Source organism: Flagellimonas sp. MMG031 (assembly GCF_040112705.1).
Lineage (GTDB): Bacteria > Bacteroidota > Bacteroidia > Flavobacteriales > Flavobacteriaceae > Flagellimonas.
The window spans coordinates 1,960,687-2,076,029 of sequence record NZ_CP157804.1 but is presented as its reverse complement, the minus strand read 5'-3'; the positions used below and the strand labels follow the sequence as shown (position 1 = coordinate 2,076,029).

Sequence of the window (115,343 nt, the reverse complement as noted above, 5' to 3'; positions counted from 1 at the left end):
CAATCCCAATTCAATCGTGGAAGAGGCAATAGGGGCAACGACCCCAACCAAGAGCAGCCTTTGTACAATAACAAATTACCGTGGGATGCGCGCTTTACCTATGTAGCCTCCTACAACAACAATAACCGCCAGAACGAAATTACCAACCACTCCATCATGTTCTCCGGGAGCATTTCGTTGACCCCAAAATGGGAAGTTGGGTTCAATTCTGGTTATGATCTGAAGAACAAAGGATTCGCCGATACCCGTTTCGCTTTTAAACGGGATCTGGGCAGTTTTAACCTTAGTTTCGACTGGACTCCTTTTGGGAGGTTTGAGCGATGGTATTTCTTCATTGGCATAAAGAGTTCCCTGTTGAAAGACATCAAATGGGAAAACAGAAGTCAGCCTTGATCGTACCACTTTATTTTTTACCTTCACTGGCATAAATTCCAATGCATGAAAAAAATCATACAGACCACAAAAGCACCGGCTCCCATCGGGCCGTACAACCAAGCCGTACTCATAAAGGATACACTTTACATTTCCGGTCAAATTCCGATTGACCCGGCTACGGGCGAGTTGGTAGAAGGGGACATCCAAAAGGAGACGCGCCAATCCATGGAAAACCTAAAAGCGATACTCGAGGAAGCTGGAATGACCTTTGAGCATGTGATCAAGTCCTCGATTTTTATCAAGGATATGAACCAGTTTGCACAAATCAATGAGGTATACGGAAGCTATTTTGACGAAGCCACTGCTCCCGCAAGGGAAACTGTGGAAGTTGCCAATCTTCCGAAATTCGTGAATGTGGAGATATCGATGATTGCCGTTAAATAGTCTCTCTGTGGAATTCCACCAGACCTTCAATGGGTCTACGGCGGATTACCCCCAAAATCAAATCATTGCGCTCAATACAAGCCGTTAACTCGTCACGCAAAAAGTGGGCAATGCTTCCTACGAAGCTTACAGGCACTTTGGTGGCCAGTTCGTATTGCATAATGTAGTTGTTCACGAACTGCTGCAATCCTTTTTCGATGACGCCTTTGCAATACGGGTGCTCCTTGTTTTCAATAATGAAACGGGCAAAAGTGGCCAAATAGGTATTAGGGTTGGGCTGTTTGTAAAGGTGTTCCTTGATGACATCTGCATCCAAGTCGTACTCCTTGGCAAATTTCATCCCAAGGTCCTGGGGCATTTTATGGAAATAATAATCCCGGATCAATTTTCGTCCAAAGAAGTTACCGCTACCATCATCCATCAAAATATACCCCAATGAGGTAACTTTTTGGATGAGTTGATGACCATCGTAGTAACTGCAATTGGAACCTGTTCCCAAAATGCAAACGATGCCCTGCCTCCCAATCTTGGTGGTGGAATAAATGGCCGCATAGGTGTCTTCCCTCACCTCAGCTTTGGCATTGGGAAAGAAATCCTTAAAAATGGCCTTCAAAAAATTCTTCATTCTATCGGTACCGCATCCAGCACCATAGAAATACAACTGACGTACTTTTTCCTTGTTCTTGGAAAGCTCAAAATTATTCGCCAACCTATCCTCGATGACCTCTTTGGTCAGCACTTCCGGGCTAAGGCCCAAAGTTTGGGTCACAAATAACTGCTCCCCTTTTTCGTCGAGGGCAATCCAATCCGATTTGGTGGCACCACTATCCACAATCAAAATCATACGTCGAGATTTTTATAGTAAAATCCTGAAGAGGAGGGTATCCTCTTCAGGACAAAATGATAATACTTAAGGTAATTTATTAAAGACTTGCTGCGTGCAAGGCCAAGTCTACCAATTTATTGGAGTAACCAGTTTCGTTATCATACCAAGAAACCACTTTGAAGAACTTGGAGTTCAACTCGATTCCAGCATCTGCATCAAAAATGGAAGTTCTCACATCGCCTACAAAATCTTGGGATACCACCAACTCATCGGTGTAGCCCAAAATACCGGACAATTCTCCTTCGGCAGCCGTTTTCATCGCTTTTTTGATTTCCTCATAGGAAGTTTCCTTGGCCAAACGCACGGTCAAATCCACCACAGATACATCGGCAGTAGGTACTCTAAATGCCATACCCGTCAATTTGCCTTCCAACGATGGAATTACCTTTGTTACTGCCTTAGCAGCTCCTGTAGCAGCAGGGATAATGTTCAAAAGGGCACTTCTACCTCCTCTATAATCCTTTTTGGAAGGACCATCCACAGTCAACTGGGTAGCTGTTGTGGCGTGAACTGTTGTCATCAAACCTTCATCGATACCAAAGGCATCATCCAATACCTTGGCGATAGGTGCCAAACAGTTGGTGGTACAAGAAGCGTTGGAGATAATCGTATCCGTAGCTTTAACATCTTTGTGGTTTACTCCCATTACAAACATGGGCGCATCCTTGGACGGAGCAGAGATCACTACTTTTTTGGCACCGCCATCGATGTGGCTTTGTGCCATATCCAAAGTGGTGAAAATACCTGTACATTCCGCTACGATTTCCGCACCGGCTTCGTCCCATTTCAAGTTTTTAGGGTCGCGCTCGGCAGTTACCCTGATTTTTTTTCCGTTTACGATCAAGTTACCATCCTTTACTTCGATGGTACCATCGAATCTTCCGTGTACCGAATCATATTCCAAAAGATATGCAAGGTGTTCTACGTCCAACAAGTCGTTGATGGCAACAACATCCACGTTGTCCCTGTTCACGGTGGCCCTAAAGACCAACCTTCCAATTCTACCGAATCCGTTAATTCCTATTTTCAAATTTGACATGTTTACTTTTTTAGTGTTTACATTAAGTTGTCATTATATCGGAAACTCTGATGAGTTCTTCGTCAATTTCTGTGTGTGCCTTGATGGCTTCGGCCAAGGGTGTCAGCACCAATTTGGTATCCCTGATACCGACCATAAGGTTTGATTTTCCTTCCAAGAGACTCTCTACGGCCTTTACGCCCATTCTACTGGCCAAAACCCTATCGAAACAGGTTGGGTTCCCACCTCGTTGCATATGTCCCAGCACGGACACTCTTACATCATAAATAGGTAAGTGCTGCTCCACATATTCCTTTAGTTCAAAGACGTTTTTACCAATCTTATCCCCTTCGGCGACAATTACGATACTGGATGATTTCCCCGAAGCCTTGCTTCGCTTTAGGGAATCCAAAAGTCGCTCCAGACCCAAGTTTTGCTCTGGTATCAATATTTCCTCGGCACCGGCCCCTACTCCAGCATTGAGTGCGATATGGCCCACATCCCTTCCCATGACCTCAACAAAAAAGAGGCGGTTGTGGGAACTGGCCGTATCACGTATTTTATCTATAACATCCACCACCGTGTTGATGGCGGTATCGAAACCAATGGTAAAGGATGATCCTAGAATATCATTGTCGATGGTTCCGGGAATTCCTATCACTGGAAAATTATATTCCTCTGTAAACAGCAGGGCCCCTGTGAAACTTCCATTCCCTCCGATTACCACAAAGGCTTGAATGCCTTCCTTGGTCAATTGGTCGTAAGCCTTCTTTCTTCCTTCCTTCGTTCTAAATTCGTCGCAACGGGCAGACTTTAGAATGGTACCTCCCTTATTAATGATGTTATTTACACTACGGGCATCCAAGGTCTTAAAATCACCTTCAATCATTCCTTGGTAACCTCTGTAAATCCCCACACATTCAATGTTCAAATATGCACAGGTACGGACAACGGAACGAATGGCGGCATTCATTCCAGGAGAGTCTCCGCCAGACGTAAAAACGCCTATTTTTTTAATTTCTGAAGCCATTCAAATTTTTAAGAGGTCAAAGCTAGGAAACTTTATCCAAATTTGGAATGTCTTGATAATTTATTTGATTTGAAAGACTTTCTCAAACGTTTTCGTAAAAAATTAATACAAAAACACTTAAAAATATAAAATTAATGGATGGAATTGGGAAGGTTGACGGGCTTTTCGGAAAAACGAATTAAACTATCCTTTCCCATCACCTGTTCTGGGGGATTCAAGGCTTCTGGAAGATCCTTTTCTTCGGATGGATTTTCCCTTTTGTTGAACACCTTTTGCATAAGCTCCCTAAAACTGTCAAAATCTACCTGATAGGACAAACCTACGCCCTGGGTGTACCCTTGCCGTTCCGCCAAAAACTGCTGTATTTGGTTCTCTCTGTTGAAGATTTTAGCGCTCAGTGTTCCTTCATCGTTCAGCAATATCTGGACTTCCACATCACCGGCGACCACGGTTTCCGATACACCTCCTACCGGCACCCCTACCCTTCCGTTGACCAAGATACGGTCCGAAAGCTGGGTAGACACGGTCACCCCTATCCTATCTTCTGTGGCAATATCGGCATTGGGATCGTTATAGCCCTGCTCATACGAAACCCCAAAGTTGAGTTTATCGTTGTTACCCGCCAAAATCTGATTGAAAAGTCCAGAAGCGGTTTGTATCAGGTTTCCGGTTACCGCCTGTTGGTTGATTCCTCCAGATTGTGGATTTACGAAAGTGCCCTGTGCCAATAGGAAGAAAGCATTACGTTCCAAGATAGTGGGATCTTGCAATCGGTATTCCAATTCGGACTGTACCACCGAATTGGTCCCCGGAAATTCAATCCCAAAATTGATATTGGGACTTTCCAATTCACCATCCAACCGTACGACCACCTCTGTGGGTATCCTACCCGTGAAACCTGCGTTGTCCAAAAGGGGCGCCGGATTGGCATTAAGGGAATACACTGCTTCGAGATTCAATTGAGCGGCCAAGGGGTCTTGCTCCCACAAGATGCTGCCACCGGGACGCACCTTAAACTTTTTATCGATGACCCCACCGTATTTAAAATTGTATTCCCCAGACACCACAACAAAATCACCGTACATATTGAATTTACCATTGGTGTTGATTTCGATCAACAAAATACCTTCCCCGGTTCCCTTTAGGGAACTCCCTGTAGTTTGATCTACCACGATCTCCACTTCAGCCTCTGGGGTAACGGCAAGATCAAAAGCCATTTCAAGTCCTTGGTATTCTTCCAAGACCCTTTCCTCCTCAAATGAACTGTTCTCCCCTTTTTCCAAAAAATTGATAAAGGAGTAGTCGCCAACGCTGGTCACATCGCTCAAAGGTATTTTAAGCGAGGTTCCGGCGGCCGTAGTAGCATCTACCGAAATGGTCATGGCGTCCACTGGACCATAAATACTTCCACTACCATTGATAAACCCTGTGCCGTAATACAAGGATTCCTCATCGTACTCGGTATTTAAGATCATAAAGCGATCATTGTTGGTATCCACATCCAATCCGAGATACCAATCGTCAAATCCGGTATGGCTAATGGTTCCATCCAAGGTAGCCGTAGTCTTTTCCTTTACGTCCGAGAGTTGTACGTTTTCAAAATAAAAGGTCTGATCAAACAATCGTACTTGGGAGTAGGGTGCAAAATCGTAGTCCACATTAAGGTATGGGATACCGATTCCAGCATCGTTCAATTGCAGCAGACCGTTAATGGATGGATTTTCAACATTCCCCGTGATAGTGGCATCGCCGGTCACCCTTCCCCTAATATTGGATATGATATCTTCCCCCAATGGGTTGAAAGGTTCCAATGCAAAGTCGGTAAAATTGGCCTTGAGGTCCAGCTCCTGTACATTATTGATGTTGGTCACCTTTCCGTTAACGTTCATGAGTTCTTTGCCGTTATCGTTGAGCCATGTACTGACTCCAAATTCGGTAAGATCGTTATTCCCGTAAATACCGACCTCCAGATCACCTAGGCGTATGTCGTTTACACTAAAGCTTTCAATTTTTAGGCTGGAGGTGGGTAGATAGTTGCCATCTTTTTGAAGGATATTGAGAAAACCATCCACCTTTCCGTTCATTTTCAAACTGTCAATGGCCGGTGTAACCTTGTCCAGGGAAACCAATTTAAATTGCAGGTTCAAATCCTTGTAAGTGGAATCGGCAAACTCCCCCCTAAGTCGTATCTGCTCCTCATTATTGTTGTCCATCACTACGTCCTCTATCCGGATACTGTCCAAAGCACTGTTAAAAATGACCTTGTTTTTACTGTTCCCATCCTTATTGAGGACCCATGTATTGCCCTTGAAGCTGACATCCGATTTTTTGAGACCGATCACCGATCTGTTATTTTCATTAAAGGTGTGGTAGAAATTCAGGTTGTAGCTATCGTTGTATTCACTCCCACCCTTGAACTCTGTTCTAAAGAACAGGGTATCCTTCAAGGTGGTATTGATCAAGCTAAAATCCTTGATATCGTAATACACGGTGGACATATCCTCCACGGAAACGAAGGTATTGAACAAGGGGTTCTTATTGTCGATTTTGAGCTCAATATTATCAAAAGCGTTCCCAAAAGCCTCGATACTTGGGGATTTAAAGGTGAGCTTAAAATCGCTTTGGTCGGCCTGAATGGATCCCCGAATAAACGTATTGGGGTCAAAAGTAAGCTCAGGTACGAATACGTCCACAATTTTGTTATAGATCTTAAAATTGAAATCCACATACTGACCTCCTGAGATTTTGAAAGGTTGATAATTGGTGTAGATGCTTCCGATAGAGTTCTGCACCAATTGCCCCAATTCCTTCACCTTAAAATTGCCCCGCATATAGCCTGTAATGATATCGGGGGAATTGATCTCTATGGTACGAATGGTATCCCGGTCAAAAGTGGAGGTTACGCTGAAATCTTCAAAATAATAGGTGTCGTTTGCATTTTGATACGTGGTGTTGGTGAACTGGAGCTGACCTGCCATATCATCCAAATTGTTCCCCTCAATATCCATATCCACATGCCCTTTGAAGATGGAGATGCTGTCGTTGATAAAATTGAGCTCCTTTAAATCGGCGTAGTCCACTGCTGCCACAAAATTGAACTTGTTCTCCCGCTGCCCAAAATTGGCCAATCCTTGGAAGTCAAATCGGAAATTTTCATCATTGCACAACAGGACACCATCGAACAATTGGTTTCTCAAAATACCCGTGACCTTTATTTTGTTGTACTCGTAGTTATTGAACTCAAATTTGTAGACGTCACCCGACACCTCGGTATTCAAGCTTTCGGCAACAAACCCCTTTCCTTCTACGTTCATATCCATGGAGGCCAGTCCCAGATTATCATTGTCTATAAATTCCCCAAGATTAAAATCGATCAAGGAAATAAACCCGATGTAGGAGGCGTCCTCAATCGTCTGCACGTTGGTCATTTGAAGGTCTACGTAGCTACTGCCCACGGCAGTATTCAGGTTCACGGTCACATCAATGGAGGTTTCGGTGATCTCCGTTTCACCCCTTACCGTAAATTGTCCCAATTTTTGCACGGACTCCGGGATGTTCCTTCCCAAAATTTGTGGCAGAATGCTACGCAATTGATAATAACTTGAGGTAAGATTGTCAATATCCCCGCGCAACACAAATGGTGCCTGCTCGCTAAAAATATTGTCGAACCTAAAATCGCCACGAATACCTGTGTTGTCGGTAAAAAGAAACAGGTCGTCTACCTGCAATTGGTTGAGCACTCCACTGAAGTTACCGGTAAAGTTTACGATCTTGTCCTGTCCAAACTCATCAAAAAAGGCATTGACCTCATTGAGTGCTACCTTGGAATCCGTAAAATTGGCGTCGATATTGACGAGGTCAACAAAGTTGGCCAAATCTTCACGATTGTAGTTGAACACCAAATTGCCCTGAAGCTCGGATTGTTCCGTATTGATAAAAAGGGAATCAAAACGCATCTGCTCCTTGGTGTACGCAAAATCAGCAGTGAAATTTTTCAAACGGATGCCCCGTTTGGCCAAAGTGGATAGGTCATTGATCTTCAGGGACACATCGGGGCCCAAAATTTGAAAATCGGACGCTGTAATCTCAATCTCGGAAAAGTTCAGCGTTTCCGGCTTCTCCAGATTTTCATCGATCAAACGGAACTTGCCATTATGGATTTGTATTTCATCCGAGGACATAAAAAAGGGCGGTGTTCCGGGGTCGCGTGGTTTTCCATCATCCAATTTATCCACAAAAACATCCAAATTGGTATCGCTTTCCCCTTCGTAAGTCTTCAAGTTAAACACCAGACCGTCCAATTCCATTTCTCCAAACTCCATTTTGTTGTTGGCCATATTTCGGAGGTTCAAAATGGAGGTAGAAACCTTGTGGATGTAGATCAAGGTGTCCTTTTTGTAATCCTCCACATAAATGCCCTTGAGTCCAGCGTTGAGATTAAAGAGGGAAACACTGACCCGCTCGATTTGTATGTTGGTACCGAAGGATTCGTTCAGCGAATCCGTCGCATATTTTCCCAATCTTGTCTGTACGGCCGGCAATGAAAGAATCAATGAAGCCAACACCAACAGCAAGACAATGGCCAAAAGGAAGCGCAACAGTATTTTTCGAAGTTTTTTGATAGGGTTTTTATGTTTTACCTTTGATGACCAATTTTTGTTCCAAAACCTGTGGAGAAATCAAAAAAATATATTCTTTCCATCGAATCATCCTGTGATGATACATCGGCTGCCGTACTTTGCAACAAAAAAGTACTCAGTAATGTAGTGGCTACACAGGAAATCCACAAGCAATATGGAGGTGTTGTCCCAGAGTTGGCTTCAAGGGCGCATCAACAAAATATCGTTCCCGTGGTCCACCAAGCCTTGGCCAAGGCAAATATCGACAAAAAACAACTATCTGCCATAGCTTTTACAAGAGGTCCGGGACTTATGGGTTCTTTATTGGTCGGAACCTCCTTTGCCAAATCCCTGGCCTTGGGCCTGGACGTCCCTTTGATCGAGGTAAACCACATGGAAGCGCATATTTTGGCGCATTTTTTGGACGATGGCGACCATCGAACGCCTTCGTTCCCCTTTTTAGCCATGACCATTAGCGGTGGGCATACCCAAATCGTAAAGGTCGTCGACCACTTTAACATGGAGGTACTGGGAGAAACCTTGGATGATGCCGTGGGAGAGGCGTTCGACAAAAGTGCTAAATTAATGGGGCTTCCCTATCCCGGTGGGCCGCTGATAGACAAATATGCCCAACTGGGCAATCCGCACGCCTTTGAGTTTCCCAAACCCAAAGTAGACGGATTGAATTTTAGCTTTAGTGGACTCAAAACAAGTATTCTCTACTTTTTACAACGGGAGACCCAAAAGGATGCTGATTTTGTTTCCAAAAATATCAACGATATCTGCGCATCGGTACAGTATACCATTCTGGAAATTTTGATGGATAAGCTCCAAATGGCAGTGGACCAGACAGGTATACGCCAAGTGGCCATAGGAGGTGGCGTGGCGGCCAACTCTGGCATACGGCAAAGATTGAAGGATGCCGAAGAAAAGTTGGGATGGAGCACCTTTATCCCTAAATTTGAGTATTGCACGGACAATGCAGCCATGATCGGTATTGTAGGTTACCTTAAATATGAAAAAGGCACCTTTACCGACCAGAGCATCGCCGCCAAGGCAAGATATGCCATCGGTGGTTAATTTATAAAACCTTTGCTATGCAGCTTTTTTACAATGCCACCCTGGACAATAGTGCCAAACAGTTTACCTTTCCGCCCGATGAGAGCAAACACATTGTAAAGGTGTTACGAAAATCCGAAGGGGACGTGCTGCACATTACCAACGGAAAGGGGTACTTATTTGAGGCCAAGATCTTGGATGCTGACCAAAAAAAATGCAGGGCAGAAATCATTTCACAACAAAAATCGATTCCAAAGCGGTACCATTTGCACTTGGCGGTGGCCCCGACAAAGATGAACGACCGTTACGAATGGTTCCTGGAAAAAGTGACAGAAATCGGGGTGGATGAAATCACCCCAATTATTTGCGACCATTCCGAACGCAAGACGCTCAAATTGGAACGAATGGAGCGAGTATTGCAAGCTGCCATGAAGCAGTCCTTGCAAACCGTACTGCCCAAAATAAACCCACCCATATCCTGTCGGGAGTTTTTGGAATCCAACGAAACCCTCGGTTACAGATTTATTGCCCATTGCCAAAATGGGGATAAAATGGAATTGAAACGACGTGTAATCGCTGATAACGACCTAACCATTCTCATAGGCCCCGAAGGGGATTTCTCGAAAGGGGAAATTGATCTTTCCAAAGAAAAGGGATATATTCCAGTATCCTTGGGCAGAAATAGGTTACGGACAGAGACGGCCGCCATTGTGGCCTGTACCACCGTGGCCATCATCAACAACTAATACTTCACATTATCCATATTACAAAGGAATACGCTATTTTTGAAGGGAAGGTCAATCACTAGCACATGAACAAACGAACATTTTTGATATGCTTGCTCTTTTGTTGCACGCTATCCTTGGCATACACGCAACAAGTGGCCATCCTAAAATATGGTGGTGGCGGTGATTGGTATTCCAACCCTACGGCCTTGCCCAATTTGATTGCATTTTGCAACACCCATATCGATACCAAAATCGACCCAGAACCGGAAACCGTGGAGGTGGCAAGTGTCTCCATTTTCAAATACCCTTATTTGCACATGACCGGACACGGAAATGTTTTTTTCAACGATGAAGAAGTCCAAAATTTGCGCACTTACTTACTCTCGGGCGGTTTTCTTCATATTGATGATAATTACGGCATGGAACCCTATTTGCGTAGGGAATTGGAAAAAGTGTTTCCCGAAAGGCCCTTGGAGGAACTGGGTTCGGATCACCCCATCTTCAATCAAAAGTTCAAGTTTCCCGAAGGATTGCCCAAAATCCATGAACACGATGGCAAGCGACCACAGGCCTTTGGCATTTTTGAAAAAGGAAGGCTCATATTGCTCTATACCTATGAGTGTGATTTAGGGGATGGTTGGGAGGATCCCGCCGTACACAACGACCCGGAAGACATCCGAATCAAAGCGCTACAAATGGGCGCCAATATTATGGAATACGCCTTTAAAAGCTAAGCAATGAAAGCAAAGATTATCGCAAACGGAATATTACGGGCAGTTGCAATCATAGTAGGCGTTGTCCTCGTAGGATGGTTTTTCTACAAAATCCAATCCGTATTGGTCTATTTGGCCATTGCAGCCGTGCTTGCGCTATTGGGCAGACCCATAGTGCTTTTCCTGCGCAGAAAACTCAAATTCCCCAACACCTTGGCGGTAGTGGTGACCATGGTATTGATGCTTTCCTTGTTCTTGGGGATACTTGCCTTATTTATTCCTTTGGTGGCCGAGCAGAGCAAAAACCTATCGCTGTTGGACATTGAGGCCCTCAAAGCAGACTTGAACACCCTCTACATCCAAACTCTAGAGTATTTTGGAGCCTCCACAGGCAGCGTAAACAACCTTTTGGACGAATCCAAAATCGAGGAAAATATGCTACAAGGTCTCGATTTGGGCTTTATTCCCAATTTTTTGAATACCATCGTAAATACATTGAGCAATTTTAGTGTTGGCCTTTTCTCGGTTCTCTTCATCACCTTTTTCTTTTTGAAGGACAGCAAACTGATGCAAAATGGTATCCTGACCTTTGTGCCCAATGACAAGGAAAGTAATTTGGTCACCTCCATTGACAAAATAAACAATTTGCTTTCCCGATATTTCGCAGGCATCCTTTTACAATTGTTCATCCTCTTTGTGATCTACACGATTTCATTATTTATCGTGGGTGTGGAAAACGCGATAGTGATCGCTTTTCTTTGTGCCCTGTTCAACATCATTCCATACATCGGTCCCATCATCGGAGGGGTCACCATGATTATCCTAACCATGACCAGTTTTATCGATGCGGATTTCAGCACGGTGATTTTGCCCAAAGCACTTTATGTTTTTATTGGTTTGACCATTGGCCAACTCATCGATAATTTCTTTTCACAACCATTTATTTTTTCCAAAAGCGTAAAGTCGCACCCCTTGGAAATCTTCTTGATCATTATCATCGCAGGATTGCTTTTTGGGGTCGTGGGAATGGTGGTCGCTGTGCCGGGATATACCGCCATAAAGGTGATTTTGAAGGAGTTTTTGGCCGAAAATTCTTTTGTGAAGAAGTTGACCAAAAATTTATAGCAAAAGTTTGAATGAACTTATCTTAAATACTGGTATACAGGATTATATCGATAATAATTTGACAACTGACATCCTGACAGTTCTGTTGGCGAAACCTGTTTTTGAAGGGGTTTCCCAAAAAGAATTGGCCCAACAAATCGAAGCCAAAAAAAAGTGCAAGGACAAACTCCCAACCTGGTTTGAAAAAAGAGGAATCTACTACCCCATAAAGCTCCATATCGAACAAACAAGCTCTGAGGTTACGGCTCGATACAAATCGCAATTGGTAAGTGGAAAATCGCTCATAGACCTTACCGGAGGATTGGGGGTGGACACCTACTTTTTTGCGCAACAAATTCCTGAGGTTTTCCACTGTGAAATCAATCAAGAACTGAGCGAAATCGCCTCTCATAATTTCAAGGTTTTGGAGCAGGAGCATATTGCCTGTCAAGCTGAGGATGGCATTACTTATCTACAAAATTCAAAGCAAGGATTCGAATGGATTTATATAGATCCATCGCGTAGGGATGATGCCAAAGGGAAAGTGTTTTTGTTGCAAGATTGTCATCCTGATGTTTCCAAACATTTGCCACTTTTCTTTGAAAGGGCCTCGCACCTTTTAATGAAGACGTCACCCTTATTGGACATCAAACAAGCTATTGAGACCTTGGAATCCGTAAAAGAAGTCCATGTGGTCGCTGTACAGAACGAGGTGAAGGAACTGCTCTTTGTACTAGAAAAAGGATATGAGGGTCGGGTTCATATCAAGACCAGGAACATACAGCCCGATCATACCGAATCCTTTGATTTTATTTGGGAAGATGAAGCAATGTGCAATATCGCGCATGAGGAACCCTCCGCTTATCTGTACGAACCCAATGCAGCTGTTCTGAAATCGGGGGGATTCAAAAGCGTGGGCAAGACATATGGGGTTTATAAATTGCATCCCCACTCCCATTTGTATACCTCCAAATCACTCTTGGAGTTTCCGGGAAGAAGGTTCAAAATTGAAAGCGTGGTGCCTTATTCCAAAAAGGCAATGAAATCCCTTCATATCGACAAGGCCAATGTTACTACGCGAAACTTTCCACAGTCCGTGGCCGAGCTGCGAAAAAGGCACAAAATCAAGGATGGTGGGAATCGCTATATTTTTTTCACCAAAACCTTGAACGACTCATTGATTGTGGTGGATTGCACAAAAGTTGCCGATTGATTTCGCATAGTGAGTTAATTCTGGAACGGTTTCCTTGTTGGGGAAGATTAGTCTTCACACTCCCATTTAAAATTGGCCACTCTATCATTGGACGCGGCTGAGAGGTTATAGTGCCACCATTCGGTTCTGATGGACCAAAATCCATGGTCTTCCATGGTCTCTTTTAACAATTTTCGGTTGTCTAGAATTTCTTGGGGCAAGTCCATATTATCGTGATAGGCCCGCTTTCCGAAGTAGTCAAAATCAGTACCCATGTCCAGTTCGTTGCCCTCCATATCCACTAGGGTAATATCCACCGCTCCGCCTTTATTATGGATGGAACCTTTGTCGGGATTGGCGACATACTGCGGATTGGGGACAATTTCCCACATTTTGTACTGTACCGAATTGGGACGATAGCAATCAAAGAACTTAATCTTCACCCCTTGCTCCATAAAATCGGCATTGGCTGCAATCAAAGCCTTGGCGGTCTTTACACGGGTATAACATTCGGCACAATCGTAGACTTTGGCCTTTAAAAAATTATTTTCCGTGGCATATCGCATGTCGTAGGCAAAATCAGCACTGAAATCGGCCAAGCGAACAAACGTGGTATCGGCAAGTCCATCGAAGGTTCTTAAAGTGGTTGCTTTATCTACCACCGTGTCCGCAGCAACCGAATCCATTTTGATTTCCGATGCAGTTTGAGGTTTTTCTACCTCGGTTTTGTGTTTAGACCGACAGCATACTATCAGTCCAAGTAGTAATACAACTAGGGAATATTTCATCTTTCTTAATGCTTTCGTTTTTGATTTGCAAGCCAAGTATAGAGTGAGTCCGTGGTATAGGCCCGGTCCCAAGCATTGTGTCCCACGCCTTTATATCTGGTATATCGGACGTCGTGCCCCATGTCACGCAATTTAGCCACCATTTTATCGGACTCTTCCACATCAATGACATCGTCTTGATCACCATGGAAAACCCAAATAGGCATTTCTTGGTCTATCCAGTGTGCATAGGGCAAAGGTGTCATCCCACAAACCACGGCCATGGCGGCAAACTTATCCGGATATTGCGTAGCAAGCTCCCAAGCGGCGCTTCCTCCCCTGCTCAACCCTGATACATATATTCTGTTTTTATCGACTCGGTTCATCCCTGTAACGGAATCGAGCAATTGAATGACCGCCTCGGTATTCCACCATTTTTTGGCGTGGGAATTTTGCGGGGCCAGTATCAAAAATGGAAATTGCTTGCCTTCGGCCAGCATTTTGGGCGGACCTGTATCCTTTATTTCCTCCAGCGCCCTACCCGATTCACCACCTCCGTGAAGAAAAAGTAAGAGTCCAAAGGTTTCCTCCGAATCAAAATAATGTTCGGGATAGTACAGATAGTATTTTAAATTCTCCTTGGTTACGGTTTCTAGCTCATCGGCCACCAAATGGGATTGGGCAGCACAGGCCTGAAGCATTATCAAACCAATCAAAAGTAAAAGCTTTCCCAATTTATTCCCCATTGCGTTCACAAGTTACAAAAGTTTATCGGCGATATCGCGCCAAGTATCCGCCCGCTCAAAGGTTTTGACCTCGGTATTGTGGGGCGAAGTGAACATAATGGACCGGCCATCAAAAAAGCCCAGGTTTTTGCTTCGGTCATCGATGAGCACATCGCCTTTGAGCACATGCTTGTTCCCGCACAATATTCGATTTTGCCATGGGATAAAGGGAAAGAATTGGTCCAACCAATCGGATTTTTCCCGAAGCGATTGTGGAAACTCCATCGCCGCGGATGCGATGTAGACTTCGTGCTTTTTGCTCAATGCTTCCAAAACGTCCTGGCTGCCATCGATGACTTTCAAATTTTTGAAAAAGCCATCGCGGTGTGTATGGTCTCTCACCGATTGCTGATGCTCCTGCGGGACACATTGCCAAAATTCCCTGCCCATACATTCTTCGGCTGTAAATTGGGCATCAAACTCTTGGTTATAAATATCGATATGGGCTTGATAGGCATCTGCGATAACCTCGTCCATATCCACAAAAATGATCATAAGCGCTCTTTTTTGGTGAAGTACGGGAAAAGTGAACAAAAATGAAAACCTTCCAGACAAATACCCATTATTCCGATTGGATGTCATCGGTGGTCAACTCCAAAAGTCCTCTATCAAACTTTGATACTAAATTTTCAGTTAAGGGGAATAACGGTTAACTTCACAGTTTTTGAACATCAACCTTTTTTACGTAAAGCTGCTGAACTATGCTGCCCCAAGGAAAGTTTCCTCCCAAAGTGTTTATTAATGGTGAAATCCATTCATCCGAAGAAGCGCGAATATCGGTATTTGACCGTGGTTTTTTGTTCGGGGATGGTATTTACGAAGTCATGATGCAGTTGGAAAACGGCATTTTTTACAAAAAAGCACATCTCGACCGATTACAAAATAATTTAAATAAAATCCAAATTGCTTTTAACGTGGAAGAAGTTGAGCGCAATCTGGAACCCTTGCTCCGGGCCTCTGGACTGGTGAATAAGTCTTGTTTGATCTACATGCAGGTAACCAGAGGTATTGCTGCCCGAAAACATGCGTATCCAAAGGAAGCAACTCCCAGTGTGATGATGTATGCACTACCCTATGCATTGCCCGAGGTCAACCCCAACAAAATGAACGCTATTTTGGTACCCGATGTCCGATGGCACCGTTGTGATATCAAATCGGTTTCGTTGTTGGGAAACATTATGGCCAATGAGGCAGCCATGAACGATGGTACTGATGAAGCCGCCTTGGTTCGGGACGGGGTTATCACCGAAGGTTCCCATACCAATATCTTTTTCGTAAAAGACGGGACAGTGATTACCCACCCGGCCAATGAACACATCCTGAATGGGGTTACCCGAATGATTGTACTACAGCTCTGCCATAAGCTGGGAATTCCTGTGTTGGAAAGAGCCTTGACCGAAAATGAAATTGAACAAATGGACGAAGCTTTCTTTACGGGTACCACCACACAAGTGGCTGCCATTGCAAAGCTTGGGAATCATGTGTATTTTCACGGAGAACAGGTTGGTGCAGTGACCCTTAGGCTACAGGAAGCATTTGGCAAGCTCAGAACAAAAGAGACTTCAGGTCTCACATTTGAAACATATATCAACCCACAAACTATTTGACTATGAATAAATTACTATGTGTCCTTACCTGTGGCCTCGGCCTATTTTCCATGACCATGACGGCTCAGGAAATTGAAAAAAAATATACCAAAGAAGTAGATCGATTGGCCAAAAACAAGAAAGTGGAAGAGGCTTTTGGATATATCAAATCACAAAAGGATGCAACCACTCAGGATTTGATCACCTTAACAGAGATTTTGGCACCGCCTTTTATGGAAACAGAGCGAGGCAAAGTGTTTGCCCAGATGTTGGAGGAAGCAGGTGTGGACAGTATTTGGACAGATAAGGTGGGCAATGTCATCGGATTGCGAAAAGGTGTTTCCGGAGCATCGGGTTATATTGGGGTGGATGCGCACTTGGACGTGGTTTTTCCGGAAGGCACGGATGTGACCGTAAAAAAAGTTGGAGACACCCTTAAAGCTCCTGGAATCGGGGACGATACCCGAGGCTTGGCCATGCTGATCAGTATGCTCAAAGCCATGAACAAGGCAGAAATCAAAACCGAAAAAGGTTTGCTTATTGTAGGAACCGTAGGTGAGGAAGGACTAGGAGACCTGCGTGGTATGAAGTATATGTTCAACGAATCGGGCTTGGACATCGATGCCTGGATTGCCATCGATGGTGGAAGCATGGGACGTATCAGCAATGCGGGGCTGGGCTCCAAGCGTTACAAATTAATGGTCAAGGGGCCGGGAGGTCATTCTTGGGGCTTTTGGCTTGGCCAATCCGCACCACGCCCTGGGCAAGGCCATCGATGAATTTTCCAAAGCCGCTTGGGAATACACCTCCACGCATAGCCCCAAAACCAGTTTTAACGTGGGCCGGATTGGGGGCGGAACTTCGGTGAATTCCATTCCCTTTGAGTCGTGGATGGAAGTTGACATGCGGGCCATTGACCCAAAGAACCTAGACGAAATCGAGATTGTTTTTAAGGAATCCGTAGAAAAGGCCATAAAAGAATACAATGAAAGCGGTATTCGGGATGAGGTCACCTACGAGCTAATCAAGATCGGGGACAGGCCTTCCGGTGAATTGCCAGCAACGCTTCCCCTGATACAAAGAGCCATGGCGGCTACCCAACATTTTGGTGTAAAACCCAGTTTAGGGCGCGGTTCTACCAATATTAATATTCCAGTGGCCCAAGGTATCCCTGCCATTTGTATTGGACGTGGTGGCCAAGGAGGCGGTGCGCATTCCTTGCATGAGTGGTTCCTGAACGATGAGCCGGGCGACGAATCCATTCAATTGGCTTTATTGATCACGCTCTCTCAAGCGGGACTCGCTAAGTAAACCCATAAAAAAAGGTTTGTTCTCCCATTGAACAAACCTTTTTTCTTTATCTAAAATCAAGTTTTCTTATCTCTTTGGCCTAGCCAAACATTATTCAGTTTTGGTAAACACCAATGCCCTTCCCCTATTTTGTGTGACCACGATATAAGGGTTTCCTCCATTTGCATTTGCTACCTGTACCATATCCTTGGCATCCCCGGTCACCTTAAAGCCGCTTTCTTCCGCATTTTTAAAAGTGAAACCGCCTTGGTCATCCGCCTGCAATATTCCACCATTGAAGGCATCATAACGTCCAATGAAGGCTTCATTGCCAAAGTCGTTTCCGATCATCAGTACATCTGCCGCTGCATTATCCGAGCTGGTGGTTATCATACATTTGATTGGGGCCGACTGCGTTTGCCATGGCAATTTGCCCATGGTAAATTGGCCGTTGCCATCATTTTCGAAGTATGTGGTTTCATCTTGATTCGCCACCAACTCATCGGCACCTTCCAATTCTTCGGGTGTAAACAGTTCGCTTTTGGTGGTAGTGGCGAACTCCCTGTAATAATTGAACTTTTTTCGGAACATGGGACTCTGGCTCATTAAATCGCCCCAAAAATTAACAGGATACGGCTTGAATCCTGTATCGTCAAAATCACTTTTAAAATAAGCGAACATGACTGGGTCCACGGCACCGTTGTTATCAAAATCCTTGGCCAACATGGTCACTGGGCGTTCCTGCGAGGGTTGATACAAATTATTCTTGCCCAGGTTTCCCGCAATTAAATCCACGTCGCCATCATTATCAAAGTCTTGCGCCAATACACACTCCCACCACCCCGAAAATTGTTGCATCCCGGTTTGTTGCATTTTTTCGAAAGTTTTGCCTTGATTTACAAATACAGTCACCGGCATAAACTCGCCGACCAAGACTAAATCCTTTCGATTGTCATTATTTATATCGGTCCATTTGGCATCGGTAATCATACCAGGTTTGCGCAGGTCTTTGTTGTAGGTTTCGGTAACATCCACCAGTTTGCCTTTCTCGTTTTTCAACAAATAGCATTGGTCGGACTTCGGGTATTGCGCAAAGGGTGTTCGGGCACCCACAAAAAGATCTACATAACCATCGCCATCAAAATCCTCGGCTTCCACCACGGAACCACTGGACTTTATTTCGGGTATCTGATCTGATGCCTTTTCAAAAGTTCCGTTCCCGTTGTTGATCATCAGGTAATCTTGGTAATAGGGGGAGTCCATATCGAACTCATTGCTCCCGGAAACCATGTAGATATCCAAATCTCCATCATTTTCCAAATCAAACAGGGTGATACTGGTTTCCTCATATTTTTTGCTCTCATCGTCTTGGAACAGTTCACTTGCCTTAAAATGACCTTGGGCATCCTGTAGATAGATCATGGGGGAATGCCCGGAGGAACTTCCAATAATGAAGTCCTCGAACCCATCGCCGTTGATATCCCCTTTTGCCAAGCGTGGGCCGTTTTGCGTTAATTTATGTGGAAGCGTGGGCTGAAGATAGAAATCGGCCTTATCGGTTTCCTCATGTACGTAATCCACTCCAATCTGCCCTGAGACCTCCTGATACAATGGACGGGTTGATTTGGGAGCCAAGGGAAACGCAAGTTGTTGCCCGTTCAGGTCTTTGGCCTGTTGATAATCCACCTCTAGTTTTTGATTGGCAGCAACGTCCTTGATAATCTGATGCTTTCCGTCGGGCCAAACGACCTCTACCGACTGTATATCCGTTTTTGGTCCCAATCCAAAATGTGCCAAGCTGTGTACCGTGGACAAGTATCCTCTGTTGAGTTGATGCTCATAATATTGAAAGGTTCCATCGGCAAATCGAATGGCCACCTTGGTACCCAATCCTGATTTATTGGATTTTGGACCTTTAATATCCAGTTGTAGGTAATTGTTATCCGTTGTTTTTTTACTTTCCAGATTGTTTCGAAACAAAAAGGCCTCATCGTTAATGTTGTTCACCACATAGTCCAGGTCCCCGTCGGAATCCAAATCAACAAAGGCCGCTCCATTGGAGAAAGAGGGTATGCTTAGGCCCCATTCCTCGCCCACGTCCTTAAATTGGCCATTACCCTCATTTCTATAGGCGTAATTCGGAATTTTTACCACGGGAATGGAATCCAAAATTTGGGCGGTACTCAGATATCTTTGAACATTGAAATTGAAATCCCCAAAATCTAGGTCGGTAATATCCCTGGGGAAACCATTGGTAATCAATACGTCTTTTTGACCGTCATTATCGGCATCCACGAAGAGAGGTGACCAGCTCCAATCGGTCTTTGCGATGCCCGCCATTAGGCCTATCTCGCTGTAGGGCATATTGGGACCTTGTCCCATTTGGAGCATATTCCGCATGTACTGATAGTCATAGCCATAACGATCGTTCATCTGGTAATCGTTATAGTTTGTGGCCTTGACGGTTGTTTTGAGGCGGTAATTGGTTTCGGCCAACATATCGAGTGTGAGGATATCGAGGTAGCCGTCATTGTTGAAATCCGCCACATCGGAACCCATGGAGAATTTACTTTGGTGCTTTACGTAGTCACTGATTTTATCGGTAAAAGTGCCATCCCCATTGTTGATATAGAGAATATCATTGCTCAAATAGTCATTGCTTACATAAATATCCGGCCATCCATCATAATTCAGATCAGAAATGGCCACTCCAAGACCATAGCCTTCGATGGTAATGCCGGCTTCCATGGTTACATCGGTAAAGGTATTATCACCATTGTTGCGAAAGAGTCGATCATTACTCAACGAGGAACCATCGGTGATTTTCTCCCGATAATTGGACGGCAATATGTGGATATCCACATTGTTGAGCACATAGAGATCCAAATAGCCATCATTATTGTAATCCAAAAAAGCTGCATTCATGCTATTGGAGGTATCCGCAATGCCAAACTCCTTAGCCATTTCCTTAAAAATGGGAACGCCCTCGTCGTCCACCCCTTGATTCACAAAGAGTATATTGGCCTTTTCTTCGGGACTTTCGTACATGGCGGCACATATATAGATGTCCAGAAGGTCATCATTATTGATGTCGATTACAGCGACGCCTGTTTTCCATTTATCCGCTGCTGCAACGCCAGCGGCCTCGGTAACATCGGTAAATTCAAAATTTCCTTGATTGAGGTACAGTTTGTTGGGTACTTGATTGCCGGTAAAAAAGAGATCAGGCTTATCATCGTTGTTAAAATCACCAACAGCAACCCCTCCTCCATTAAAGATATACTCACTGGTGAGGATATTGAAACTGTCCGTTTCCACGATTTGATTATTGAACGTAATCCCGGAATGGTCGGATGAGATCTTGGAGAATAGGGTATCCTTCTTATCGGAGCAAGATATCACCACAGCGGTAAGGAGTGCAGCTAAAACGGTTTTTTTGAACATTGGTGTCGAGAATATTTGCAGATTGATTGAAAATAGAATGTAAAAAGAGTTTTGGTCAGCACAAAATGGTAATCGTTTATTAGTTCACTATTAATCGATTATTAACACTTGGGTGGGTCCCTAATTAAAATAGGTTGCCAAAATTCATTGGCAACCTATTCACTCGAATTAAATTGAATTAAACTAACTCAGACTAATATTATTAGTATCCAGGGTTCTGTGTCAAAATTCCACCACTCAAATCAATTGAGGTCAATGGTATCGGCATCAAATCAAACTGAGGCTGATATGCATTCATTTTTGGACCAAAATTGTCAATGGTACGGGTTTCATTAGTCACATACTCTGAAATTACTTGGTCTGCTACATCCCATCTTCTTAGGTCGAACAAACGGTGTCCTTCCATACCCAACTCCACTCTTCTTTCGAAGCGAACGGCCTCACGGGCAAAGTTGGCATCTGGGAAAGAAGGGTACAAACCAACTTGGTAATTGGCAGCAGGGCCTCCACCATCAACGGCTTGAACCACGGATGTGTTGGCTGCTCTTTCACGAACTTGGTTTACGTAGTTCAACGCTGTGGCCAAATCCCCTGTTTCTACGGCAGCTTCGGCAGCCATCAAAAGGACATCGGCATATCGGATAATGTTGTAGTTGATACCGGAATGCTGCTGACCCCATGCGCCGGCACCTTGATTGGTTGCCAACTCCTCGGCCTGATACACATTCTTTTTAGGAAGGTATGGTCCAGAAATATCATTGAATCCTGCACGAATCCATTCCTTACCTACGTGTTCACCAAAACCGTTGTAGTCGATGCCACGTCTTCCTACGGTGTAATCCAATCTAGGGTCAACCGGTGTGGTTGTATCTGGTTCAAAGGGCTCATCACTGTTGATACCATAATCATTTTTGAAATCATCATCGTTATAAGTATCAAAAAGTGGAAGTCCATCACCATCTACTTGGAAAGCATTGGCTAAATCGATGGTTGGAGAATAAAATCCACAGCAAGAACCAAATGGTCCACCACCGGGGAAGTTCAAGGTTCCTCCAATGTTACCATTGAAGGACTGACCTGTATCTGCGGCATACTGAATCGCAAAGACGGACTCAGGTCCATTTTCACCGGCAGCATTGAAATTATCCAAATATTCGGCGTTCAAAGCAAACTCTCCACTGTTGATCACAGCATTGAGCTCTGTCAAAGCATTTGCCCAATCTCCTTGATATAGGTGTGCTTTACCCATGTAAGCACGTGCCACAAATGCCGTTGGCCTTCCTGGGTCGGGTTGCTCCGCTCTGGTAGCTGGCAGATTTTCAATGGCAAACTGAAAATCTGATTCTATTTGCTCCCAAGCTGGACCACTATTGGGCTGGTTGAATTCCAACGCTTCATAGTTTTCCACACTTACGATGGAAACATTCCCGTACATTTTGGTCAACTCAAAATAGTAGTGACCTCTCAAGAAACGGGCTTCCGCCTCTTGTCCAGTAATCGCTGCTGCATCTGCTGGCAACAAGGCATCCCTGTCGATACCATTGATTACAGAAAGTACGGCATTGGCACGGTTTACACCAGCGTAAAGTGCTGTAAACTTGGCACGGAAGTAATCGTTGGCCGTTTGCCAGTCAAAGGTTTCAATTTGATATAACTCAATCTGGTCACCGTCGGTACTTCCCTTGTGGGCGTCATCAGAGATAACATCACACCACCAGTTATCGCCACCAACAGCAAACTGATTTCCTTTATTGTTACTTCGCCATCCGTCCAGCATACCATAGGCACCTGTCAACAAGAGGTCTACCCCTTGTGGATTGGCCAAAGCGTCGTCACTTAAAGCCCCAATTGCGGGCGTATCTGAAAATTCGTCTCCACACGAAAAGGTGACAGAGAGAATTGCCATTAAATAAATAAACTTCTTTTTCATCTTTTTACAATTTTAAATTTACTCCTAACAAAAATATCTGCGGTACAGGAAAGGTGTTCTCATCCACACCAAGGGTAAACGCTGAGTTGGCACCACTTGGGGGTAGAATTTCGGGATCGATACCGTCGTAGCCTGTAATCGTAAACAAGTTACTGGCATTCGCATAGACACGCAAACTTGCAACGCCCCACTTATCGGTCAATTGGCTTGGCAAGGTGTATCCAACCACCAAGTTTTTCAATCGAACAAAAGAACCATCCTCAACGAACCATGAGCTTGAATTGGTCTCTCCATTCAAGATGGTATAACTCAATGCGGGTTGTGATCCGTTAGGATTTGTGGTCGGGTTAAAGGCATCCAAAACCCTTGTGCTCCTATTTCCGTCAGGGAACGTTGGGAAGTCGGTATAGATTTTGTCAAAGTTGTAGATATCGTTACCTGCAACACCACTAAAGAATACGCTGAAATCCCAATTTTTGTAGTTGGCGCTCAAGTTCAGACCAAAGTTTACGTCTGGTGTTGGATTACCAATATAAGTACGGTCATCATCATTGATAACACCGTCATCGTTCAAATCTACATAACGGATTCTACCTACACCAGCTGCTGGAGAGGCAAAACCTTGGTCAGGTCCTGCGGACACTTCTGCTTCACTTCGGTAAATACCGTCCGCTACACGACCGTAGAAAGAAGAAATCGGTTGTCCTTCCTCGGTTCTTGTAATCGGTCCACCCCTAAAGGATTGTCCAATAAGGAAACCTTCCAAACTGGTCACTTCGTTGGAAACAGTAGACATATTAAAGTCTACGCCGAAGTTGAAGTCTCTGCCAACCGCTCCTGAATAGGAAACGTTCAAATCGATACCAGAGTTCTCCACATTACCACGGTTCACATACGGTGCACCGGCATCGATGGCTGTATCACTGATTACAGTTTCGTCAGCAACGATCAAATCCTTTGTAGTAATCTTGTAGTATTCCAAGGAAAGTGCCAAGGCGTTATCAAAAAAGCCCAATTCCGCACCTACGTTAAAGGTTTCACTGGTTTCCCATTGGATGTTAGGGTTACCTACGCCTGACAAAACTGCTCCAGATCTTAAGTTAGTACCTCCATCGAAAACGTAATCGGCAACTACGTTGTTCAGGTTGTTGATGTTGATACCTGGGTTATCCACCGGTAACTCTTGGTTACCCAAAAGACCCCAAGAGGCTTTCAACTTCAATCGGTTGACCAATCCCGTGCTTGGGAAGAAGTCTTCGTTGCTCACAACCCAACCACCGCTAAATGCAGGGAAGTAACCACTCTGATTGTCTCCCAAGAATCTTGAGGAACGGTCACGTCTTAAGGTTGCGCTCACCAAGTACTTGTCAGAGTACGAGTAGTTTACCGAACCAAAAACAGAGGAAAGTGTGTTTACAAAATCGAAGGTATTACCTGGGTTCACGATAGGTGATCCAGAGGCATTATCCAACAGGTAAAAGTCAGGAGTTTCAAAAAGGAATCCTGTGGCAGAAACCTGAAGGCTCTTTCCTGTATTTTCAACAGCTTCCAAACCTATCAATGCATTGATGCTATGATCGCCAAAGTTTTTGACATAGTTCAAGGTATTGGTCCAGATCCAGCTTTGTGTCTGTTGGTTTCTTTCGGTCAATGTGTTGGTCGATCTTGGCTCCGCAGATTCTGGATCTAGTGCCAAGAAGTCTCTTTGACTGAAAATACTGATGTTTCCACCAATACTGGTCTTTAGGGTCAAGTTATCGGTGATGGCATAACTGGCATAAACGTCACCGATCAAACGGGTTTCCCTAAAAAAGTCATCCGCATCACGCGTTAAGTTGGCCACTGGGTTAGAGGCGTTTGACAATCCATTTGGATTGGCATATGCTCCGGCAAAACGGCCCAAGTTATCACGAACTGGTACCAATGGGCTTAGTCGCAATGCCAATTGGGTTTGGTTACCTCCTACGTTTTGCGTATTACTGTACGAAGCGTTTAAGTGTTCACCAATGGTCAAGCGTTTCCCAATTTTGAATTCTGAGTTCAAACGTATTTGACCTCTTTCAAATCCGGTTTCCAACTGAATACCCTCACGGTTCAAATAACCGAAAGTGGCAGAAAACTTGGAATTTTCATTACCGTTGGAGAAGGTCGCTGAAATATTCTGGGTGGGTGCACTTCTAAAAATCTCATCCAACCAATTGGTTCCTCCTGGTCTAACAGGGGCAACCACTTCTTCTCCAGTTCCCAAGAAACTCACGCCCAACAATTGGTTTGGCACCTGAGGTTGACCACCGTTTGGAAAATACTGTGGGTGTCTGATTGCTGCTGGATCTGTCCCATTACGAATCGCATCATTGGTCAAACTCTCAAAGATAACTTCACCTAACTGAGATGCATTCAAAATATCCGGCAAACGATTGGCCCTTGAAAAACCTGTGGACACATCTACATTGATGGATAGTTTGTTCTGATTGTAGTTACCACTTTTTGTGGTTACAATAATAACACCATTGGAAGCCCTCGCACCATAGATAGAGGCCGCACCATCTTTCAACACGTTGATCTGTGCGATATCCTGTGGGTTAATGGTGTTCAAAATGTTGGGGTCCTGAGTTTGTGCCCCATCTATAATATATAATGGGTTGTTGTTGTTGGGCGTTCCCAAACCGCGAATACGGACGATGGGCGCGGCACCTGGGTTACCGGCGTTTGTGATACTAACACCCGTTGCACGACCTTCCAAGGCCTCGGCAACGTTTACCAAAGGTTGCTTTACGGCTTCGGAAACATCCACTGATGCAACGGCACCTGTCAAATCACCTCGGGTCTGCGTACCATAACCGGTTACTACCACCTCGTCCAATGCAGCGGCATCCTCTACCATGGTCACATCCACAACAGAATTCCCATTTACTGGAACTTCCAAGGTTTTAAAACCTACATAGGAAAAAACCAATGTAGCGTCAGAAGGCGCGGTAATGGTGTAATTTCCGTCAAAATCGGTCTGCGTCCCGTTGGTGGTACCCTTAACAATAACGTTGGTACCAGGTAAAGGAGCTCCCATGTCATCCACAACGGTACCCGTTATGGTCAATTGGTAGGGGGGTGAAGTAGCTTCATCCAAGTCTGGGGACGCTGCAAATGCAGACACACCCACAAACATCATTGTCATTGACAAGAAGAATGTCTGAAAAGCCTTTAGGCCATAAGACAACTTTGTCAAAACTTTACATCTGTTTTGATTCATAGATAGTCTATTTAGTTTAGTTAATTTGTATGATTGCGATCATGGTATTGTCTCAATCATGAACAATAATAGTTAAAATTTTATAATTGACAATATTTTAACATTAAATATTCATATCGCTAAAATTGACTTATCCGTATTGTCAATATGTGAATCCTAATAAAACGTTAACACGCCTAAGGTCGCGGCCATACTCATAAAATGCCCACTCCACTTCGTCTGGAGAAACGATATAAATTTTCAACAAAAACCCTTTGGATTGTTACAACTTTTTCCCTCCTTCTGATGGCAATCCAAATGTTAAAATTGATTGCACATATTCATGTTGTAGGATTATACGGCAAGGTTCATTCCTAGCGAATCATCCGAACACCATCATAGAACCAAAACTTTCTTAGCTTTCTGACTTGTTTCAAATACTTTGTTAGGTGTAGTGGTAAGGAAAATGAATGGTTTTCCCAAAACTGATTTCCATAGTCCCTACTTTATATTGTATCAAATTGCTACAATAAAGGTCTGATTTTTTCAGAATTAATTTTTTTTGATGTACATTTTGCGATGTTAACACTATGTTGCCCTCAGAAGATAAATATTTGGCCAATGTTTCTTTTGATACCGTAATCTTTGGTTTTACGGGCGAAGAATTAAAGATTTTGGTACTCGAGTATCAAAATTCTGGAAAGTTTGCCTTGCCCGGTGGTTACATCAGGAGAGATCAGGATTTGCTCGATGCCGTAAAAACAGGGGTGATGAAACGAACCGGTCTGACCAAGATCCACTTGGAGCAGTTTCACACTTTTGGAAGGCTCCATCGGTCCGACCCTGAAACCACCAAAGAGATTGCCCGCGCGTTGGGGATAGAAATGCCAAATGATCATTGGGTACTCGAAAGGTTCATCACAGTGGGCTATTATTCGCTCATCGATTACAATCAGGTACAGCCAGCCCCCAATAGATATTCGGATTCCATTAATTGGTATAGTATCAACAAGCTTCCGAAGTTGATGATGGACCATCAGGAAATCGTGGATAAGGCCTTGGAAGCCATTCGCAATGATTTGGGCAAAAAACCGATTGGCCTTAATCTCCTGCCCGAAAAGTTCACTATGAAGGAACTTCGCAAGGTGTACGAAGCCATTTTGAACGAGAAGCTGCGACGAACCACCTTTCAACGCAAAATATTGAGCATGGGAATTTTAAAAAGGCACGAAAAACTGTACACAGGAGCAGCGAACAAGGCACCATATCTGTACAGCTTTGACGAGGAGAAGGCAAAAAACATTGAACCGACCCAAAAACTGATCTAAACCCAAACCAACCAACCAACAGTACCAACCCGATGACAAACTACGACCACAAGGCCATGAAAACCGAAAATAGATACCTAAATCGTAGAAATTTCATCAAAAGCACCGGTGCCGCTTTGGCCCTTTCATCAATGGGAACCTACGGTATGGATATGCTATATGCCCCAAAAAAGTGGAAGGTGGGGCTCATTGGCACGGGATGGTATGGCAAGAGCGATTTGTTCAGACTGATACAAGTCGCCAACGTGGAGGTAGTTTCTTTGTGCGATGTGGACCAAAAACAACTGGAAGAAGCGGCAACTTTGGTATCCCTCCGACAAAAATCCGGTAAAAGACCAAAACTCTACCGGGATTACAGAAAAATGTTAGCGGAAAAAAACCTGGATATTGTACTGATCGGGTCGCCCGATCATTGGCATGCCCTTCAGGCCATCGAAGCCATGGAATCTGGCGCCCATTTGTATCTCCAAAAGCCCATCAGTTTGGATGTCATGGAAGGCGAAGCCATTTTGGATACGGCCAGAAAGTTGGGCAGAAAAGTTCAGATCGGTACCCAACGCCGAAGCACCCCACACTTGATCGAGGGCAAAAAAAATATCATCGATGCCGGACTATTGGGGAAAATATCCCATGTGGAAATGTGCTGCTACTACCATATGCGCTGGAACGGCAATCCTCCGCCGCAACAAATACCTGATTATTTTGATTATGACCTGTGGTCCGGACCCGCCCCCTTACGACCCTATTTTGGGCTACCGCACAGAAAATGGCGTGCCTTTATGGAATACGGCAACGGTATTGTTGGTGATATGTGCGTTCATATGCTTGATACCGTACGTTGGATGCTTGGACTGGGGTGGCCCAAAAAAATAAGCTCCACCGGCGGCATTTATGTACAAAAGGACTCCATAGCCAATACGCCCGATACGCAGACAGCGATCTTTGAATTTGACGAACTCAATTGTGTATGGCAACATCGAAGTTGGGGAACTCCAGCTGACCCTGAATATCCGTGGGCCTTTTTTATTTATGGAGAAAAAGGCACCTTTAAAGGAAGTGTCTTCAAATATGAATTTATACCCTATGGAGATGGCAAGACCATACAACAAGATGTGGTATACGAACGGGAAAAATATCCTGAAGATCTCAAGGAAAAAGATATAGAATTACATACGGCACCTGCCACAAGAGCACATATGCTAGATCTTTTGGATGCCATAGAAAGCGATAGATTGCCTGTTGCCGATGTGGAAGAGGGACATATTTCCACGGCCAGTTGTATTTTGGCCAATCTGGCCATGGAACTGGAGCGCCCACTGGTTTATCATCCAGAGCAGCGGGTCGTTGTGGACGATGCCGAGGCCACTGCTCTTTTGAAAAGGGACTATCGGGGGCTATGGGAACATCCCTTTAAACACAAATCATGATAGATCGAACCTTGTTGGCCCAATGATACCGTTACTATTCAAGACGATGTATTACTTTTGAAACAGAATACAAACGATAACCAAACCAATAACTAAATGCCTGCCAAAGAGAGTTCCGAAAAAAACCTATACATTGTTTTCTTTCTCAATTCCATTTATCCCATCAGTCCAAGCCTCAAAGCGTATTTGATAGACAAGATCAAAAGCTGCTCCTTTCAAAAAAATGAATTGATCAGTAAGGCGGGCGAAGTATGCAATCGGTTATATCTCATCAAAAAGGGAATGGTCCGCGGCTATTTTGTGAGCGAATCCACGGAAATCACCACATGGATTGATTCGGAGAACGAAGTATTTACCTCCATTACCGGTTTTTTCCGAAACCAAGAAAGTCAGGAATACATCCAAAGTTTGGAGCACACCTATTGCGATTACCTTGAATACGAGGACTACAAATACTGCCTGAACCATTTTCCAGAAATGCGGCACATCAACCGGATTCTAATGGAAGAATACTACATTTTGGCAGAACACCGGGTTTACTTGGCACGCATACCCAATGCACGTAAACGGTTGGCCTTTTTTATGGAAAAGATCAAACCAGAGATTGTGGAGCGTATTCCAAGGAAACACTTGGCATCATACTTGGCCATGAGACCGGAAACCTTGTCGAGGCTTATGAAAGAGATAGGCTAAAAGACCCTTCCGCGAGAGCATTTGCTCCAACGATCCATTACCAATTGGAACAAAATTCTGTTACTCTTTAAGAAAATTGGGTTTTCTTACAGGAGTGCTGCAGCTGTATTTCAATAGTATACCTCTTAATATATGTAAGAAAATACGGAAAAATTGATTTTTATCAATTTGGTGATCTTTTTTTTGAAATAAGGCATATACACCCCCGTTTCTTAAAATGTAAATCAGAAATAGATTACAAATGTTGATTCTTTTTTGTAAGAAATAATAAGAAATGGATTTCAAACAAAAGTTCCCGACCATTATGATATAGCACTACTATTCCGATTGATCATTCTCGATGTTTTTTAAAAATGACGTGATGTAGCCAATGCTACAGACACGGGCGAAAAACTAGCTGCAAATCGCGGCCAGGACGATTCATGTCCACTTTCAAACAAAACTTGAACCCTAAAACTATGTACGAAAACCTAAACTCAATAAACCCATGAAAACAATCATCAACCTAAAAACTTTAATAAGCTTTTTGCTGCTAACCCTTGTGGTAATTGGAGTTTCCAAAGCCCAAACCAATGAATTGGTAGTTATGGATTCCCAATATGCCCAAAAACAAGATGTCTTGAACAGACTCCCATCCAATAACCACTTTTTGGAAATCAACGGAGAAGATAATCCCTGGAAAAGCATTCGGGAATATGTTCAGCAGAACAGTTCGATACAAACCATTCACTTGTTCGTTAATGCCACCTATAATGCCTTTGAACTTGGCGGGATAACCTATGATGGCCAACAAGTAGAACAAGAGTTCGAATTTTCTATGCTAGAGGGCCTTTATCAGGGAACCAATTTCCAACTTTTGGTTTACGACTGCAATCTCGGATCCAATCCAGAAGGTCTTGCGCTGTTAAAACAGATCAGCGAACGCTCCTATTTCAATATCGGGGTTCCCACCAACTGTAGTTCCGTTCTGGAAAGCAGCTTGGATTTTGACCATACGACGATGAACCAACCAATCAATAGTTCAATACTTAAATAGAACAACCAACCATGAAACATTTTTTACAAACCTCACTAACACTTTTCACCCTTTTTCTGCTTTGTGGCACCATTCAGGCGCAAACGGTAGATATGACAGTGCAACAGGGTCCAAATGTGGACGTAATGGTCACTGTGGGATCGGCAAATTTGGACCTTTCGACTTTTGAGGACGATTTGGAGCAGGCCATGTACGCCAAAGGTATCCCACTGGGCAAACTAAGGGTTGAAGCCTTCCAGCGGAGTTCCATTTCTTCCGATCAAGCAGATGCCAGCGACATTTTTAACAGCTGGAACAAAATGAACTTTAACGGGACGGAGCCTCCTGTCCACTCCTCCTACACGGGAGATTATTTTTCCTTCGATTCGGGAACCAATCAAATCATTGCAGATTTCGTAAACAGATACAACGGTTATGGCTATGCGATGTACGACCCGACTGGAGATGTAGCCGATGGAACCATATCGGCCACCTTCGGACTTTCCGGTTCCCCATACACCCACGCAGAAGTTGGGTTTATCTTTAGAAAGAAGGACAATCAAAACTTTTATGCATACATCATAGATAACCATACCGCCTGCGGTAACCTGATGAACTATGCCAACGGTGACGGATTCCCGGCTGAGGCCATCTTAAAAAGAGAAAACGGGGTTACCACCATTTTGGCCGTAAACACCAATAGCGGACGTTCCGGCTCGGCCCCCTACGGATGGGATGCGAATAGGGCCGATATGTTCGCCGCTTTCTACAATGGCCAAAAAATAGATTTTAAAATAGAAATGTCGGGCGACAACATCAAGATCTCCCGTAGAGGTGGTGGCGGCAACGCGGGTACCGACTGGATTCAATCTTTTGACATCACCGACACCTCATTTCCTTCAGGCAGTTACGGATTTTATGTCCATGAGCAGCAAAATGCCTATTTCAAGGATATCAATATCGAAAAATTGGAGTTAAGAGCCTTTAAGGATGTACTTCGTGAGCCACAATGGAGAAATAGTGCACTTCGCTTTAACGTCAACTTGGATGACATTGAAGTGGCCGATTTTGATAGCGACCAAGACCTTTCGGAAATCTTGATGCGTACCATTAACGAGGATATTCACTATATCGGATGGGGAACCAATGCCAACCAAGCACAGTTTGAGCGCTTTATCCAGCAGAACAACACTCAGGGTACCTTTATTAACCGGGATGCCGGAAGCTGGTCGACCTGGATGGACGATATGTCTCAATACATTTACGATCAGTACCAATTTGGAACGGTCACCGCAGGGGAATTCTTTATTGCGGGTACCTCGGTAGAAATCGATGTGGACCCCGCTCAGCTAAAATCGAACACGGCCAATGCCAGTTATCCCTCCGGAAGATGGAAAATCACCCACGATGAGACCCATTTTGCCAACAACACCGGAAAGGTATCATGGGACGGATTGTATTTGGAAGATGTGCCGGAATTCTACGAAAAACCAGGTAAATACTCCTTCACATTTGAGGATTTGCCAACAGCGCCCACTACCCTATTCTTTCACAGAAAACCAGTGGCCAGTTTTACCTATAGCGCAGATACCGGGTTCATCAACAACACCTCATACGATTTGGATGGTGGGGCCAATAACGGAATCAACCAATCCGAATGGAAATGGAAGGCAGTAGACGCAGGCTCTACCAACGATTGGACCATTGGCCAATTTGATAAAAATACAGTTCCCGATGGAGAATACTTGGTAATGCTAAGGGTTCAGGACCATCAAGGTACTTGGAGTAGCCCAACCAGTATCTACGTGGAAAAAACAGCCAGTTCAGGCGGAGCAACGGATTTACCCATTGCGCAGTTCAACATCCAACCCGATTTGATCAATACCTATACGGGCAATATGACCATTGGAATTGTGGATAACTCCGTAGACCCCTACGGAAGAACCCTATCCGTACAGGAATGGATCGTTACCCAACGTACTTATGATACCGATGGAAATCCTTCTGACACCCAAATTTATAATGCTGGTACGCCCATGACCGATTTTTCGGCCTACAACAACCTATCAGCGGATTATATTATAAGTCTACGGACACAGACCAATACAGGGGTTTGGTCGGAACCTTTTTATCGTACGCTGACCATTGTGGACGATAATACCGACCCGACCATAACGGCCAACCCCACAAGCGGAAACTTGGATACCGATACGGACATTCAATTGGTGTTCCAAGATGAAAATGGAGGTAGCGGGTTTGACGTGCAGCGATTTGCCAAAATCCAAAGTGCCTCTGCACCTGCCACCGACCACGCTTCGTGGAGTTCTTGGAGCAATAGTCAGTCCAAGACCACTTCCTTCAACACAGGGGGCACAGGCTGGTACATCCACGCCGAAGTAAAAGACAATGCAGGAAATGTGGGAACCGCAACATTTGGTCCGTACAATGTAACCCTAGTGGTTAGTGCTGATGATGATTTGGCCATTTTGGACGAGGATACCGTTTCGGACCCCATTGATGTGCTCTACAACGATGTGTACGATATGGGCGCTACCCCAACGGTGACCATCACCGCACAAGGAACCAAGGGTAACGCCGTGGTGAATGGCAGCAATCAAGTGATCTACACACCAAATGCCAATGAAAATGGCACCGATACGGTAACCTACGAGTTGGATGACCAAGGGCAGAAAGTGACAGCAAACATTACGCTTTCCATTTTACCAGAGGACGACGCGCCAGTAGCCAATGACGATAGCTTCACTTTGGATGAAAATGCCACCTTAAACGATGACGTATCCACCAACGATGTGGAAATCGACGGAGATGATTTGGTGTACCACATCATTACCAATCCTTCCCATGCAACAGCATTTACCTTTAATCCAGATGGAACCTTTACTTATGAGCACAACGGTGACGAATCGGCAACGGACAGCTTTACCTATAATTTTGAGGATGCTGTTTCCTTCTCGCAGACCGTGACCGCAACCTTGAACATCACCAATGTGAACGATGTTCCAACAGGCGCCAATAGCACAGTGGAAGTGATTCAGGATGCCGCCTACACCTTTACGGCAGCAGACTTTACTTTTACCGATGTGGACCCCAGTGATTCCTTTAATGGTATCCAAGTAATATCGTTGCCCGCCAAAGGAACCCTGGAGTACAATGGTTCAGCAGTACAGATCAACGACATGATCGATGACATCTCCCTGTTGACGTATACCACTGCGAATGGCGAATATGGAGATGGTTATAGCTCCTTCGCTTTCAAAGTAAAAGACAATGATGACGCGGTTAGTGCTTCCAGCTATACCGCAAGTATCAATGCTTCGCAGGACACGGATGGTGATGGAATCCCCGATGATCTGGATGACGACGACGATAACGACGGTACCCCAGATTCAGAGGACGCCTTCCCAAAAGATGCTTCTGAGGATACCGACACCGATGGTGACGGAACAGGGGACAATACCGATGACGATGATGATAACGACGGTACCCCAGATTCAGAGGACGCCTTCCCAAAAGATGCTTCTGAGGATACCGACACCGATGGTGACGGAACAGGCGACAATGCCGATGACGACGATGACAACGACGGTACTCCAGATTCAGAGGATGCCTTCCCGAAAGATGCTTCCGAGGATACCGATACCGATGGAGACGGAACAGGCGACAATGCCGATGACGATGATGATAACGACGGTACCCCAGATTCAGAGGATGCTTTCCCGAAAGATGCTTCAGAAGATACCGATACCGATGGAGACGGAACGGGGGATAATACCGATGATGACGATGACAACGACGGTACTCCAGATTCAGAGGATGCTTTCCCGAAGGATTCATCTGAAGATACCGACACCGATGGTGACGGAACGGGGGATAATACCGATGACGATGATGACAACGATGGTACTCCGGATACCGAAGATGCCTTCCCGAAGGATGCTTCCGAGGATACTGATACCGATGGTGACGGAACAGGTGACAACACCGATGACGACGACGATAACGACGGTACCCCAGATTCAGAGGACGCCTTCCCAAAAGATGCTTCTGAGGATACCGACACCGATGGTGACGGAACAGGCGACAATACCGATGATGACGATGACAACGATGGTACTCCGGACAGTGAAGATGCCTTCCCGAAGAATGCTTCCGAGGATACCGATACCGATGGTGACGGAACAGGGGACAATACCGATGACGATGATGATAACGACGGTACTCCGGACAGTGAAGATGCCTTCCCAAAAGATGCTTCTGAGGATACCGATACCGATGGTGACGGAACAGGTGACAATACCGATGACGACGATGACAACGACGGTACTCCCGATTCAGAGGATGCTTTCCCGAAGGATTCATCTGAAGATACCGACACCGACGGTGACGGAACAGGCGACAATGCCGATGACGATGATGATAACGACGGTACTCCAGATTCAGAGGATGCTTTCCCAAAAGATGCTTCAGAGGATACCGATACCGATGGTGACGGAACAGGCGACAACGCCGACGATGATGCGGACAATGATGGTGTGCCAGACACTGAGGACGCCTTCCCAAATGATCCCAACGAAACCTCCGATGTGGACGGCGATGGTGTTGGCGACAATGCAGATAACGACGATGATAACGATGGCGTAACCGATACGGACAACGATGGGGACGGCCTAGGGGACAATGTGGACAACGACGATGACAATGATGGAATCCCGGATAGTGAAGATGCTTTCCCAACGGATGCCAGTGAAACTGTGGATACCGATGGAGATGGTATTGGCGACAATGCCGATACGGATGATGACGGCGATGGATACTCTGATGAGGTAGAACTGATGGAAGGAACCAACCCAACCGATGCGTCCAGCAAACCCGTGGACACCGATGGCGATGGTATCCCCGATACCATGGACGAAGATGACGACAACGACGGCGTTTCCGATTTCGATGACGCATTCCCAACGGACGAAGAACCATTATTGGTACCTGCCCAAGCCTTTACGCCCAATGGCGACGGTAACAATGATGCCTGGATCATCCCGGGAATAGACAACTATCCCAACAACGTGGTCAAGGTTTACAACCGATGGGGGCACGAAGTGTTCGCCACCAAATCCTATCGTAACGATTGGGAAGGTTTTTATAAAAGTAGAAACGAAAAGCTTCCCGCAGGTTCATATCTATACATCATAGACCTGGGCGATGGCAGTGCACCATTGCAGGGCTGGATATTCATCAACTATTAATACCAACAAAAAACCATACTACAACAATGAAACTTTTAAATAACATACGATTACTGGCACTGTTCCTCGTGGTTTGTGCTACGGCAAATGCCCAACAGGACCCCAACTATACCTTTTACCGTTACAACATGAACATTTACAACCCGGCCTTCGTAGGAAGTTCAGAGGCTGCGGAATTCGCTTTGGGCATCCGTAGCCAATGGGCAGGCATCGAAGGGGCACCGGAGAGCCAGAGTGCTATTTTCGGGATGCCGGTCGGGAAAAATGTGGGACTCGGTGCCTCCATTCTAAACGACAGGACCTTTATAGAACAACAGACTTGGGTGGCCATTGATGTGTCCTATAATGTCCAGTTGGATGAAGAGCACACCCTTTATTTCGGAATCAAGGGAAGCGCGAACTCCTACGATGCCAATACCCAGGGCCTTATCACTTACGGCGTTGGTCAGGATGGCGCATTAATGGATTACGAAAGCCGATTTACCCCCAATGTGGGAGCCGGGGTCTATTTGAAACACGATAGGTATTTTGCTTCCCTTTCTGCTCCAAAGCTGTTGACCCCGGACCGTTTGCAAGAACGTGACGGAAACGCTTTCTTGGGTGTGGACCGAATGCACGCCTACTTGAGCGGTGGATACACCTTCTTGCTAGGAAAGACATTGGACCTTAAGACCATGGGCATGTTCCGCTATGTGGATGCATCTCCCATCTCTGTGGAAGTAACCGGAATCTTGGACTTTGGGGAACGCTTTGAGTTCGGGGCCAGTTATAGGCACGATGAGAGCATCAGCGGACTGTTCCTGTTCAATATCAGCAATGGGTTCAATTTGGGCTATGCCTATGAGACCTCTATCCAAAATCCGATTGATGGACTGGATAATAATACCCACGAGCTTTTTATGCGGCTGAAAATGTAAACTATATAGTTTACCAAAAGAGAAAGGCTGCCGAAAATGGCAGCCTTTTATTTGTATTGAATTTATCGTCTCAGTCAGACATTAGGGATTTGCTGAGCATGAAGACTATTTATTCAATGGAGTATTCTACCCTCACCTCACCCTCGTTAGCCTGTAATGGATCAAACAAAAAGGCAACGGGAATCATACCGTAGTACCCATTTTCAGGTCGTCTGAAAAAGAGCCCATATATTTTCTATCCAACCCTAAAAAGCGAATGGCTATGGTATCATTTACGGAACCTTGCACTTTAAACAGAGCAACACCATAGGGCTTAAGGGGCTTTTCGTAAGGAACCAAGGTATCAAAAACCGGTTGCGAAAAATCAGTGATCACGTGTGTTCTACTTCGTTTTCCACAGGAAGAAACCACTAGGGAACCCAGAACAAAAGGAAGGATTCTTTTTAGTACCATAAAAAAGGGATATACTTTTTAATCCTTTAAAGGTACCACAATACGTACACTTGTACCCTTCCCTTCTTCGGAATCGATATGCAGTGTTCCATGGATATCCTCGACCATTTCAGTTACGAGTTGAAGCCCTAGGCCATACCCTTTTTCGTAGTCGGTGCCATAATCCTCGAACCAAGCTAATTTTTTAATATTTTCCAAGCGTTCCTTTGGGATTCCCTTGCCGTTGTCGCTAACCTTGATCAATAAGGCTCTCTTTCCGTCTTTACCCGAAATATCGAGGTCCACACCGATAGTTCCTTGCGAGGGGGTAAATTTGATGGCGTTCGCGATGAGGTTCCCCACTATGGGCAGCAGCTTTCTTCTTGGAAACTTTTGATGGTCTTCTTTTTGGTTGATATCAATGTCCAGATGGATTTCCTTATTACGGGCTGAAAGTTCGTAAAGCCCATCCAGATGCTGCTTAAAACCAGATAGATTGAAATAATTCTCCTTTTGTTGAGCTTTTTGTCTTTCCAGAATATCGTCGGTCAACTCCAGTAACTTGGCAGCAGATGCTTTGATCATTTGCATATACTGCATGAATTCTTCTTCTTCCAAAGGTACATTTTCAGTGCTCGTAGCTAAACCGAGAATACCTCCAATAGGACCTCGTACATCGTGGGCCAATTGATTGCGCTGCACCGTTGCTTTATCCAATGCTTCCTGAAGTTCATCCATATTTAACTTATTCTCCAGTTTCTCCACAATCTCGTTTGCAATGAGCCGTAGCAACTTTTTCTTTTCTTCTGAAACGTTTTTCTCCTGATGGTCCATCACACATAGTGCCCCGATATTCTCCCCGGTCTTTACCTTTAACGGAATGCCCAAGTAGTAGCGGAACCCGTCATCAGCCTTTACAAAAGGCCTGTCGCTAAAACGCTCATCGCGCCCAAGGTGCGGTATTTCCATAATATGGTCGGACTGAATGGTATGCTGGCAAATGGAGTATTCCAAATCCATCTGAAATACATCCAGATTATGCCGGGATACACTCCATTGTGAGTGTTGGTCAATCAAATTGATCAGGGAAATTTCGGTGCCCGCGACATGGGCTGCCAGTTCCACCAAACCCTTGAATTCTTCGTGGAGGTTGCCATAATCAAGGTCAAACTCACTTAGCCTTTTTATACGTCTGTATTCCATTCTATTGTGCTCTACATCAGCCATCTTCATAATTCAAATTTTACTTAAAATAGTCAAATCCATGTCTTTTCCAAAAGATCATCCCTTACATCCCAGAACGTGAATTTCATTGTAATCGTATTCAAAAATGAAATATTTTTCTTACAAATATTTTTAAGGTCTGTTTTGTTCAATTTCAAGCACTTAGCTCCTTCCTAAAAAAGGTTTTCTATCCGAGCAACTTTCCTGACGCTAATTACTGTTTTTTGACAATCTATCGTCGATATATCCAAAAACAATGTTTACGATTACTACCAATACCGTAAGTATAACCAATTCCAGCCACATAGCCATTGCCGCCAGACAACCAGCTCCGGCACTGCACCAAAGGGTGGCTGCGGTGGTCAAGCCTTTTACGCGCTCTTCTTTTTCATTTTGCAGAATAACGCCTGCGCCCAAAAAGCCGATTCCGGTAACAATTTGGCTCAATACCCTAGTGACATCCGTATATTCCTCACCATAAAACCGCATGGAAATCAATACAAATACCGCTGCACCAATGGCGACCAAGGTATTTGTTTTTAAACCAGCTTCCTTGCCTTTAAATTCCCTTTCCAACCCTATCAATAACCCAGAAATGGTTGCAATGCCCACTTTTAGGGCAAAATCCATCACTTGGGACCAATCATTCGTAAATACTTCTGTCATGCCAAAACATCCTTTGAAAGCTTTTAAGATATAGCCTTAGATAAGTACAACTTAGCCCATTACGTCTTAATGTTAACGTGATTCGTTCGTAGGGACAAGTTTTGGACAAACTCCAAATAATCTGCAAAGGCAATAAAAATCTCAAATGAGGCAAATGAATTCCAGGCACTTGGCCATCTTCTTACGGAGTAAAGAAAGTCTTTACGTTTCACTAAAATATGTAATGATGCCAAATCCAAGCATACAAAACGAAGAACAATACGAAGCCCTTCGCGAGCAAGGGTACAGTAAAGAAAAATCCGCCAGAATCGCCAATACTCCCGACGCTGGAAAAAATGGAGGAAAAGCAAGTCCTTATGAGGAATGGACAAAGGAAAAACTTTATGACCAAGCCAAAGACGTAGGCATTGAGGGGCGGTCCAAAATGGATAAAGAAGAACTCATCGAGGCGTTGCGCAATAATTGAAAAATAATAAAATACTAGCCAGCCGGCTGAAACAGAACAAACGAATATCCCTTGTTCGTGTTGAAATAATTCTGTGCAATATGCATGTTTGATTCCTCGGCTATTTCTTCAATATCGCTCCAAAAGAACTTTTTGGAAATCTCCGTGTGGATGGCTTCATATAGGTCAAAGGATGCGGAAAAGCCATGGGAAAAATCGACAGTCTGCTTTTTCATACTGATGATCTGACTGGAGGCTATACCCGTCAGTGGATCATAAAACGGAAAATGATCAAAATGTCGGGTATCAAAGTTCGCACCCAGTTCCCGATTCATCCGTTCCAACAAATTAAGGTTGAACTGTTTGGTGATTCCTTGACTATCATCGTAAGCCGCAAGGATTTTTCTGGGGTCTTTTACAAGGTCGAAAGCGACCAAAAAATAGTCGTTCCTGTCCAATCCAGACTGTACAAACTTGAAAAAGTCGATTACCTCCTCCGTGGTATAATTTCCGATATTCGCTCCCAAAAACAGGACCAATCTTCCGTTGGATGTTTCGGTGAGGGATTGATAGGTTTCAAAATAGTTACCGGCGATACCGTTGTAGTCAATGGATTCAATTTCATTTCTGATCTCCGTTTGGTTGATATCCAACACATTTTCGGAGATATCCATGGCAACATATTCCAAATCGCTAAAATAGGGTCGGAATTGTTTGAGCAAATGCTTGGTTTTTGAGCCATCGCCCGCCCCTAGTTCCACAACTTGCAAAGACGAATGTTGCGCAGCAATATCTTGGGCAATCTGATGGCTTTTGTCGTCTATGATCTGCATTTCGCAACGGGGAAGATAGTATTCATCCAACTTCATGATACCTTGGTACAGTGCATCGCCCTTGGCATCATAAAAGTATCGGGACGAAATTTCCTTTGGGGATTTGCTCAGTCCTTCTTTTACGTGTTCAAAAAATTCTCCCATGCTATTTTACTTTTTTACCAATCGAATCCCTGAAAAAATCCATCTGCTGGAGGCATGAAAAAAATTACGGTACGTTTTTCTTTCGTGGCCTTGGGCCGTAGCTACCGAAGCTCCTCTCAACACCATTTGGTTGAGCATAAACTTGCCGTTGTATTCCCCTAGAGCTCCCTCGGCCTGCTTAAAGCCGGGATAAGGTAAATAGGCAGAGTGCGTCCATTCCCATAGTTGACCCCAAGCCAGTTTATCGGAGGCCACTTCCCATTCAAATTCGGTAGGCAATCGCATTCCTTTCCAATTAGCAAAGGCATAGGCTTCGTACATGGAAATATGGGATACCGGTACATCTGGATTTAGCTTTTCCAGCCCATGAAAGTGGTACTGTTGCCATTCACTGTCATGGTAATGCCAATAAAGGGGGTGTGCAATGCCATTGTTTTGGATAAAATGCCATCCTTCATCGTGCCATAGATTGAAATTGGTGTAACCGCCATCTTCCATAAACTCCAAAAATTCGCCATTGGTCACCAACTTATTACTGATTTGGAAATCTTGTAGATAGACCTTGTGCGAGGGGAGTTCGTTATCAAAACAAAATCCGCCCCCTGTATGACCGATTTCATACAAACCTTCTTGAAAAGAAATCCATTCCTGTTTTTGGCGCTCCGCTTCCCATCCAAAAACATTTCCGATGCTGGGAAATGTGGGCTGTGTTCCCAAGATATATTTGATATCATAGGCCAACAATTCTTGGTGCTGTTGTTCGTGATGTATCCCTATTTCAACCAGGTCGAGTACTTCATTACCGGGGTGGTCCTTCAAGATGTTCTCGATAGCGTTGGTAACATATTCCCGATATTCGTAAACCTTGGAGACACTAGGCCGGGTCATGAACCCACGGTCTTGCCGTTGCGTTCTTTTGCCCATATTGTTGTAATAGCTGTTGAACAAATAGGCAAAATCGGGATGGAATACCTTGTAATTATTGTCGTATTTCACCAAGACAAACTGCTCAAAAAACCATGTGGTATGGGCCAAATGCCATTTTGGTGGTGACACATTTTCCATGGGCTGTACCACATAATCTTCGGTTTGAAGCGGGCTGCATATCGTTTCGGTTTCTTTTCTGGTCTTTAAAAACTGGTCTTTTAACTTCATTAACTTTCAATCTTTACTCCCTTCCAAAAAGCATAATAGCCAGCAATCCCCTTCGCCAAGGCAGAAGGATTTGCATAATACCAAGCTGCGTCCTCGTTGGCAACTCCGTCCACCACGATTGTCTTGTAATTGGCGGTGCCTTTCCAATGGCAAGTGCTAGTGGTATCGCTGTCCTTAAAATACGTTGGATTGATGCTTTCCGGTGGAAAATAATGGTTGTTTTCGATTATGATTGTGTTGGCACTTTCGGCCACAATCTGATTGTTCCAAATAGCTTTCATATTTTTCTACAATTTAGTCAATGATTCCAACATGGTGGGAATAAGCTCGGAAACGGTAGGATGGGGTTGTACGGAGTCGCGTATCACCTCATAACTTTTATCCGCATACATCATGTTGATGAGGCCACTGATAATCTCATCCCCGCCCACACCAAGTACCGTGGCTCCCAATATTTTTTTGGTCTTTGCATCGACCACCACGCTCATATAACCTTTGGTTTCCCCTTTTTCCCTGGCACGGGCAACTTTTTTCATGGGTCGATGTCCCATGAGCACATCCATTCCCTTTTCTTGGGCCTCCTTTTTGGTGATGCCGACCCTGCCCAAAGGTGGGTCAACATAAAGTCCGTAGGTTGTGATTCTATCGGATACCTTCCTGTTTTTTCCATCAAATTTATTCTCAGCAAGAATCTCGTAGTCATTGTAAGCGGTGTGCGTAAATGCTCCTTTGCCATTGCAATCGCCCAAGGCAAAAATGCCTTTCACATTGGTTTCTAAGTAATCGTTCACCGCTATGAATCCTTTATCATCTATTTTTACACCGGTCTTTTCAAGCTGCAGGTTTGCGGTATTGGGGCGTCTACCAACGGCCAACAAAAGATGACTACCATCTATTTCCAATCGACCCTCCTTGGAGCAATTGATTTGTGCAGTAATTCCACCTTGTCCATTTTTCTTGGCGGACAGACAAGTTGCCCCGAGCCTGAAATCCACCCCCTCCTCTTCCATCATTCGTTGAATAGTTTGGCTGGTTTCCTCGTCCTCCTTTCCAATAATGGTCTTACCCCGTTCAATAATGGTGACCTTTGAACCCAATCGCGAAAACATTTGGCCAAATTCCAGACCAATATAGCTTCCACCGATAATCAAAAGGTGCTCAGGCAATTCTTCCAACTCCAATATACTCTGATTGGTGAGATACGGGATGTCCTCATAGCCATCAGGAATAAATGGGCTGCCACCAACATTGATATAAATTTCCTTGGCGGTCAAGAATGTATGGTTTACTTCCACAATCTTATCGCCTTCAAAACGTGCCTCTCCCTTAAAAAAACTGATATTTTCATGATTCTCCACCCCTTTGGCAATGCCATTCACCGAATTTTGAACCAATTTGTCCTTTCGAGCTTTTATGGCGCGTAGGTTTGCTTTGGATCCCGGTGGAATTTCAATCCCAAGGTCCCCTCCATGCTGTGCCTCCCACATACGTCGGGCACTGGCCACGTAGGCTTTGGTGGGTGTACAGCCATTATTGACACAGGTGCCTCCGAAATGTTCTTTTTCGATAAACGCCACTTTTTGACCTTCCGATGCCAATTTAAAAACCAATGGGGTCCCTGCTTGCCCAGAACCAATGATGATTGCATCAAAAGTGGTAATCTGTTTACGGTCCATAATTCGTTCTTTTATTGCTTCCTTCAACTGTTTCCTTTTGTTCAGGGAAGATTACATGCTGTTCTATGGATATTGGTCGTTGTTTATTGGTCAAATTATCTTCGAGTGTGGTTTTTTCTTTGTGCTATGGTACAACTGGTGGATATTATACTTTGTTTCTAAGCCAGCGACTATGGTTTTTTGTAGAGTATGATTGCAATCAGTATAAATCCTAAACCCGTTAGGCCTGGTGGAAGAATACGGGCATTTACGGAGATGAAAATCATCGCAATGGCTATAAGAAGCAAAATGACAAGAAGTAGCTTTTTCATATTTCACATTTAATGTATGGCTGCAATCGCGTATGGGAAAGATCAAGTGTTGTTTCTGATCAATACTAGTGTTGGAAAAAAACAAGGATCCTATAAATTGATTACGCATTCATTTACAAGTTACAGGTTTAAAATTTAATCCTCGATGGTGTGGTTGAATATCTTGATAAAAGCAAAAAAGCCCCTGTTTTTACAGAGGCTATAAGAAAGCGATTTCGACAGGTTTTGAACGTTATTGCTTCTGCCCAAAAGGGCTCAAACAATTCTTGTTTACCTAATCATTTTAATACTTTTGGCCTTCATAATCTATGTTCAATAACCTTCTTTGGGATTCAAGATCAATTTGAAACTACCATTAGCTTACCTTCCGATAGGCTAAACGAATATGTTCCTGAATCCAGCTCATATTTTAAAACAGATACGCCATTTCTAATGGTTTCGCCCCTATAATTTGCACCTTCAATAGATGGGTATTCATCATTATCCAAGACCATGGGCAAATATAAGGTGGCCGTAGTATTGGCCGGGACGGTTGCATTGTATGTGATCATTTGGTCATCATTGTTCATCTGCCAATGACTTTTGATGGTACCATAATTGGATTCGTAGCTCCCTTCCAACGATTTGAAATTCCCAAAAGCTTGGGGCTGTAAAACAAACTGTTTGTAACCTGCCTGACCTTGCTCATGGTCTGTTGTGATGCCCAATTGGTATTCATACATCCATTGTCCAACCGCACCTAGGGCAAAATGATTAAAGGAATTCATGCGGTTATCATTATTCTTTTTAAATGCGGCCTTATATCCGTTCCAACGTTCCCAAATGGAGGTTGCTCCTTTGGTTACCGGATACAGCCATGAGGTGTAATCGGTACTTGAAAACAAACGGTAGGCCTCTTCAATTTTTCCTCCCTTGCTTAGGGACGGAAGTATGTTTGGCGTACCAGAGAATCCAGTGGTTATGGTGTAGGGTAAAAAGTCCTCCGTAACCTGCTCCGAGTTAATCCCAAAACCTCCCAATGGTCCCGTTCTTTCCGGATAAACCACCCTACTCCCATCTGCCGTGGTATTGCTATTGGAAGGTTTTTGAACCAATTCTGCCAAATGTGATTCAGCCTTAGCTTGATTTGCATCGTTAAACACATTAAAGTTCAACGGTGTGGCATAAGAGCTTTGGGAGTGCACAATAAGTCCTTCCAAGTTGCGTGTCCTTCCAGATTCTGGGTCTACAAATAGCCTGTTCCATTCTTCTTTGGCCATTGCATGACGATTACGCAACACTTTGGCATATTCCGTTTCTCCAATGGCATCAGCCATAATGGCCGTAACTTCCATCATGTAAATGTATATGGCATTGTTCACCAATTCGGCGGGGGTATTGTTATCCATGGCCAACCAATCGGCAAGTCCATCCGTCTTCGAAGACAAGTGCGGATACTCCTCACTAAAATCATAGTAGTCCATCCCCTCCAACCATAAACGCATGGTTTCCATGTTTTCCTCTATAATTTGGGTGTCCCCATATTGAACGTACAACTGCCATGGCACCATACATACTGCAGCTGCCCAAGTGGTCCCATTGGCGAAAGTGGTATCATCCTTCATATTGTAGGTAGGAACGGTACTGCCGATTCCCCCTGGAGCTTCCGTTTCACTACCTACCCCTTGGTCATCGCGAAGAGCCACCATCCATTGCCTGAAAAAGTTATAGGTATCGGAGTTATAGGTTCCTGTTCTCGTATAGGCTTGGGCATCTCCCGTCCAACCCATACGCTCGTTCCGTTGTGGACAATCCGTGGGCAAGGTGAAAAAATTACCCAATTGACTCCGCTGAATGTTTTTGAAGAGTTGATTGGCCAAATCTCCAGTGGTTCCATCAAAGGTAACCGCAGTGTAAGTTCCAGTTGGTAGGTTATCTGAAGACAAGGACAGTCCTGTCACATTTTCCAAAGGAAGAGGTCCAGAATGCTGGGGAATGGTAACCTGTACATACTGATATCCTCTAAAAGTAGTCCTTGGTTGAATTATCGTTTCAGCAGCATCTTTAGCAATATAAAAATCTGTGGCCATGGCAGCACGATAGTTCTCCGTCAAAATACGTCCCGCTATGCCTTTTCCACCATTATAGCCATACATCGCTACATATTCCTGATCATCGCCTTCAAAACCAGGATACAACTGTTCGGCATAACGTAATATTACCGTATCCCCTTTTTTAAGCCAGCCTTCTGGAATGGTGATGTGGGGTACGCCGACCATGTTCACACCCATATTGTAGGTGTAAGTGCTGCCATCTTCGCTATGAGTTTCCATAACCTCCTGGGCCTTTATCCGTTCAACGACCCGAACGGGGCGGTCATGGCGGGAAACAATGTCAAAATCAATCCAGTCTCTTGGCTTAACAACCTCAGCAGCTTTCCATTGGGAATCGTCATAAGACGTGGTGGACCATCCATTAACATCTCCATCCACAGAGATCAATGTTTCCTTTTGCGCATTGTAACGCTCTCCTTGGAAAAAACTACCGTACTCAATAGGACCATCTTGAAACAGTTTCCATGAGGTAGGGTCGGTCACCACATTTTGGCTACTTCCATCAGCGTAGGTAATCACTAGTCGAGCCAAAAGGGCTTCCGTATCCCCGAAAAAGTTATAATTGCCAGGGGTGTAGGTCATGTAGCCCGTGTACCAGCCAGGAAAAATGATGGCACCCATGGTATTTTCACCGGATTTGATGCTGGAAGTAACATCATAGGCGTAGTATCCCAATGTCTCCCGAAACTGAGTGGCGCCAGGTGCAAACCAATCTTCCCCAATTCGCTCCCCATTGATATACATTTCATTGGAACCCATGGAGGTGGCGTACAATTTCGCTTTAACCACTTCGGAACCTTCTTTGGTCACAAAATTTGTTCGTAGCATGCTCACGGACCCGTGACTAGGGTCTGCATATTGAAGCCGAGTTTCATCGGATATGTTAGACACCACTATCCTATCACCTTCCTGTACCTCAACTCCCTCAAATTCTTTAAAAATACCATAGCCCGGACCGGTTTTGGCTCCAAATACTTCATTATTGTTAGGGTCGCTGTGTCCTGAATTCAACAGTTTATAATTTCTATAAACCACTTTGCTTCCAGGTTCCGCTGCAAATCCTATTGAATTGATATGGGGATAGGTCAAGAAATTACCTCCGCCCCCACCAGTTACCGTAAAACCTGTATTTCTAAATTGAGGGGGGATGGGGTTATCGGGGTCATCCAATTCCAAAAGCAATTTTTCTCCATCAATATACAGAGTGATCGTGCTGGCATTGACCGCTATTTTTAGTTGATGGGAATCCAATTTATTCGAAGCGGTAATCAATTTGTTGATATTGGTATTGGGGTAATTCGCCTTGGAAATAACCATGTAGGGGGTCGTTGCAGAATCCTCTTTGGTAAATCCTACACGATAGATGTTCAACTTGGCACCCTGCTCACCTCCAACCCCAGCAATATCCAATTGTAACCTCAAGTAGTTTTCCCCCTCGGCATTGTTGATGTTCTGAAACCTGTCATTCAACCTAAAATCATTGGCCCCTAGGATTAATGAGGCAGTGTTTCCTTCCAAAATTTGGAATTCCGTTTCCAAATCAAACAACAAGGCGGACGCCGCATCAAGTGTTAGATTATTGGTGCCGATAAACTGCGCTCCTTGCCAAGCTGCTCTATCCGGATTCATGATACCCGTTTCAAAGTGGCCTTCTTTTTTATATTGCCGATTTTCGACATCCCAAACTGTCAACTCCCATGTATAGGCAGTTTCAGCTTTTAAGTCATCGCCTTGATAAGAAATATTATTGGAAATTCCACTCAGGACTTTGCCACTGTCCCAAACCACATAACCGTCTTGGTCCTTGCGCACCATAATTTGATAGGCCACCTGTTTTTGTCCCACCTTGTCCGATACCATTTTCCACCCAAACAGTGGGTTGGTATCTTCAACGGCCATGGGATGCTCCATGTAAGCGACTCTAAGGGTATCGATTTTGGTATCTGGGTTGGTACAAGAATTCAGCAACACCACTCCAAAAAGCGACAGAAAGCAAGTTTTAATCCAAGCGGTTTTCATTTGTAGTTTTTTATGGTCAGTCAATCTTCTGGATGAAGAAACCCTAGTTTTTCAATATCAATTACTTGGCATACTTGCCACTAATTCAAACAATTCTTTGTCCAATTGGGGCTTTACTTCGCAGGTATTGTCCAAATGCATCGTGGCGGTATTCACCGTATTGTATTTGGGCCATGTGGGCAACCCGGCATGATTTGGATCTCCAGTTTTTGCAAAATTGATCCAAGCACTGCTCATTTTATCTGCCAATAGTTGTGCCTTTTCACCTCCACCGGTCATATGATTCGCCCGTTCGATATTATCAAACACAAAAGGCAGCTCCATACAGTGAAGTGATTTGTATTTACCATCAAAAACAGGTGATTGCCAAGTAAACAGGTACATATATACAGGTGCACCGCCTTCTAAATTCGATTTCTGATTGGCTTGGCACACAGCCCCTGGTCGGAACCTCGTATCTATTGATAGTAGGTCTTCAGGTTTGGTATCGTTGGGATAGGCCTTTTTCACTGCTGCAACATAATCGTCCGCTTTATCCTTGTAGACTTGTTCAATATGGTCCATCACTTCTTTTTCTGATGCATTAAAAAACCGCATGTTGGCAAATGGCGCGAACTCGTTTTTGGTAGTGCCGATCAATAAGGGTACCTCCTTGGAAAGTTCAAGCGCCTCAGCGGACATTAAATCATAAGGTAAAGCAGATCCATCCCTACTGGGACCCCAATTGAGATTAACTCCAGATGATGTGTTTCCTTTCTCCTTCAATTTATCCGAAACGATTTTCAATGCCTTTGCCCCTGCCGCACTAAGATCTTTGAATGGGATGTTTTGGAGACTGTCCACCTGCTCTGGTGAGATGGAGAGTTGGTTCAATACCTCCGCGGCAATGGACTGGGTAACTTCCTTTGTGGTCAAATTGCCCCTAAAGGCACCGCTTTGGTTGATGGCCTTATGAAATAGACCCTTGGCCCGTGGCATCGCCATTAAGGTATTTACCTTGGCTCCACCACCCGATTGTCCAAAAATGGTCACATTATCGGGGTCGCCACCAAAATTGGAAATATTGGTCTTCACCCATTGCAATGCAGCGACAATATCCAAAATACTGTTGTTGGCTGATTCCCGATATTCTTCTCCATACTCTGATAGATCTAAAAAACCAAGGATATTCAGCCTATGGTTGATGGAAACGACTACCACATCACCCTTTTTGCTTAGGTTTTCACCATGATAAGAAGGTAATTCTTGACTTGAACCAGCCGTAAAACCACCTCCATGAATCCAAAAAAGGACGGGTCTTTTCTTATCATCTTCGATACTTGGTGTCCAAATATTGATTCGAAGACAATCCTCGTTGGTGTAGCCCCAGTCATGATCAAATACAAACTCAGATTCATCCTGAACCTGAGTGGTCGGTGTCAATAAGGGTGCTACAGGGCCATACATGGTGGAACTGCGCACTCCTTCCCAGGGCTCCACCTTTGTTGCCGGTTTAAACCGTTCCGCTATGGCATACGGAATACCCTTATAGGTAACTATACCATTATGGATGTAACCTCTCACCTTTCCTGATTCGGTATTGGTCACGGCAATATTTTCCCCTGTGATAACTTCGGATTGTGCTTGTACATGGAACATTGTCCCACATAAAAACAGTACTAAAAAGAATAGTTTATTTTTCATCGCTTTGTATTGGTTACAGATTGATTGGGCCCATCATTCAATCTTAAAGATTGATAACATTATTGCCTGAGCTAAGGGCTTTACGCTCTCCATTCCAAACAAATTCCCCATCAACTCCTTGAGGCAATACGATGGTAGCCTTCAATTTTTTTCCGGACTTTTCATAGTTCACCGATATCATCCCTGCTGGGTGTGGCATCTCTCCACCAATTTTTTTGATATCGCCCAAGTGGGGTTCAATTTTGATAGATTTGAAATTGGGTGCGGCACTTTCGATACCTAGTAGAATCCTAAAGAACTCAATATTGGGACTGGATCCCCAAGCATGACAGTCAGAACGGGTGGTTTCTACTTGTGATGTTTCGCCCCATGTGGTCAAACCAAGCTCCATATTTTTTCTCCAAACATCCAACCAGTCCAAATATTGGTCTCCATAGCCCGCTTCATTCAGGGCCAAATGCAAATAATAGCTGAAATAAATGGATGCGGGTGCCAACGACTTGTCCTCCAACAGTGACTTGCCGATAGCTTTCTTGGTGTCATTATCCACAATGTTGGCCAAAATCGCCAATGAATTGGCATGCTGGGAATATTTGTCCTTGGCTGGGGTATCAGCGAACAATTGTTTGGATTGGTCCCAATACTTTCGTTTGATGGTTTCCGTAAGCTGATCTGCCATAGTGGTGTATAGCGTGACAAATTCTGGTTTACCCAATTCCTTTTCTAGCGCTATCCCCGATTGCAAAGCATGCAACATTTGCAGATCTAGGGCTGCGGAAGAGCCATCCTCGGCCATTGGAGCCATTCCAAAGTTCCATTCGGGCACCCAATCCGTGTAATTCCAACCCGGAACATTTTTTAAGGAGCCATCTTCGTCCAAATAGGTGATAAAATAGTTCAATACTTGACGGGACCCCATTAACTTTTCCGCAATAAAGTCGGCATCGCTACCATACATCATATAATCATAAAGCATGCTTACATACCAAAGCGAATAGGTTGGGATCACTTGATCTTGCCTATCTGGATATCTGCTCAACGTATGCCCGTTGGGCTGTCTTGAATAATCAATCAAATTGATGGCATTTTTGATCAAGCGGTCATCACCACTGTTGTAAAAGGACACAAAATGTTGTATTCGGGTATCCCCTACGTATTGCAATCGTTCGTAATAAGGGCAATCCATGTAGGTATCCACCGCACAAAGGCGAGCTGTTCTCCAACCGATTTCCATCATCTCGGAAAGTTCTTCGCTATCGGAGAGCAAATTAGCCTTCATTTGGAAGGGGTACCCTGTAAAAGTTCCGTAGATATCATTAATAACCAGCGGTTCATTTTTGGTCTTCACATCCAGTTCCACATAGCGGTAGGTCCTATAGGTCAAAGAGGTGTATTCTTGATTATCCATTCCGTTGGAAATGATACTGTCCCTTCTTCCGGTCATGGTCTTCCCTTCGATAATATCCCGGTTGCCCTTGGCGCCTTCACTATCATACAGCCCTTCCGCATACTGCAGGGTTATTACGCTATTTTTACCACCACTGAACAATAAGGTCAAATAAGCATTGGTCAGGTGTTCCTGATCCAATAAAAATTTAGCACTGGAGTTGGCGGCCACCTTTATTGAGGCTGGTTTTTGAGGAAAGCTGGATGGTATTTTTACGCCTTCCGATTTACGTATCTTGGCCAAGCGTTCCTTGGTCAATTCCATTTCGGGCAATATGGATGGTACCAAATTCCATCCTTCTTGCTGTCTGAATCCAAAACCTTGTTGCACCGCTTCAAAAACGGTATCGGCAGCTTCCCACGAACTATCATCAAAATCTTGCTGCTTCCAACCCGTTACTGCTTTGTTCATATCGATAAAATCACCGGCACCTGCTGCATAATACCCCCTAATGTGCTGTTCCAAGGGAGTATAGCTCTTATCCTCTATCACTTTCCAGCTTTTATCGGTATCCACAACCTTGGCCAATTCGTTTTGCCCTTGTAGGATTAGGGCCGTTTTAAAGGAAAACTGAGCCACGGCACGCAAATCGGCTTCGTTCCAAACCTTTACGGCCAAGGTATTTTTTCCTTGCTGTAAATGCTTAGCGATATCCATGGATTGGTAATTCCAATGCTTAATGTCGCCCCAGTTGGGACCTACGGAAACAAGCGTACCGTTTACAAAAAGCTTGTATCGGTTATCCGCGGAAATGCGGATAGGGAATTCAGCAGGTGTGCTGTCCAGGGTAAAGGATTTGCGGAACAGGTACATTCCGGCCTCCTCAGCATCGACTCCGCCCAAGGTAATCCATGTTGCGGTCCATTCTGGTTCGGTGTTCTGTCTACGCTGGCCGGTAACGGCCAAAGTCGAAAATAAAATCAGTAGTGCTAGTAAATTTTTCATGTTGTCGGTGTAATACTTTTGATAATATTGATCTTGAATTTATTGTTCTTTAGGTAATCTCCCTATTTGCTTCCACATGGCAAGCTCTTCCGAAAATCTATCCTCGATAACCTCACATGAGGCATCGATCCGCATAGTGGGCTTGGTTTTCATATTATACTCGGGCCATTGGGGCAGATTCTCGGCGGTAGGTTTTCCCTTTTTGGCAAAACCAGTCCAATACGCAGCCATATTGTGGGATGCGGTAAAGCGCTCGGGACGTCCACCTCCAAAAAAACTGGGTCGGTCTTCTTCCCCATCCTTGGGCGGCTGTTCGTTGTTGAATTTGAAGGAAATATCCATGGCATGTGGCGTTCCCATGGGATAATCTGTTCCGGGAATCAACTTTTCAGATTTATACCCAAAATTGTATAGGTATACCGGGGCTCCTCCCTGCTGAGCTTTTCGCTGCGCAATCTCTATGGAGCCCAGCCCCATCATCACAATGGACGAAACTGCTACAAAAATGTCGGCCGGTGAAGCCTTTGGCCGTGCTTTTCTGTATACCTCGATTATGTTGGGGGTATCTTCCCCAAATTGAGGCATCAATCTCGTTTTTAATCCTTCGAAATCCAAAGTGGCAAATTCGGTATCCTTCCGTTCCCAGGCAAAAAAGGTGTATTCGTCTTCGTTCCACCCGACCATTAATGGTTTATCCTTGGAAATGATCGGAGCGGTTGGGTCAAAAGGATGATGAGGTAGTACTGTACCGTCCACCACCGGTCCAAAACCGCCTATGGTCGGTTCGGTCAGTCCCCCTGTATTTTTCTTTTCTTGAAAAGGAGGTACAAATGGAATTCTTGCTTGTACTTTTAATATTTCATCAGTCGGCACCTCCAAAAGTTTCTCCCAATTATTTTGGGTCAACCCAAACTCCCTGAGCACCAATTCAGTGTTCTGTGCTGCCATGTCTTTGGTGAGCATGCGGACTCCTGGTCCACTTTCTATTGATGCTTTGTTAAAGTAAGGTGCCGCCTCTGGCATGGCATAGAGGCAGGAGGTTTTTGCCCCACCTCCGGATTCCCCAAAGATCATCACATTATTGGGGTCACCTCCGAACATATCAATATTTTCGCTTACCCACCTCAATCCTTCAGTGATATCCAAAAGTCCCATATTGCCAGATCCCGCATAGTCAAGTCCTGCTATTTCGTCCAGATACAAAAATCCGAGCATTCCCAAACGGTGGTTGGTCTGTACCACGACTACATCAAAATTACGGGCTAAATTGGCTCCGTCCTGTGCTTGCGAACCTCCAGAACCAATAACAAATCCACCGCCGTGGCTGTAGAACATCACAGGGCGCTTCTTACCATCGTTGGCCGGTGTCCACACGTTTAGAAACAAGCAGTCCTCTGCAGGTGTTGGCTCGTTGCGCCGCGGCGCCTGAATGGCGGGAGCACCCAGTTCGTAAGTGTCCCGTACGCCCGTCCAAGGCTCTAATGGAGCAGGTCTTTTGAACCTTCGGTCACCCGAAACTTTACCTGCGTAGGGTATACCTTTAAAAATGTTCACTCCAGTGGAGCGCATCCCCTTTATCTTGCCTTTTGAGGTTTCAACTTCCACCCATTCTTCAGGGATGTCCCATGCATTATATCCGAAAGGCAGTATTGTACCAGGAAGGAACAGTAATCCTGATGCGGTTCCAACCGTTTTTATAAAATCTCTTCGTGTTTTCATCTTTTCACTTATTCTACTGCCTGTGAGGTGTTTCACTAAACCTCTAAAATTATCCTATTCCAGCTGCATCCGTCAATTTACACCAAACCCTTTCCCCATGCAAGAGCTGAGCTTGTTTGAAAACATCAATGATTTTCCAAACTTTCAACCATTGCTTTCTTTTCAACTTCCCCTTCTTTTTTCTTAGCATGAAATATTCTTAACCAAAGGCGGAAACAAAAAAACTAACCCGGTATCGTAAATACCGGGTTAGATTAACTAAACATAACCCAACTCAATTGCCAACTGTTCCATATTGCTATGGTTAGAAGTTGGGATTCAATAATGTTTCACCAGCAGGTATTGGAAACAACTCCGAAATGGTAGTGAAAGCCACCGGTGGTGGCGCTATACCATCAGGAAAATAATAGTCTTGTGGATTGGCCTTGACCCGCTCACCGAATGCGGTCATAACCGCTTGTGCTGTACCTGTGCGAACCAAATCAAGCCATCTTTTATTTTCAAAAGCCAATTCTACCCTTCTTTCATCCATGATAGCCTGTCTTAACGCAGTTTGATCTAAACCTGCCAAAGGAGCTAGACCAACGCGTTCCCGCACCTGATTCAAAAAGGTAATGGCTTCACTGGATTGTCCAGCTTCATTCAATGCTTCCGCGTAGAACAATAGAGCTTCGGAGTATCTATAAATAGGGAAATTCACACCGGTTAGTCCTGGTGTAGAATGTGGCTGCCAAAACTTATTGATGTATGGATAAAATACCCCATCTACATTTACACTATCAATGGATACGGATTTTCGTGGGTCACCATCCTCATAGCTATCAATAATGTCAGGAGTTGGAATATTGAATCCCTGTTCATTAATTGCTTGGGAATTTGGCACTCCACTTATTGCAGCTACTTGTTCTGCAGTTAACGGCATGGGTATCTGATTGTATGGAAAGAAACTAGCAAAGCCCTCTGTTCCTTCCAAAAATTGGACTTCAAAAATAGACTCACTACTATTTTTGTTTGCCAATTCAAATACACTGGCATAATCGGGAAGAAGTGCGTATTCCCCAGAATTGATCAACTCACCCAAAACCGTTGACGCAGCCGACCAATTTTCTCGAACTACGTAAACATTTCCAAGCAGCATTCGTGCAGACCCGCGAGTGGCTCTACCAGCTTCTTGGGATGACTTAGGTGGCAACAACGAAATTGCCTCACTAACGTCGTTCACAATTTGCGCATAAACTTCATCTGCAGATGATAATGGTAATGCAGCATTTTCCCTACTGGTAACTGGCACTGTATGTAAAGGCACGGCGCCATAGAATTGCACCAAATCGAAGTAACTTAGTCCTCTTAAAAACAATGCTTGACCTTTTATGTTCGATTGAAGGGCTTGATCTTCAAATTCAATATCATCTATCAAATCTAAAATTTGATTGGCCCTCGCAATGATCAAATAGTTCGTTACGTACTTAGCTCCAATGGTAGCATTGGCGTTATTTGGATAATGGTCGGCCAAACCTTCGCCGTCTTGCACAGCTCTATAGTTGGGGTTAAACTTATAATACGTGTTGTCCGATGTAAGTTCACCCATACCCCATGCAGAACCAGGAGCGTTGCCTCCTGCCTGTTGAAGGTCGCGCAAAGGAGCATATGTAGCATTTATAGCTTGTTCGAAATCTGCTTGAGATTCAAAGAAAATAGCTTTACTTAATGAGTCTTCTGGAGGAATATCAAGGAAATCCTCACTACACCCAAAAAGAAATAGGGCTATAATCAGCTGTAGAAAATATGTTGTTTTTTTCATGATTTCTTTTTTAAAATGATAGGTTAAAGCCTAAGGTAAAAGTTCTTGGTAATGGGTATGCGGCCCAGTCATATCCCAAAGCCAGAGCGTTCAACTGGCCTGCACCTGTTTGAGTAGTGCTGACATCTGGATTGACGCCACGATACCCAGTAAACATAAATGCATTTTGTACCGATCCATATAGCCTTGCTCTTTTAAGGAAAAAGTCTTCCTTAAGCGGGAAATTATATCCCACAGTAATATTACGTACAGCAAGGTAGCTACCATCCTCTATAAAGCGAGTGGAGAACCAGTCACGCTCCATGAATGTTGCCGCAGTTGTTTTACCATATCTACCACTACCTGGGTTTTCTGGAGACCTCCATCGGTCTTGCACATCGCGCAACACATTAAATACACCATCAAGGTTGGTAGTTCCCTGATCGGAGGTAACCGCAATATCGTTACCAATAGACCCTTGCATTACAATGGTTGCATCCCAATTCTTGTATTTAAAGTCATTGGTGAAACCAAAGATATAGTCAGGAAATGGGTTTCCGATTACAGTACGGTCATCCTCGTTTCCTCCAAAGGTAATTACTCCATCGCCATTGACGTCTGCAAACTTAATGGTACCCACTTGGGATTCTGCAGCCACTGGAGAACTGTCGAATTCGGCTTGGTTATCATAAACTCCGTCCCAAATCAAGCCCCAAAATTGACCCAATGGTTCGCCTGGTCGGGTAATACTCTGGTAGTTTCCTGCACCGGAGAAAATCCTGTCAACCCCTTCAGCAAGGGAAACGACCCTATTACGATTGAACGCAATATTGAAATTTGATGTCCAGGTAAAGTCTTCACTCGCAAAGTTTCTAGTGATCAACGCAACCTCGTGACCCCAAAACTCAATTTCACCAACATTATCATTGAAGTTTGTGAATCCGGATTCTTGTGGGATATCCACATTGAACAATAAATCAGTGGTATTCTTTTTGTAGTAATCGTAGATGAATTCCACTCTACCGTCAAACAATCTCAAATCCAATCCAATATCGAACTGGTTGGTACGCTCCCACCCCAAATTGTTGTTTCCAAGGGTAGTAACCGCAGCACCACTCACAATAGAGTTTCCAAAAACAGCGTTCAGCGAATTATCTACAAGTGCAAACTGTGTGAAGTTACCAATATTGTTGTTACCGATTACACCGTAACTAGCCCTTACTTTTCCGAAACTGAGCCAATCTACGCCCTGCATAAAGTCTTCGTCACTGAACACCCAACCAGCAGAAGCTGATGGGAAATTACCCCAACGATTCTCCGACCCAAAACGGGATGAACCATCTCGTCTTAAAGCAAGGGTAAACAAATATTTGCCCTTGTAATCATAATTGAATCTGGAGAAATAAGAAGTTAAACTCCACTCATTGATGTTATTGAATGATGCTCCTCGCTCAATATTGAGTGCTGACTGAATAGTTTGCACACGGTCATCCGGGAAGTTTGACAATCGAAGTTGAGACGTTTCACCATCAAACTTTTGATAAGCAGCTCCTGCCAAAAGCTCTATGCTGTGGTCACCGAAAGTTTTGGTATAGGTTAACGTATTTTCATTCAACCAGCTAAGATATTCGTTCTGCCTCCTTGTGCTCGTAGCTATAACCGGCGGTAGCGCTGTAAATACATTCGATACCGTTGATGGGCTAAAGCTGAAGAAATTGGTTTGACCAAAATCACCATTGATCGTTGTTTTGAATTTGAGCCCATCTATGATTTCATAATCAAGGAAAAGGTTGGCCAAGATTCGTGTTTCCCTGGTTTCGTTGGTAATCTCATTGGCAGCATACACCCAGTTAGGCGTTGGAAAAGCACTGATGCCCGGTGTAAATGCGGTTGGTGGATACGATCCATCCTCATTCTGAAATGGAAATATAGGCCATGTCAACAAGGCATTGTTAATAAGACCACCTCCGGCAACACCGTCTACGTTACCACTATAAAAGGCACCGTCTGAGTTTGGAATATTATCGATGGTGTAGGTTGGTGCAACCGATAGTCCAAGATTTACTTTTTTTCCTAACTTAAAGGAAGAATTCGCACGCATGGAATAACGTTTGAAATCGGAGTTAATCATAACTCCTTCTTGATCAAAGTATCCAGCGACAATAGCATGGGATGAACGTTCGGTGCGTGACGACCAGGTTAGGTTTAAACTCTGGATAGCGGCAGTTCTGAACATTCCATCGTACCAATCAAAACCTTCTCCATATTGTTCTGGATTCTGAAATGGCTCTGGAACCGGAACGCCCAAATCTTCGGCAGATTCCTTTTTAAACTGGGCAAACTCCCTTGCATTCATCATGTCTGGACGCCCCTGCTGCGGAACAGTCTGAACCCCTCCAAAATAATTGACGGAAAGTTCTCCCCTTTCGGTTTTACCAGTTTTAGTGGTGATCAAAACAACCCCATTCGCAGCTCTTGACCCATATAGGGAGGTAGAAGCGGCATCTTTCAATACGGATATGCTTTCAATTTCATCCGGGTTAATGGTACTGATATCACCAACAATTGGAAATCCGTCCACAACGTATAACGGGTCACTACCCGCCAATATCGAGGCTTGACCCCTTACCCGAACTTGCACTCCTTCTCCTGGTCTACCTGTGGTCTGATTGATTTGAACACCCACAAGTCTACCTTGAAGTTTTTGCGTTATTTGGGGAACAGGCAAATCTGCCAACTCTTGTGTATTAAGTTGCTGTACAGCTCCCGTCACCTTTCTACTGCTCTGTGTACCGTATCCCACGATTACTACCTCATCAAGCTGTTGGCTGTCCACTGATAACGCAAGGTCAATTTGTGTCCTTCCATTGACAGGCACGTTCTGGGCCGCATAGCCCACGGAAGAAAAGATCAATACTCCATTTGAAGCCACCTCAATGGTATAATTACCATCAAAATCGGCACTTGTACCATTAGTGGTGCCCTGCTCCACTACAGTAACCCCCGGCAAAGGCTGGCCCGTTTCGGCGTCTGTAACAGTTCCCTCTACTGTAATTCTCTGCTGTGCATTGGCGGAAAAGCCACAGAAAATTGCCATAAAAAGAACCGCTAGCCATAATGTCTGTTTAGTCCTCATAGTTTGTTTTTAGTTAATTAATTGTGCAATAGACCTTTAGTTAGTTTGTTTTTTAGGTCAAAAATTGAATCATAAGCCTTGAATGACACCTGATTCACGACAATGTTAAGCTAATGTTAGGGCAAAACTATTCCGTTCTGTACTGTTCTGATACAGATAGGAAAGTTGGCAAAAAATGGAAGTAAATTAAAGGGAGTTCCGCTGGATAACGTGGAATGGGTTTTCCGTGTAGATGGTCTGGTTTTTAAGCACGATCTCCGCAGCCTTTTTACCAAGGTTTTCAAAATCGGTGGAGATGACCGTAATACCTTCGAGCAAGACCTCCTTTAAAGGCGTCTCGTTATAGGAAATGATTCCCACATCCTTGCCCAGCACAAATTTGGTCTGCTTTATTTTTTTGATCAACACCACTAGATCACTTTCTTTAAGGTTGATATATACCGTTTCCTTTTCGATTTCACTGGACTCTATCTCTTCGATGATTCCGAACTCATAGGCATATTGACCGCAAAATTTTATGAATCCTTTTTTAATCTCAATGGGATGATAGGTCTTTTTTCTTAGAAGCAACTTGATCTGTTTGTACTTACGAAGTTTTGGGTTTAACGTAACCAAGGCCGAATAAATATCCTTTTCAAAATCTTGATAAATACTGGACACAGTATTGGGCAGTCCGTCCAAACGTTTATCCAGAACGATTAATTTTTCCAATGGGATCTCTTTTTTGATAAAATTAAGTACATCGTCTCCTCCTTCTTCAAAATGGCTGATTACAACATAATGGGTATAGGTATAGGACCGTTTTTTGGAATCCAGGATCAATTCCTTAAAATGCCGGTAATTGTTTTCATATATAAAGAAATCTATGGTCGCATTGTCACCAAGTGTCCTCGCAAATGCATCATAAATAATTTTTTTATGGGGACTCAATTTATTGAACAATAGAAACACCTTGGCTTTAAGGGCAAGCTCATCCCTTTTTACATAATATCCCTTGCCGGGAACGGATTCAATAATCTTGTTTTTTTTAAGGTGGTCGTAAGCCCTTACCACGGTATCCCGAGAAATATCAAATTCGATCAGCAGTTCGTTCACCGACGGCAACCTATCATCCAATTTTATCTTGCCATTTTCAATAGCTGCCAAAATGGAATCTACAATCTGTTTGTACTTTGGTACTTTTGATTCCTCTTTTATGTCAATCAATCCCATCATTTTAGTAACTTTTAAGAAGTGTTTACTTAACAGTGCAGAACACTTAAAAGAAAATGGGTAACTACATTTACCCACAACAATAATAAAAAAAATAACCTGATGGGGATTAAGACTTTTAAACACGTGGATTATCTATGGGACGAAAAAAAGGCTTTGGAGCTTGGAAACGACCAAGTGGCCCTGTTCCTGTACCGATCAAATATTTTGGGCTCCGATCTTAGGATTACCAACTATGGAGGTGGGAATACGAGCTGCAAGACCATAGAAAAGGACCCTTTGACCAACGAAGAGGTCGAAGTGATGTGGATTAAAGGATCTGGAGGTGATATTGGTACCCTGACCCGATCGGGAATCGCAGGACTTTATACGGAGCGCTTGAGAAACTTAAAGAAAGTTTACAAGGGTCTCCATGATGAGGATAGGATGGTGGGACTATTTAACCATTGCATCTATGACTTGGACAGCCGTGCCCCATCTATCGACACCCCTCTGCATGGCCTGTTGCCCTTTAAGCACATTGATCACTTACACCCTGATGCTTTGATTGCCGTTGCCGCCGCAAAGGACAGTGAAAAAGTGACCAAGGAAATTTGGGGAGACACCATGGGCTGGGTGCCTTGGCAACGACCAGGCTTCGACCTTGGACTTCAATTGGAAAAATGCTTGAACGATAACCCCGGAATACGAGGTATCGTATTGGGGAGCCATGGTCTGTTCACTTGGGGAGACACTTCATATGAATGCTACATCAACAGTCTGGAAGTCATAGAAATGGCTTCTGAATATATTGAGAAAAAAATCAAGCAACAAGGCAGCGTCTTCGGTGGACAAAAAGTAGCATCCTTGCCAGCAAATGAACGAAAGGAAAAAGCTGCACAGTTAATGCCATTGTTACGCGGTCTCTGTTCTTCAGAAAACCGTATGATCGGGCATTTCACCGATGCGGATGTGGTCATGGAATACATCAACAGCAACGATCTGGAAAGATTGGCGCCTATGGGAACCTCATGTCCCGACCACTTTTTGCGCACTAAAATACAACCCTTGGTACTTAAACTGGACCCCGAGGAAGATTTATCCAACGTGGATGACATTCTCAAAAAGCTGGAGCCGGCCTTTGAACAGTACCGAAAAGAATATGCAGCTTACTACGAAAGTTGCAAGCATGACAATAGTCCGGCTATGCGAGACCCCAACCCTGTCATCATTATCTATCCGGGAATTGGGATGTTCAGCTTTGCCAAAAACAAGCAGACCACCCGTGTGGCGAGTGAATTCTATATCAATGCCATCAACGTAATGCGCGGTGCAGAAGCCATTTCGGCTTATACCTCTTTACCAAGGCAAGAGGCCTTTGATATTGAGTATTGGTTATTGGAAGAGGCGAAATTGCAACGGATGCCCAAAGAAAAGCCTTTGTCCAGAAAAGTGGCCTTGGTCACTGGTGCTGGAGGCGGAATCGGTAAGGCCATTGCCGATAAACTTGCCGAACAAGGGGCCAATGTGGTTTTGACGGATATCGCCGAAGACCGATTAAAAGAGGCCGTGGAAACCTACCCAAGGGATGTAGCAAGCTATGCGGTGTGTGATGTAACCAGCTCAGTATCCATTGAAGATGCTTATAAGTCCGCTTGTTTGGAATTCGGGGGCGTGGACCTGGTCGTACATAGTGCAGGTTTGGCCATTTCAAAACCCTTGGCAGAGACCACCGAGCAAGACTGGGACTTACTTCAAAACGTACTGGTAAAAGGACAGTTCGAGCTCTTTAAACAAGGAGTGGAAATTATGAACAAGCAAGATTTGGGCGGAGATATCATCAGCATCGCCAGCAAAAATGGTTTGGTGTCCGGACCCAACAACGTGGGCTACGGAACCGCTAAAGCGGCACAGCAACACATGGTCCGTTTATTGGCAGCAGAATTGGGCGGTAAAGGGATACGTGTGAATACGGTAAATCCCGATGGCGTTATCGTAGGAAGCAAAATCTGGGAAGGTGAATGGGCCGAAGGCCGTGCCAAGGCCTATGGCATTGAAGTGGAAGACCTGCCGGCCCACTATGCCAAACGAAACCTGCTCAATGAAATTATATATCCAGAAGATATAGCCAACGGTGTATTCGCTTTTGTAGGGCTATTGGATAAAAGTACTGGAAACATTATCAATGTAGATGGTGGCATGGCCAACGCATTTACAAGATAGATAAGTTTTTGGTTTAGTTAATTTAAGAATGACCGTAGGTTATACCATAGCCTACGGTTTTAAAAAAATCAACTCATGGTTTTAGATAAGGAACACATTACATCACACAACCAAAATAACTTTGACAAACATGATCAAAGTTTTGATTTTTTGGCCAATACCCTAGCCAAAAAAGGTTTTGATGTTGAACATATCCTAAAGAAAATAAGCGATTTTCAAGTAGCCATTCCCAGTTGGGCCTTGGGTGCAGGAGGAACACGTTTTGGTCGTTTCTCATACCATGGTGAACCGGGCACTTTGGAGCAAAAAATTGAGGACGTTGGACTCATTCATACGCTTACCAGATCAGCAGGCGCCATTTCCCTGCACATCCCTTGGGACGTGCCAGAAGATACCGAAAAGATAAAGACATTGACCAAATCGTTGGGGCTCACTTTTGATGCCATGAACTCCAATACCTTTCAAGACCAACCCGACCAAAAGCATTCCTATAAGTTCGGGTCTCTCTGCAGTACGGACGATAATGCGAGGCAACAGGCCATACAACACAATATCGATGTCATCCGACTGGGCGAAAAATTAGGGTCCAAAAGTTTGACCGTATGGCTGGCCGATGGTTCCAGTTTTCCCGGACAGAACAACTTCCAGACCGTACTCAAAAATACGCAGGACAGTTTGCAGCAAATCTACAGAACCTTACCTGAGGATTGGAAGCTCTTTATTGAATACAAACCGTACGAGCCTAATTTCTATAGCACGGTAATCCAAGATTGGGGCACTTCCTTTATGTTGGCCAATGAATGTGGTCCAAAAGCCTATACCTTGGTCGATCTGGGTCACCATTTGCCCAATACCAATATTGAACAGATAGTCGCCACTTTAATGATGAAGGGCAAGTTGGGAGGATTTCATTTTAACGACAGCAAATATGGGGACGATGACCTTACCGTAGGGAGCATCAAACCGTATTCCCTATTTTTGATATTCAACGAATTGGTGTACGGCATGGAAAACAATCCACAGAATCCCTACCCTGCTTGGATGATCGATACCAGCCACAATCTAAAAGATCCTTTGGAAGATTTGATGCAGTCATTGGAGGCCATACGCTCGTCCTACGCAAAAGCATTATTGGTAGACCAAAAGGCCCTTCGTGATGCACAACAGAACCATGATGTGACTTTGTGCCAGGAAATTTTACAGGAAGCCTATCTTACGGATATACGCCCACTATTGGAGCGAGCCAGAATATCCAACGGTGGAGCGCTAAACCCATTGGACACTTACAGGCATTTGGAAGTCCGTAAAAAATTGGTGGACGAAAGAGGCAAACATACCATGGCAACAGGCCTATAATCCGAAGCAAATGGCACAAGAAGTAATTGCGGTTTTTGACATTGGTAAAACCAATAAAAAGTTTTTCCTTTTTGATATGGACTTTAGGGAAGTCCATCGCGATTACACCTATTTGGAAACCATTGAAGATGAGGATGGACACCCTACCGAGAACCTGAAAGCACTTGAGAGTTGGGTACAACGTACTTTTCAAGACATACTCAAAGCAAAGGATTACAAAATAAAGGCGGTCAATTTTTCATCCTATGGCGCAAGCTTTGTTAATTTGGATGATATGGGAAAGGTGGTTACACCTCTCTACAATTATACAAAGCCTATCAATGCAACCATCATTGACAAGTTCTATGCGCAGTATGGACCCGAGATACAGTTTTGTAGGGAAACAGGCACAACCCGGGAGGGTATGCTCAACTCGGGCATCCAATTGTATTGGTTAAAACACGAAAAACCGGACGTATTTTCAAAAATCAAACATTCGCTTCATTTACCACAATATCTAAGCTATTTGTTTACGGGAATTCCGGTCAGTGAATATACCAGTATCGGTTGCCATACTGCGCTTTGGAACTATGAAAAGCAGGATTATCACGACTGGGTCTATCAAGAGGAAATCCATAAGATATTGCCATCGATAGTGGATACGGGTACCAGTATCAACTCCAAACTCTTTGGTCACCAAATCAAGATAGGTGTGGGCATCCACGACAGTTCAGCTGCCCTGTTGCCCTATATACGCAGTATTGACAAAAAATTCCTGCTGCTTTCCACAGGAACCTGGAGCATTGCACTCAATCCATTTTCAAAACAACTCCTTACGGACGAGGATACGGATTCCAATTGTATCAACTACATGCGTATCAATGGAGCTCCCATAAAAGCGGCACGCTTGTTTCTGGGGAATGAATACAACGAACAGATCAAGAAACTGGCAGTTCTTTTCGGAGTTTCGGAAGATCATCACAAGACCATGAACTTTGATGCCGACATCTATCGCAAGCTAAAGGACGGTTTTACACATAAATTCAAATGGATAAGTCTGGATGTGGCACCTTCAAACATTCCAACGCCTGTACAATTCAATTCCTATGAAGAAGCATATCACCAATTAATGATGGAATTTGTTGAATTACAGATAGATAGTATAAAACGTGCCATTGGAAAGGACCATATCAAACAGTTGTACATTGACGGTGGTTTTGCCAATAATCAAATTTTTGTGGAACTATTGGCCCGCGGTCTGGAAGACATGAAGATCAAAACAACCGACGCATCGTTAGGTTCGGCCTTGGGGGCTGCCATTGCCATTTCCAATATCCAATTGGACCAAAAGTTCTTAAAAGAAAATTACGCTTTAAAAAAACACAGACCCTTAATTACCAATTGATATGGCCCAAAGTTTCGATACCCGATATCCTTCCGTTGACGATCTGAGGGAAAAAGCCAAAAAAAGAATCCCACGCTTTGCCTTCGAATACTTGGACGGTGGCTGCAACGAGGATGTGAACATCCACAGAAATACCTCGGAAATACGGGACATTACCCTAAAGCCTACCTACATCAAGGACTTTAAAGGTGCCTCTATAAAGACCACGCTTTTCGGGGAAGAATACGATGCCCCCTTTGGTGTCGCTCCCGTGGGTCTACAAGGTTTGATGTGGCCCAATTCCCCTGAAATACTGGCCAAAGCGGCCCACAAACACAATGTGCCCTTTATCCTAAGCACCGTGACGACCATGGATATTGAACGGGCCAGCGAACTTACCGAAGGTAAGGCTTGGTTCCAATTGTACAATCCAGCGGAGGACGCGGTCAGAAATGATATTTTGGATAGGGCAGCAGCTGCGGGATGCCCTGTTTTGGTGCTGCTTTGCGACGTACCCACCTTTGGTTACCGACCCCGCGATTTTAAAAACGGATTGGCCCTGCCCCCGAAGATGACAATGGCCAATATACTTCAAGTATTGGGCAAGCCAACTTGGGCCATGCAAACACTTAAATATGGCATACCCACATTTGAGACCTTGCGGCCCTACACCCCTGAAGGACTCAATCTAAAGCAATTGGGCAAGTTTATGGACAAAACCTTCTCTGGAAGGCTAAATGAGGAACGCATCAAGCCCATTCGGGACAAATGGAAAGGAAAGTTGGTGTTGAAAGGTGTGGCCTCAGAGGAAGATACCGAACAGGCCATTCGGTTGGGATTTGACGGTATTATTGTTTCCAACCATGGCGGACGACAATTGGATGCGGGGGAATCTACCATTGCCCCACTGACACGTATTGCCGCGAAATACAAGGACCAGATTACCATAATGATGGACAGTGGCATGCGCTCCGGTCCGGATATGGCACGAGCACTGGCCAGAGGGGCCGAATTTACATTCATGGGACGCTCCTTTATGTACGGAGCCGCAGCCTTGGGCAAAAAGGGAGGCGACCATACCATGACCATATTAAAAGTGCAATTACAGCAGATCATGGATCAATTGTGTTGTGAGGATATTGGTGACCTACATAAGCACCTGATCTAACCAGCATTCACCTAAGAAATAACGATACAAACCAAACCGCATGAGCCAATACAATATTGATGAAGAAATCGAGGAAATCGCAGGTGGCGAATTCGAAAGGGAACCAGTGCCACAATCAAAACTTAAAAGCTGGAAAAGCTTTTTGGGGATGTATGCCGGTGAGCATGCAGCCGGTACCGAGTTTGTAATCGGGCCACTCTTTTTGACCACAGGGGTCAGCGCTTTTGATTTAATTATCGGACTTCTTTTGGGAAACCTACTGGCCGTGCTCAGTTGGCGTTTCCTTACCGCAGAAATAGCCGTTAAATATCGGCTCACGCTCTACTATCAATTGGAAAAGATCGTGGGCAAAAATTTAGTGACGGTTTACAATCTGGCCAATGGCATCCTTTTCTGTTTTCTGGCGGGAGCTATGATTACGGTCTCGGCCACCGCCGTTGGTATTCCTTTTGATATGGAAATGCCCAAGTTGACCGATACCATGCCCAACGGAATTACCTGGATCATCATCGTTTTGGCCATTGGGGCCGTAATCTCCATTATTGCGGCCAAGGGTTATGAAACCGTTTCCAAGGCGGCCAACTATATGTCCCCCATCATAGTGCTGGCGTTTTTGGCGAGCGGCATTGTGGCTTTGCGCGATCTTGATGTGAACAGTTTCTCTGATTTCTGGAATATTTGGGGAGAAGGCAGTGAACCTTTTCCAGGGCAAATCAAATATACCTTCTGGCATGTTGCCATTTGGTCTTGGTTCGCGAATGCGGCCATGCACGTGGGCATGTCCGACCTCTCCGTGTTCCGGTTTGCCAAAAAGGCAAGTTCTGGATGGACCACTGCGGCAGGGATGTATGTAGGCCATTATATGGCATGGATCGCTGCGGCACTACTTTATGCTGTTTACTTGGAATCACCAGAAGCACAAGCTGCATTGGCCGGTGGAAACGCTCCAAATGTAGCTCCCGGTCCCCTAGCCTACAATGCACTGGGAATCTTTGGTGCCATTGCCGTGGTGCTGGCAGGGTGGACAACGGCCAACCCTACCATTTATAGGGCAGGTTTGGCATTTCAAGCGATCATCCCTAAAACCTCTACTTTTTGGGTTACCATCATCGCGGGCAGCGTAGCGACCTTAGCTGGACTCTTTCCTGCATTTGCGATGAAATTATTGGACTTCGTGGCACTCTATGGCTTTATTTTGGCACCTATGGGAGCTATCATCGTGTTCGAACACTTTTATGGGAAGAAAGCGAATATCATACTGGATTATGCGGAAAAAATGAACATGAAATTCAATCGTGCGGTGTTTTGGGCATGGGCCATCAGCTTTGGACTTTGCTATGGTATTTCTGTTTACTTTGATGTCTTTTTATCCTTTATGACCTTGCCCGCATGGTTACTTTGTGGTGTACTGTTTTTGTTGATTTCAAAGAAGAGTAAATAACTGGAATTCAAACACCGTTTTTCAATTTTCTAAGGATTTTTGCTGGCACTCCTGCAACCACAGTATTGGATGGGACATCTTTATTGACCAAAGCACCTGCTGCCACGACTGAATTTTCTCCTATGGTCACCCCAGGTAAAATTGTGGCGCTGGCACCAATCCATACATTTTTTTGGATATGTACTTTACTGGGCAGCATCGTTTTTCTTGTTTCAATAGCCGTGGGGTGATTTTCCGAAGTTATACTTACTCTTGGACCAATCATGACGTTGTCTTCAATAATGATACCCCCAAGGTCCAAAAAGCTACAAGCATGGTTGATGAACACGTTTTTCCCCAAAGAAATATTCTTCCCATAATTGGTATAAAAGGGAGTAAAAACAGTAGTACTTTCATCAATGGGCGAACCAATGATTTCGCTCAACGTCTGTCTAATTTCATGCACGTTTTTCGATGAATTCAATTTGGTGGAAAGTGCTATGGTCTTGTTCACCTCAACCCCAATTTCACCGTAATCCGGGTGGTTCATTGGAATTTCTTCGCCCGATGTTAATCTTTCAAATATATTCATGACTTACATTCAATATTCTGATGGGTTAGTTTCCTTAAGGTATAAAGAACTTTTAAATTACCTGAAATGATTCCGCTTGATGTTTAAAAGTTCAAAAACTGTATACCAAGGACAGATTCCAAGTGAAATCATCCTCTGGTGAAATTTCCGTATCCAAAGCCTTGTTCAATATGGCAGCAATCGAAAGTGGAAAATCCTTCTTATGCAGAGATAAGAAACCCGCCAAATAATACCCTTGTAGGTTATCCGTAGCCAAAAAATAGGCCTGTGGATTAATATCAAAATAATATTGCTCCGTTATATAAAGATTCTTAAAAAAGGTATTCAGCACAAAGAAATTTGTCTGCTTTACGCCTTCATCAAAACCTCTTCCGTGAAGATAATAGAAACCAACATCGATATTATCCGAAATCTTATAGGTTGGAACCACTTCTGCCGCCAAATATCTTCTGGATTCCAAGATTTCCTCCGACTGTCCATTTCGCATAATGGAAATGGTCCTAAAATTCAATGCGGGGTGTGCACCTACCCTAAGGGAAAACCTTTCCTTGGAAATGGCCTTATAACGCCACCAGAAAATAAAAGTCCAGGGTTTTCCCTCCAAAGCAAACCGCATGTCAGGTTCAAAACTCAATCTTCCTTTGGTAAATTTTAGGTCAAATATTAGTGCAGGATCTCCCAAAGAAAATGATGGGATAAGGGAAATTCCATTTTGGGTAACACTTGCTGTCCCTCTAAAATCATCCAAGAAGCGTTCTTTTTCGTCCTGTGCAAATGAAAGTCCATGGACAAACAAACACAAAAATACAAGCAGGTAATTGGTAAATCCAACGTGGCAAAACTTAGGGAGAAAAGATGGTGGTATGCGCAAGCTCAGTCGGTCAAAAATTAATGCTAGCATGTTTAGTTGATTAACAACCTCAAAAATACTAGGTATCCGTATTTTCAATCATACCCCTATTACGGAAAGACATACCATTTTTACAGGAAAAGTACCTGGATTTACAATTTATCCAGTCTCCTTTCTGTTTTTACCGACCCAAAGGGTCTGGCAGTCTCCAATTGTTTCCAAAGGATATAGGAGGCAGTAATGCAGCTCACTTATGGGTGTAAGGATGCTTTTAACTCTTAGGTGAGATGAAAAAAAAGCCCCCATGTTTGGGAGCTTTTTTTTAGTGATCGCGGAAGGATTCGAACCTTCGACCGTCTGCTTAGAAGCCGCTTTAATACCAAATCTTCCAAAAACCAAAATCACTATATTTTATTGTATTTCAATGTGTTACATTTATTTTAACCTCATTTGAAATCAAATGGAATCAATTATTTGTTTGCAAATTGTTTGCAAATTTTTTTGCTAACTTGAAGTAAATGAGAACATATTTGACCCTTTTATTGGATACAAGAAGAGCAAAAAAAGATGGCACCTACCCTATCATTTTTCGCCTCACTCATTTGCGAAAAACAACATCCATCGCAACTGGTTTTTCAATATCCGAAATATTTTGGGATCATCAAAAATGTTCCATTAAAAGAAACTACACTCGCACGGAATCCATTGCCCGATTGAATACACTTTTATTAAAAGAAGAAGCTCGTGCAAATGACATTCTCAACAAACTTTCTGATCAAGGTAAGTTGAACTATTTGTCAATTGTTGAAGTGAAAAATCGAATCACAAGAAACAGTACCTATGAATCCTTTTTTGAATTTGGGAATTCTGTAGTTGAGGATTTAAAGGCGGCACACAGATATGGGACGGCAAGACATTATAAAGGCATTTTATCGGTCTTGAAGACCTTCAATAAGGGCAAAGATCTTAAGTTCAATGAAGTGAATTACTCCTTTATCAAACGCTTTGAAAAATATCATTTAGCAAAGGGAAATAGTTGGAATGGATTATCTACTTACTTACGCGGCTTACGAGCACTCTTCAATAAGGGTATAAAAGCAGGGTTAATTGAAAAGGAAGCCTATCCTTTTATGAATTATACAATAAGACAAATTCCAACCGAAAAACGAGCTTTGGAAATTGAAGATATCAGAAAGATCCTAGAATTGGAAATTCCAGAGGATCAAGCATTGTTTAGATATCGAAACTATTTCATTTGTTCCTTTTTTCTCTATGGTATGAACTTCACGGACATGGCATACCTCCAAGTAAGCAATATAGTGAACGGTCGTATTAAATTTCGCAGAAAGAAAACAGGAAAACTATATGACATAAAAATAACCGGACAACTTTCAGAAATCTTGAACAGTTATTTGAAAGGAAAGAAAGCGGAGGATTACATATTTCCTGTAATAAAACGAGAAAATCCTGCTAAACAGGAACGAGAGATTAATTGGGAAAGGCAGCGTTATAATCGCGGGTTAAAAACAATTCAGGAGTTATGTGGAATTGAGCAGAAGCTTACAACCTACGTTAGCAGACATAGCTTTGCTACACAAGCTATGCTTCACAACATTCCTTTGGAGGCCATTTCTGCCATGCTTGGACATAGTAAGCTGAATACAACTCAAATCTATCTCAAATCGTTGCCGACTACTATCCTGGATGATTACAATGAGAAGTTAATTGAAGCTATCTAAAGTTATTAACGACAATTTAAGGGAGGCCGTCATGACTGGAATCATCCATGAAATCATATATTATTGAAAATCATTGTTTTAGTTGAATTTTTTCATGATATATCCCTTCTTAAATAGCATCATTTATTTTAATATCATGAAATTAGCGATGTACTTAGAAGAGGTAAATCTACAAAAGGATTCTGCTAGTGAGATATAATAATTGATTTTTGAACTATTTCTTGATCAGTTATTATATTAAGTATATAAACCCCGTTCGTTAAATGTTCAGTTGGAACAACCGATAAGTTCTTGTTTTGGCTTTTGAATAAAACCTTCCCGTCCATACTGCTTAAAGTGACATTTACAAAAGTTAAATCAGCGCGATTCTTCAGCAAGATATTTATCCGTTCATTTGCAGGGTTAGGATAAATTTGGTTTTCAGTTATAGCTACTCCTATACCATCGAATTGAGTCTTAAGTGGAATTCCACCTCCACCACTGCTTGAATGGGATACACTTTTAGTCTTAGCTCCTCCAACACCACATTTATTTTTCCCCATGACCTGTACCAATCCGGAAATCTGTCCCATTCCAGTATAAGCTGTAAGATAGCGATCCGTTGTTGTCCTCATTTGCCAACGCTGACCATTGTAATTCCAGCTTGTAACTACATCAAAAGGATAAGGCAGACGCCATTCATAGCTACTGGCTCCAGAAGCTACGGACGAGTTATAATTTACAAATGCACCTGTTAAAACAGATGATGGACCGGAAAGGGAAGATGGTGCACTGGGTTCGCCTACCCAAACATCTTTTGTTAATTGAATACCATTAAAACTTGCCGTGACCTGACCCTGACTTCGAGTACCACTTACCCCCTTGACCGTAACCGAACTATTAGTACTGCTTACAATGGTCATATTGGTTGAAGTAGTCCAGTTAACAGTGGTACTTGGGGGATATTGCAGGGTTATTACTGTATTTATATTCGAACAAGTACAATCGTCACCAATCAACTTGGTTATCTGACAGTTCGTTGCTACAGCATCTGATAAAATAGAATATTGTGGTATCGCATTTTTCATAACCGCCACTTGTCCATCAGTAAATAAATCTCGGCATGCCGACCTTGAATAGGACATAATGTTATCCGTAAGGGGACTGTAACCATTTCCGCCAGTGTAATTACAGGTAACATCGACGTTAAAACTCGAAAGCTGCGGGTCAGCTGGCGTATCGCAAATTTTATCCCCAGCCGTTGAGCAATTTGAACCATTTATATTTTCAACCCCATAGTAAGTTTCATGAGTATGCAATAAGTTAAGACAATGTCCCAATTCATGGGGAGCTGTAGAAGTAAGCACAAAATCATTATCTATTATCATATTCCTGCTAGGAATATCCTGGGCCAATCCAGCGTAAACAATTCCACTGGAGGTTTGACCTGAATTTACAAGATAAACATTTATGGCATTCGCTTGGTTGTTTGTACCAAATAGCTGGTTCGCCTCATTGTCCGTTCCGATATCGAATAAAGCATCACTATCGATGTAATCATTGCCGACAGATTGTATTGAAATTTCGTGTGGTAAAAATGCACTGTTCATGACATTAAGAATATCGTCGATAACCGTTGGATTGACCCCACCGGTACCATTGGTTCTGCGAACAATATGGAAATATAAATTCAAACAATAGGAGGAAGAGACTGAAGATTTTCCAGAAATACCTGATGAAACTGAATATGCGGTCGGTGTAGGGGTAGCACATTCTTGGGCGTGGATGAGGCAATTAAAACCAATAAAAACTATTAACGTAGTAATTTTTTTCATGCTGGACCGTGATTATGAGATTTATAATTTATATTTTCAAAAATTTGAGCTTAATACCCTCATCCGGCGTATTATTCCCTAATGCACTAACTATCAAAATATCCGGAAGATCACTTTCATCATCAATGAAATAATCAGTCCTATCATCTAGGCATTCAAAAAAAACAGAAATTTTTGATTGTTCTTCTGAATATTCATAGGTGCCACTGCATGAACTATAACTAACGACAGCTTCATTGCCATCAGCAAAAGTTATGGTATAACTCGCACTATCATCAACAGTTTCCCAATCGGCACTTCCATCCAATTTGGTTTGATAGGTTGCTGTCAATTTCCAGGTTCCTAAAAATTGATTCACCTGGTAACCTTCTTGACCAGAATTATCAGAACAAGAAAATAACAGAATTGATATAACGTATAGAAACATTTTCATTTTAAATTGTTTACTTTTCTAAGTGAGTTCAACGAAATTCATTATAACGTAATAATAAAATTATTTTCGTATGTAATATATTACAAATTATTTTATTTTTTCTTAATTTATTGAATATTTTATCTTTCAATTAATTGCCCATGAAATTGAATTATCCAAAGCTTGTTATTTTTATAACTCTTTTAGGCTATTCGGTAGCGTTATCTGGGCAATCCATTGTTATTGAAGACAGAGAATATGCTGACATAAATGGTAAATTGAAGGATATATTTGATGACTCTTTCGATACCGATTGCCTTGATGTTTCTATTGAAAGGGCGACCAATCTATCGTTAAATGGAATCAGCACATTTAATAGAGGTAACTCAGAATTTCCGTTTGATACAGGTTTCGTACTATCAACAGGTCAAGCACAGATGTCAATCGGACCAAACAAATCACTAAGGACGAGTTCGGTCAGCGAACCGTTTGGCGGGATATATACCATACAGGAAATTCTCGACGATAGAATTGGTACTGTCGGTCAATATTCGGAATCAAAAGCTATTAAATTGAGATTTGTATCTCAAACTGATTTTTTCAATTTAAATTACATATTTGCTTCTGAGTCTTATAAAGTTGGGGACATTGAATGTTTTGATGGCGATAGTTCAAAACAGGATGGATTTGCAATATTATTGACCGGTCCAGGTATTACACCAGATACCTTTGATCATGACAATGACACGACAACACCTGAAATAGAATATGTACATCACGGTAAAAACATTGCATTACTACCGGATCAAGTTACGCAAGTAGGCCTACATAGCATTCATAACAATCCGGAGTGTAACAATCTTGGATTCCAATCATACTTTATAGAGCAAGAAGTTGGTACGGGCGAAATTGAGGCGAACGGTAGAACCGTGCCGCTAACCGCTGTCTCACCGATCATTCCCGGTGAAGTCTATGAATTGGAAATTATATTGACCAATAGAGGGGACAATAGCTTGGATTCTTGGCTTTTTATTGAATTTGCACAGAAGCCTATTGTGCCTGATTTAGAAGACACATATTTTATATGTAAAGAAAATACAAACAGTAACAACTATCAAAGCATTTTCATTGACACAGACATTGATGACCCAAAGTATTCTTTTCAATGGTTTTTAGATGGCGACCTTTTATCCGATCAAACAAATAATAACGTTGAGGTATTTGTTCCGGGAGAATATTCGGTAAATATTGTAGCTCCCAACGGATGTTCAAGAACTTACTCCTTTTCTGTTGTTGAATCTTCAATTCCGTTTGATTTAGCATATTCCCTGTCCGGAGAACTTTTTACGAACCAACAAACAGTTGAAATTAGTACGACAGGAATAAGTGACTATTTGTACTCCTTAAATGGAATAGAACAATCTTCATCAACTTTTACAAGTATTGCTCCAGGTACATATCATTTGGTAGTTAAAGATATCAACGGTTGTGGTGAAGCCGGCTTGGATTTTACAATAGTTGATTATCCAAAGTTTTTTTCCCCCAATGGAGATGACATCAATGATATTTGGAGACCTAATATGGGCAATATCAGTAAAGATGGTAATGTTTTTATCTATGACAGATATGGTAAGATGCTGAATAACTTCTCCCTGAAAAATGGCTCGTGGGATGGAGTATTTAATGGAAATAGAATGCCTCCAGCAGACTATTGGTTTATTATAAATTTTAAGGACGGACAGGTTTTTAAAGGGCATTTTTCGTTAATAAGGTAACCATCAGCCCCTAGATCAACCCCTTTCAATTTATTGTCCAACCAATTCTTCCCCGAAACAGAAGACATTAATGATAATTTTATGAATTTAGCGATATCCTAAAAGAGGGAAGGCTAGATAAATGAAGGGCGAACGGAACACAGTGAAGTGCTGTAAGTGTCCCCAAATCTTACCCCCAACTTTTGCGCATGGATCCTTTCGGGTTTTTGTAGTGTTCCGGTAGATAAGCGTAAAGCAAAAACCCGAAAGGGCGCAACCTACTTCTGGGATTTCAGTAACCCATGTCCTCACCTGCTCCCCTAGCCTTATCGATACCCTTTCCAAGTGCCTTAATGATCTTGGCCGCCATCTGCACTTTATTGGTAGGTATGCTGGGAGCTTTGATACCCATCGTCTTAAGGAGTTTAAAGGCCATGTCCTTTTCCTTGGTGGGCAGTCCCATGACCTTGGCAAAGAACTTCCCCGGTTCCTTGGCATGGGCCTTTCTCCCAACATAGGATTCCACATAGTTCCTCTTGAACCCAGTTGTCCTGTCAAAGGTCTTTTCGGCTGCTTGGTAGAAGCTGTCCCGATCAAATCCCCTCTTTACCGTCTTTCCGTTCAGTTCCACTTCCGAGGCCTTGTGCTTGGCCATGGGTGAAAGTGTATAGGTGTTCGTCACATCCCTCCTGCTGACTATGATATGGATATGGGTCTGTGGCCCCTCCTTTTGCATCCCTGCGGCCACAAGCTGCCCGTTCTGTTTGTGTGGGGCCAATCTTGTTTGCTCTGCAATCCTCTTTTCAAGCTCTTTGACATTCCCAATGGATTCGCCACGTTCCACTTTCCGTATCTCGTTTTTGAGCCTTGCTATCTCCCCTCGGTAGGGAGCATTCTCCTGAACCTGTTTGTCAAAGCCCCTATAGGTGCGTTCATGTTCGATCTTGGCATAGTATTTCAGGTTCTCGGCCTTTACCTCTTGGTTCCTATGGAAACTCTTGGCATAGTCCTCCATGAGTTTCCTAGTGTATTCCCTTAACAGTTTCTGGTCATTTCCTATGGCTTTAAGTTCCCTTTGGTTGGGACTGACCACAATGGAATAGAATTTCGGGTCCTTCTGCCTTAATTTGGCGGTATTGGCATCAATTTCATCGATGACCTTTTCAGGGCTTACGCTGTCGTTCTCTTGGTCAAAGAATTCCTCCCTTTGTTCGGGCGACCTATCCTCGTTTTCCTTTTCCAGATAGTCCACATAGCTCCCCACACTGGAGTTATAGGTACTGCCTATTTTCTGTGCTGAGATGGTAAGGTACATAAGTGTCATTTTAATTGATACTTAATACTTTCATAATCCCCCATGCCCATATTGATCTTTAGATAGGGCTTTCCCATCATAGGCTCCACCTTTTCCACATTGTCGATGATTTCATTGCAACGCTTTTTATAGCTTTCAAATTCATGAAGGATTCTCTCGTGCTCAACTTTTGGAACAGTGTTTCTAGACTCCAAAAAATCCATTCGCTCTTCCTGTATCTTGATTGGTTCACGTTTAGGTTTCCTCCCATCCTTTACATAGGCTTCATAAAGGATGAGTACCATTTCATAGGTGGGCCTGATACTGGTCTTTTCCATGTTCTTGATAATGGCGATGAGCCTATCGAATTTTTTCATCATCTGACGCTCCAATTTTTTGATGCTGTCAAGGATGACCTTTGTTCCCTCTCCAAAAGGATCAAGGTTGTTCTCCTTGAAGTATTGTATCATTCCTTCCAAAACCTCGCTATGGGATTTGTTGAACCTTTTGGAATAGCTGCGAAAGCGTGTGGCCGTTTCCTTCTTTACGGTGATATTGGAATAACCCCCCGTCCCTTTCTTTATTTTACCGTTGGTTGATTGCTTTTCCATAAGTGCGATTTTGTTTTTTTAGTGAAATTGTGTCAATTTTTTCGTCAAAAATTTCCAGTGTTTATGGGGCTTCCCAAAGGGTTTACTGTAGATTTCGGAAAAGCCTACTGTAGCCCTTGATTTTGCACAGTATTCCAAAATCTGTTCAATTGACTGGTTTTCAACTTGTTGAAGACCCGAAAACAACCGTGATGGCGCAATCTGCGCATCACCCTCTTGCTATTCCTTCGTCCCGCAAGCGGGACCAAATGAATACAGCATGATTGAAAATCAGCTGCCCTATAAATTTTCTTTGGTTTGTACGGACTTTAGGAAAGTCAAATCAATTATTTATTTGCCGCACAAATTATGCTTGAAAGCATATTATAAATATAACCTTTTTACTAAAAGAAAAATACGTTGTGAATTGATGAATGGTAATATGAACTGATTTGAATAGTTATTTTTTTAGATATAACAATCACTTATTTATTAATCCATACAATACGAATGGCAAAATAATTGAGCCAAATGTAAGTGCCATTGAATATATGAAATCAGTTACACCCCCGTCCCTATCAGTCTTCGGTTCTTTCTTAAATAATCCTTTGTATATTCTTCGAAGAGGCCATTGCAACATTAAAAAAGTTAATGGCATTAAGGTAAATGGCCCTAACTTTTCAGTTAATGTTTTTGGAAAATTATTTACAAAATCCCCCCCATAAACCATCAATACAATTGCTATTGCAAAACAACCTAGATACAGAATATCTTTTTTAAGCATTTCATTATCAATAAAAAACCAAATAGAAACTCCGGCATATAAAAACCAAGTTGCTCTTTCTTTTTCAAGCATGTCTCTATCTCCATTGATATACAGAAAATGAAATATTAATAGTATGAAGAGTACCAAAGATATTATGGTAAACCTTCCTTCAATGGTTTTAAAGAATTGCTTCTTATCAAAATAGACACTCGCTTTTTTAGAAACTATAATAGAATCTATCGGTGATGTGCTTACTGGTGTTAACTTAAAAAATTCTGGAATGCTGGAATTAACTTTTTTTATTCCACCACCAAAGTCAATCTTGAAATGAATATTATTTTCTGTAACCACATAAACGTTATCATATTCAGTATCATCAGAAGGAATATAAATCAATATGTCCTGACCTTTAAAATTACTACTCTCATCACCTCCTGTATATCCCAATATTTCTATGGCCCCCTTTATATCTTCAGGGTACTTTAAATAGTTAATTAAGAAAAAGAACAATTGGTTAGAGAGGTTATTAACTTCTATCTGGATTGAGTCTTCAACTTGGAACAGATTAATGGTCAATTTGCTATCTAAACTTTCGAAATACAAATCAATCCATTGTCTGATAGCCAACTTTAGATTCTTCTCAGAATAGCCTTTTACATTAATCAATCCTTCCATTATTCTAATAGTTATGCTGTACTTCTCGAATTAGCCCATAATAGGCTTCAGAAAACAAACGTATCTCCCTTTCTTCATGATACCTTGTATATAATTCCATAAACAGCCTCAAAACAAAGTATAATATCACAAGTGTCCAGTTGGAAATTACAAACGCTAAAATCAAAGAAGTCAAAACCCCAAAAATATTAAAGGTCTTGACCAAAATTTTCAAAGATTTTATAAAGTCTGTTTCAACAACGAATTCATTCTTTTCGTTCAATTTTCCCTTAACTCTGTAAAACTTATGAGATTTTAGCCTTACCAATTCGAATTCCTTCATATTGACAAAGCCTTTATATTTTCCGCCTGATACAAGTTTATGTAGGGCTGAAATAGTATAATCTGTTTTGATTAGTGTAATGCTCAAAGTTTAATTTTAAGTCTTTCTTTAACTAACTTAAGTAGCTTTTCAACTTATTGAAAAGGATTCTTTCTTGTATTCGATACACAAACCAAAACCATAATAAACCAAAAGGTGTAAGCCATAGCGCCCAAGTTAGAAAAACTTCTTCTGATGCTAACGCTGCAATAATTGCAATTACCATAACTGCTAGGAAAAAGTATAATTCAATTCGGATTTTGGTTCTAAGTGAAACTTTTGTCTTGCCTGACTCCGTTTCAATTAAATTGGCATAGCCTTTTATTCCATCTGCAAACCCTGGATTAAATTTTACCATTATTGTTCCCACCGAAAAGTTGGATAAAAATTTAAATGATTGATAGTCTATCCATTCAACTCTAAATTTTTGGTTATTCTGAAACCTTAATTTTTCTTCTAATTGCTCAATGGTCCCATTGAAAAAGAATTCATCCTTTAAAACTATCCAAGGAAATACCTCATTCATTATTTCCTTTCAACGATTTCAGAATTAAACATTTTCATGACCAATTTCCCTAATTCTGCATTATCACAATGTGCCGAAATTGTAGATGTAATTTCAAGTCTATTGATAAACCCAAGTCTAGTTTGAATTCTGAAAGTATTGTTCCTATCCGTTAATCCGCTTACATCAATAAGTGTATAGTTTTTTTCAAAACCCCTCATTGATTTTTCTTTACTCACATGAAAAGCCGTGTAACCGTCCTTTTTACTAGATCGCTTTGCATCATATTCTTTTATATCAAATTTCTGGATGTTTCGTTTTATCGCTTCTCCAATCAAGTCATAAGAAGAATCAATTTTTAATACTTCACACTCTTCTTGGGAGTATCTGTATCCTTGATTAGGTTCTTTATAAAATGGGGTGACTATGATTTGTTCATGCTTTTCAGAAATATAAACAAATACATTCTTGATGATTTTTAACTTTGGTTCCTGTGGAGAGAATGTTATACTCTTTATTTTCATGTTTAAATATTCCTGAAAATGTACGAAAAACCAAGTAAATCAAAGATTATAAAAAACCTAAAAGACGAATTTTCGATGTTTGGCAATGGGGTTCTTATTATTCTTGGGATTATATTGTTTCTTGGATTGATAATACTTTTTATAAAGTTGTTTTCGTATATCTGGGAATATTATACCTCACCACAATTCAGAAAAGATAATCTAGAGCTACAAACAGCTATTTGTGTTATTCTGCCCATGATTTTGGCCTCAATATGTTTGAATGTATTTAATCGAATTAAAAAACGCCTTAAAAACAAAGTTTGACAATTTCAATGAAGAAGAGATAGAACTAAATATTAAACCAAGTGAAATCAAGATAAATCGATTCAAGATTTGACAAATAGGCTATTATCGTGTTAAATACTGTTAAAAAATGAGGTGTTTGCAAATTGTTTGCAAAAAAATAGGCCTCAGAAAGAGAAACTCTCTGAGGCCCTATGAATACTAGTGATCGCGGAAGGATTCGAACCTTCGACCGTCTGCTTAGAAGGCAGATGCTCTATCCAGCTGAGCTACGCGACCAAACTTTGCGGGTGCAAAGATACTAATGTAAGCGGTTGTAAAAAATATTTTTTTGATTTCTTGCCCTTTTATTGCAATGCTATCATAACCGCTTACATTGGTTTTTATTGAAACCCTATCGCTTTCAACGCTTTATGGCTGATTTTGATCACTTCCAATGGTTCCTTGTCCCAAGTCCTGTCTTGCTCCACAAAATACATTTGCATTCCCGAAGCCTCTTTCTCGTTCAAAATTCTACCAAAATCAATGTTTCCCTCACCAACAGGGGCGAATCGCCCTTCGTCGTCCATATCCTTAACATGCCATAGTTTGAACCTGCCGGGATATTTCTCAAAATAGGCCACTGGATCAGCACCGGCTTTCGTCACCCAATAGAGGTCCATCTGAAAATTGACATATTCCGGGTCTGTGTTTTCCAATAGATAGTCAATAGGCTTTATGCCATCTTCATTATCCTTGTATTCAAAATCATGGTTGTGGTACAATAGCTTTAATCCTGCCGCCTCACATTTCTTCCCCAAGGTTGTCAGTACGTTGGCAAAATCTTCCATGGTACCTTTCATCCCCATTGTCCTCTTCTCACGATCAAAAGTGAACATACCCATCGGTGGAACCGGAATGGTAAAATAGGTGAAGCCAGCTGCTTTGGTATCGGCGATCAATTGATCAGCATTGTCCAAAGTAACCATTCCCATGTGTGTGCTTACCGGGGTCAATCCAATACTTTCCAGATAGGATTTGAACTCCTCTGGTTCCATTCCGTAAAATTTTCCTTCATTGTAGCCTGCGGCCTCTATGTAAGCATAGCCCGCGTCGGCAACTTTTTGAAGAGTGCCTTTAGCATCTTCTCCCATGTTGTCCCTAACGGTATAAAGTGCAAGTCCACCAAAGTTGTCCTGAGCGTAAAAAGTGGTTGTCAATAGCACAAAGGCCAACGCAAGTATACCCTTTGTCAATACTAATCGTTTCATTTGAAGTGTTTGAATTTAGTTTCAGTTATCTATGTAGCACACAAGATACTGATTATTGGTTTTATGAAATATGTGCTCAAACAAAAAATCCGTTAGATAATTTTATCAAAACGGATTTCTTTACTCTAACAGCATACAATGCTTAGATTTCGCTCATTTGAAGGGTAACATGCACTTTGATTTCGTCGTCTACCCTGATCATACCCAGCATTTTTTTGGGAGCTTTCAACTCAAAATCACTCAATTTCAAGTCTAAAGTACCCTTTACGCAAATATCCTTGGCTTGCTCACAATGCAATAGGGTCTGGTACTTGCGGGTAACCCCGGCGATTTTGATCTCCAAGCCAACACTCACCATATTTTGATTGACTGATGGGGGGTCTACGTACAATAATCTTAGCCCGACTTGCGGATGCTTCTCCGTTTTGAGCAACTCTTGAAAATCCCTGTTGATGGCCTTTCCTCCGCAATCAAAACAATCATTGACCAATTTAAGCTCTGCATTCTTAAAAAGAATATGCTCGGATTTTTCGTCGTAGATCAAACGAATGGGTACCTCCAATTCCTGTAAATTGTATTTGCAGGTAAAGTTATTGACATTGGTAGTACCAGCGATCACTACCTCGCTTTGTGGCTCCACCCTTACCTTAGTTTCCCGTTCAGGGTCGCTAAAGGAAAACCAAGACACAAGCACGAGGCCAATGAAAAGTGTTTTCGTTATTTGTGGAATAGAGGTTATCATGATACTTAAATATAACAATTTTAATGGCCAAGACCTAGGACATTATTGCCCTAGGTCTTTTTGAACATTTATAATTTCTAGAAGCTGATCACCGCTTCCAACAAAAGTCCTTTAAACTGACCTTCGTTGAAGATACTAGTGGTATCGAATCCATCATACTGTTGGTTTACGTATTCTATTTTTGCCAAAATGTTCTTGGTCAAGAATACGCCACCGCCCAATTGGAATCTATCAATGGTTACTTCGGAACCGGAAGGGTCATCGGAAGTTACCGTATTGTAACGGGTAGCCAAATAGAAGTTTTCATTGTTTCCGAATCTGTAGATCAATTCACCGGCCAACTGAGTAGCCTTTCTATCCTCGGTTTCTGCATTGGTCTTACCAGAAGCAGTTTCAATGGTACCAAAGAATTCCAATCCTTTGTATTTTACAAATGGGTTGATCATAAAGGCAGTAATTTCATTATTGAATCCTGGGTTGTACCTACCTGACCTAAAGTTGCTGGTGGCAGATGCCTCTGTATCCTCCATCACCAAGTAATATCTTGATCCTGCACGGTCTGCACTGTAAAGGTATACCCTTCCTGATTTGTTGGTGCTGTACATGGAACCTGTAAGTCTCAATCGCAAATCTTCATTGATTTGACCATCGTAACCCAATTTGGCCAAAATGGAAGCTCCTGTAGTCTCTGGGTTGGTAACAGCTTGGTTCAATTTTCCATTGGAAAGCCCAAACATCCCGATGAAACCATTCTTTCTAAAGTATACTTCCCCACCTACCTCTGTGGTAAAGGCATCCATGATCAAGTTTCCTACAAAAGGGTTGTGCATGGCCTGGGCGTTGTCCGTTCTTCTAAAATGGGCATCACCATAGTTGTTTTCCATGTGACCCACCTTAATGGTGAGGTACTTCATGGCATTCTCCAAGAATCCAGGGCTGATGAAATCCAAATTATCTACCTGAAAATACCCGCCTTTTACATAAGGTTCTGGGTGGTGACGGGAAGACAAATAGGTCCTTAAGTGCATACGCACCCCTTTGGCCAAGGCCACGTCCAAATCCAAGTTGGCCGTTGCCAAGTTAAAGTTGTTCCCGATCTCTATCAGTTCCACAGCTCCAGAGTTTTCATGGTCGATAGCCTGAAATTGCAATGTAGAAGATCCTCCTACACGTACCTTAATCCCATCGAAAGTGGAAACGGAATCCTTAGGGGCCTCAAATACATTGATGCCTGTTTTGTCCGGGTTACGGAAGTTGTCGAGTTGACGGTTTTGGGAAAATCCCGATAGGCTAACTAGGAAAGCAGCAGCCAACAATCCAAATTTTGTGTATTTTTTCATGATTGTAGATTTATTAGTTGAGTATTAAGATTAAATTATTTCCAAACGGTATTGAAGTGAACCTCGATGTCATCTCCAGTGGTAATCGTTCCCAAAAGAGCTTTGGGAGGTTCAATATTGTAATCGGTCATTTTCAGGGCCTTTTTGCCTTCCAGGACCACCTTGTCACCGTTGATACTTAGGTTAAAAGGTAGGTCAATGGTCTTGGTACTTCCCGAAATGGTCAGGTTGCCTGTTGCCACTACTTTGTATTTGTTGGAAGTGGCTGTGATGGGCGAAATGCTTTTCACGTTCTTCATCTCAAACACAATTTGTTTGTGCATTTTGGTATCCAAGGCCTTATAGGTGTTTTTGTCCATGGCTCCTTTACCACTTTTTAAGCTTTCCGCTTCCACCACAAACTTTAAGGATGTGATTTGGGGCAGTTCTCCCGTCTTGTCCAAATTGATGGAACCTGATTTTTGCTCTGCCACTTCTTCCCAATCGTGCAAGGTGGAAGTTCCTGTAACCAGTACTTCTCCTTCCGAATTATTGAGGGTAAAATCTTGTGCAAAAAGTGCCATCGGAACAAGGGCGAACGATAGCCAAAAAATGACTGCTTTTAAAAGCGAAGGTCGATGTGTGATATGATATTGCATAGTTTTTGGTTTTTGATGGGACAAAGATCTATTGCGAAATATTTTTAAAAGATGATATATGTCAGTTATTTCCTAAAGCCTTGATTTTAAAGGAAAAAACACCCCATATTTTTTTATTTTTTTTGGTTTCCCAATATATTTTGATGGTATTTCAACCTCATTTGAATAAAATTTTCGCAAAAATTTGGCGCATTTTTAATTTACCTACTCAAAGACCACATTATCAAACCCTTCTTGGTCAAAATCCTGATTTATATCATATTCTGCGCATAGGTTAGCCAGTAATTTTACAGGAACAATTAGCATGTATCAATCTCTTAATAGATAAAAAGATGGAAACACTCACAGCAAATCAACTCAGCGTCTATTCCTTCGGCAACAAAAAGGCCGATGGTGGACGCGAAATGAAGAACCTGCTCGGAGGAAAGGGAGCCAACCTTGCCGAAATGAGCCGAATAGGAATACCCGTGCCACCTGGCTTTACCATAACCACAGAAGTATGCACCCAATACAACGAGGAAGGAAAAGAAGCAGTCATCAAGCGCATTGAACCCGAGGTAAGGGATGCCATTACCAATATTGAGCAAACTATGGGAGCCATTTTTGGAGATGATGAAAATCCACTATTGATTTCGGTACGCTCTGGCGCTAGGGTTTCCATGCCGGGCATGATGGACACCGTGCTGAACTTGGGACTCAACGATGAATCCATAAAAGGAGTCATTAAAATGACAGGCAACGAGCGTTTTGCCTGGGACTCCTATCGTCGATTCATCCAAATGTACAGCAGTGTGGTCATGGGCCTTAAACCAGAATCCAAGGACGATTTGGATCCTTTTGAAGAGATTATCGACCATCTAAAGGATAAGAGAAGAATCGAACAGGACACCCAATTTACCGTACAAGACCTACAAGATCTCGTATACGATTTTAAGGACATCGTCAAAAAAAGAACTGGCAAACCCTTCCCTACCAACCCATGGGACCAGCTTTGGGGAGCCATTCTTGCTGTTTTTGATAGCTGGAACGGTGACCGAGCCATTTATTACCGTAAAATGAACGGATATCCCGAAGATTGGGGTACCGCAGTAAACGTACAGGCCATGGTATTTGGTAATATGGGCGAAGATTCCGGAACAGGGGTTTGCTTTACCAGGGATGCCGGAACCGGTGAAAATATGTTCAACGGCGAATACTTGATCAATGCCCAAGGCGAAGACGTGGTGGCCGGAGTACGTACACCGCAGCAAATTACCCTGCTTGGTTCCCAACGCTGGGCGAGACTTGCCCAAATTGAAGAAGAGGAACGCAAGGAAAAATATCCCTCCTTGGAAGAATTGATGCCTGACATCTACAAGGAACTCTTCGAATATCAAAATAAATTGGAGACCCATTACCAAGACATGCAGGACATGGAATTTACCATCCAGCAGGGTAAACTTTGGATTCTTCAGACCCGTAACGGTAAACGAACCGGGGCGGCCATGGTAAAGATTGCCATGGATCTCCTCAAAGAGGGATTGATCGATGAAAAAACAGCACTCAAGCGCATTGAACCCAATAAGCTCAACGAACTGCTACACCCAATCTTTGATCCTGAGGCTTTGAATGAGGCCGATGTCATCGCACAAGGGCTACCCGCCTCTCCCGGTGCTGCAACGGGTCAAATCGTATTCTTTGCAGATGAAGCATCCAAGTTCAAGAACAGTATTCTAGTTCGGGTCGAAACCTCCCCAGAGGATGTGGAAGGGATGCATATCGCCAAAGGTATCGTTACCGCTCGCGGTGGGATGACCTCCCACGCTGCCGTTGTTGCGCGTGGAATGGGCAAATGTTGTGTATCCGGAGCAGGAGCGTTAAAAATCAACTATAAGAACAGAACACTAAAAGTGGGAGACCATGAATATCACGAAGGAGATTGGATTTCCATCAATGGTTCCACAGGTAATATTTTGGAGGGAAAAGTAGCCACCAAAGAACCAGAACTTAGTGGTGAGTTCGCTGACTTAATGAATCTATCCGATACCTACGCAACTTTAGACGTTAGAACCAATGCAGATACTCCAAAAGATGCTTTGGTTGCCAGGAACTTCGGTGCCAAAGGTATTGGGTTGACCCGTACCGAGCACATGTTCTTTGAGGTAGACCGCATCAAGGCCATGCGCGAAATGATTTTGGCAGACACGGTCAAAGGACGCAGACAGGCCTTAAAAGAACTATTGCCCATGCAACGCAGCGACTTCGAAGGCATCTTTAGGGCCATGGAGGGCTATCCAGTAACCGTTCGATTGTTGGATCCCCCATTACATGAGTTTGTACCCCATCAACTGGCTACGCAAAAAGAATTGGCCGAAGATTTACATATTTCGCTATCAGCCGTAAAAAGCAAAGTGGCCGAGTTGGAAGAATTCAACCCCATGATGGGACACCGTGGTTGTCGATTGGGCACTTCATATCCGGAAATCACCGAAATGCAGACCCAAGCCATCTTGGAAGCAGCGCTCAAAGTGAAAAAAGACGGTATCATTGTAAAACCTGAAATTATGGTTCCGCTGGTAGGCACTGTGGAAGAGTTCAAACAACAAAAAGCCATAATTGACGCCACCGCTGAGGAGGTGTTTAAAAAACGTAAGGATACCGTGGAGTATTCCGTAGGTACCATGATGGAAACCCCAAGGGCCACATTGATTGCCGACAAGATCGCCGAAGATGCGGATTTCTTTTCCTTCGGAACCAACGATTTGACCCAGATGACTTTTGGATACTCCAGGGACGACTCAGGAAAGTTCCTCCCAACCTATCTCGAAAAAGGTATTCTAAAACATGATCCTTTTGAAGTATTGGATCAAGAAGGTGTCGGACAATTGGTGGAAATGGGAACCCAATTGGGACGTAAGACCAAATCCAATCTTAAAGTAGGTATCTGTGGCGAACATGGTGGTGAACCCAGCTCGGTTGCGTTCTGCCAAAAAGTGGGCATGAACTACGTAAGTTGTTCCCCATTTAGGGTACCCATTGCACGGGTAGCTGCAGCGCAAGCCGCCCTAATGTAAGCGTATGTAACCAACCATTTTGTTTTGATCCCCGATGTTTAAAATTTTAAATGTCGGGGATTTTTTCTTTACGGTTGGAATGGACTATCTTAACTATCTAAAATCCAACCGTTATGACCAAGCTTTCCCTTTTTATCTGTTGTTGCACCATTTTGTTGTTTTCCTGCGCGCAGACCGAAAAATCAAAATTTGATATTGCTGTCAGTTTCGATGAAAACGTTAGTCCAGAGAACAAAGATGGACGATTATTGCTCATGCTTTCAACTGATGACAGTAAGGAGCCCCGATTTCAAATCAATGATGGATTGAATACCCAGCTCATTTTTGGGATGAACGTGGATAATATGGCACCCGGGACATCCATTACTTTTGATGAATCCATTTTTGGATATCCCTACCCTAGTTTAAAGGATGTTCCCCCTGGCGAATACAATGTACAGGCCTTGCTACACGTGTATGAAACCTTCAATCTGTCCACAGGCCATACCGTGAAACTTCCTATGGACAATGGCGAGGGGCAACATTGGAATACCTCTCCCGGCAATCTGTACAGTACACCTTTCAAAATAACAGTAGGTGAAAATGGCATCGACAATGTTTCCGTAACCTTGGATCAAGTCATCCCTCCTATCCCCGAGCCCGAGGATACCGAGTGGATCAAGCATATTAAAATCAAGTCGGAAAAGCTCTCCGAATTCTATGGGAGGGACATGTATTTGGGGGCCCACGTATTGTTGCCAAAAGGGTTTGAAGAACATCCCGAGGCCAAATACCCATTGATGGTGTTTCACGGGCATTTTCCGAGCGATTTTGGAGGTTTCCGGACTACTCCGCCCGACCCCAATTTGGAACCCGAATATTCAGAACGGTTTGACTTGGAGGGGTACAACATCATTCAGCAACAAGAAGCCTACGATTTTTACAAAAGATGGAACGAACCGGATTTTCCGCGTTTCCTCATCATAGAAATCCAGCACCCTACCCCCTATTACGACGATTCGTATGCGGTAAATTCAGCCAGTCAAGGCCCCTATGGCGACGCTATTACCTATGAACTCATCCCATATATCGAAAAAGAGTTCAGGGGAATGGGTGAAGGTTGGTCCCGATTCCTGTACGGAGGTTCTACCGGAGGATGGGAAGCCTTGGCCGTGCAGGTGAAATATCCGGATGAGTATAACGGCTGCTTTGCTGCCTGTCCAGACCCCATCGATTTTAGGGCCTACTGCCTTACCAATATTTACGAAGACGATAATGCTTATTATTACGATTCCGAGCACAAGCAATTGGAAGTTCCCTCCCACAGAAATTATTTGGGCGATATCCAATCCAATTTACGACAGGGAAACCATCTGGAATTGGTTTTGGGCGATAAATCCCGATCGGGACAACAATGGGATATTTGGGAAGCGACCTATTCCCCACAGGGTGATGATGGCTATCCTGTGCGCATTTGGGACAAAATGACGGGAGACATTGACCACGAGGTCGCCGAATACTGGAAAGAAAACTACGATCTGCGGCACATTCTGGAACGGGATTGGGACAAATTGGGCCCAAAACTGCGGGGCAAGATCCATATTTATTGCGGGGATATGGACAACTACTATTTGAACAATGCCGTTTATTTGATGGAAGACTTTTTGGAAAGTACCACAGAGCCCTATTATGAAGGCGAAGTGTTGTACGGCGACCGTGCCGAACATTGCTGGAACGGCGACCCAGAACTGCCGAACGCCATCAGCCGTTTGCGGTACAATTCCATGTATGTGCCCAAAATCATGAAGCGCATTGCGGAAAGCGCACCACAAGGTGCCGATTTAACCAGTTGGAGATACCGATAGAAGTATGTTTGCCCTCTTTAGAAGAATCAGAAAACAGTTGGTTTCAGAAGGAAACCTTGGAAAATACCTAAAGTACGCTATTGGCGAAATCATTCTGGTAGTAATAGGCATATTGATTGCCCTACAGGTAAACAATTGGAACGAAAATAGAAAGAGCCGTTCATTTGAACAGGAGATGCTAGCACAAATTCGCGAAAACCTGGAAGTAGATAAAATGGATTTGAAAAAGGTCCATAGAAATTTGAAAAAGCCATTTCGTCGATTACTAAAATCTTGGAACATGAACAGGAACAGTATCCTGACAGTTTGAAATTTTGGTTGGGCGATATTCTACAGTTTGAACGGTTCGCAGCCATAACAAATTCGTACGAAACCTTAAAATCGAATGGCCTAGATAAAGTATCCGATGATAAACTCCGTAGGCTATTGAGTAATTATTACGAAAACGAAGTGGAACAGGTAAGCCGAGCCATAATTGATGTAGAGTATGCATTTCTAAATGATTGGAAACCTTTGTTGAAAGAACTTTCCATTGAGGATTTTAAGTTCAGACAGTACGTCATAGTAAATGATCCTAACATATTTGATAGGTCATCTGTAGCAAGAAACAATCTAATCTTGAACAAGGATAACTATTCGGGGGGAACCACACGTATTTCTCAGGTAATCCAATCCATTGATAGGATTTTGAACAGGTTATCTCCCGAGTTGGAAAAATAATTTATAAAAATGTGTCGCTCTACGACACCAATTTGGGCTCCAACCATAGCCAACCCAAACACAAAAGAAGTAAAACGTAAAACCATAGCGGAGAAATAGGTTGCAAGCTCCCATTGGAGGAAGCTGACTTGCCCCTAAAACGGTTGTCCGTTCCAAATTTACGCTTGTTGGCTCGGATGGTATGTGCCGTAGCAACAGACGACCATCGATCTTTATCAAAAACGTAATAGGAAAACACGACCGTACTATCCTTTCCGGACCGAACTTGATTCCAACCTATTTTTCTAGGATATTGGGTGCCTGACCATTTTGACGGAAGACTCGCATCTTGCTGTAACGCAATAGGCCTTCCATCCGAATTCTCCAATTGAGGGTTTTCCTCAAGGGTTCGAATTTTAAACAAAAATGGTTCATCTACCTTTGGGATGGGGGTCAATGCCTCAAAAGCCATTTCGGATTCTTGCGGTTTGGCAATTCCATTGAGTATTTGGGTCCAAATGCTTGCGTAAATCCCTTCATGACCCTCCAACACCAATTGATAGGTGTTTTGCAGCACCGTACTGCCCAATTTCCCTTTTTCCATGGGCACGTAGCCGGCTATTATGGTGGAATCGATTGCTATTGGCTGTTGTCTGACACCTGTTTCAAATTGATAAGGATATGTTGCCAGTGTTACACCTGATTGTTCCAAGGAGATTTCAGTCCTTCCATCGCGTTCAAATCCCAATGGAAAACGATTTTTGGACAATCGGAACATACGCTCATTGGGCTGGACAAAAATTCCGAGACCATTTACACGTGCAGATGCTTCAATGGCTCTTTTTGCAACATTGGAAAGACCTGTGTAAGTATCGGTATCCAGAATCAAAAGGTCGTATTTCTCTAGCTGGTCCATGGTAAATCCATATACTGCTTCGGATGCTCCGTTAAAGTATTCAAATTTGTATTTGCCCTTGGTGAGCTGGGTCCTGACCTGTAGTTCATGGCCGTTCTCCGCCAAAAAGTTTTTGAGGTATTTGGTTTCAAAAGTTGGAAAGGTATTGACCATCAAAATGCGCAATGATGTACCTTTTTCCACATGTATGGGAATTGGCTCTTTTGAAAGTACTTTGCCATCACCATCTTTTTCCCACAGTTGGTACACAAATGTGCCGCTTGCCTTTGTAGTGGCAGACAATCGGACCGTTTGCTGCTCCGCCTTTCCAAAAACTACGGAATCCAATGGATTACCTCCATTATCCGCTAAAATGGCCCAATGTCCTTCGGTTGGTTGGGCATATTGTGCGAACAAGGAAAACTGTTCGCCAAGGGGAATGTTGGTATGATGAGAAATTTTAGTCCATCCCATAAGGGGTTCCGCTCCCAAAAAGGATATGGTGGCATCGTTGAGCTGCCAAAGGTCGTAGGTCTCCAATCCCTGCCCCAACAAGAATAACGAATCAGCTTCCTCCAAAATGGATAAGGTTTTTCCAGGGGAATAATTTTCCATCGGAATCCGCTTGTAGATAGATCGTAAACTGTCCAATTGGGCGGTACGGTATCCTTTGGTCAGAATAATGGCTTTGCCCTTGGTTTCTTCCTGAAAGGTGGCGGGACGCCATATTATCATGGCCAAAGATGCCACGGCCATTAACCCCAACACCGATTTTACCCAAAAACGTTTCCCATTCCGTTGTTCCCATTCCTTCCAAACAAATACCGTCAACAACAATAGCGCGATCAACACCACAGGCCATAAGATGTTTTGGTTCAACAACTGCACTCCATCACTCATACGCCTCCAGTTCCTTTAGGTACAGTTGATTGATTTCATCAGGGTATACCGTTCTTTTGAAAGGGTTATCATCCACTTCGGGCAACACCGACAATAATTTTCGTTGCACTTCCATATAGCTTTCTCTGGTCCTATCCGGAGCCTTTTGTAAATCCCGAAGTCCTTGTAGCACTTTAACATATGTAAGGGGTTCGGCGATGGCTTTTTGGGCCAGTTCATTTCCTGCCTCTTCAAAAAGGGCGGCATCGGTTTCGCTAAAATTTGTTTCACTTTGAATGAGGAGTTCCAAACGATATATGGCTTCACGAGTGGCAGCAAAGGACATTTCGTAATCAAATCCTTCCTCTTTGGTAACGTTGGTAATCCCCTCGATATCACCACTAAGTCGATTCTCCTCCTTGATCGGTGGAGGATCAAAACCGATTCGGTGGACATAGATTCGGGCACTGTTCTTAATGTCCTGAATAATCTCCAAGGCATCGTATTGATAGGGCAAGGATTTTTCCGGCTCATACAATCTGAGGTACAATTCCGCATCCCACATTATGGTCAAGGCATCCCGAAGCTTCGCTTTGAGGGATTTTTCAAAAAGTGTGGATGCTTCAGGGTCACCATGGTCGTGCACGTATTCGTGCAAAGGGTCTTCTTTCTCTTCCTCGGTGCCATGATCGTGATCGTCTTCCACCACCAGGTTGTGCTCGTTATCGCTGTCATGTTTGTGGCTATATGCATCCAGCAGGTCCTCTTCCCCACCCTCGTGGTCGTGGTCATGGTCTGCCTCACCGGCTTCAGGCGATACTTGCCCAGGGGCGGATTGCATTTCGGTCTCGTCGCCCATAAATTGTCCGTACTTTAAGCGCAATTGTTTTTGATCAAAACCAAGTTCGTTGCTCCTGAACTTGAAATCTTTTTCGGAAATTTTACCACGTTCGGAAATCAGTTTTTCAGTATCAATTATGAGTTGGCGCTGACTCCTAAAATAATCGGGCATCAAGTCCACTCCCAAGTTTCCTTCCACCGCAAACATATCCGTGACCGTATCCCGAATCACCGCAAAGTAGGTTTCGCTACGCGCCACATTGGGTGTTGGTGATTTTTGGTCCAGGGCCTCCACATAAAAATAGAGTTCATCCCCCGGGTCCATGTTGAGGGCATTCAAATCCAGTTGTTGTCGCAATTGCACCAACTTACCTCCTTTTGGGATAGTTTGATCAAAGCGAACGGACTCCTCCCTAAACTTTACGGACTCTCCCGAACCCTTACTGACCGTGGCGATGATGTAGGCATCCTCAACTCCAAAATCATCGGAAATATTAGCATTGAACATCAACCGCTTATCGTCCTCAAACTCAAAATAGCTGTAATAGTCCAATCCCTCCAGCTGTACCAAGGGTGGTTCGTCGCTGACCATTTCCATGGAATACAGGTCGCTTACATAATCGTTTGCGTCACCATCGGTAAAAGTGAAGCTATAAAAGCCCGAAGCTTCCAAGGGCTTGGTCAATCGGTATTGGTTTTGCACTTTGACAAAATCAAAATGCTCTCCCATCAGGTCCATTTGAACCTTTTGTACTTCGACATCAAATTCGAGATGCCATGTGATCCTGGAACCTTGCACCGCTTTGATGTTGGGTAAAGAAGTCTGTATGGTTGGTTTTTTGGTATAGGATGGGTATTGAACGGTCACTTTCGTATCGGTGAGCTCAGGGATTTTGATGGATGATGATAAACTATCCTTCGGAGCGAAAGTAATAACGTCCTGATTGGATGAACCATTACTCGAAAATGGATTCAAGGATGTCCAGAGGGTATTGGCCATCAGTCCGATAAGCACCAGTCCGAACATGACCAATGCCGCCTTGAATAGTTTTTGAGGTGGCCGTGTCTTGGGTAAAACAGGTTCTAACTGGGCGGAAACGCGGTACTGCTGTAATTTTGATAGGTCTGAAAGCTCTTGGGCAGACACCAATAATAGTCCACTGCTATATCCAGCCTGTGGCAAGTGGGCATCAATATAGTTGACAGCCCTTGCTTCATTTATTTTCCAAGGTCTTTTGATCCATACGGAAACAACCAGGGCCACCAAAAGGCTTAGGATACCATATCCCATGTTGTGGGTAAACAGGTACATCATCCCTCCAAAACCAACGGCATATAACAGTGCCTCGGCATACAGCAATTGTTGCCAACGTTTCTGAAACTGTTTTATGTGGGCTGCTCCGTTCACTGTTTTCTATACTTTGAAATCAATCGTTCTGCCAGCATCAATCCCGCCACTAGACCAAATACCCAAAGTGAAATATCCACTAAAGTGGCGCGTTCCCTTTTTCGTTTGGGCGCCACATAATTGGGCTTTAAAGAGGCTTCTTCCATCTGACGTCTGTCCATATTTTTGGCAAGACTTTCAACCTCCTTGTTCACGCCCAAAATACCCAACAATTGTTCCGTGAATCGCTGCTCCACCGTATTCTTGGGATTTAAACGGGAGGTTAAATGAAAAATGTTTTTTGTAGGTCCGGGCTCGATCAACTGTTTTGCCATCACGTCCGGTTTCAGAATCAACCATTTCCCTTCGCTTGTTGTCAAGGACTTTTCACTCAACCATACCTGTAAATCGGTACTTTCGCTTGAGCTGTCCTTCATAACTTTGATAGGCTGCCCCAAATAGGCGGACAATGCACGAAAAGAGGCTTCAAGGTACTTTTCTTCCCTTTCAAAACCCTCATCCACTTGCAGATTGATTAGAAGGGTATCCATTTTATGTAGCGGAACGATGGTATTTGCTCCTTCTCCAAGTTGCAAACTATCTCCTGCCCTTGTTAGTTGGTATCCATCTTTAATCATTTCCTTATTGATGCGGGTTCTCATGCTATTGCTGGAAATCGAAACAAGTTGAACAGCCTCGGTGTTTTTGAGGGCAATGAGGGGACGGTCAAGAATTTCCTCACCTTCGGTGACTACCCATTGGATGTTCTTTTGAGTGTTCGGTCGTTTGGATTTGATGCCCTTGGCCAATGCTTTAGTGAATACGACCAAACTATCCGAACGCAAGGAATCCAATCGTTGTGCCAATTGCCAATAGTTGGGAGTCTCCTGTTCCGCTCGGTAATCCGTATCCAAATCCCATTCCGGAAATCCGTTGGCAAACAACCTTACGGAGGCATCTTCTTGTAAACTATCCAAAATGGTGGCCAAAGTGGGCTCGTTGGCCAGCGAAGGCTCCACCAAATAGGTAACCTGTTGTTGATTGCCCTTGGTACGCCATTGTGGGCAAGCCATCAACAGTACGATAAGTGCCAAAATCAGCATACGTAACAGCAGGAGCAACCATTCGTTCAATTGAATGCTGCTGGATTGGCGTGAATTTGATTCGTCCAACAACTGAACACTTCCGATTTTGATGGTCTTTGCCTCCTTTTTGCTCCACAAATGAATGGCCAAAGGGACCAAAAGTCCCAAAAGTGCCCAGAGATATGTTGGATTCGCAAAAACCATTTACACCAACCGAATTCGTTCCTTTAAAAATAATTGGAGGGCATCACCCAAATCATCATCCATCCGAAACAGATGATAATGTACCCCTTGTGAGAGCAATTGCTCCTTGGTTTGCCCTATTTTGTTGTCCAATGCCTTCAAATACCCAGCTTTGGCCTTGTTTACATCTACCTTGACCTTGGTTCCGGTTTCCAAGTCTTCAAAAGTGACGGATTTTTTGTAATCGAAATCCATTTCCGCACCTGTCATAATTTGAATTACCACGACCTCGTTGTGTGCGGTTTTCAGGTTCTTTACAAAATCGGAGAGCTCGGAAACATCTTCGTACATATCGGTCAGGAAGAAAACAAGTTCCTTTTCGCCCCGATTATGGATTTTTCTTGAGGCAATTGAAAACTGCGGCCACTTTCCTTTGGTGGAAATCTTCAACAGCTCCAACAATAATCTGTTAAAGTGTTTTCTGTCCGCTTTGGGATAAATGCTTACAAAATCATCTTCGTTAAGGGCAAAGAGTCCCACGGAATCACCTTGCTTTTGTGCCAAATGGGAAAGACAGGCGATCATGACGCGCGCAAATTCCAGTTTGGAAATGCCGTTCTCCTCGTGTGCCATGGAATCACTGGCATCCACGATAAACTTAACGGCTACATGGCTATCCACTTCGGACTGTTTGATGTAATATCGTCCCGATCTGGCCAACATTTTCCAATCGAGCAATCGTAGGTCATCACCGGGTTCATAACCCCGATATTGACTGAACTCCATGCCAGGACCCACGCTCTTGCTACGGTGCAGACCGGAGGTAAAACCTTCCACCACAATACGCGAAATCAGGCTGAGGCCCGATACCGTATTGATCACATCCGGTTTTAAAAGGTCGTGGTAGTCCCTTGTTGCCATTAGTTATCCTTAACTTGAACGGTTTTAAGTATTTCCTGGGTCACCGTATCCGAAGTGGTACCTTCTGCCTCTGCCCTAAAATTGACCAGTACCCTGTGTCTCAACACGGGTAAGGCAACGGTTTGTAGGTCCTCCAGAGTTACGGCCAATTTTCCATTTAAGAGGGCATTGGCCTTGGCGGTCAAGATCATGGCCTGACCTGCGCGCGGACCTGCACCCCAATCCACCCATTTTTTTACGTAGTCGACTGATGTGGTGTCGGGCCGGGTGGCGCGTATCACATCGCTCACATATTGAATCAGACCATCGCTGATGGAGACTTCCCGCACCAACTGTTGTAATCGGATGATGTCCTCTCCTGACAACACCTTGTTCAATTGTGCCTTTTTGGTTCCGGTGGTTGCCTTTAAAATCTCGGTTTCTTCTTTATCCGTCGGGTAGCCAATTTTAATGTATAACAGAAACCTATCTTGTTGTGCCTCTGGCAATACAAAGGTCCCTGATTGCTCAATCGGGTTTTGGGTGGCCAAAATGAAAAACGGCCTGTCCAGTTTATAGGTTTTATCGCCGTAGGTCACCTCAAACTCCTGCATGGCCTCCAAAAGTGCTGCCTGCGTTTTGGGAGGGGTCCTGTTGATCTCATCCGCCAATATGATATTGGAAAAGATAGGGCCTTTATTAAACTTGAAGAATTTTTTGCCCGTACTGTGGTCTTCCTCCAGTATCTCGGTACCGATAATATCGGATGGCATCAAATCCGGGGTAAACTGAATCCTTTTGAATTTTAGGTCAATCGCATCCGAAAGGGTCCGTATCATCAAGGTCTTTGCCAATCCCGGAACACCTTCCAGCAAGGCATGTCCACCTGCCAAAAAGGTAATCAACAGCTGTGAAACGGTCTCTTCCTGACCAATGATCACCTTCCCAATCTCCTGCTTCAGGGCCGATAATTTTTCGGAAAGCCCCTCCACTTCGTTTGCAATTTGTTGTAGTTCTTTGTTCAAATCAATAGTGTTAAGAAGTTAATGCGTACAGCACGATGTTGACCCCGAAACGGGTGTTGTCGATTTTGTACCATCGTTTGTTTCTAAAATCGTAATCCCATTCGCATCCATAATCCTTGTTGCTGTAGAGCACGCCTATGCGTCCGTTGATGACGATGGCCTTGAGGTATTCGTGCACCAAATCATCTCCCCATCCGTTCAATTCTTGGGAAGTGGTAGGTGGACCATCATCAAACTCAAAAAAAATGGTGTAGATTTCGTGATCGTTGGGAATTTTTTTCAATTCGCCAGCCCCAAAAATTTCTTCCATTTGGCGTTCAAAGGATTTAGCAAAAAGACCGTCAATATCGTGGTTGCAGTCATCTGCAAAGACAAAACCGCCGTTGCGGACGTACTTTTCAAAATTTTCCCTTTCCTTTTTGGTGAACTGCACCAGTTTATGGCCGGAGATATAACAAAACGGGCTTTTAAAGATATCGTCACTGGCCAACGGGATGATTTTTTCCTGTGTATCTACCTTAAGTGTAGTGTATTCAACCAAGGAATTCAGCAAATTGGAGGGCATACGCTGATCCACATCCCAATCTCCTGATTCATACTGCAAGCGTGTGAAAAAAAATTCGTTATCCAATGCCATTTGGGTCGTAGGCTAAAATCTTTGCCAAAATAAAAAACTGGCGGTCGATACCAAGTCGACCACCAGTCTGTTGTGTGTATTATGCTTATACCGCGTCGGAAAGACTGGTGAACGTAAAGTCGCGAATCTTCATGTAAGGTATCAGGTTACCGTTTACACGAACCTGTTGCCCGAGCGATTCCAAATTGTTCAACATAATGATTGGACTCTCATTGAACCTGAAGTTTTTTACAGGGAATTTGATCTGTCCATTTTCAATGTAGAACGTTCCGTCCCGGGTCAAACCAGTATATAGCAAGGTTTGTGGGTCTACACTTCGGATATACCAAAAGCGTGTCACCAAAATACCCTTTTTGGTTCCTTTGATCATGTCTTCCAAACTTTCGTCGCCGCCTTCCATAATTGCATTGCTTGGGAAGGGCACGGGCTCAACACCCTTTTGCTCTGCCCAGTAACGGTCATAGGCCAAGTTTTTGACCACCCCGTTCTCGATCCAACTGGTTTTCTTCAAAGGCTGTCCCGCTCCGTTCCATGTGGAGGTAGGCACATCGGGATGTAAGGGATCGGACCAAAGATTCACTCTTTCGTCCACAATCTTTTGTCCCAATTTATTGCCACCGTCCTTAGCGGACATAAAGCTTCTTCCTTCATCGGCAGACCTTGCATTGAAAGAACCAAACATATTACGCAAAAGATCTGCGGATGCGGCCGGTTCCAAGATCACAGTGTACTTACCGGGCTCTATGGCACGCGCCTCTCGGGACATCACTGCCTTGTCTATTGCTATTTTTGATGCTTCGGCAGCGTCAAACTTGTCAATATCGTTATAATCGCGGGTCACCCAACCGGAACCTGTACCGTCATTGGTACGCATGGTCACCGTAAAATCCACGTTGGTGGATTGGTTGTAGGCAAACAGTCCATTGGAATTGATCATGGCCGAAAATTGGGCCGAATCATCCAAAAAGCCTGCTGCAGTTACATCTTTTGCAGCGGCGGGAACAATACTGCTATTGGCCACCTCAGCTCGGTACTCCGGAGTGATGTTGGCAGTCGATTCCTTGTATGTGATAGCCTCATCGTATGTTTGTGGTCCCAAGGGCGGCATAAACTCAGGGTTTTCGGGAGATAATTGCGCGAGCTCCTCTGCCCTTCTGACCACTTTTTCCAAGGATGCATCGTCAAATTCATCGATGGTTGCCGTTCCCACCTTTTTGCCAAAGCTGGATTGTACCACCAAGCTTTGGTTGGATTGATATCCTGCCGTGGACACGGTGTTTCGTGCGTAACGAATGTTTCCGCTGTTCCTTCCACTCAGGTTTATTTCGCAGGCATCGGCCTTGGAAAAGCTCAATGCCTTTTCCAAAATCTTTTTTGCTTCTTCTCTAGTATATATAGCCATTGTCTTAGTATTTAATTTGAATAAACCTTAAATGGTCCTACCTGTATTGATTACATTGATTCCGTTAAATCTGGAAGTGGAGCTTCCGTGGGAAACGGCACTGACTTGGGAGGGTTGCCCCTTACCATCAAAGAAGGAACCGAACAATCGGTAGTCGTCTTTGTCACAGATTTTTGCACAGGAATTCCAAAATTCTTGGGTATTGGATTGGTAGGCCACATCTTCCAGCATACCGGCTATCTCACCATTCTTGATTTCGTAGAACAAGGTTCCTCCAAATTGGAAGTTATAACGCTGTTGATCGATGGAATACGAACCACGGCCCAAAATGTAGATTCCTTTGTCTACATCCTTGATCATGTCCTGCAACGAGTACTTTTCGGTACCGGGTTCCAAGGAAACATTGGGCATACGCTGGAACTGCACATCTTCCCAACTCTGGGCGTAGCAGCAACCATGTGATTCATTTTGGTCAATCATGTGGACTTGGTCACGGATCGCTTGGTAGTTCACCAATGTTCCGTTACGAATCAAATCCCATTTTTTGGTCTTCACGCCTTCATCATCATAACCTACCGCACCTAAAGATCCTACCTGGGTCTTATCGGCCACAATGTTTACGATATCGCTTCCGTAGTTAAAGTCCTTGGATTCCCATTTATCCAAGGTGGCAAAACTGGTTCCCGCATAATTCGCTTCGTATCCAAGCACACGGTCGAGTTCCAGTGGGTGACCTACTGATTCGTGGATGGTCAAACCAAGGTGATTAGGTTCCAACACCAGGTCGTATTTACCAGCTTCAACAGATTTTGCAGAAAGCTTTTGCTTGGCCTGTTGTGCGGCCATGGTGGCATCTTCCACAATATCGTAGCTTCTATTGTAAAGCTTGATTCCCTCGGGACCGGACAATTTTTCGGATTCCAATCCATCCATATACTCATAACCCATTCCCATAGGGGCGCTCAAGGCCTGACGGCTCTTGAATTTACCCGCCTGACGGTCAATGGCCGTCACGTTAAAGGTCGGCCAGATACGGTGTACGTCTTGGTCAATGTACGACCCATCGGTAGAGGCAAAATATTTTTGCTCGTTCACCATAAAGAGGGCAGAGTTCACAAAGTTGGCCCCATTTTCCATGGCAGCGGCATTGGCACTCAACAAAAGGTCCACTTTTTCGGAAATAGGTACTTCTTTAAAGTCCTTTTGGATAGGTGTTTTCCACGAAACCTCGCCATGCCCTTGCACAGGCGCTAAGACCACGGGTTCTTTTTGGATTTTAGAATTGGCCTTGGCAATCGCTACGGCCTGTTGGGTTGCATTTTTGATCCCATCCTCGGTGACATCGTTGGTAGAAGCGAATCCCCAGGTGCCATTGGCAATCACACGGATTCCGATTCCAAAGGATTCGGTGTTCACTACGTTCTGTACTTTATCTTCCCTGGTAAAGACATATTGGTTCAGGTATCTTCCTATCCTTGCATCGGCATAGGTGGCTCCCATGGACTTTGCCGTGTTAAGGGCAACATCGGCCATTTTCTTTTTGAGTACGGTATCCATCCCTGGTTCGAGCAGTGCTTCCGCGGGAATATTGTTTCCCATAAGAAGCGAGGGCATCATCATGGCCCCTGCACCCATACCAGCGTACTGTACAAAATCTCTTCGTTTCATATGTTAGTTATTTGATTTATTCTGAGTTGATAAAAGGTGGGTATGTATGTAAAATAATCCATTCAAATCCATGGGTCTTAAAATTAAGGAGTGCTCTTGTAGCTTTATGTTAATTTTAACCTAAAATCCAAAAGCAGACGCCTTTTTCATCTTTGTGAGTGGCTGGACCGCATTTTTTGGTATCAATTTTTACAGATTTGTTACACTTTTTGTCCACATAATTTGAAAGGCATGAATCAATCAGTGATATTTTAACATTCCTATGATTGACCAGCCCAATTTTATTGGCAAAATACTTTTACTACCTTGTCAATGTATTTCAAACAGCTCAATACCAACGGATGCTCATTCCCATTCTTATCGGCCTCTACATATTGATTGCCCTGATCATGGTAGTAAGCCTGTTATTGAACGGGGTCAGGCCCAGCAAAACCTTGGCTTGGTTACTGGCCATTTTTACCATTCCGGTGGCAGGGATTCTTCTTTACCTTTTATTTGGCAGGAACAGGAGAAAAAGTAAAATGTTTTCCCTCAAAAATGAGTTTGGCCCGTTGGAACAATCGGAAGAGATCCATTGTGACCCTAAACTATCCATAAACAAGCACAAAATCACTTCCTTGATTACCAAAACGGCCAAATGCCCAGTTACCTGCCACAACGACTTGGAGCTTTTAAAAGATGGGCAACAAACTTTTGAGCACATCTTCCATGCCCTCGAAGAAGCCCAAGACCACATCCACTTGCAGTATTATATTTTTGAGGATGGACTGTTGGCGGATAGGCTTTTGGATGTCTTTGAACGTAAAGTGAATGAAAATGTGACCGTTCGATTACTATATGATGGTATAGGCAGTTATTCGCTAAGCAAAAAATACCTGAAAAAATTAAACGAAATAGGTGTGGAAACGGCCCAATTCCTCCCTTTTAAATTTGGCAGGTTCTTGGCTTCATTGAATTACAGGAACCATCGAAAAATCATTATAATCGACAACAAAATCGGCTTTACGGGAGGTATCAACATTTCGGATAAATACCTAAAGGGTGACCCTGCCTTAGGCAAATGGCACGATACCCACTTGAAGATCGAGGGCGAGGCAGTAGATTTTTTAAATCGATTGTTTGTGACCGACTGGTTTCTGGCGAGCGAGAAAAAGGTAGATGTTTCTACCTTCAACATTCATAAAACCTTGGAACGCGATACTTCCCTACAAATTGTGCCCAGCGGTCCGGATGATGATTTTGATGTGATGGAACAGGTGTATTTTTCCATCATCAACAGTGCGGAGAAATATCTTTACATCGTTAACCCCTATATTATCCCTAACCATGCCATTTTACAGGCCTTAATGACCGCAGCGCTCAGCGGTGTGGATGTTCGGATATTGATGTCGACCAGCACCGATATCAAACTGGTGGATTGGTGCGTAAGGGCGTATTTTGAATCCTATCTAAAGGCAGGAATCAAAATTTATCTCTACGCTGATGGTTTTCTGCACAGCAAAGTAATGCTCTGTGACGATGAAATCGCCAGCATTGGAACGGCCAATCTGGATAATCGGAGCCTTCAACAAAATTATGAGGCCCAGGTCTTTGTGTACGATGCACCCCTTTGTCAACAGATGAAATCGGATTTTTTAAAAGATTGTGAACGATCCTTGCTGTTGGATGATTACGAAGCACATAAAAACCGGCCTTGGACCAAAAAGTTGATCGAAGGCTTTGCCAAGCTATTGAGCCCACTCCTATAACATAATGGTTTCAAAACCAAGCTCGTTGGTATTGGTTTTCCCTTCCTCCCAACAATCCAAGTTGTGGATGGTAGTCTCAGCAATACGAACAAGGGCTTCCTTGGTAGCAAAGGCTTGGTGAGGGGTCAGCAGCACATTGGGCAGGGCAATCAGCTCTTTCAGCTGTTCGTCAGTAATGCCATTCTTGCTATGGTCCTTAAAGAAGATGCCCCTTTCGTGCTCATATACATCGGTTGCATAGCCACCAAGCCTACCGTTTTTGAGTGCTGCCAGTACATCCTCTGTTTTTATAATGCCCCCACGAGCTGTATTGATCAATATGGCACCTGGCTTCATGGCCATGAGAAGCGTTGTATTAAAAATATGATGGGTATTGTAATTTAGCGGAGTATTAATGCTTACGATATCCGACTTCCTGCAGAGTTCTTCCAAAGGAAGGTATTCCACTTCGTAATGATTTTCCAAATAGTGATTGCGCTCCAGGTCGTGGGCTACGACCTTACATCCGAAAGCATGGAATATTTTCACCAAAATGGAACCGATCCGTCCCGTTCCGAAGATACCCACTGTCTTTCCGTTCAGGTCGGAGCCTATAAGATTGTCCAACGTAAAATTAAAGACCCTTACCTGAGTGTTGGCCTGAACCAACTTGCGGTCCAAAGCCAGCAAAAGGCCTACGGCATGTTCGGCAATGGCATGTGGCGAATACTCTGGGGCATAGGCCACCTTCAACCCGATGCGCTTGGCCGATTTTACGCTGACATTGTTGTAGCCCGTGGATCGCAGGGTGATGTACTTTACGCCAAGGTCATGGAGAATTTCGAGTACCACAAGGCTGGCATCATCGTTGGAGAAGATACACACGGCATCATATCCTGCCGCTATAACCGCCGTTGTGGTATCCAAGGCTTCTGGAACAAACCTTATTTTATGCTTTCCATTGTTCGCTTTCTCCAAGTTCTTTATTTCAAAATCCTTGGCACTGTACACCAGTACTTTCATCCTTTTAAGAGCTATATTAATTCAATAATCGTTTTTGTCTTCTGCGCTTCATTACCTGGGATACGATATCGAAAATCTTGTTTTTTGCATCACGGTACCGTACAAAGTAATCCGATACTTCCTTGGCAAGGTCGTTGTGCGTATCCAGATAAGCGGCCTCCATTTTCTCTTGGTTGACCTCATCTACCATAATTTGGAGCTGGTTTTCGTGCAGCTGCACCTTTTTGAAGAGTTCCACCAAATCCCTTTCGCAGATGTTCAACGCATCCACAATGGGCTGTATGGTTTTGAACATGTCGGAGTCGATGATGTCCAAGGTATAGTCCTTGATCATGCTGTTCAGGAATTTTTGCTCGTCCCGGGCAAATTTCATCTCGGAACACCATTGTTGGTCTCTTCGTGCAGCTCATCTGCACTGAACCATTCCCGATATTGTCGTTTGTTCGATTTTGTTTCCATCACTGAATTACATTTTGCGGCAGACGGAAACCATCTGCCGCTGGTTTTTAACTATGCCACTTCAATCACCTTTTTTTGGTTGTTTTTGGCCGCTTCCATTTTATGGACCTTAAGGGTAAGGATACCGTTTTGGTACACCGCCTTAACATCTTTGGAGCGATCTACGGTGGGTGGCAGTTGTAAACTTCTGGTAAATGCATTGTAGTTGAACTCCCTTCGGGTAAAGTTCTCTTCCTCTTCGGTCTTCTCTTTACGCTTTTGGGCCGAAACCTCCAATACATCATCTTTCATAGTAATCTTGAAATCTTTCTTTTCAAATCCCGGTGCGGCAAACTCAATTTCAAAATCATCTTTGTGTTCCTTGACATTCATGGATGGATGGGTTTTCTCCAAATTGAAAAAATCATCATCCACAAATGCATCCCGACTGAAAAAATCAATCAGTCTTTCGTTCCATGGAAATCGCTTTCCGTCCAATTTTACCAATGACATAACTAGTTGATTTAACAGATTAAATAATTGCTTGACTCTCCGATATGGTCAACGCCACATCAGTACAAGGGCTTCTTTTTCTTGAGTATGGCCCCAGCATAATCGTACACCTCTTTTTTCAAATTGATGTAAGTCTCAATATACCGGTCCACTCTATTCTTGAGGCTTAAGTGTTTTTCGTAGTAATGGCCATCGCACTCATCTTGCGTGCATTCAAAGATGCCGCCCAGTCCATTTTCATGATTTTTGATGAATTCCGATAACGAACAGCGTTCGGCCTTGGAACTATCGAAGTGTTGTTTGAAGTTTTCCAAACGTTCGAACAATTTGGGAGTCCGTGGCTCAAATACATAGGAATCGAGTAGTCTTTGAATAAAAGCCATCTCATCCGCTATAAACTGCAGATAGGATTTCCATGTCTGTAATTCTCCATGCATTACCGCTATTTGTCTCTCCCTCTTCATCGTTACGGCAGTTACATTAAATTTGGATTGAATGTAGTACAAACTAGCTAGCTATGAAATGACCTAAATCATGTTCCGGGGCAATCTTAATCGCCTTCGGGATATCGGTCATCCATTCCAAAAGAGCGTTTTACCAATGCTTTAAACTGGTTTTCGGTCATACTATCGGCTGTCTCCGTCAATTTGATTTTGCCGGCTAGGGCCGAGTGTCTAGATTTTAAGGCATCCGTAAACTTATCAGGAGTTTCGGCAGGGCCAAAAATGGCAAGTTCATCGGCATCGGAAACCTTTTTGGCAAGCGTATCAAAATACTTTTTTAACTGATGTTTTTCCCTTTCCAAATACTTGCTGTCCTGCACTACGTCCTGTGGTCCCCATTTGGTCTTGGATCGTGCCCCGCCTTTGGGGTTGAAAAAATCCAATTCCGAAGGAATAGTGAACATACTTTCCTTCCCATTGTTCAATACCACAACGTTGGCTTCCTGCTTGTCCAACCAAATTCCTATTTGCTTCATAGTTTCATCAATTTTTCAATTATCATTTTCTTTCGGATGGCTCCTTCGCTTTCCATCCCTTTTAACCCATTATATAATAAGCAAGGTCAGAAAACTGCCCTATGATTTTCGTCAGTTGGACGTATCGGGCAGGATCAAAAAGGGAATCTTCAATTTTGTATTGAGCTCTTTGATGATTCCCTTTCCTATAAATTCCAAAAAGAAATGATGGGGATAGTACACCATGCAAAGCATATCAATGCTCCATAGGTCCACAAATTCCAATATGGTGTTTACCTTGCCCTCGAACACCGGGAGTTTGACCTCTTTGGATGCGCTCTCGGAAATGGCCTCCAAAAAATCCGCCCTATTTTGCTTTGAGGCGTCGTTCCCTTTATCGTCTTCGATAGTCATGGGAACAATGACACTATCCAGTAACGCACTAAAAAACTGAAGTGCACTAACGCTTTCTGCGTGAATAGGCCTCACATAATTTGATGCAAAAGCCATCTTATCGACCCTTTTAAAATCAATTTCCAAGGGGATGATGAGTACTGGGCAATGGGCAATCTCCCGCACCAATTGCATGGCATTGTTCCCAAAAAGAATGTCTTTTACTTCTTCCTTTGCCTTGTTGCCGATGACTGTAAGATCCATATCGTTTTCCTTGGCATAATCAGCAATGCCTTTGGCCATATCGGAGCACAGGGAAACCTTTTTCCACGAATGCTTGTTGTTTTTGCCCACATCACGAATGAGCCGGTGCTGCAGGGCATCCAAGTTTTTGGTGGATTCCAATTTTGAGCTTTCCAAATCGGAACTTCCCTCGGTACCGCAAACGTGTACGATATGAAATTCGCTATCGGTATCGGCGAACAACCGGGCTGCATAATAAATCGCATTATAGGAGTTGTTCGAAAAATCGGTGGGTGCTAAAATGTGTAACATGGCAACGGATTAAGGGTTTAACGGTAATACCAAAAAAGGCACTTTGCTGTGCAAACCAATATTTCTGATGGTAGGCGCTATAAAGAGGCGCTCCAAAAACGTATGCTTGTTCCTGACCATGGCCAACATGTCCACAGACACCGTATCCTGAAAATCGTTGATGGCGGCAATCAAATCTTGGTCGGGCATATCATAAAATTGATGGTTCCGTTCCAAAAGGCGACCTTCCAGATAGCCCTTATTATCCATTTGGCTCTCATCAAGGCCTTCGGGAGAGCTTATGTGCAAAACGTGCAATTTGGCACGGGACAGTTTCAAAAGCTGGAGTACCGTTTCCAAATTGGCCTTTTTAAATTCCACTTCGTAATCGGTGGGAAACAACATATTTTGGAGCGGACGGTATTCGAATTCAGCGGGAACGGCCAATACCGGAACCGATGATTTCTGGATTACTTGTACTGTGTTCGAACCAAATAGAATTTCTTTGGCTCCTGTGGCTCCTTGGGTGCCCATCACAATAAAATCGATATCCTCTTTTTGGGAAACCGATTCCAGTTCCTCCGCCAAGGAGTTGAAGGCGGCATGGGTAACAAAGCTGTGCCGGGATACGGGCAATAGTGACTTTATCTTCTTTTTGGTACGTTCCAAGGCTTCCTCTGCCTTGTTCCTTTCGTCATCGGGCAGGCCCAATTGTCCTGGACTGCCCAAGGCATAGTCTACCCTATACACCGGAGGGGTATAGGCATGTACCAAGTAGAAGGTACAAGTGGCGTGTTCCAATAGCTTTACTGCATAGGTAATGGCATGAAAAGCATTTTCCGAAAAATCAGTGGGCAAAAGTACTTTGATCATGGTTCTCGATTTTTGGTTCCTACAGTATCAAAGCTACCCGTTCCGTTGCTGATTATCTATGATTTACATCAGATTGGACGATTTTTTTCCAATGTACTATTCGTGGATTACATAGAATGGAATCTTGGTGTGAAAACTGATTTGCTCCACAATGGAATCGAACAGGATCTGTTGGATAAAATTCAGGTTCTTGGCCACCATGAACATCATGTCGATTTCCCGGCTCTCCACAAAACACTGAATGGCCGACTTTACCTTTTTGTTGGTTATGGTATGAAAGCTGTGGCTCTCTGGAAAGGTTTCCTTCATAAAATCCAAAAGGTATTCCTTGTTGTTCTTTTGTTCCTCGTTCAGATGGTCGCCTGCCTGCAGTGCATGCATAATTCGAAACTTTGACTTGCCCAATTGCACCATTTCAATCATGGGCCGAAGCATTTTTAACGAGTAGAAGATGTTCAAATCGGTTGGGAAGGCAATTTCGCGGGGTTTGGAAAGTTCAACTTGCTCAGGAACCACAAGGGTATTGCACTGCACCTTGGTAATCACATCCCCGGTATTGGTGCCGATCACTTTTTCCTTGATACCCGATGCCCCTTTGGTACCCATGACAATTAGATCAATGTTTTGTTCGTCCAAATGTTTTTTGATCGTTGGGATAAAAAAACCGTACTCGTGCAATGAAAAAAAGAAATGATTGGCCTCGGTACTATGTGCCCTGGTATCTTTTACCAAATCGGCAAGTTTTCTTTTTGTATTCTCGGAATCCCCATCGCCATACTGCATGGTTTCAGCATCGTTCTTGGTGTCCAGAAGGGTACCGACATATAGGATATAAAAGTTACATTCTTCGGAATCGAACAGCATTTGGGCATACTTTAGCGCCCGAACAGAATTCTCCGAAAAATCGGTTGGGACCAGAATATTCTTCATCTGTCATGAATTGATGGCGCAATATGGACATTCGCAAAAAATAATGGAATGATAAATATCACTTACGCCCCATCATGACCGATTTTTTTCAATTTACACGTGCCAATGCCTCCCTGTCGATTACTGAAATAGTGCGGTTTTCTATAGCGATGAGTCCTTCGTTCTTAAAATCGGAAAGTGTACGGATAAGGCTTTCGGTGGCAATCCCGGCCACACCCGCCAAGTCGCTACGGGCTATTTTAAGGGCGCCGTCCTTATCCCTATTAATGGCCTTGGAAAAGAGCAAAAGGGTCTGGGCCGTTTTCTTCCTTACAGAACTGTAGGCCATTTGCAACAATTGCTTTTTGATGTCGGTCAGGTTTCCGGTTATCACATCCATCAATTCCAAGGTCACACTCCTGTTGTCTTCCAAAATGCCCTTTACTTTTTCCTTGGAAATTCCTGCAAGTTCCACATCTTCCATGGCTATGGTGTATTCTTGATAAGGCAGGTGATCGGTTAGGGAGGTAAAGCCCAAAAAATCATCTGCCGAATAAATTGAGGTGATCAATTCCTTTCCCTCTTCATCCAAACTGCAACTTTTCACCACCCCTTTCAGGATAAGATATACCATATTGGAGTGGTCACCTTTATTGTAGATGGTCTCGTCCTTTTTGTAGGACAACAATTCCCCGTGGTCATCAAAAAAATTCTTCAATTCGTTCAGGGAACGGATTTCGTCTTCTTTTGCCTGTTTAGGGTGTTCCTGGAGCACGGTGTTCATCTGTTTGGCCTTCTCCAATCGACATTCGATGGCAGACAGCAGTTCCTCCTCCTCAAAAGGTTTGGTCAAATAATCGTCCGCACCTAGGTTCATTCCTCGGCGAACATCCTGTTTTTCTGTTTTGGCGGAAACAAAAATGAACGGAATTTGCCGTGTACTTTCATGGGAGGACAGTTCCTCAAGGACACCATACCCATCCAGTTCGGGCATCATAATATCACAGAGTACCAAATCGGGAACCTCCTTTTTGGCCATGTCCACAGCTATGAGCCCATTGGATGCCGTACAAACTTCAAAACCGGACAATTCCAACAGTTCGGCCACATTTTCGCGTAGCGAGGTGTCATCTTCAACCAGTAAGATCTTTTTCATTTTCCTTGTTATTTATTGGTATGTGAAGAGTGAAGGTCGAGCCTCGCCCAAGTTCACTCTTAAAAGTTACGTTAGCATTGAGGTTGTGCATATGTTGCCGGACCGTGTTGAGTCCGATACCAGTGCCCTGTACCGTAAGCACGTTGGTGGCCCTAAAATATCGATCAAATATAAAGGGTTGGTCCTCCTCTGGAACCCCAAGACCCTGATCCACCACATCAATTTTTAATTGTTCCCGTTCTTGGTGTACCTTTAGCTCGATATCGCTGTCCTCAGGAGAATATTTTATGGCATTATGGACCAGATTGGAAAGTGCCAACCCCATGATCTTTTCATCAAACTCGATAACTATACCATCGATATTCTGGGGATATTGTATGCGTTGACCCTCTTTGAGCAGGGTATTGGCATCGTAAACCACCTCATTGATCAATTTGCTTAACGGAAATGAAGTCAAGGCGTAATTTACTTTGCCAGAATCCAAACGTTCAATGGATAGGAAATCGGTCAAAATATTATCGAGGTACCGCACCTTGGACTTAATGGTAGCGATATGCTTATCGCGTTTGTCCTGCTGTTCCGTGGTGGTATATTTGGTCAATAGGGAGGTAGAGGTAAGTATGCTGGACAAGGGTGTCTTGAACTCGTGTGAAACCAAGGAAAGGAACTTTGTCTTGAGCTCGTTTAACTTTTTTTCTGCCTTCAATGCTTCCCGTAATTGCTCCGTACGCTCCTCGACGGTGTTTTCCAGTTGTTGGGTATAGTTTTTACGTTCGGTGATATCCAACACTATCGCTACACCCACCCTTCGCTTTTCAATATAGGACAATTGCAAGTGCACCTCCACAGGATAGTGGGTCCCATCCTTTCGCCGATGAACGGACTCAAAAATGACCTTCTCCCTTCGTTTTGCGATAAGTGGAGACAGTAACCGCTGCATTACTTCTGCAGATACTTCGGGTTTGATATCCATTACCGACATGTTGGTAAGCTCTTGGATAGAATAGCCCAAATTGCGCTGTGCCCCTTGGTTTACATTGATAAAAATGAAGGATTCAGCATCAAAAACGTAAATTTCGTTCAGCGACTCGTCGAAAATCTGAAACCAATAATCAATGGTCTGCTCCGCTTTCTTTTTCTCGGTGATATCCATGATCAAGGCCAGCACATATTGCTGTTCCTTCATCTTAAAAGGGTTTAGGCTGATTTCCAAAGGAAATTCCTCCCCGTCTTTACGGATACCCACCAAATCCAGTCCTTTTCCCATCTGCCTCGCCTTGCCCTCGCCCATAAAACGATGGGCCAATTGCCCGTGTTTGTGCTTGATGCGCTTGGGAATAAGGATGTCCAGAGGCTGGCCCAGAAGTTCGCCTTCATTATAGTTGAACATTTTGTTGGCCGCCTTGTTACTGGCCGTTATCTGTTGCTGGGCATTGACAATAAGGATGCCTTCGGAGATGACCTCCGAAAACATGCCCAATACGTTACTTTCTTCGAACTTTTCCAAAACTTAGACTAAAAATACTGATTTTGGTCATGCTTCCCTACCGAATAGATCGGTATATTTAAACTTGGACTAAAAATTAAGAAAATGTTGGAATCTGATAAAAATCTACAGAACGAATTGTATCAAAATTTAGGAAAATTGTTCTACGCCATTGCCATGGCGGACCACAGTGTTCACATGAAAGAGATGGAAAAACTCAATGAGGTGGTGCGCGACCATTGGTTGGAAGTAGATGACGCTGAGGATGAGTACGGCACGGATGCCGCCTTCCAGATTGTTTCCGTGTTTGACTGGCTATTGGAATACACCAAGGACAGTGAAGAGATATACGAGGAATTTGAGGCCTTTTATACAGACCATAAAATCCTGTTTACCAAAGAGATCAAGGATTTGGCCATGTCCACTTCACGGGCCATTGCCTCGGCCTTTGCCGGAAGCAACAAATCGGAGCTCATTCTTTTGGGACGATTGCAATTGCTTTTTGACAATTGATCATATCCTTATGGTCATCACAGGAATTTTTGCATGGTTGGAGACCGTTTCGGCCAAACTACCGACGATGAAACGGGCCAATCCTTTTCGACCATGGGTAGGAATGACCAATAGATCGGCATTTTTTTCAAAACAATATTGAAGTATGCCCTTCTCCACCGAATTATGGTCGTAAAAGTTAATGTTAACGTCCTTTCCCAATTCCTGCTTAAAGGCCTCCAAGCGTTGCGTCACATCGTCACGACCCATAAAATTGGCGCCAGCGCTGTGCACATAGACCATTTCCAAAGAAGCTCCGTTGCTTTCGGCAAATTGTTTCGCCTTCTTGTAAACGGAAATGTTCTCCAAATCAAGGTCACAGGCCATCACAATGCGTTGCAAATGGAACGCTTCCGGTTTTGACTTGATGACCATAACAGGTAGGTCGGAAGAGCGTACCACTTTTTCGGTATTGGAACCCACAAAAAGTTCCCGAATACCACTAGCGCCATGTGAGCCCATAACGATCAAATCACAATCTTGTTCCTGGGCCACCTTATTCACCTCCTCAAAATCCTTATAGTTTTGGATAATGGCATTCACAGCGATACCTTTAAGGTATTTCTGTCCGGTCAACTCCTTGATCTTATCCTTGGCCAGTTTCAAAAAATATTTAGCCTCCGCCTCTTCCGCAAGTTCGGAATTCGCCAATACGGAATCGGACATACCGATCATATGAAGCAAAACAATGCCACTCCCATGCTGCTTCGCCAATTTGGAAGCAACCTCAAGGGCGTATTTGGAAAAATCTGAAAAATCGACGGGTACCAATATTTTTTTCATCGCATCACCTTTTGGAAACACAATAACTTATGCAATAGTTATGTGGATTATATTTCATTTTTTGTCTTCCCTTAAAGGTAATCTGCTAATTTTCATATTCCTATGACGATGGTCATACGGACATCCCCATCATTTTAATGCATCCAATTTACGTTTCAGGGCAGCGACTTCTTCTTGCAGACTTTCCACTTGTCCCAAAAGATGATGTATGGCCTGTATCCCTTCGGGATTGATATCGAGCTCGTTGTGCAAACGCACCATTTTTTCCAATACAGGAAGCTCTTCCACATGAAGCATTCTTTTGTCGGGTTTATCTTTTACTTGTAAAATCTCATACTCGTACATGGAGTACACAAAAGATTCCCCTACCCCGTGAAGCTCACAAAAGGTCTCTATGGATATGTAGTTTTCTTTTTTCATGTCTTTTTTATTTTAGATTGGTTTTCTCCAATGCCTCAAAAAGCTCCTTTTGCTCTGCGGTCAAATTTTTAGGGACTTTTACTTGGTAGGTCAAATACAGGTCACCGAATTGCCCCTCCTTTTTATACTTGGGAAAACCCTTTCCTTTCAGTTTGACTTGGGTACCATTGTCTGTTCCGGGCGCTACTTTCAATTTTACCTTGCCCGTTAAGGTCTCCACTTGGATTTCACCGCCCAAAACAGCTTTTGTCAAAGGAAGTTCCACTGTCTTGTAAAGGTTGGCTCCGTCTCTCCTAAAATCGGTGTTGTTGACAATGGAAAAGGTAATGTAGAGGTCACCTGCAGGACCGCCCTCTACTCCTGGGCCTCCATGACCTGCTATTTTGATGGTCTGGCCATCCTCGATTCCCGCTGGAATGGTCAAGCGGATATTCTTGCCATTTACGGTAAGGGTCTGCTTTTGCGTCGTATACACATCCATAAGGGACAATTTCAGCTCTGCATTGTAGTCTTGTCCCCTAAATCGGACGCGTTGTCCCCTGCCACCAAAACCGGCCGACCTGCCCCCGAACATGGATTCAAAAAAATCGGAAAAATCCTGTGCCGAACCGCCAGAACTATAGGTATATCCCCCATAATCCCCTTGGTTCGCCTGCTGCGACCTCGCACGTTTTGCTTTTTCAAACTCCTCCGCATGCTGCCAGTCCTTACCGTATTCATCATATTTTTTCCGCTTATCCGGGTCTGATAGTACCTCATTGGCTTCGTTCACCCTTTTAAAGTTCTTTTCGGCCTCTACATCATTAGGGTTCAAGTCCGGATGGTACTTTCGGGCCAGTTTGCGGTATGCCTTTTTAATCTCTTCGGTAGATGCCTTTTTATCTACCCCCAAAACCTTGTAATAATCAATAAAGTCCATAGTACGCTATTAGATTCAAGCTTTTTGATGCTCTAAGTCCTCCTATCAAATTTCGCCAAAATTTCACTTTTTCGCCAATGATCTTTATCAGTTAACCCACTGTTCTCTATCCATTCCCCTCGCATTTTCATATGTAACGGACAAGGTTTACCTTTAGGTGGATTCAATTGCCATACTATGATCGTTCACCAATTCGACCAAGCCCATTCCATTCTCAATACCTTCATCGCCGAAATCAGGGACGTTACAATACAAAAAGACCCTATGCGGTTTCGACGCAATATTGAACGCATTGGTGAGATTTTGGCCTATGAACTGAGTAAGAGCCTAGATTATTCACAAAAAGAGGTGACCACTCCCCTAGACACCAAATCGTCTTTCTTGTGTTCGGACCAATTGGTGCTCTGTTCCGTGCTTCGCGCCGGGCTGCCCTTGCACCATGGCATTTTGAGTTATTTTGATGGGGCCGAAAACGCATTTATCTCCGCATATCGACATCATCCGAACAATGATGATGCCTTTGAAGTGATTGTAAAATATTTTGCTGCACCTTCCTTGGATGGAAAAATATTGGTACTTACCGACCCCATGTTGGCCACGGGAAAGACCTTGGAAAATGTACTCGATGCCTTAAAGAGCCATGGAACGCCAAAACAAATCCATATCATATCGGTCATTGGGTCCAAAGATGGCTTGGCCAAAGTACAGGACGTTTTCCCTGAGGATACCCACCTTTGGATCGCTGCGGTGGATGAGGGATTGACCAGCAAGGGATACATTGTCCCCGGTCTTGGGGATGCAGGTGACCTCAGCTATGGTATGAAGCTGTAACGCTTCTTTTAAAGCATAATCTCAACCATTTCGTGGAGTTTCGGAATATGACAGTCCCAGCCGTATGCTTGGTGAATCCTATCCTTATAAATGGTCATGGCCGAAGCTTCGCCATGGACCAAAAACACCTTTTCTGGAACGTTTTTTATGCTACCCATCCACGCCAACAGTTCCGATTGGTCCGCATGGGCCGACAAGCTTTCCAAATGGTGGACCTTGGCTTTGATTGGAATGTAGTTTCCGTAGATTTTTAATTCGGTTGCTCCTTCCAATAGCTTTCTCCCCCGTGTTTCCTCTGCTTGGAAACCAACCAGTAAAATAGTGGTGGACTCCTTATCGGCCAATTGTTTGATGTAGGTGAGCACCCGACCCCCAGTGACCATACCGCTGCCCGCAATCACTATTTTGGGCCTTGGATCATCAATGGTTTCCCAGGTTTCCGCGTAAGAGCTCACCACATTTATATGACGATACATATTTCGGTACTCCGAAGACGAAAGTTTATGCCACTCCGGAAATTGTCTGAACACCTCCAACACATTGTTTCCCATGGGACTGTCCACAAAAATGGGAATGTTGGGAATCCGGTTTTTCTGGTACAATGTCCACAATTGGTACATGAGGGATTGCAGTCGTTCCACGGCAAAGGAAGGTATGATGAGGGTTCCTTTTTGATAAAGCGTCTGCTCTATCAAATCCGTTAGTATGCCCTCCACATCCTCTTCGGGGTGCAGTCTATCCCCATAAGTGCTTTCCACGAACAAGTAATCCGCCCATTCGGGTTTTTTGGGCGGGTTGAGCAATGGGTCCTCTTGTCGTCCTACATCTCCAGAGAACACGAACAACTTTCCGTATAGGCTTAATTCCAAATAGCAAGAGCCAATGATATGTCCATTGTACAAAAACCTAACGGAACATTGATCTGACAGGTCGATGGGTTCCCCTTCGTCCACCTGTTCAAAAAGTTTAAGGGTGAGGCCAACATCCGTTTTGGTATACAAGGGAAGCGCAGGGTCGTGCTTGCTGTAGGCTTCTTCATTTGCCTTTTTGGCTTCCTCCTCTTGAATTTTGGCACTGTCCTCCAATATGATCCGTGCAATTTCCAAAGTAGGTGCTGTTCCCAGTATCTTTCCCTTAAAACCTTGACGGACCAAAAGGGGCAAATAGCCGCAATGGTCCAAATGTCCGTGAGTTAACAATACATAATCCATTTCGGAGGGGTCTACGGGCAAGGGCTTCCAGTTTTGCTGGCGCAGTTCCTTTACGCCTTGAAACAGACCACAATCCACCAAAACCTTGATATCCTCTGAGTACAGATAAAATTTGGAACCGGTAACGGTTCCCGATGCGCCCAAAAAATGTACTTGTACTGTTTTCATCTATTGGCTAGAGATTACACAAGGATTTCATTTCTTTCAGAATCCGTTGCTTTCGTCCGTTGGAAACACCTAAGTGATCCAGTAAGAATCCATTTTTGACCAATTCACGACAAAGGACAACATCCCGTTCCAACAAAAAGTGTTTCTCTCGATTGGAAAGTAACGTGGAAACGGTAATCGGATATAGCCGAAGCCTATCAATCCGTTCCTTAAGACCGTCACCGTGAGGATAGTCCCAGCTCAACAGATACAGTCCAGCACACTTTCCATACTCAAAAGCATCCTGGCTGAACCGCGTGTTGGTGACCACCCAACCTTTGGTTGTGGTAAATGTCTTATCCCTTTTACTTTCCAAGGGCGTCTTTACATCATTATATCTGGAGTTGATATAGAGCGGAACCTTCACATTGCATTTGAGCCCGTCATCACTGTGGAATTTGCACTCGATTACATTTAGGATGTTATTTTTTGTGGCCAGAACATCGATTTCGTGGGACACACAGGTACCCTGAACGATTTCCCCGACCTTCGTTTCAAAACCGGAATAATGTA

General features: G+C 43.5%; 92 protein-coding genes and 1 tRNA gene (2 of these 93 only partly in view). 31 read left to right on the top strand and 62 right to left on the bottom strand.

Annotation, left to right across the window (positions count from 1 at the left end; all coding sequences use genetic code 11):
* Positions 1 to 393: the end of a putative LPS assembly protein LptD gene (locus ABNE31_RS09260; protein ID WP_349351002.1), read on the top strand. Its footprint begins 2,292 nt before the window's first position; the window shows 393 of its 2,685 coding nt (coding positions 2,293-2,685); its start codon lies off the left edge, out of view; the stop codon is at positions 391 to 393.
* A 45-nt stretch (positions 394 to 438) separates the two neighbouring features.
* Entirely contained in the window at positions 439 to 819 is a 381-nt protein-coding gene (locus ABNE31_RS09255; RefSeq protein ID WP_179384772.1) for a RidA family protein, read from the top strand.
* Here ABNE31_RS09255 and ABNE31_RS09250 read toward each other — a convergent pair.
* The 4 genes from ABNE31_RS09250 to ABNE31_RS09235 form a co-directional block, all read right to left on the bottom strand.
* Entirely contained in the window at positions 812 to 1,663 is an 852-nt protein-coding gene (locus tag ABNE31_RS09250; protein WP_179384771.1) for an N-acetylglucosamine kinase, read from the bottom strand. The two genes, ABNE31_RS09255 and ABNE31_RS09250, sit on opposite strands and share 8 nt — an antisense overlap.
* 79 nt (positions 1,664 to 1,742) lie before the next feature.
* Positions 1,743 to 2,744 carry a type I glyceraldehyde-3-phosphate dehydrogenase gene (gene gap, locus ABNE31_RS09245; protein WP_179384770.1) on the bottom strand — a complete coding sequence of 334 codons (1,002 nt, stop codon included), beginning with the start codon at positions 2,742 to 2,744 and terminating at the stop codon, positions 1,743 to 1,745.
* A gap of 22 nt (positions 2,745 to 2,766) precedes the next feature.
* The gene (gene pfkA, locus ABNE31_RS09240; protein WP_293285702.1) at positions 2,767 to 3,753 is read right to left on the bottom strand and encodes a 6-phosphofructokinase; all 987 of its coding nucleotides are present in this window, start codon (positions 3,751 to 3,753) and stop codon (positions 2,767 to 2,769) included.
* 131 nt (positions 3,754 to 3,884) lie between these two features.
* Entirely contained in the window at positions 3,885 to 8,351 is a 4,467-nt protein-coding gene (locus tag ABNE31_RS09235; RefSeq protein WP_349351001.1) for a translocation/assembly module TamB domain-containing protein, read from the bottom strand.
* Between the two features lie 72 nt (positions 8,352 to 8,423).
* On the opposite strand from ABNE31_RS09235, the gene tsaD reads away from it, so the two are divergent.
* From tsaD to ABNE31_RS09210, 5 genes are all read left to right on the top strand, one after another.
* Positions 8,424 to 9,452 carry a tRNA (adenosine(37)-N6)-threonylcarbamoyltransferase complex transferase subunit TsaD gene (tsaD, locus tag ABNE31_RS09230; protein WP_349351000.1) on the top strand — a complete coding sequence of 343 codons (1,029 nt, stop codon included), beginning with the start codon at positions 8,424 to 8,426 and terminating at the stop codon, positions 9,450 to 9,452.
* Positions 9,453 to 9,469: 17 nt separating this feature from the next.
* A complete protein-coding gene (locus ABNE31_RS09225) occupies positions 9,470 to 10,177 on the top strand; it encodes a 16S rRNA (uracil(1498)-N(3))-methyltransferase (RefSeq protein ID WP_179384766.1) in 708 nt (235 codons plus the stop codon).
* A 65-nt stretch (positions 10,178 to 10,242) separates the two neighbouring features.
* Positions 10,243 to 10,893 (top strand): DUF4159 domain-containing protein, encoded by a 651-nt coding sequence (locus ABNE31_RS09220; protein ID WP_349350999.1) that lies wholly within the window; start codon positions 10,243 to 10,245, stop codon positions 10,891 to 10,893.
* A gap of 3 nt (positions 10,894 to 10,896) precedes the next feature.
* The gene (locus ABNE31_RS09215; protein WP_349350998.1) at positions 10,897 to 11,997 is read left to right on the top strand and encodes an AI-2E family transporter; all 1,101 of its coding nucleotides are present in this window, start codon (positions 10,897 to 10,899) and stop codon (positions 11,995 to 11,997) included.
* A 7-nt stretch (positions 11,998 to 12,004) separates the two neighbouring features.
* Entirely contained in the window at positions 12,005 to 13,189 is a 1,185-nt protein-coding gene (locus ABNE31_RS09210) for a class I SAM-dependent methyltransferase (protein ID WP_349350997.1), read from the top strand.
* A 47-nt stretch (positions 13,190 to 13,236) separates the two neighbouring features.
* On the opposite strand, the gene ABNE31_RS09205 is transcribed toward ABNE31_RS09210, so the two are convergent.
* The 3 genes from ABNE31_RS09205 to ABNE31_RS09195 are packed head-to-tail and all read right to left on the bottom strand — an operon-like array spanning position 13,237 to position 15,215.
* Positions 13,237 to 13,956, bottom strand: a complete 720-nt coding sequence (locus ABNE31_RS09205) for a M15 family metallopeptidase (RefSeq protein ID WP_349350996.1) — start codon at positions 13,954 to 13,956, stop codon at positions 13,237 to 13,239.
* 5 nt (positions 13,957 to 13,961) lie between these two features.
* On the bottom strand, positions 13,962 to 14,681 hold the full coding sequence (locus ABNE31_RS09200) for a PHB depolymerase family esterase (protein ID WP_349350995.1): 720 nt from the start codon (positions 14,679 to 14,681) through the stop codon (positions 13,962 to 13,964).
* A 12-nt stretch (positions 14,682 to 14,693) separates the two neighbouring features.
* Entirely contained in the window at positions 14,694 to 15,215 is a 522-nt protein-coding gene (locus tag ABNE31_RS09195) for a 5'(3')-deoxyribonucleotidase (protein ID WP_179384760.1), read from the bottom strand.
* Between the two features lie 206 nt (positions 15,216 to 15,421).
* On the opposite strand from ABNE31_RS09195, the gene ABNE31_RS09190 reads away from it, so the two are divergent.
* The 3 genes from ABNE31_RS09190 to ABNE31_RS09180 are packed head-to-tail and all read left to right on the top strand — an operon-like array spanning position 15,422 to position 17,617.
* Entirely contained in the window at positions 15,422 to 16,327 is a 906-nt protein-coding gene (locus ABNE31_RS09190) for an aminotransferase class IV (protein ID WP_349350994.1), read from the top strand.
* Positions 16,328 to 16,329: 2 nt separating this feature from the next.
* The gene (locus ABNE31_RS09185; RefSeq protein WP_349350993.1) at positions 16,330 to 17,085 is read left to right on the top strand and encodes a M20/M25/M40 family metallo-hydrolase; all 756 of its coding nucleotides are present in this window, start codon (positions 16,330 to 16,332) and stop codon (positions 17,083 to 17,085) included.
* Complete coding sequence (locus ABNE31_RS09180; protein ID WP_349350992.1) at positions 17,045 to 17,617, top strand: peptidase dimerization domain-containing protein; 573 nt, start codon at positions 17,045 to 17,047, stop codon at positions 17,615 to 17,617. Before ABNE31_RS09185 ends, ABNE31_RS09180 begins: the two co-directional genes overlap by 41 nt.
* A 90-nt stretch (positions 17,618 to 17,707) precedes the next feature.
* Here ABNE31_RS09180 and ABNE31_RS09175 read toward each other — a convergent pair whose 3' ends face one another.
* From ABNE31_RS09175 to ABNE31_RS09165, 3 genes are all read right to left on the bottom strand, one after another.
* Positions 17,708 to 21,040 (bottom strand): VCBS repeat-containing protein, encoded by a 3,333-nt coding sequence (locus ABNE31_RS09175; RefSeq protein WP_349350991.1) that lies wholly within the window; start codon positions 21,038 to 21,040, stop codon positions 17,708 to 17,710.
* A gap of 202 nt (positions 21,041 to 21,242) precedes the next feature.
* Positions 21,243 to 22,970: a RagB/SusD family nutrient uptake outer membrane protein gene (locus ABNE31_RS09170; RefSeq protein WP_349350990.1), complete on the bottom strand. Its 1,728-nt coding sequence runs from the start codon at positions 22,968 to 22,970 to the stop codon at positions 21,243 to 21,245.
* A gap of 4 nt (positions 22,971 to 22,974) precedes the next feature.
* A complete protein-coding gene (locus ABNE31_RS09165) occupies positions 22,975 to 26,193 on the bottom strand; it encodes a TonB-dependent receptor (RefSeq protein ID WP_349350989.1) in 3,219 nt (1,072 codons plus the stop codon).
* A gap of 593 nt (positions 26,194 to 26,786) precedes the next feature.
* Between ABNE31_RS09165 and ABNE31_RS09160 the strand changes: the two genes are divergently transcribed.
* The 6 genes from ABNE31_RS09160 (at position 26,787) to ABNE31_RS09135 (ending at position 36,840) form a co-directional block, all read left to right on the top strand.
* On the top strand, positions 26,787 to 27,524 hold the full coding sequence (locus ABNE31_RS09160; RefSeq protein ID WP_349350988.1) for an NUDIX hydrolase: 738 nt from the start codon (positions 26,787 to 26,789) through the stop codon (positions 27,522 to 27,524).
* 32 nt (positions 27,525 to 27,556) lie between these two features.
* The gene (locus ABNE31_RS09155) at positions 27,557 to 28,951 is read left to right on the top strand and encodes a Gfo/Idh/MocA family oxidoreductase (RefSeq protein WP_349350987.1); all 1,395 of its coding nucleotides are present in this window, start codon (positions 27,557 to 27,559) and stop codon (positions 28,949 to 28,951) included.
* A 96-nt stretch (positions 28,952 to 29,047) separates the two neighbouring features.
* Positions 29,048 to 29,644, top strand: coding sequence for a Crp/Fnr family transcriptional regulator (locus tag ABNE31_RS09150; protein ID WP_349350986.1), 597 nt, complete (start codon positions 29,048 to 29,050; stop codon positions 29,642 to 29,644).
* A 487-nt stretch (positions 29,645 to 30,131) separates the two neighbouring features.
* Positions 30,132 to 30,680, top strand: coding sequence for a DUF4347 domain-containing protein (locus ABNE31_RS09145; protein ID WP_349350985.1), 549 nt, complete (start codon positions 30,132 to 30,134; stop codon positions 30,678 to 30,680).
* 11 nt (positions 30,681 to 30,691) lie between these two features.
* Positions 30,692 to 35,923, top strand: coding sequence for a gliding motility-associated C-terminal domain-containing protein (locus tag ABNE31_RS09140; RefSeq protein ID WP_349350984.1), 5,232 nt, complete (start codon positions 30,692 to 30,694; stop codon positions 35,921 to 35,923).
* Between the two features lie 26 nt (positions 35,924 to 35,949).
* Positions 35,950 to 36,840 (top strand): type IX secretion system membrane protein PorP/SprF, encoded by an 891-nt coding sequence (locus ABNE31_RS09135; RefSeq protein WP_179384749.1) that lies wholly within the window; start codon positions 35,950 to 35,952, stop codon positions 36,838 to 36,840.
* A 183-nt stretch (positions 36,841 to 37,023) separates the two neighbouring features.
* Here the strand turns inward: ABNE31_RS09135 and ABNE31_RS09130 are convergent, their stop codons facing one another.
* The 3 genes from ABNE31_RS09130 to ABNE31_RS09120 all read right to left on the bottom strand — a co-directional run bounded on the left by ABNE31_RS09130 (position 37,024) and on the right by ABNE31_RS09120 (position 39,162).
* A complete protein-coding gene (locus ABNE31_RS09130; RefSeq protein ID WP_349350983.1) occupies positions 37,024 to 37,293 on the bottom strand; it encodes a hypothetical protein in 270 nt (89 codons plus the stop codon).
* An 18-nt stretch (positions 37,294 to 37,311) separates the two neighbouring features.
* Positions 37,312 to 38,505, bottom strand: a complete 1,194-nt coding sequence (locus ABNE31_RS09125) for a GAF domain-containing sensor histidine kinase (protein WP_349350982.1) — start codon at positions 38,503 to 38,505, stop codon at positions 37,312 to 37,314.
* Between the two features lie 201 nt (positions 38,506 to 38,706).
* Entirely contained in the window at positions 38,707 to 39,162 is a 456-nt protein-coding gene (locus ABNE31_RS09120) for an MgtC/SapB family protein (RefSeq protein ID WP_349350981.1), read from the bottom strand.
* Positions 39,163 to 39,388: 226 nt separating this feature from the next.
* On the opposite strand from ABNE31_RS09120, the gene ABNE31_RS09115 reads away from it, so the two are divergent.
* Positions 39,389 to 39,628 carry a Rho termination factor N-terminal domain-containing protein gene (locus tag ABNE31_RS09115; protein WP_349353041.1) on the top strand — a complete coding sequence of 80 codons (240 nt, stop codon included), beginning with the start codon at positions 39,389 to 39,391 and terminating at the stop codon, positions 39,626 to 39,628.
* A 14-nt stretch (positions 39,629 to 39,642) separates the two neighbouring features.
* On the opposite strand, the gene ABNE31_RS09110 is transcribed toward ABNE31_RS09115, so the two are convergent.
* The 11 genes from ABNE31_RS09110 to ABNE31_RS09060 all read right to left on the bottom strand — a co-directional run bounded on the left by ABNE31_RS09110 (position 39,643) and on the right by ABNE31_RS09060 (position 59,763).
* Positions 39,643 to 40,584, bottom strand: a complete 942-nt coding sequence (locus ABNE31_RS09110) for an L-histidine N(alpha)-methyltransferase (RefSeq protein ID WP_349350980.1) — start codon at positions 40,582 to 40,584, stop codon at positions 39,643 to 39,645.
* 6 nt (positions 40,585 to 40,590) lie between these two features.
* On the bottom strand, positions 40,591 to 41,739 hold the full coding sequence (egtB, locus tag ABNE31_RS09105; RefSeq protein ID WP_349350979.1) for an ergothioneine biosynthesis protein EgtB: 1,149 nt from the start codon (positions 41,737 to 41,739) through the stop codon (positions 40,591 to 40,593).
* On the bottom strand, positions 41,739 to 42,020 hold the full coding sequence (locus tag ABNE31_RS09100; protein WP_179384743.1) for a DUF427 domain-containing protein: 282 nt from the start codon (positions 42,018 to 42,020) through the stop codon (positions 41,739 to 41,741). Before ABNE31_RS09100 ends, egtB begins: the two co-directional genes overlap by 1 nt.
* A gap of 6 nt (positions 42,021 to 42,026) precedes the next feature.
* Positions 42,027 to 43,415 carry an FAD-containing oxidoreductase gene (locus ABNE31_RS09095; RefSeq protein ID WP_349350978.1) on the bottom strand — a complete coding sequence of 463 codons (1,389 nt, stop codon included), beginning with the start codon at positions 43,413 to 43,415 and terminating at the stop codon, positions 42,027 to 42,029.
* Between the two features lie 649 nt (positions 43,416 to 44,064).
* Positions 44,065 to 47,838, bottom strand: coding sequence for a family 78 glycoside hydrolase catalytic domain (locus tag ABNE31_RS09090; protein WP_349350977.1), 3,774 nt, complete (start codon positions 47,836 to 47,838; stop codon positions 44,065 to 44,067).
* Positions 47,839 to 47,895: 57 nt separating this feature from the next.
* On the bottom strand, positions 47,896 to 49,521 hold the full coding sequence (locus ABNE31_RS09085) for a carboxylesterase family protein (protein ID WP_349350976.1): 1,626 nt from the start codon (positions 49,519 to 49,521) through the stop codon (positions 47,896 to 47,898).
* Positions 49,522 to 49,564: 43 nt separating this feature from the next.
* Entirely contained in the window at positions 49,565 to 51,913 is a 2,349-nt protein-coding gene (locus ABNE31_RS09080; protein ID WP_349350975.1) for an alpha-L-rhamnosidase N-terminal domain-containing protein, read from the bottom strand.
* Positions 51,914 to 51,952: 39 nt separating this feature from the next.
* On the bottom strand, positions 51,953 to 53,632 hold the full coding sequence (locus ABNE31_RS09075; RefSeq protein ID WP_349350974.1) for a carboxylesterase family protein: 1,680 nt from the start codon (positions 53,630 to 53,632) through the stop codon (positions 51,953 to 51,955).
* Positions 53,633 to 53,936: 304 nt separating this feature from the next.
* On the bottom strand, positions 53,937 to 55,433 hold the full coding sequence (locus tag ABNE31_RS09070) for a RagB/SusD family nutrient uptake outer membrane protein (protein ID WP_306014303.1): 1,497 nt from the start codon (positions 55,431 to 55,433) through the stop codon (positions 53,937 to 53,939).
* A gap of 10 nt (positions 55,434 to 55,443) precedes the next feature.
* Complete coding sequence (locus ABNE31_RS09065) at positions 55,444 to 58,548, bottom strand: TonB-dependent receptor (protein ID WP_349350973.1); 3,105 nt, start codon at positions 58,546 to 58,548, stop codon at positions 55,444 to 55,446.
* Positions 58,549 to 58,734: 186 nt separating this feature from the next.
* The gene (locus ABNE31_RS09060) at positions 58,735 to 59,763 is read right to left on the bottom strand and encodes a GntR family transcriptional regulator (RefSeq protein ID WP_306014300.1); all 1,029 of its coding nucleotides are present in this window, start codon (positions 59,761 to 59,763) and stop codon (positions 58,735 to 58,737) included.
* A 99-nt stretch (positions 59,764 to 59,862) separates the two neighbouring features.
* Between ABNE31_RS09060 and ABNE31_RS09055 the strand changes: the two genes are divergently transcribed.
* From ABNE31_RS09055 to ABNE31_RS09035, 5 genes are all read left to right on the top strand, one after another.
* Complete coding sequence (locus tag ABNE31_RS09055; RefSeq protein ID WP_349350972.1) at positions 59,863 to 61,962, top strand: bifunctional aldolase/short-chain dehydrogenase; 2,100 nt, start codon at positions 59,863 to 59,865, stop codon at positions 61,960 to 61,962.
* 75 nt (positions 61,963 to 62,037) lie between these two features.
* Positions 62,038 to 63,318, top strand: a complete 1,281-nt coding sequence (locus tag ABNE31_RS09050) for a TIM barrel protein (RefSeq protein ID WP_349350971.1) — start codon at positions 62,038 to 62,040, stop codon at positions 63,316 to 63,318.
* Positions 63,319 to 63,328: 10 nt separating this feature from the next.
* Positions 63,329 to 64,702 carry an FGGY family carbohydrate kinase gene (locus tag ABNE31_RS09045; RefSeq protein ID WP_349350970.1) on the top strand — a complete coding sequence of 458 codons (1,374 nt, stop codon included), beginning with the start codon at positions 63,329 to 63,331 and terminating at the stop codon, positions 64,700 to 64,702.
* A gap of 1 nt (position 64,703) precedes the next feature.
* Entirely contained in the window at positions 64,704 to 65,849 is a 1,146-nt protein-coding gene (locus ABNE31_RS09040; protein ID WP_349350969.1) for an alpha-hydroxy acid oxidase, read from the top strand.
* Positions 65,850 to 65,889: 40 nt separating this feature from the next.
* Positions 65,890 to 67,290, top strand: a complete 1,401-nt coding sequence (locus ABNE31_RS09035; RefSeq protein ID WP_349350968.1) for a hypothetical protein — start codon at positions 65,890 to 65,892, stop codon at positions 67,288 to 67,290.
* 7 nt (positions 67,291 to 67,297) lie between these two features.
* On the opposite strand, the gene ABNE31_RS09030 is transcribed toward ABNE31_RS09035, so the two are convergent.
* Positions 67,298 to 67,861, bottom strand: coding sequence for a sugar O-acetyltransferase (locus ABNE31_RS09030; protein WP_349350967.1), 564 nt, complete (start codon positions 67,859 to 67,861; stop codon positions 67,298 to 67,300).
* 91 nt (positions 67,862 to 67,952) lie between these two features.
* Positions 67,953 to 68,762 carry a hypothetical protein gene (locus tag ABNE31_RS09025; protein WP_349350966.1) on the bottom strand — a complete coding sequence of 270 codons (810 nt, stop codon included), beginning with the start codon at positions 68,760 to 68,762 and terminating at the stop codon, positions 67,953 to 67,955.
* Positions 68,763 to 69,229: 467 nt separating this feature from the next.
* Between ABNE31_RS09025 and ABNE31_RS09020 the strand changes: the two genes are divergently transcribed.
* Positions 69,230 to 70,450: a site-specific integrase gene (locus ABNE31_RS09020; RefSeq protein ID WP_349350965.1), complete on the top strand. Its 1,221-nt coding sequence runs from the start codon at positions 69,230 to 69,232 to the stop codon at positions 70,448 to 70,450.
* Positions 70,451 to 70,635: 185 nt separating this feature from the next.
* On the opposite strand, the gene ABNE31_RS09015 is transcribed toward ABNE31_RS09020, so the two are convergent.
* Together ABNE31_RS09015 and ABNE31_RS09010 are read right to left on the bottom strand one after the other, a co-directional pair.
* Positions 70,636 to 72,264 (bottom strand): zinc-dependent metalloprotease, encoded by a 1,629-nt coding sequence (locus tag ABNE31_RS09015; RefSeq protein WP_275650198.1) that lies wholly within the window; start codon positions 72,262 to 72,264, stop codon positions 70,636 to 70,638.
* Positions 72,265 to 72,292: 28 nt separating this feature from the next.
* Entirely contained in the window at positions 72,293 to 72,697 is a 405-nt protein-coding gene (locus ABNE31_RS09010; protein ID WP_275650197.1) for a hypothetical protein, read from the bottom strand.
* Positions 72,698 to 72,837: 140 nt separating this feature from the next.
* Between ABNE31_RS09010 and ABNE31_RS09005 the strand changes: the two genes are divergently transcribed.
* Entirely contained in the window at positions 72,838 to 74,451 is a 1,614-nt protein-coding gene (locus tag ABNE31_RS09005) for a T9SS type B sorting domain-containing protein (RefSeq protein ID WP_275650196.1), read from the top strand.
* Between the two features lie 271 nt (positions 74,452 to 74,722).
* Here the strand turns inward: ABNE31_RS09005 and mobB are convergent, their stop codons facing one another.
* The 11 genes from mobB to ABNE31_RS08950 all read right to left on the bottom strand — a co-directional run bounded on the left by mobB (position 74,723) and on the right by ABNE31_RS08950 (position 83,400).
* Complete coding sequence (mobB, locus tag ABNE31_RS09000; protein ID WP_275650195.1) at positions 74,723 to 75,745, bottom strand: MobB family relaxase; 1,023 nt, start codon at positions 75,743 to 75,745, stop codon at positions 74,723 to 74,725.
* Positions 75,746 to 75,750: 5 nt separating this feature from the next.
* Positions 75,751 to 76,335 (bottom strand): BfmA/BtgA family mobilization protein, encoded by a 585-nt coding sequence (locus ABNE31_RS08995; RefSeq protein ID WP_349350964.1) that lies wholly within the window; start codon positions 76,333 to 76,335, stop codon positions 75,751 to 75,753.
* A 460-nt stretch (positions 76,336 to 76,795) separates the two neighbouring features.
* A complete protein-coding gene (locus tag ABNE31_RS08990; RefSeq protein WP_275650914.1) occupies positions 76,796 to 77,755 on the bottom strand; it encodes a hypothetical protein in 960 nt (319 codons plus the stop codon).
* 4 nt (positions 77,756 to 77,759) lie between these two features.
* Positions 77,760 to 78,164, bottom strand: a complete 405-nt coding sequence (locus tag ABNE31_RS08985; protein ID WP_275650915.1) for a hypothetical protein — start codon at positions 78,162 to 78,164, stop codon at positions 77,760 to 77,762.
* Positions 78,165 to 78,189: 25 nt separating this feature from the next.
* Positions 78,190 to 78,642, bottom strand: coding sequence for a hypothetical protein (locus tag ABNE31_RS08980; protein WP_275650916.1), 453 nt, complete (start codon positions 78,640 to 78,642; stop codon positions 78,190 to 78,192).
* Positions 78,642 to 79,145 carry a hypothetical protein gene (locus tag ABNE31_RS08975; protein ID WP_275650917.1) on the bottom strand — a complete coding sequence of 168 codons (504 nt, stop codon included), beginning with the start codon at positions 79,143 to 79,145 and terminating at the stop codon, positions 78,642 to 78,644. The genes ABNE31_RS08980 and ABNE31_RS08975 overlap by 1 nt, the downstream gene beginning before the upstream one ends.
* A 490-nt stretch (positions 79,146 to 79,635) precedes the next feature.
* Positions 79,636 to 79,709: transfer RNA gene (locus ABNE31_RS08970), tRNA-Arg, on the bottom strand.
* Positions 79,710 to 79,813: 104 nt separating this feature from the next.
* A complete protein-coding gene (locus ABNE31_RS08965) occupies positions 79,814 to 80,680 on the bottom strand; it encodes a sugar phosphate isomerase/epimerase (protein WP_349350963.1) in 867 nt (288 codons plus the stop codon).
* A 142-nt stretch (positions 80,681 to 80,822) separates the two neighbouring features.
* Entirely contained in the window at positions 80,823 to 81,422 is a 600-nt protein-coding gene (locus ABNE31_RS08960) for a YceI family protein (RefSeq protein WP_349350962.1), read from the bottom strand.
* Between the two features lie 77 nt (positions 81,423 to 81,499).
* On the bottom strand, positions 81,500 to 82,762 hold the full coding sequence (locus ABNE31_RS08955) for a hypothetical protein (RefSeq protein WP_349350961.1): 1,263 nt from the start codon (positions 82,760 to 82,762) through the stop codon (positions 81,500 to 81,502).
* A gap of 35 nt (positions 82,763 to 82,797) precedes the next feature.
* The gene (locus tag ABNE31_RS08950; RefSeq protein WP_349350960.1) at positions 82,798 to 83,400 is read right to left on the bottom strand and encodes a YceI family protein; all 603 of its coding nucleotides are present in this window, start codon (positions 83,398 to 83,400) and stop codon (positions 82,798 to 82,800) included.
* Positions 83,401 to 83,732: 332 nt separating this feature from the next.
* Here ABNE31_RS08950 and ppdK point away from each other — a divergent pair, with 332 nt between their 5' ends.
* The 4 genes from ppdK (at position 83,733) to ABNE31_RS08930 (ending at position 89,017) form a co-directional block, all read left to right on the top strand.
* Positions 83,733 to 86,453 carry a pyruvate, phosphate dikinase gene (ppdK, locus tag ABNE31_RS08945; RefSeq protein WP_349350959.1) on the top strand — a complete coding sequence of 907 codons (2,721 nt, stop codon included), beginning with the start codon at positions 83,733 to 83,735 and terminating at the stop codon, positions 86,451 to 86,453.
* Between the two features lie 113 nt (positions 86,454 to 86,566).
* Entirely contained in the window at positions 86,567 to 88,297 is a 1,731-nt protein-coding gene (locus ABNE31_RS08940) for an alpha/beta hydrolase-fold protein (protein ID WP_349350958.1), read from the top strand.
* Between the two features lie 4 nt (positions 88,298 to 88,301).
* On the top strand, positions 88,302 to 88,607 hold the full coding sequence (locus ABNE31_RS08935; protein WP_349350957.1) for a DUF6090 family protein: 306 nt from the start codon (positions 88,302 to 88,304) through the stop codon (positions 88,605 to 88,607).
* Positions 88,571 to 89,017, top strand: a complete 447-nt coding sequence (locus tag ABNE31_RS08930; protein WP_349350956.1) for a hypothetical protein — start codon at positions 88,571 to 88,573, stop codon at positions 89,015 to 89,017. Before ABNE31_RS08935 ends, ABNE31_RS08930 begins: the two co-directional genes overlap by 37 nt.
* 19 nt (positions 89,018 to 89,036) lie before the next feature.
* Here the strand turns inward: ABNE31_RS08930 and ABNE31_RS08925 are convergent, their stop codons facing one another.
* From ABNE31_RS08925 to ABNE31_RS08890, 8 genes are all read right to left on the bottom strand, one after another.
* Positions 89,037 to 90,791, bottom strand: a complete 1,755-nt coding sequence (locus ABNE31_RS08925) for a hypothetical protein (protein WP_349350955.1) — start codon at positions 90,789 to 90,791, stop codon at positions 89,037 to 89,039.
* Positions 90,784 to 93,018 carry a tryptophan-rich sensory protein gene (locus ABNE31_RS08920; RefSeq protein WP_349350954.1) on the bottom strand — a complete coding sequence of 745 codons (2,235 nt, stop codon included), beginning with the start codon at positions 93,016 to 93,018 and terminating at the stop codon, positions 90,784 to 90,786. The genes ABNE31_RS08925 and ABNE31_RS08920 overlap by 8 nt, the downstream gene beginning before the upstream one ends.
* Positions 93,015 to 94,286, bottom strand: coding sequence for a BatA domain-containing protein (locus ABNE31_RS08915; RefSeq protein ID WP_349350953.1), 1,272 nt, complete (start codon positions 94,284 to 94,286; stop codon positions 93,015 to 93,017). The genes ABNE31_RS08920 and ABNE31_RS08915 overlap by 4 nt, the downstream gene beginning before the upstream one ends.
* Positions 94,287 to 95,186 carry a DUF58 domain-containing protein gene (locus ABNE31_RS08910; RefSeq protein WP_349350952.1) on the bottom strand — a complete coding sequence of 300 codons (900 nt, stop codon included), beginning with the start codon at positions 95,184 to 95,186 and terminating at the stop codon, positions 94,287 to 94,289.
* A complete protein-coding gene (locus ABNE31_RS08905) occupies positions 95,186 to 96,190 on the bottom strand; it encodes a MoxR family ATPase (RefSeq protein WP_349350951.1) in 1,005 nt (334 codons plus the stop codon). Before ABNE31_RS08905 ends, ABNE31_RS08910 begins: the two co-directional genes overlap by 1 nt.
* A gap of 10 nt (positions 96,191 to 96,200) precedes the next feature.
* Positions 96,201 to 96,821, bottom strand: coding sequence for a DUF4159 domain-containing protein (locus tag ABNE31_RS08900; RefSeq protein WP_218847531.1), 621 nt, complete (start codon positions 96,819 to 96,821; stop codon positions 96,201 to 96,203).
* A 91-nt stretch (positions 96,822 to 96,912) separates the two neighbouring features.
* A complete protein-coding gene (locus tag ABNE31_RS08895) occupies positions 96,913 to 98,229 on the bottom strand; it encodes a TldD/PmbA family protein (protein WP_179384728.1) in 1,317 nt (438 codons plus the stop codon).
* 27 nt (positions 98,230 to 98,256) lie between these two features.
* Positions 98,257 to 99,897 (bottom strand): TldD/PmbA family protein, encoded by a 1,641-nt coding sequence (locus ABNE31_RS08890; protein ID WP_179384727.1) that lies wholly within the window; start codon positions 99,895 to 99,897, stop codon positions 98,257 to 98,259.
* Between the two features lie 341 nt (positions 99,898 to 100,238).
* Between ABNE31_RS08890 and cls the strand changes: the two genes are divergently transcribed.
* Positions 100,239 to 101,645 (top strand): cardiolipin synthase, encoded by a 1,407-nt coding sequence (cls, locus tag ABNE31_RS08885; RefSeq protein WP_349350950.1) that lies wholly within the window; start codon positions 100,239 to 100,241, stop codon positions 101,643 to 101,645.
* Here the strand turns inward: cls and ABNE31_RS08880 are convergent.
* The 10 genes from ABNE31_RS08880 to ABNE31_RS08835 all read right to left on the bottom strand — a co-directional run bounded on the left by ABNE31_RS08880 (position 101,640) and on the right by ABNE31_RS08835 (position 109,928).
* Positions 101,640 to 102,647 carry a 2-hydroxyacid dehydrogenase gene (locus ABNE31_RS08880; RefSeq protein WP_349350949.1) on the bottom strand — a complete coding sequence of 336 codons (1,008 nt, stop codon included), beginning with the start codon at positions 102,645 to 102,647 and terminating at the stop codon, positions 101,640 to 101,642. The genes cls and ABNE31_RS08880 overlap by 6 nt on opposite strands.
* A gap of 16 nt (positions 102,648 to 102,663) precedes the next feature.
* Positions 102,664 to 103,020, bottom strand: coding sequence for a hypothetical protein (locus ABNE31_RS08875; RefSeq protein WP_349350948.1), 357 nt, complete (start codon positions 103,018 to 103,020; stop codon positions 102,664 to 102,666).
* A 137-nt stretch (positions 103,021 to 103,157) separates the two neighbouring features.
* Positions 103,158 to 103,598 (bottom strand): Hsp20/alpha crystallin family protein, encoded by a 441-nt coding sequence (locus tag ABNE31_RS08870; protein WP_179384723.1) that lies wholly within the window; start codon positions 103,596 to 103,598, stop codon positions 103,158 to 103,160.
* 59 nt (positions 103,599 to 103,657) lie between these two features.
* Positions 103,658 to 104,062: a hypothetical protein gene (locus ABNE31_RS08865; RefSeq protein WP_179384722.1), complete on the bottom strand. Its 405-nt coding sequence runs from the start codon at positions 104,060 to 104,062 to the stop codon at positions 103,658 to 103,660.
* Positions 104,063 to 104,148: 86 nt separating this feature from the next.
* Positions 104,149 to 104,577 carry a hypothetical protein gene (locus tag ABNE31_RS08860; protein ID WP_349350947.1) on the bottom strand — a complete coding sequence of 143 codons (429 nt, stop codon included), beginning with the start codon at positions 104,575 to 104,577 and terminating at the stop codon, positions 104,149 to 104,151.
* 111 nt (positions 104,578 to 104,688) lie between these two features.
* On the bottom strand, positions 104,689 to 105,504 hold the full coding sequence (locus ABNE31_RS08855) for a universal stress protein (protein WP_349350946.1): 816 nt from the start codon (positions 105,502 to 105,504) through the stop codon (positions 104,689 to 104,691).
* Positions 105,505 to 105,513: 9 nt separating this feature from the next.
* On the bottom strand, positions 105,514 to 106,356 hold the full coding sequence (locus ABNE31_RS08850) for a universal stress protein (protein ID WP_349350945.1): 843 nt from the start codon (positions 106,354 to 106,356) through the stop codon (positions 105,514 to 105,516).
* A 96-nt stretch (positions 106,357 to 106,452) separates the two neighbouring features.
* Complete coding sequence (locus ABNE31_RS08845; protein ID WP_349350944.1) at positions 106,453 to 107,286, bottom strand: universal stress protein; 834 nt, start codon at positions 107,284 to 107,286, stop codon at positions 106,453 to 106,455.
* 88 nt (positions 107,287 to 107,374) lie between these two features.
* Positions 107,375 to 108,421 (bottom strand): response regulator, encoded by a 1,047-nt coding sequence (locus ABNE31_RS08840; protein ID WP_306014247.1) that lies wholly within the window; start codon positions 108,419 to 108,421, stop codon positions 107,375 to 107,377.
* Positions 108,399 to 109,928, bottom strand: coding sequence for a PAS domain S-box protein (locus ABNE31_RS08835; RefSeq protein ID WP_349350943.1), 1,530 nt, complete (start codon positions 109,926 to 109,928; stop codon positions 108,399 to 108,401). The genes ABNE31_RS08840 and ABNE31_RS08835 overlap by 23 nt, the downstream gene beginning before the upstream one ends.
* 84 nt (positions 109,929 to 110,012) lie before the next feature.
* On the opposite strand from ABNE31_RS08835, the gene ABNE31_RS08830 reads away from it, so the two are divergent.
* Positions 110,013 to 110,420 carry a hypothetical protein gene (locus ABNE31_RS08830; RefSeq protein WP_349350942.1) on the top strand — a complete coding sequence of 136 codons (408 nt, stop codon included), beginning with the start codon at positions 110,013 to 110,015 and terminating at the stop codon, positions 110,418 to 110,420.
* On the opposite strand, the gene ABNE31_RS08825 is transcribed toward ABNE31_RS08830, so the two are convergent.
* The 3 genes from ABNE31_RS08825 to ABNE31_RS08815 form a co-directional block, all read right to left on the bottom strand.
* Positions 110,421 to 111,242 carry a universal stress protein gene (locus tag ABNE31_RS08825; protein WP_349350941.1) on the bottom strand — a complete coding sequence of 274 codons (822 nt, stop codon included), beginning with the start codon at positions 111,240 to 111,242 and terminating at the stop codon, positions 110,421 to 110,423.
* A 129-nt stretch (positions 111,243 to 111,371) separates the two neighbouring features.
* The gene (locus ABNE31_RS08820; protein ID WP_306014244.1) at positions 111,372 to 111,662 is read right to left on the bottom strand and encodes a chaperone modulator CbpM; all 291 of its coding nucleotides are present in this window, start codon (positions 111,660 to 111,662) and stop codon (positions 111,372 to 111,374) included.
* 7 nt (positions 111,663 to 111,669) lie between these two features.
* On the bottom strand, positions 111,670 to 112,581 hold the full coding sequence (locus tag ABNE31_RS08815; protein ID WP_349350940.1) for a J domain-containing protein: 912 nt from the start codon (positions 112,579 to 112,581) through the stop codon (positions 111,670 to 111,672).
* 177 nt (positions 112,582 to 112,758) lie between these two features.
* On the opposite strand from ABNE31_RS08815, the gene upp reads away from it, so the two are divergent.
* Complete coding sequence (gene upp / locus ABNE31_RS08810; RefSeq protein WP_349350939.1) at positions 112,759 to 113,412, top strand: uracil phosphoribosyltransferase; 654 nt, start codon at positions 112,759 to 112,761, stop codon at positions 113,410 to 113,412.
* 8 nt (positions 113,413 to 113,420) lie between these two features.
* Here upp and ABNE31_RS08805 read toward each other — a convergent pair whose 3' ends face one another.
* Positions 113,421 to 114,791 (bottom strand): MBL fold metallo-hydrolase, encoded by a 1,371-nt coding sequence (locus tag ABNE31_RS08805; RefSeq protein ID WP_349350938.1) that lies wholly within the window; start codon positions 114,789 to 114,791, stop codon positions 113,421 to 113,423.
* Between the two features lie 7 nt (positions 114,792 to 114,798).
* Positions 114,799 to 115,343, bottom strand: partial view of an ATP cone domain-containing protein gene (locus ABNE31_RS08800; RefSeq protein ID WP_349350937.1) — the 3' portion only. The gene runs 298 nt beyond the window's last position; the window shows 545 of its 843 coding nt (coding positions 299-843); its start codon lies beyond the right edge, outside the window; the stop codon is at positions 114,799 to 114,801.

Excerpts from the sequence above, each read along its gene's own strand:
- ABNE31_RS09255 (WP_179384772.1), top strand. The coding sequence starts at position 439 with ATGAAAAAAATCATACAGACCACAAAAGCACCGGCTCCCATCGGGCCG.
- ABNE31_RS09250 (WP_179384771.1), bottom strand. The coding sequence starts at position 1,663 with ATGATTTTGATTGTGGATAGTGGTGCCACCAAATCGGATTGGATTGCC.
- gap (WP_179384770.1), bottom strand. The coding sequence starts at position 2,744 with ATGTCAAATTTGAAAATAGGAATTAACGGATTCGGTAGAATTGGAAGG.
- pfkA (WP_293285702.1), bottom strand. The coding sequence starts at position 3,753 with ATGGCTTCAGAAATTAAAAAAATAGGCGTTTTTACGTCTGGCGGAGAC.
- ABNE31_RS09225 (WP_179384766.1), top strand. The coding sequence starts at position 9,470 with ATGCAGCTTTTTTACAATGCCACCCTGGACAATAGTGCCAAACAGTTT.
- ABNE31_RS09220 (WP_349350999.1), top strand. The coding sequence starts at position 10,243 with ATGAACAAACGAACATTTTTGATATGCTTGCTCTTTTGTTGCACGCTA.
- ABNE31_RS09215 (WP_349350998.1), top strand. The coding sequence starts at position 10,897 with ATGAAAGCAAAGATTATCGCAAACGGAATATTACGGGCAGTTGCAATC.
- ABNE31_RS09205 (WP_349350996.1), bottom strand. The coding sequence starts at position 13,956 with ATGAAATATTCCCTAGTTGTATTACTACTTGGACTGATAGTATGCTGT.
- ABNE31_RS09200 (WP_349350995.1), bottom strand. The coding sequence starts at position 14,681 with ATGGGGAATAAATTGGGAAAGCTTTTACTTTTGATTGGTTTGATAATG.
- ABNE31_RS09195 (WP_179384760.1), bottom strand. The coding sequence starts at position 15,215 with ATGATCATTTTTGTGGATATGGACGAGGTTATCGCAGATGCCTATCAA.
- ABNE31_RS09190 (WP_349350994.1), top strand. The coding sequence starts at position 15,422 with ATGCTGCCCCAAGGAAAGTTTCCTCCCAAAGTGTTTATTAATGGTGAA.
- ABNE31_RS09185 (WP_349350993.1), top strand. The coding sequence starts at position 16,330 with ATGAATAAATTACTATGTGTCCTTACCTGTGGCCTCGGCCTATTTTCC.
- ABNE31_RS09175 (WP_349350991.1), bottom strand. The coding sequence starts at position 21,040 with ATGTTCAAAAAAACCGTTTTAGCTGCACTCCTTACCGCTGTGGTGATA.
- ABNE31_RS09170 (WP_349350990.1), bottom strand. The coding sequence starts at position 22,970 with ATGAAAAAGAAGTTTATTTATTTAATGGCAATTCTCTCTGTCACCTTT.
- ABNE31_RS09160 (WP_349350988.1), top strand. The coding sequence starts at position 26,787 with ATGTTGCCCTCAGAAGATAAATATTTGGCCAATGTTTCTTTTGATACC.
- ABNE31_RS09155 (WP_349350987.1), top strand. The coding sequence starts at position 27,557 with ATGACAAACTACGACCACAAGGCCATGAAAACCGAAAATAGATACCTA.
- ABNE31_RS09150 (WP_349350986.1), top strand. The coding sequence starts at position 29,048 with ATGCCTGCCAAAGAGAGTTCCGAAAAAAACCTATACATTGTTTTCTTT.
- ABNE31_RS09145 (WP_349350985.1), top strand. The coding sequence starts at position 30,132 with ATGAAAACAATCATCAACCTAAAAACTTTAATAAGCTTTTTGCTGCTA.
- ABNE31_RS09140 (WP_349350984.1), top strand. The coding sequence starts at position 30,692 with ATGAAACATTTTTTACAAACCTCACTAACACTTTTCACCCTTTTTCTG.
- ABNE31_RS09135 (WP_179384749.1), top strand. The coding sequence starts at position 35,950 with ATGAAACTTTTAAATAACATACGATTACTGGCACTGTTCCTCGTGGTT.
- ABNE31_RS09130 (WP_349350983.1), bottom strand. The coding sequence starts at position 37,293 with ATGGTACTAAAAAGAATCCTTCCTTTTGTTCTGGGTTCCCTAGTGGTT.
- ABNE31_RS09125 (WP_349350982.1), bottom strand. The coding sequence starts at position 38,505 with ATGAAGATGGCTGATGTAGAGCACAATAGAATGGAATACAGACGTATA.
- ABNE31_RS09120 (WP_349350981.1), bottom strand. The coding sequence starts at position 39,162 with ATGACAGAAGTATTTACGAATGATTGGTCCCAAGTGATGGATTTTGCC.
- ABNE31_RS09115 (WP_349353041.1), top strand. The coding sequence starts at position 39,389 with ATGCCAAATCCAAGCATACAAAACGAAGAACAATACGAAGCCCTTCGC.
- ABNE31_RS09110 (WP_349350980.1), bottom strand. The coding sequence starts at position 40,584 with ATGGGAGAATTTTTTGAACACGTAAAAGAAGGACTGAGCAAATCCCCA.
- egtB (WP_349350979.1), bottom strand. The coding sequence starts at position 41,739 with ATGAAGTTAAAAGACCAGTTTTTAAAGACCAGAAAAGAAACCGAAACG.
- ABNE31_RS09100 (WP_179384743.1), bottom strand. The coding sequence starts at position 42,020 with ATGAAAGCTATTTGGAACAATCAGATTGTGGCCGAAAGTGCCAACACA.
- ABNE31_RS09095 (WP_349350978.1), bottom strand. The coding sequence starts at position 43,415 with ATGGACCGTAAACAGATTACCACTTTTGATGCAATCATCATTGGTTCT.
- ABNE31_RS09090 (WP_349350977.1), bottom strand. The coding sequence starts at position 47,838 with ATGAAAACCGCTTGGATTAAAACTTGCTTTCTGTCGCTTTTTGGAGTG.
- ABNE31_RS09085 (WP_349350976.1), bottom strand. The coding sequence starts at position 49,521 with ATGAAAAATAAACTATTCTTTTTAGTACTGTTTTTATGTGGGACAATG.
- ABNE31_RS09080 (WP_349350975.1), bottom strand. The coding sequence starts at position 51,913 with ATGAAAAATTTACTAGCACTACTGATTTTATTTTCGACTTTGGCCGTT.
- ABNE31_RS09075 (WP_349350974.1), bottom strand. The coding sequence starts at position 53,632 with ATGAAAACACGAAGAGATTTTATAAAAACGGTTGGAACCGCATCAGGA.
- ABNE31_RS09070 (WP_306014303.1), bottom strand. The coding sequence starts at position 55,433 with ATGAAAAAAACAACATATTTTCTACAGCTGATTATAGCCCTATTTCTT.
- ABNE31_RS09065 (WP_349350973.1), bottom strand. The coding sequence starts at position 58,548 with ATGAGGACTAAACAGACATTATGGCTAGCGGTTCTTTTTATGGCAATT.
- ABNE31_RS09060 (WP_306014300.1), bottom strand. The coding sequence starts at position 59,763 with ATGATGGGATTGATTGACATAAAAGAGGAATCAAAAGTACCAAAGTAC.
- ABNE31_RS09055 (WP_349350972.1), top strand. The coding sequence starts at position 59,863 with ATGGGGATTAAGACTTTTAAACACGTGGATTATCTATGGGACGAAAAA.
- ABNE31_RS09050 (WP_349350971.1), top strand. The coding sequence starts at position 62,038 with ATGGTTTTAGATAAGGAACACATTACATCACACAACCAAAATAACTTT.
- ABNE31_RS09045 (WP_349350970.1), top strand. The coding sequence starts at position 63,329 with ATGGCACAAGAAGTAATTGCGGTTTTTGACATTGGTAAAACCAATAAA.
- ABNE31_RS09040 (WP_349350969.1), top strand. The coding sequence starts at position 64,704 with ATGGCCCAAAGTTTCGATACCCGATATCCTTCCGTTGACGATCTGAGG.
- ABNE31_RS09035 (WP_349350968.1), top strand. The coding sequence starts at position 65,890 with ATGAGCCAATACAATATTGATGAAGAAATCGAGGAAATCGCAGGTGGC.
- ABNE31_RS09030 (WP_349350967.1), bottom strand. The coding sequence starts at position 67,861 with ATGAATATATTTGAAAGATTAACATCGGGCGAAGAAATTCCAATGAAC.
- ABNE31_RS09025 (WP_349350966.1), bottom strand. The coding sequence starts at position 68,762 with ATGCTAGCATTAATTTTTGACCGACTGAGCTTGCGCATACCACCATCT.
- ABNE31_RS09020 (WP_349350965.1), top strand. The coding sequence starts at position 69,230 with ATGAGAACATATTTGACCCTTTTATTGGATACAAGAAGAGCAAAAAAA.
- ABNE31_RS09015 (WP_275650198.1), bottom strand. The coding sequence starts at position 72,264 with ATGAAAAAAATTACTACGTTAATAGTTTTTATTGGTTTTAATTGCCTC.
- ABNE31_RS09010 (WP_275650197.1), bottom strand. The coding sequence starts at position 72,697 with ATGAAAATGTTTCTATACGTTATATCAATTCTGTTATTTTCTTGTTCT.
- ABNE31_RS09005 (WP_275650196.1), top strand. The coding sequence starts at position 72,838 with ATGAAATTGAATTATCCAAAGCTTGTTATTTTTATAACTCTTTTAGGC.
- mobB (WP_275650195.1), bottom strand. The coding sequence starts at position 75,745 with ATGTACCTTACCATCTCAGCACAGAAAATAGGCAGTACCTATAACTCC.
- ABNE31_RS08995 (WP_349350964.1), bottom strand. The coding sequence starts at position 76,335 with ATGGAAAAGCAATCAACCAACGGTAAAATAAAGAAAGGGACGGGGGGT.
- ABNE31_RS08990 (WP_275650914.1), bottom strand. The coding sequence starts at position 77,755 with ATGGAAGGATTGATTAATGTAAAAGGCTATTCTGAGAAGAATCTAAAG.
- ABNE31_RS08980 (WP_275650916.1), bottom strand. The coding sequence starts at position 78,642 with ATGAATGAGGTATTTCCTTGGATAGTTTTAAAGGATGAATTCTTTTTC.
- ABNE31_RS08975 (WP_275650917.1), bottom strand. The coding sequence starts at position 79,145 with ATGAAAATAAAGAGTATAACATTCTCTCCACAGGAACCAAAGTTAAAA.
- ABNE31_RS08965 (WP_349350963.1), bottom strand. The coding sequence starts at position 80,680 with ATGAAACGATTAGTATTGACAAAGGGTATACTTGCGTTGGCCTTTGTG.
- ABNE31_RS08960 (WP_349350962.1), bottom strand. The coding sequence starts at position 81,422 with ATGATAACCTCTATTCCACAAATAACGAAAACACTTTTCATTGGCCTC.
- ABNE31_RS08955 (WP_349350961.1), bottom strand. The coding sequence starts at position 82,762 with ATGAAAAAATACACAAAATTTGGATTGTTGGCTGCTGCTTTCCTAGTT.
- ABNE31_RS08950 (WP_349350960.1), bottom strand. The coding sequence starts at position 83,400 with ATGCAATATCATATCACACATCGACCTTCGCTTTTAAAAGCAGTCATT.
- ppdK (WP_349350959.1), top strand. The coding sequence starts at position 83,733 with ATGGAAACACTCACAGCAAATCAACTCAGCGTCTATTCCTTCGGCAAC.
- ABNE31_RS08940 (WP_349350958.1), top strand. The coding sequence starts at position 86,567 with ATGACCAAGCTTTCCCTTTTTATCTGTTGTTGCACCATTTTGTTGTTT.
- ABNE31_RS08935 (WP_349350957.1), top strand. The coding sequence starts at position 88,302 with ATGTTTGCCCTCTTTAGAAGAATCAGAAAACAGTTGGTTTCAGAAGGA.
- ABNE31_RS08925 (WP_349350955.1), bottom strand. The coding sequence starts at position 90,791 with ATGAGTGATGGAGTGCAGTTGTTGAACCAAAACATCTTATGGCCTGTG.
- ABNE31_RS08915 (WP_349350953.1), bottom strand. The coding sequence starts at position 94,286 with ATGGTTTTTGCGAATCCAACATATCTCTGGGCACTTTTGGGACTTTTG.
- ABNE31_RS08910 (WP_349350952.1), bottom strand. The coding sequence starts at position 95,186 with ATGGCAACAAGGGACTACCACGACCTTTTAAAACCGGATGTGATCAAT.
- ABNE31_RS08895 (WP_179384728.1), bottom strand. The coding sequence starts at position 98,229 with ATGGCTATATATACTAGAGAAGAAGCAAAAAAGATTTTGGAAAAGGCA.
- ABNE31_RS08890 (WP_179384727.1), bottom strand. The coding sequence starts at position 99,897 with ATGAAACGAAGAGATTTTGTACAGTACGCTGGTATGGGTGCAGGGGCC.
- cls (WP_349350950.1), top strand. The coding sequence starts at position 100,239 with ATGCTCATTCCCATTCTTATCGGCCTCTACATATTGATTGCCCTGATC.
- ABNE31_RS08880 (WP_349350949.1), bottom strand. The coding sequence starts at position 102,647 with ATGAAAGTACTGGTGTACAGTGCCAAGGATTTTGAAATAAAGAACTTG.
- ABNE31_RS08875 (WP_349350948.1), bottom strand. The coding sequence starts at position 103,020 with ATGAAATTTGCCCGGGACGAGCAAAAATTCCTGAACAGCATGATCAAG.
- ABNE31_RS08870 (WP_179384723.1), bottom strand. The coding sequence starts at position 103,598 with ATGTCATTGGTAAAATTGGACGGAAAGCGATTTCCATGGAACGAAAGA.
- ABNE31_RS08865 (WP_179384722.1), bottom strand. The coding sequence starts at position 104,062 with ATGAAGAGGGAGAGACAAATAGCGGTAATGCATGGAGAATTACAGACA.
- ABNE31_RS08860 (WP_349350947.1), bottom strand. The coding sequence starts at position 104,577 with ATGAAGCAAATAGGAATTTGGTTGGACAAGCAGGAAGCCAACGTTGTG.
- ABNE31_RS08855 (WP_349350946.1), bottom strand. The coding sequence starts at position 105,504 with ATGTTACACATTTTAGCACCCACCGATTTTTCGAACAACTCCTATAAT.
- ABNE31_RS08850 (WP_349350945.1), bottom strand. The coding sequence starts at position 106,356 with ATGATCAAAGTACTTTTGCCCACTGATTTTTCGGAAAATGCTTTTCAT.
- ABNE31_RS08845 (WP_349350944.1), bottom strand. The coding sequence starts at position 107,286 with ATGAAGAATATTCTGGTCCCAACCGATTTTTCGGAGAATTCTGTTCGG.
- ABNE31_RS08840 (WP_306014247.1), bottom strand. The coding sequence starts at position 108,421 with ATGAAAAAGATCTTACTGGTTGAAGATGACACCTCGCTACGCGAAAAT.
- ABNE31_RS08830 (WP_349350942.1), top strand. The coding sequence starts at position 110,013 with ATGTTGGAATCTGATAAAAATCTACAGAACGAATTGTATCAAAATTTA.
- ABNE31_RS08825 (WP_349350941.1), bottom strand. The coding sequence starts at position 111,242 with ATGAAAAAAATATTGGTACCCGTCGATTTTTCAGATTTTTCCAAATAC.
- ABNE31_RS08820 (WP_306014244.1), bottom strand. The coding sequence starts at position 111,662 with ATGAAAAAAGAAAACTACATATCCATAGAGACCTTTTGTGAGCTTCAC.
- ABNE31_RS08815 (WP_349350940.1), bottom strand. The coding sequence starts at position 112,581 with ATGGACTTTATTGATTATTACAAGGTTTTGGGGGTAGATAAAAAGGCA.
- upp (WP_349350939.1), top strand. The coding sequence starts at position 112,759 with ATGATCGTTCACCAATTCGACCAAGCCCATTCCATTCTCAATACCTTC.
- ABNE31_RS08805 (WP_349350938.1), bottom strand. The coding sequence starts at position 114,791 with ATGAAAACAGTACAAGTACATTTTTTGGGCGCATCGGGAACCGTTACC.